We start from the raw sequence: 114,923 nt of genomic DNA, 5'->3' as shown, positions 1-114,923 counted from the left end.
GGCGACGGGTACGTCGCGGACGGCTGGGTGCACAACGTGTTCGCGGTACGCAACGGCGTCCTGCTGACGCCGCCCCAGAGCAGCGGGGCGCTCGGTGGGATCACCCGCGACACCGTCATGACGCTGGCGAAGGCCCACGGCGTCGAGGTCCGCGAGCAGAACCTCGTGCGCAGTGATCTCTACCTGGCCGACGAGTGCTTCCTCACCGGAACCGCGGCGGGGATCGTGCCGGTGGTCTCCATCGACGGGCGAACGGTCGGTGACGGGAAGCCGGGCGCGATGACGGCCGAGCTCACCGCGAATCTGGAACAGGCGATTCACGGCTCGGACCACGAACAGTGGCTGGAGGTCCTGTCATGACATGGGCGGTAGAGCAGAGCACCGCGGAGGAAGACCAGGCGCTGGAGTTCCGCAACCAGCTGGAGGACGCGCTCGCCGGCTTCGACGCCGAGGATTTCGAGCGCTGGGAGCGTGAGGGGCGGACACCGCGCGAGCTGCCGGCCGCTCTGGGGCGGGCCGGCGTGTTCCGGCACCGCTGGAAGGACGGCGCCGAAGAGGGGCTCCCTCGGCTGGTGACGATGTCGCAGACGCTCTACCGCCTCAGCAGCGGGGCGGCCGTGGTGGCCATGGGGCAGAGTGAGATGTTCATCGGCGCGCTGCGCTGGCTCGCCGAGACCCCCTACCAGCTCTCGCTGCTCGAGGAGGCCCTGGACGGCCGGACCATCGGCTGCTTCGGCGCCACCGAGCCGCATGGCGGTTCCAACCTGCGGGGCCTGCGCACCACCGCGTACGCCGATCCTGACGGCTGGCGGCTGCGCGGGTGCAAGCGCTACATCTCCAACGTGAGCCAGGCGGACTACATCCTGGTGCTGGCCCGGCCGGAGAACCCGGCCCACGTCAGCGATCTCAGCCTGTTCCTCGTGCCGCTCGACCACCCCGGTGTGAGCTTCGACGGCGTCTTCGACACCGTGGGTCTGCGGAGCTGCGACGCGGGCCAGGTCACCTTCGACGTCAAGCTTCCCCCGGACGCGCTCCTCGGCAAGTCGGGCATCGGCCTGCTCTACGCCACGCACCTTCTCCAGTTCGAGCGGCTGGCCATCTGCGCCCAGTTGGCGGAGGCCGCGGAGCACGCTCTGCACCTCGCCGTCGCCTACGCGCGCCGCCGTACGACCGGGGACGCCCGCATCATGGACAAGCAGGCGATCCGGCACCGACTCGCCACGTGCCGGGCCGAACTGTGGAACGTGCAGGGTCGGCTCCGGGAGCTGGTGTCGATGGCCGAGCGCGACAGAAGGATGCCCGCTCACGAGATCTCGGCCCTCAAACTCACCACAGGCGACATCGCCTGTCGTATCGTCGACGCAGCTCTGCAGATCTTCGGCGCGCGGGGTTACACCCAGAACTTCCCCGTGGAGCGACTGTGGCGCGACGTCCGTCTGTCCCGCCTCGGAGGAGGTACGGACGAGGTACTGGCCGATCTGGTGGCCTCCGGCCTGGACCGGCGTGATCCCACGACCGACAGCCTGCTCTCCGACCTTGAACACCTCGACGTGCCCCGATTCATCACGGATCACACCACCTGAGCGAAGCCTGCGGATGGGGACCACCGTCCGGCGAAGCGGCTCAGCTGATCCGATCCGACCCCGGGCGACCCCCGGGCCCAGACCGATCAGTCCGCCGAACCCAATGATCTTGGAGAACAACGTGAACCACGCCCGCCCGACCCGCCGCTCAGGACTCCTCCCCGTCCTCCTTCTGTCCCTCGCCGCCACCCTGGTCGTGGGCGGAGTGGCGTCGCAGGCGCACGGCGGAACGGCCGCCGCCCCGACCGTCGTCACCGCCGACGGGCCCAACACCGACACCGGTCCCGTCGTGGGGGACGAGACCCACTGGTAGAAGAACCACCCCCCAGCGTGCCGGACCCTCTCCTTCCCCCCGGAGGGGGTCCGGCACTTTCGTCGTCAGGGGGCGATCCGCTCCGCCAGCCAGGTCAGCGACCCGAGCATCCGGCCGCGGATCGAGTCGTGATCGGCGCCGGCCACCACTTCGAACGCGGCCGCGTCCGGGCGCAGGCCGGCGTCGAGAACGGCCTGTCTCAATGCGGTCGCACCGATGTCGAGGTAGTAGGCGTCCCGCTCCCCGGCGTCGATCCACAGCCCCAGCAGGTCCGGCCACACGTGGGAATACCGCGGAGCCATCCGCACCGGGTCCCAGGCGAGCCAGCGCTCCCACACGTCCGGACGGAGTGGACCGGTCACCGGATCGAACGGCAGCGTCGGAGCGCCGTTCTCGTCCGGCGAGAACGCGGCGGCAAGGCCCAGTGCCACCAGGACCGGCAGCTCGTCCGGGTCGGTGACAAGCCCCGACCCGAAGTCCTTCAGCCACGCCTCGGCCTGCCCGCCGTACCGGCGCAGTGTCCGCAGCACCCTGCGGAACTCCGGCAGGTACACGTGCTCGTACAGCGCGTCGCCGGCGTGCGATGCCGCGGCGCCGAACAGGTCAGGGCGCAGCATCACGGAGACCAGGGCGCCGAAGCCTCCGGAGGACTTGCCCATCACGGCCCGGTGCTCGCGGGCGGCCAGGGTGCGGAAGTTGCGGTCGATGTGGGACACCACGTCCTCGCACAGGAAGGAGTGGTAACGGCCGCTGGCCGGCGAGTCCACGTACTGCGAGCACCCGTAGCTGTTCCAGCCGTCGACGAACACCACCAGGCAGGAACGCTCCTCCGCGCCGGCTGTCCACCGGTCGATCTGCTCGGGGAAGGTGAGCCCGAACGGCATCGCGTTCCCCCACATCGGCACCGTCCCGGCGAAGCCGCTGAGTACGTAGACCACCGGATACCGACGCCGTCGGTCCCGGTCGTAGTGCTCGGGCAGGTAGACCCATACGGTGCGCTCGCTCGGATCGCCCAGCGGATTGTCCCGCAGGTGAAGGCTGTCGACGCGTTCCACCTGTACGCGGCCGGCCAAGGACGGCAGGAGCATGGGCCTGCCGTCCGTCTCCCGCCCCGTCATCGTGTCAGCTCCCTGGGGCGCGACCGCCGTGCCGAGCAGGGCGGCCCGGCCGGGTCGTCGGAGTGGACGTCCGAGTCCACGTCCTCTCCGGTCCGGCCGCATAACACCGCCGCCTCGCGCAACCGGAGTGCGGCCAGCTCGTGCTCCCCGCGCGCCGTGTGCACCTCGCCGAGGGCGGTCAGCACCTGGCCGCGCAACGCCTTGGTGCCCGCCGACTCGGCCATGACCAGTCCCGTCTCCAGCAACACGGCGGCCTCCTCCAACCGCGCTTGACGCAGCGCGGAAACGCCCAGTCCGTACAGCACGTGGGTTTCGCCGACGAAGTCCCCCCTGGCCCGGACGATCTCCATCGCACGGGAGAACAGACGGTCCGCCTGCTCGAACTCGCCGTTCTGCAGGAACACCTCACCGCGCCGGAAGAGCCCCTGCGCGGCCACCCGTTGGGCCTTGATGTCCAGAGATATCTTCAGGGCGTGGTCCAACTTGACCTCGGCTGCGTGCTGTTGCCCGTCGGCTCGGTCGATCTGGGCCATGTTGATGAGAATGTGGGCCTCTGCCGCCAGATCACCGGCGGCGCGACAGCCGGCCAGCGCCTCTTGGTACGTCCCTCGCGCTGTCTCCATGTCCCCGGCGAGGCGTTGGAGGTACGCCACGTTGCGCAGCACCAGGGCTCGGCCGTGCTCCTCCCCCAGCTCCCCGAAGATCTCGAGTGCCTGTCGCAGCAGGACATCGGCCCCCGCCAGGTCGTGGCGGAAGATGTGCAGCGCTCCCAGCGAGGAGAGCAGAGCCGCCTCACCTCGCCTGTTGCCTGCCCTGCGTACGGCGTTGAGGGCCTCGGTGTGCGTGATGTGCCACTCGTCGTAGTAGCCGAGGGTCTCGAAGAGGGTGACCATGACCACCGCGAGATCCCAGCTCACCTCGTCGGCGCCACCGCGGGCGGCCTCCCGGGAGGCCCACATGAGATTGGTTCGCTCCTTGTCCATCCACTGCAGTGGTGCCCGCAGCAGGGAGGCGGGGACGATACGCGGCTCCCTCAGTCCGCCCTGGCCGTGCAGCAACGTGTAGTTGCCGCCGTACTCGGCACAGTGCGCCTTCCGGGCGAGCGCGAGATAGGTCTCGATGAGGTCCCGCTTACTCCTCGCGATCTCCTCCTCGGACTCCTCGATCTGCGAGACCTCACGGGCGAAGACCCGGACCAGGTCGTGGAACCTGAACTGGGACTCGTCCGTGCCGTCGGCGTCGACGGCCTCGATCAGATGGGCGTCCCGCAGCTCCCTGAGCGGTACGCAGGCGTCGATGCCACTGCGGCGCAGGACCGCGTCGGCCACCCAGCAGCCGAAGGTCGGGATCTCCAGAGCGGCCAGGCGCCGCATCAGCCGCTGCGCCTCGGGGGTGAGGCATCGGTACACCATCGCCAGGGAGGTGCGCACCGCGAGCCCTCCGTGGATCAGCTCTCCCAGCCTGCTGGGTTCGTTGCCCAGTCGGCGCACCATCTCCTCAAGGCGCCAGTCCGGTCGGATCGCCAGCCGGGACCCCACGATCCGCAAGGCCAGCGGAAGCCGGTCGCAAAGCTGCGCGATCACATGGGCGGCCTGCCACTCCGTCGCGACCCGCGAGGCCCCTGCGATACGCCCGAGGAGCTCGACCGCCTCCTCGCTGTCCAGGGACCTGACCTCTTCCATGACCATTCCGGGGGCTGCCGGCAGACGCGACCGGCAGTTGAGAATGACCGCGCTGCCCGGCCCCGTGGCCAACAGCCCCAGGGGTTCGACATCGGGCGGGAGATCGTCGATCACGACGAGCATCCGACGGTGCTCGAGAAGCGACCGGAACAACCGCGCCCTGCCGTCAAGCTCCTCGGGGATGTCCCCGGCGTCGACGCCGAGTGCCCGGAGGAAGCTCCAGAGAAGCCGCGCGGGCTCCATCGGCTGGAGGGACATCCCCTGCATGTCCGCGTACAGCTGTCCGTCCGGAAAATGCTCGCGGACGGCGTGCGCCACGCGCAGTGCCAGCGCACTCTTGCCGGAACCGCCCCGGCCGTGCAGGACCACCATCGGCGGCGAACCGTTCTCGTCCCCTTCGGGCGACACCAGCCGCTGCGCAAGGCGCTGGATCTGCCGCGTGCGTCCCACGAAGTCGGGCAGCCCGTTCGGCAGGAGTTGCGGAACCGTCTCCTTGACAGACGCCGCCCGGACGTTCAGCAGCACGCCTCCGGCCTGACCCGACGGCCCCCAACTCGTCGTGTCTCCCGCGAGGATCTCGGCTTCGAGCCTGCGTAACCGGCTGCCGGGCTCCACTCCCAGTTGTTCGATGAGGCGCTGCCGCGTCTGCCGGTACACGGCCAGCGCCTCCGCCTGACGCTGCGACAGGTACAGGGCCTGCATGAGCAGCCCTTGAAACCCTTCCCGCAGCGGGTGGGACTCGGCCGACTCCATCAGCTCGCTGACGATCTCGGCGTGCCGCCCCCGTCGGATCTCGAATCGCAGACAAGCCTCCATGGCGGCAAGCCGGGCCTCCTCCAGGGAGCCCGCCCAGGACTCCAGGATGCCGCTGTCCTGCATGCCGGCCAGAGCGGGACCGCACCACAACGCCAGTGCCGCGCGTAGATCTGTCACAGCCCGATCGTGGAATCCCTTGGCCGCCGAGGCGTGTGCCGAGGCGACGAGGTCCTGGAAGGCCATACTGTCCAGCTGATCCGGCTTGACGCGCAGAAGGTAGTCGGCACCCTGAGTGACGATCGGTCCCTGGCCGTCCGTTGTGGATAAGGCGCGACGCAGGCGGGAGATGCTCGTCTGGATCTGGCTGCGCGCCGTCGAGGGCGAGTCCTGCCAGGCCGTGTCGATCAGGCGGGACAGGGGAACGACATGGTTCGCCTCCATGAGCAACGTCGCCAGCACCCGCTGTTGCCTCGGGCCTCCGACGGCAAGAGGGACGTCGCCCCTGAGGAGCCGCACAGGTCCCAGAACCTGATACCGCAGTAAGGAGTTCCCGTCCGGATGTTCCACGCCGGCCAACGGAGTGCGGGCATGCTTGACCATTCTGTTCCCCCGATCGGACAGCAGCCCGACCGTCAGCCGGCACCGATCGCAGTCCGCACGCGCTTCTCGGCCGACCTGGTGGACGCTGCCACAGAATTTGAGCAATTCCTGTAACAGGAACAAACTTTCGCACAGAACCTTGTGATCCTACGGAGGCGTGACCAGCAGTGTCAAACATTTTCAGCCACCCACCGTGGGTTCCAAGCTTATCTGCGCGAACCGCCCAACGCGCGTCAACAGAACATGCTCAGCCGCGACATCACAGCCCGCTCGAACAGCCCCTCGACCCCGCACCCCCGGCACCGTCGTCCCACCACCTCCACCCGCTCCGCCGAGGCAGGAGTCGCCCGAGACCGCGGCAGACTTCATGGATGCCGTCGCATCGTTCCCCATCGGACACAGGGGTGCCGAGCCCACGGACAGCTCCCCCGAGGCCGGCGTCGCCGCGCGAGCGGCACGCTCATCCTGGACAGCGAAGTCCCTACCAAGGCCGCACAGCGCGCCCCCGAGAACCCAACACCCGCGACGGCTCGCCAAGCTGACGATCACTCAGAGACGGCCAGGCATCCACAGCCCCCGAACCCCACCGAGCGTGACGGAGCGTAAGCACCGAGAGACAAGCGAGCGCCGGCGCGGGCAGTCAACACCTCGGCGACCGGTCCCCGCCCCTACACGACGCCTGCCTTCACACCAAGGACCGCTCCTGCCCCCGGCCACCGGCCACGCACACCCGACAGGAATCGCGCGACCGGCGGAGCGTCAAGACGGAGCGGCTTACTTCGCCGGCTCCAGGATCGCCACGCACTCCACGTGGTGGGTCATCGGGAAGAGGTCGAAGGCGCGGAGGGTGCGGACCTTGTAGCCGCGGGCGCTGAAGTAGGCGAGGTCGCGGGCGAGGGCGGCGGGGTCGCAGGCGACGTAGGCGATGCGGCGGGCGCCGAGGTTGGCGAGGTGGTGGACGGTCTGCTGGCCGGCGCCGGCGCGCGGGGGGTCGAGGACGATGAGGTCGACCTCGGTGATGCCGGTGCGCGGGAGGACCGATTCGACCTTGCCCTGTTCGATGCGGACGCGGGGGAAGTCGGCGAGGTTGTGGCGGGCGTCCTCGACGGCGCGCTTGCCGGATTCGATGCCGAGGACGGCGCCCTGCTCGCCGACGCGGTCGGCGAGGGCGCCCGCGAAGAGGCCGACGCCGCAGTAGAGGTCGAGGGCGGTGTCGCCCTTGCGCGGGAGGAGGCCCTGCATGACGGCCTTCATGAGGGTGTCGGCGGCCTTCGGGTGGACCTGCCAGAAGCCGCCGTTGCCGACGCGGTGGGTGCGCTCGTCGGCGCGCTCGCGGACGAAGGCGCGGCCGTGGACGCGGTGGACGCCGCCGTCCTTCTCGTCGACGCGCATCACGGAGACGGGCTTGTCGAGCTCGACGAGGGGGAGGCGGGCGCCGGGGCGGGGGGTGAGGATGACCTGGCGGTCGTGCGAGCCGGAGGCGGCGATGGCCTCGACGGAGGCCATGCCCTCCCAGGTGCGCTTCTCGATGCCGAGTTCCGAGACGCCCTGGGCGGCGATCATGCAGTGGTCGATGATCTCGACCTCGTGGGAGCGGTGCTTGCGCAGGCCCGCGTGGCCCTCGGCGTCGATCGCGTACTGGACGCGGGTGCGCCACTGCGGGACCTCGCCGGAGGGGAGCTTGTCGCCCTCGGCCGGCATGACGGTGCCGTCCCAGCCGGCCTGCTCGGGGGTGAGGCCGGCGAGGCGCAGGAGCTGCTCGGCGATGACCTCGCCCTTGAGGCGGCGCTGGGCGCCGGGCTTGGCGTGCTGCCAGTCGCAGCCGCCGCACTTGCCGGGGCCCGCGAAGGGGCAGGGGGCCTCGACGCGGTCCTTGGAGGCGTCGAGGATGGTGACCGCGTCGGCGCGCAGGAAGCGGGAGGTCTCCTCGCCCTCGGTGACGCGGGCGACGACCTTCTCGCCGGGCAGTGCGTGGCGGACGAAGAGGACGCGGCCCTCCTCGGTGCGGGCGATGCAGTGGCCTCCGTGGGCCACCGGACCGACCTCCACCTCGTACTCCTCCCCGACCAACGACGAAACAGGGGTGTTCTGCATGGCGGGGAGTCTCCAAGGGGAAGTAACAGTGGGCTGCCGTTTGCACGGCAGCCCACCAGTCTAGTTGTTCTTCGAGGCCGGTTCCTTCTGGCGCTTCTCCACCGGTCCGCGGCGGACCGATCCGGGCGCGTTCCACTCCTGGCGCTTGCGGGCCCGCTTCTTCGCGGCCTCGGAGGACTGGAGCTGGTAGGGGACCGAGGTCACCATGACGCCGGGGGTGAAGAGCAGCCGGCCCTTGAGGCGCAGGGCGCTCTGGTTGTGGAGCAGGTGCTCGTACCAGTGGCCGACGACGTACTCGGGGATGTAGACGGAGACGGCGTCGCGCGGGCTCTCGCGGCGGAGGCTCTTGACGTACTCGATGACCGGCCGGGTGATCTCGCGGTACGGCGAGTCGAGGATCTTGAGCGGGACGTTGATGCTGCGTCGCTCCCACTCCTCCTTGAGCGCCTTCGTCTCGACCGGGTCGACGTTGACGGTCAGCGCCTCCAGCTCGCTGGCGTGCATGAGCTTGGCGTAGGCCAGGGCGCGCAGGGTGGGCTTGTGGAGCTTGGAGACGAGGACGATGGAGCGGACCCGGGAGGGGCGCACGTACTCGTCGGGCCGTTCCTCGGCGGCGGCGATCTCGGCGGCGACGGAGTCGTAGTGCCGTCGGATCGCGGTCATCGTGCCGTAGAAGATCACCATGCCGAGCAGGGCGACCCAGGCGCCGTGGGTGAACTTGGTGGCGAGGACGACGACGAGGACGAGGCCGGTGAAGAAGGCGCCGAAGGCGTTGATCGCGCGGGAGCGGATCATGTGGCGGCGCTTGGCGGGCTCGCGTTCCGTCTTCAGGTGCCGGTTCCAGTGCCGGACCATGCCGATCTGGCTGAGGGTGAAGGAGACGAAGACGCCGACGATGTACAGCTGGATCAGCCGGGTCGAGTCGGCTCCGTAGACCCAGACGAGGAGGGCGGCGGCGCCGGCGAGGAGCACGATGCCGTTGGAGAAGGCGAGGCGGTCGCCGCGGGTGTGCAGCTGGCGCGGCAGGTAGCGGTCCTGGGCGAGGATCGAGCCGAGGAGCGGGAAGCCGTTGTACGCGGTGTTGGCGGCCAGGAAGAGGACGAGCGCGGTGGCGGCGGCGAGGACGATGAACAAGAACGTTCCGTCGCCGAAGACGGCGGCCGCGACCTGGGAGATGACGGGGTCCTGGACGTAGCCCTCGCCGAGCGGCACGCCGTTGTGCAGCAGGTCCTCGGCGGGCTTCTCGGCCATGCGCACGTCGGTGGCCATGGCGAGGAAGATGATGCCGCAGAACATGGTGACGGCCAGGCCGCCCATGAGGGCGAGCGTGGTGGCGGCGTTCTTCGACTTCGGCTTGCGGAAGGCCGGGACGCCGTTGGAGATGGCCTCGACGCCGGTGAGCGCGGCACAGCCGGAGGAGAACGCGCGCAGCAGCAGGAAGACGAGCGCGAAGCCGGCCAGCCCCTCGTGCTCGGCCTTGATCTCGAAGTCGGCGGTGGGCGCCTTCATGGTGTCGTCGAGGACGATGCCCCGGTACGCGCCCCAGAGGATCATGATGAAGACGCCGGCGACGAAGACGTACGTCGGGATCGCGAAGAGGGAGCCCGACTCCTTCACTCCGCGCAGGTTCATCACGGTGAGCAGCACGATCACGGCGACCGCGCAGGCCACCTTGTGCTCGACGACGAAGGGGACCGCCGAGCCGAGGTTCTCGATGCCCGAGGAGATCGACACCGCGACGGTGAGGACGTAGTCGACGAGCAGGGCGCTCGCCACGGTGAGTCCGGCCTTCGGCCCGAGGTTGGTGTTGGCGACCTCGTAGTCGCCGCCGCCGCTCGGGTACGCGTGGACGTTCTGCCGGTAGGACGCGACCACCGTGAACATCAGGACGACGACCGCGAGTGCGATCCACGGGCTGAAGTGGTAGGCCGACAGGCCGGCGACGGAGAGGACGAGCAGCACCTCGCCGGGTGCGTACGCCACCGAGGAGAGGGGGTCGGAGGCGAAGACGGGGAGGGCGATCCGCTTCGAGAGAAGGGTCTCTCCGAGCTTGTCGCTGCGCAGGGCCCGCCCGATCAGGATCCGTTTGGGCACGTCGGTCAGTTTGGACACGGAGAGGATCGTAAGCGTTCGAAAAGAGCCACGTGTACCGGCACCCCCGATCGGCACCGAATCTCCCTGAGTACCACCTCGGATGAGGTCCCGGCCAGCGTTGCCGCATAAGCTCGGACCGGGCAACCCGGCAGGGGTTTGCCGGCCGCGGCCCGGGCGCATCGGGCGAGGAAAGTTGTGAGCAGGGTGTTTTCGCAGGTCAGTAAGGCGATCAGGAGTGCGGGGTAAGGGGACGTGCACATCGTCATCATGGGCTGCGGGCGAGTGGGCGCCGCCCTCGCGCAGACCCTCGAACAGCAGGGGCACACCGTCGCGGTCGTGGACCAGGACCCGACGGCCTTCCGCCGCCTGGGGTCGGGTTTCGGCGGTCGGCGCGTCACGGGCGTGGGCTTCGACCAGGACACGCTGCGTGAGGCGGGGATCGAGGAGGCCGGTGCCTTCGCCGCGGTGAGCAGCGGCGACAACTCGAACATCATCGCGGCGCGGGTCGCGCGCGAGATGTTCGGCATCGAGAACGTGGCGGCGCGGATCTACGACCCGCGCCGTGCCGAGGTCTACCAGCGCCTGGGGATCCCGACGGTCGCGACGGTCCGCTGGACCGCCGACCAGATGCTGCGGCGGCTGCTGCCCTCCGGCGCGGAGCCGCTGTGGCGCGACCCGAGCGGCGGGGTGCAGCTCGCCGAGGTGCACACCTCCCCCGCGTGGATCGGTCACAAGGTGAGCCGGCTCCAGGAGGAGACCGGCGTCCGTGTCGCCTTCCTCACCCGGCTGGGCGAAGCGATTCTGCCGACCTCGCAGACGGTGCTCCAGGAAGGTGACCTGGTGCACGTGATGATGCGTACGGACGAGATCGCGAAGGTCGAGGCGGCCTTCGCCGAGGGTCCCGAGGAGGGCGGTCACTGATGCGTGTCGCTATTGCGGGCGCGGGTGCGGTGGGCCGTTCCATCGCGGGCGAGCTGCTGGAGAACGGTCACGAGGTCCTGCTCGTCGACAAGGCGCCGACCGCCATCTCGGTGGAGCGGGTGCCGCAGGCGGAGTGGCTGCTGGCCGACGCCTGCGAGATCACCTCGCTCGACGAGGCGGCGCTCCAGCGCTGCAACGTGGTGATCGCGGCGACCGGCGACGACAAGGTGAACCTGGTCGTCTCGCTGCTCGCCAAGACCGAGTACGGCGTGCCGCGCGTGGTCGCCCGGGTGAACAACCCGAAGAACGAGTGGCTGTTCAACGAGTCCTGGGGCGTGGACGTGGCCGTTTCGACGCCGCGTCTGATGTCGGCCCTGGTGGAGGAGGCGGTGAGCGTCGGCGACCTGGTCCGGCTGCTCCGCTTCAGCCACGGCGACGCGAACCTGGTCGAGCTGACGCTCCCGCCGGAGTCGGCGGTCGCCGGCACCTCCGTGGGGGACGTGGCCTGGCCGCAGGACACCTCGCTGGTGACGATCATCCGCGGTTCGCGGGTGCTGACGCCGAGCCCCGAGGAGACCCTGGAGGCCGGCGACGAGCTGCTGTTCGTGGCCGCGCAGGCCCGCGAGGAGCAGCTGGAGGACCTGCTTCAGGTCCGCCGCGAGCCCACCGAGTCCTGACGGCTCCGGCCGTACGCGTACGGCCACGGGGAAGGGCCCGGACCTGGGAACAGGTCCGGGCCCTTCCCCGTACGCGTGCTTCCGCGGGTCCCGTGGTGCTCAGGACTCCGGGTGGGTCTGCGCGGCGGCGGCCGCCTTGCGCTCCTTCTCGGCGCGCTCCTCGGCCTCCATCTCGGCGAAGACGTCGATCGGCGCCGGGGCCTTCGCGAGGAACACCCAGGTGAGGTAGACGGCGAGCAGGAACGGCGGGATCTTCAGGGCGACCAGGACCCAGCCGAACTTGGTCGTGTCGGCCCACCAGTACATGGGGAAGAGGATCGCGCACTTGCCGAGCAGGATGAGGCCCCAGGCCCAGCTGGCCTTCGTGTACGCCTTCTTCCGGCCCGGGTTGCGGGTGCGCCAGGAGAGGTTCTCCTTGAAGACCGGGCCGAGGATCAGGCCGATCAGGGGTACTCCGGCGAGCGCGGTGACGATGTACGCGAGGGCGAGGCCCAGGGTGTACAGCATGCCGGGCAGGTAGAAGTCCTTGGCGTTGCCCGTCATCATCGCGAAGACGACGCCGAAGGCGACCCCGAAGACGCCGCTGAAGGCGTGCTTGACGGTGTCGCGGCGGATCAGCCGGACGGCGACCAGGACCAGCGAGACCGCGAGCGCGGCGATCGCCGAGACGTGCAGGTCCTTGTTGATCGTGAAGATCGTGACGAACAGCAGGCCGGGCACGACCGTCTCGATCATGCCGCGAAGACCGCCGAAGGCTTCGAAGAGCGCGGCCTCGGTCACCGCCTTGTCGGCCTGGGCGTCCTGGTCCGGGGTCGACCGGTCCGCGGTCGGCTTGTCGAGGGACGTCACCGGCTACTCCTGTCCGAGCGGTCGGAGCTCGTATTTGGGGTTGAAGAGGACCCGCCGGCCGTGGCTCATGGAGATCCGGCCGGAGGCGATCAGCTTGCGGCCCGGCTCGATGCCCACGATGGAGCGCCGGCCGAGCCACACGACGTCGAGCGGTGCCGTGCCGTCGAACAGTTCGGCCTCCAGCGCGGGTACACCGGCCCGGGGACGCAGCGTGACCGTGCGCAAGGTACCAGTCACCTTGACTATCTGTCGGTCGGAGCAGTCGCAGATACGTGTGCACCCCGACGCTTCGGCGTCCTCCTGGAGCTCCTCCGACTCCAGGTCCTCCGGGGAGGAGGAGAGCCGGTCGAGCATCCGGCGGAACCGACCGGCCGGCTTCTCTGTACGCGGTGCAGCACTCATACAGAAAGCGTACCGGCCGCCGCTGTCACCGGAACCGGCGCCGGCCGGGCGCTCCGTTCACCGTTCGAAGCGGTACCCCATGCCCGGTTCGGTGACGAAATGGCGCGGGTGCGAGGGGTCGGCCTCCAGCTTGCGGCGCAGCTGCGCCATGTACACGCGGAGATAGTTGGTCTCGGTGCCGTACGAGGGTCCCCAGACCTCCTGGAGCAGCTGCTTCTGGCTGACCAGGCGGCCGCTGTTGCGGACGAGGACTTCGAGGAGGTGCCACTCGGTGGGGGTGAGCCGGACGTCCCGCCCGTCGCGGTGGACCTTCTTCGCCGCCAGGTCGACGGTGAAGCCCTCCGCCTCGACCACGACGACCCCGTCCTCGGCGCCGCCGACCGGCTCGGCCCGGCGGACGGCCGCGCGCAGCCGGGCGAGGAGTTCGTCCATGCCGAAGGGCTTGGTGACGTAGTCGTCGGCGCCCGCGTCGAGCGCCTCGACCTTCTCGTCGGAGGTCTGCCGGGCCGAGAGGACCAGGATCGGCACCCGCGTCCAGCCGCGCAGGCCCTTGATGACCTCGACGCCGTCCATGTCGGGCAGGCCGAGGTCGAGGACGACGACGTCGGGGTGGCGTTCGGCGGCGAGCCGGAGGGCGGTGGCACCGTCGGGTGCGGCGTCGACCTCGTACTTCCGCGCCTTGAGGTTGATCACCAGGGCGCGGACGATCTGCGGCTCGTCGTCGACCACGAGGACCCGGGTCATGGAGGGGGCCTACCTTCTGCTGGAAGCTGCTGTACGGGACGGGGTGCGGGGGTGGGGTACGGGGCGGCCGGGGCTCGCGGGGGGCCGGGTCAGGTCAGGTCAGGTCAGGTCGCAGCGTGGGACGGGAGGTCGGCGGGGGACGCGGGGGTTCCGCCCGGGGCGGCCCGGAGGGTGAGGACCATGGTCAGCCCGCCGCCGGGGGTGTCCTCGGCACCGAGGGTCCCGCCCATCGACTCGACGAAGCCGCGGGCCACCGCGAGGCCGAGACCGACGCCGGAGCCGCGCGGGGCGTCGCCGAAACGCTGGAAGGGCTCGAAGATGCCGTCCTTGGCCTCGTCGGGCACACCGGGACCGCGGTCCACGACCCGGAGCTCGACCCGGTCCCCCAGCGTGCTGGCGGCGACGGCGACGGGCATGCCCTCGGGGCTGTACTTCACGGCGTTCTCCACGATGTTGGCGACGGCCCGCTCCAGGAGGCCCTTGTCGACCTGCACCATCGGCAGCGACTCGGGGATGTCCAGTTCGGCGCTGCCGTCCGGGACTCCCCCGAGGGCCATGGGGACGACCTCGTCGAGGTCGACGGTCCGGATCAGCGGGGTGACGGTGCCGGTCTGGAGCCGGGACATGTCGAGGAGGTTGCCGACGAGGTGGTCCAGGCGGTCCGCGCCGGCCTCGATGCCCTCCAGGAGCTCGGCCCGGTCCTCCTCCGACCATTCGACGTCGTCGGAGCGGAGCGAGGAGACGGATGCCTTGATGCTCGCGAGGGGGGTCCGCAGGTCGTGGCTGACGGCGGCCAGCAGGGACGTACGGATCTTGTTGGCCTCGGCCTGCTTCCTGGCCTTCTCGGCCTCGCCCACCAGACGCTGGCGGTCGAGGACGACGGCGGCCTGGGCGGCGAAGGCGCCCAGCACCCGCCGGTCCTCCGCGGGCAGCACACGGCCGGTGAGGGCGAGGGCAAGGTGGTCGCCGACCGGCATGTCGACGTCGGCGTCGTCCGGCCGGGCCGCCGGGTGGGGGCCCACGCTGGCCGCCCGCGTCCACGGCTCGATGTCGTCCGCCCGCTCCAGGAGGGCCACCGACTCCATGGAGAAGGTCTCGCGGACCCGTTCGAGGAGTGCTTCCAGGCTGGTCTCGCCGCGCAGCACGCTGCCCGCGAGGTAGGAGAGCACCTCGGACTCGGCACGCAGCCGGGCGGCCTGGTGGGTGCGGCGCGCGGCCAGGTCGACCACCGAGGCGACCGACATCGCGACGCCGAGGAAGACGGCGATGGCGACGATGTTCTTGGGGTCGGCGATGGTCAGCCGGTGGATGGGCGGGGTGAAGAACCAGTTGAGGAGGAGGGAGCCGGCGACGGCCGAGGCGAGCGCCGGCACGAACCCGCCGAGGAGGGCCGCGGAGACCGTCAGGGCGAGGAAGAGCAGCATGTCGTTGGCGAGCCCGAGGTCGGCGTCGACATGGGTGAGGAGCAGGGCGAGGGCGGCGGGGCCCGCGACGCCGACGACCCAGCCCCCGAGGATGCGGGACCGGCCGAGCCGGCCCCCGCGCGCGACCGGCAGGCCCCTCCCCTTGGCGACCTCGCCGTGGGTGACGATGTGGACGTCGAGGTCCGGCCCGGAGTCCCGGGCCACGGTCTGGCCGACGCCGGGTCCGAGCATGTACTGCCAGGTGCGGCGGCGGCTGGAGCCGAGGACGATCTGGGTGGCGTTGACCCCGCGGGAGAACTCCAGGAGGGCGGAGGGGATGTCGTCGCCGATGACGTGGTGAAAGGTTCCGCCGAGGTCCTCCACCAGGGTGCGCTGGACGGCCAGCTCCTTCGGCGAGGCCGCGGTGAGTCCGTCGCTGCGGGCTATGTAGACGGCGAGGACCTCGCCTCCGGCGCCCTTCTCCGCGAGCCGGGTCGCCCGCCGTATCAGGGTGCGCCCCTCGGGTCCGCCGGTCAGGCCGACGACGATCCGCTCGCGGGCCTGCCAGGTGGAGCGGATGTTGTGCTCGCCCCGGTACTGCTGGAGGTACTCGTCGACCCGGTCGGCGGTCCACAGCAGGGCCAGCTCGCGCAGGGCGGTGAGGTTGCCGGGGCGGAAGTAGTTGGAGAGGGCCGCGTCGACCTTGTCCGAGGTGTAGACGTTGCCGTGGGCCATCCGGCGGCGCAGCGCCTCCGGGCTCATGTCGACCAGTTCGATCTGGTCCGCCCGGCGCACGGTCTCGTCGGGGACGGTCTCCCGCTGCCGCACCCCGGTGATCGACTCGACGACGTCCCCCAGCGACTCCAGGTGCTGGATGTTGACCGTCGACACGACGTCGATGCCGGCCGCGAGGAGCTCGGCGACGTCCTGCCACCGCTTGGGGTTCCGGGAGCCCGGCACGTTCGTGTGGGCGAGCTCGTCGACGAGGGCGACGGCCGGACGGCGGGCCAGGACCGCGTCGACGTCCATCTCGGTGAAGGCGGTCCCCCGGTAGTCCAGGGCGCGGCGCGGTACCTGCTCCAGGCCGTGCAGCATGACCTCCGTACGCGGCCGGCCGTGGTGCTCCACGAAGGCCACCACGCAGTCCGTGCCGCGCTCCACCCGCCGGTGCCCCTCGGAGAGCATCGCGTAGGTCTTGCCGACGCCCGGCGCAGCGCCGAGGTAGATCCGAAGCTTGCCGCGTCCCATGGGTCGACCATACGTCCAGCCAATCGGACATTCCGTCCGCGGGGAGATGCCCCGGTGCGGTATTGACGTGATTCTGATGTCGATTCCGCCGGACCGCGATGTCGAGAACGCCGGACCGGCTCCGACCTCACCGTGACAGTGGCCCGGGCACCGCCCGGGACGTGACGCACACCCGAGGAGCCCCCGTGAAGTACATGCTGCTGATGCAGTTCGACGCGCACAGCCTCGACGTCCCCTCGATCGGGGAATGGCGGCCGGAGGAGATCCGCGCGCACATCGCGTTCATGCGGACGACGAACGAGAAGCTGGCGGCGGCGGGCGAGCTGGTCGACGCGCAGGGGCTCGCGATGCCGGAGACGGCGCGGATCGTCCGGGCGGCGGCGGACGGCTCCGCGCTGGTGACCGACGGGCCCTTCGCCGAGACGAAGGAGTTCCTCGCCGGCTGGTGGATCGTCGAGGTCCCCTCGCAGGAGCGGGCCGTGGCGATCGCGGCCCAGGTGTCGGCGGCACCCGGCCCCGGCGGGGCCCCGGTCAACATGCCCATCGAGGTACGCGAGGTCATGTCCCTGCCCCCGGAGACGCTGGGCGCCGAGAGCTGAACCGGGGCCGAGGCCCCCTGGGGGGGCCGGGGCGGTACGGTCCGGCCCGGCCCCCCTCAGCGCTCGGTCAAAGCTCGATCAGTGCTCGGTCAATGCTTGATCAGTGCTCGATCGATGCTTGATCAGTGCTCGATCGATGCTTGATCAGTGCTCGATGATCTCGCCGTCGCTCAGCTCCAGGACCCGGTCCGCCAGGCCCAGGAGCTGGGGGTCGTGCGTGGCGACCAGGGCCGTGCAGCCCTCGCTGCGCACGACGGCGCGGAGGAGCTGCATGACGGCGAGTCCGGTCTCGGCGTCCAGCTGGCCGGTCGGCTCGTCGGCGATCAGCAGCGCGGGCTTGTTGGCGAGGGCGCGGGCGATGGCGACGCGCTGCTGCTGGCCGCCGGAGAGCTCGCCCGGCCGCTGCTCCGCGTGGTCGGCGAGCCCGACCAGGCCGAGCAGCAGGGCCACCCGCTCCTCGCGCTCCTTGGGGTCCGTCTTGCGCAGCCGCATGGGTACGCCCACGTTCTCGGCGGCGGAGAGGATCGGGAGCAGTCCGAAGGACTGGAAGATGAAGCCGATCCGGTCGCGGCGCAGCTCCAGGAGGCCGCTCTCGCCGAGCGTGGAGAGGTCGGTGCCGTCGATGACGATCCGGCCCCCGTCGGCGCTGTCGAGGCCGCCCACGAGGTTGAGCAAGGTCGTCTTGCCGGAGCCCGATCGGCCCTTGAGCGCGACGAGCTCGCCGCGCGGGATGTCGAAGGAGACCCCGCGCAGGGCGTGGACGGCCGCCTCGCCCGTGCCGTACGACCGGCGCAGATCCTCGACTCTGACCATCGGCAGGCCGGCCGGGTCCTCGGCCAGGGCCGTCGCGGACCCCGTGCTGCTCTCACTCACCCTGTGTTCCCCCTCCTCGAACATGTGCGCCCGCCAGTATGGTCCGCGGCCGCCCCCCACGGCCAGAGCCGGAGCCCCGGACCTGTGGAAAACCCCGATGACGGCGAACCGGCCGGGACGCCGGAGCGACCGGTCGGCGGGCCGACGGATCGCCGGGCCGGCCGGCGAGAACCCCGGGAAAAAACGCCGGAACGGCCGGTGGGCCGCCTTCCGTACAAGACGTACGGAAAGCGGCCCACCGGCCGTGTCTCGGTCACGCCGGCTCGACTGGGCGAGCCGGCGACCGCGGGTCAGCGGATCTCGGAGATCTCCGGGCCGCGCTGGAGCTGGCCCATGCCGCCGGAGAAGCGGGAGTTCTCCTGCTCCTCCTGCTGGACGCCGTCCGGCACCATCTGCGCGTCGTTCGGCAGCTTGAGCACGATCGGGTCGCGCGGGGCCATCGGGCCGTCGCCGCGGACGACGACGGTGTCCCGGACGATCTGCTCCAGGAGTCCGGCCGCCTCGGGCTGGACCGCGCCCTGCCCGGAGATCACTCCGCGCAGGAACCAGCGGGGCCCGTCGACGCCCACGAAGCGGACCAGCTGTACGCCGCGGTTGCCGTCCGGCAGCTGTACGGGGACCTGGGCCCGCAGCTCCCAGCCCAGCGGGCCCTCGACCTCGTCGATGGCACCGCCCTGCTGGATGATGCCGGTGGCGATCTCGTCGCGGACCTCGCCCCAGATGCCCTCGTTCTTGGGGGCGGCGAATGCCTGCAGCTGTACGGCGCTGTCGCGCAGCACGACGGTGGCGGCGACGATCGCGTCACCGGCCACCTCCACCCGCAGCTCCATGCCCTCGACTCCGGGCACGAAGACGCCGCCGAGGTCCACACGGCCCTCGTCGGGCTGGCCCACCTCGGAGATGTCCCAGGGCCCGTCGGGCCGGGGCGCCGGCGGAAGGTTCACCCGGCGCGGGGCGTCGCCCGCGTCCTCGCCGTCCACCGCGTCGACGACCTGCTCGGCCTCGCCCGCCGCGTCCTCGGCGGCACCGCTCTTCTTGCGACGTCCGAACACGTCACTGTCCTTCCCGGTCGGATACGACCGAAGCGTATCGATTCCCACCCGTTGTGCCGTCCACGGCGGCATGACCGCCGGTGGACCCGAAGCCCCCCTCGGCCCGCGCCGAGCCGGGAAGCTCCGCCACCTCGTGGAAGCGCACCTTCTCGACCTGTTGGACGACAAGTTGGGCGATCCTGTCGAATCGTTCGAACCGCACGGTCTCGCGCGGGTCGAGATTGACCACGATCACCTTGATCTCTCCACGGTACCCGGCATCCACCGTCCCCGGGGCATTCACCAGCGCCACTCCACAGCGGGCGGCCAGACCGGAGCGCGGGTGCACGAAGGCCGCGTACCCGTCCGGCAGGGCGATGGAGACCCCGGTGGGCAGCACGGCCCGCTCCCCGGGAGCGAGCTCGGCGGCCTCGGTGGTCACCAGGTCCGCCCCGGCGTCGCCGGGATGCCCGTAGGCCGGGATCGGCACCTCCGGGTCCACGCGGCGGATCAGTACGTCGACAGGGTTGCGCATCAGGGGTTCACCTCGAAGGCGCGGGCGCGCCGGACCTGGTCGGGGTCGGACATGGCGGCCTGGATCTCCTCCGGGCGGCCGTTGTCGATGAAGTGGTCGACCTTCACCTCGACGAAGAGGGCGTCGGCGCGGACGGCGACGGGGCCCTCGGGCCCGCCGATCCGCCCGACGGCGGTCGAGAAGATCTTGCGGCCGTGCACGGCGGTGACCGCGGCCTCCAGGTGGAGCACGGTGCCGACGGGGACGGGCCGGACGAAGTCGGTCTCCAGGCGTCCGGTCACGGCGATGACCCGCAGCAGCCAGTTCAGGGAGCCGAGGGTCTCGTCGAGCGCGGTGGCGAGGACGCCGCCGTGCGCGAGGCCGGGGGCGCCCTGGTGGTCGGGGGTCACCGTGAACTCGGCGGTGACGGTCACGTCCTCGCCCGCCCGCGCCTCCAGGTGCAGGCCGTGGGGCTGCCCGCCGCCGCACCCGAAGCAGTACTCGTAGTGCGCACCGAGCAGCTCGCCGGGGGCCGGCGCGTCGGGGTGGCGTACCGGCGGTATGGCGTCGGCCGGCGGGGTGAGGGCGGCAGATGTTGCAGTCACAGGCGCAGACCTTACCCGCGCGGATGGGCCCTGGTCGCGCCGTGCCAAGCTTGGACGCATGCAGCCTTCCGCACCGTCTCCGGCCCCCTCCCCCGCGCCCTCCGCCGCCCCGCGTTTCGACGAGCGGCTGACGGCGCCCCGTTCCTGGTGGGTCATCGTGGTCCTGGTCGGTCTCTCCGGCGGCCTGATCATGTTCCCGCTGGGTACGGTCCCGCTGCTGGGCGGCCTGATCGTGGCGTCGGTCCTCGCCGGGATGGCGGTCTCCTCGTACGGCTCGGCCCGGATCCGGGTGGTGGCCGGTTCGCTGGTGGCGGGCGACGCGCGGATCCCGGTCACGGCGCTGGGGGCGGCGGAGGTGCTCGACGCGGAGGGGGCGCTCGCCTGGCGTACCCACAAGGCCGACCCGCGCGCGTTCATGCTGATGCGCAGCTATGTGCCCGGGGCGGTGCGGATCGTGGTGACGGACCCGGCCGACCCGACGCCGTACGTGTACCTGTCGACCCGGGAGCCGGCGGCCCTGGTGGCGGCGCTGGACGCCGAACGGGCCGGCGCCGAGGGCTGAGGACCGCCGCCCGGGGGAGCTGAGGACCGGCGCCCGGAGGACCACCCTCCGGGCGGTCGCCCGGCGGCGTCCCCGAAGGCCCCTCGGAGGCCCTCGTCGGCCGCTCGGATCCCGTTCGCACGGGCCCGGGCACTGTGGGGCCGGAAGCTCGGTTCCGGGCCTAGAAGCCCAGTTCCTTGGGGTTCTCGGGCCGTTCCAGCGGAGGCAGCTCCCGGAGGGCGTCCCAGGGGATCTGGCGGGTGCGCAGGTCCTTGCGGATGTGTCCGGCGAGCTTCTTGGTGTCGCGGCGGTTCATGACCGCGCCGACGGCCGCGCCCACCATGAAGGGCATCAGGTTCGGCAGGTTGCGCACCATGCGTTTCATGATCTGCTGGCGCAGTTCGCGTTTGAGCTGTCCGCCGAGGGCCGCGTTGACCGTGGTGGGCTTGGTGGGGTCGATGCCCCGCTCCTCGGCCCAGGAGGTCAGGTAGGCCGCCGAGCGCTGGGTGAGCCGGCCGGGGGGCCGCAGCCCGTAGACCTCGTGCAGCTCGGCGATGAGTTTGAGTTCCACGGCGGCGACGCCGGTGATCTCGGCCGCCAGTTCGGCCGGCATGGCCGGGGGGACCGGCAGCATGGCGGCGGCGCCGACGCCCGCGCCGACGGTCGAGCTCGCGTTCGCGGCGCCCGTGACGAGCTTGTCCGCGAGCTCCTCGGGGCCGAGCCCGGGGAACTGTCTGCGGAGGATCGCCAGGTCGCGGACGGGAATCCGCGGGGCGAGGTCGATCAGGCGGTCCGCCAGATAGCCGATGCCGGCCTTGGCTCCGTCGCCGCCGCGCCGGACGCCCTGGGTGACGCCGCGCCGGACGGCGTCGATCCGCTCGGAGTCGATCTTCATTTTGTCGAGCCGGGCCCGCGCGGGGTCGGCCAGCCGCCTGACGACGCCGCGGCGCCCGTCCTGCCGCGCCGCCTCGCGCCCGGCGCCCGGTCCTGCCTCCCGCTCCGCCGGCAGCGGTGCCGGGGCCGGCTCGGTGGTCACTTCGAGCGAGGCCGGAAGGCCCCGCCCGTCGTCACGTGCGCCGGGAGGGGGCAGGGGGGCGGCGTGCTCGGCTTCAGGGGCCCACTGGGCGCCCTCCGCCGGGCCTGAGCCGCCCTTGTGCGTCCGCGGGCTCCCGGGGAGCCGCAGACGCCGCTTCCGCGACGGTGTGTCGCCTGCCACGGCCGGGCGACCTCAGTCGCAGTCGCGGCAGATCGGCTGGCCGTTCTTCTCCCTGGCCAGCTGGCTGCGGTGGTGCACGAGGAAGCAGCTCATGCAGGTGAATTCGTCGGCCTGCTTGGGCAGGACCCGGACGGCCAGCTCCTCGTTCGAGAGGTCGGCGCCGGGCAGCTCCAGGCCCTCGGCGGCCTCGAACTCGTCGACGTCGACGGTCGAGGTCGACTTGTCGTTCCGGCGGGCCTTCAGTTCCTCAAGGCTGTCCGAGTCGACGTCGTCGTCGGTCTTGCGTGGGGTGTCGTAATCCGTTGCCATGTCGCTCTCCCCCTCTGGGTGGTTGCGGTGTCTCCAGCGCACGTAACGCGTGAGAGGTCGGACTTGTGCCCGACCTGAGGCGGAGATTTTGCCTCACATCAAGGTCTGTTACTCAATCGACACCCGTCGCGCGGTCTCGTGAGTGATCGGCTTCGGGTGGCGAACCGGACCGTACACGGTCCTCCGGGCGCCCCACACGGGCGCCACCCCGTGTACTTCCCGTCATTCCGGGCCCCGGAAACCCGGACTTTTCCTGGTTTTCCGAGGGATTTCTCGGTCACGGAGAGTGGAGCTCCGGACACCCTCTCCTGTGATCGATCACACATGAGCGTCTCAGAATCAGGGCCACGGAATTCCGCGCAAAGCGAACGGAACCGGTCGGCTTGTGCAGTGTGTCAGATCGGCAGAGTGACGCGCATCACGAGACCGCCTCCCTCGCGGGGCTCCGCGATGATACGGCCGCCGTGGGCGCGAGCCACGGACCGGGCGATCGACAGGCCGAGGCCGACTCCCTTGTCGCTGCCGGTCCGCTCCTGGCGGAGTCTGCGGAACGGCTCGAAAAGGTTGTCGATCTCGTACGCGGGAACGACCGGCCCCGTGTTCGAGATCACCAGCACCGCCAGGCCGTGCTCGGTCTCGGTGGAGACCTCGACCCAGCCGTCCTCCGGCACGTTGTACCGCACGGCGTTCTGGAGCAGGTTCAGCGCGATCCGCTCCAGCAGGACGCCGTTGCCCTGGACGACCGCGGGACCCAGTTCGCGCCGGATCTCCACACCCTTGGCCACGGCCTCGGCGTGCGTCTGGTCGATCGCCCGGGAGGCGACCTCGGCGAGGTCGACGGCCTTGCGCTCGATGATCTGGTTGTCGCTCCGGGCGAGCAGCAGCAGGCCCTCGACGAGCTGCTCGCTGCGCTCGTTGGTGGCGAGCAGGGTCTTGCCCAGCTGCTGGAGCGCCACCGGGGCCTCGGGGTCGGAGACGTGGATCTCCAGCAGGGTGCGGTTGATCGCGAGCGGGGTCCGCAGCTCGTGCGAGGCGTTCGCGACGAACCGCTGCTGCGCGGTGAACGCCCGCTCCAGGCGCTCCAGCATCTCGTCGAAGGTGTCGGCGAGCTCCTTGAGCTCGTCGTCGGGGCCGTCCAGCTCGATCCGCCGGGCCAGGTCGGAACCGGCCACCTGGCGGGCGGTGCGGGTGATCCGGCCGAGCGGGGAGAGCACGCGGCCCGCCATGGCATAGCCGAAGGCGAAGGCGATGATGCTCAGGCCGAGCAGGGCGAAGAGCGAGCGGCGCAGGAGGTCGTCCAGGGCCAGGTCGCTCTGGTGCCGCAGACAGACCGAGACGGCGTCGTTGAACTGCTCGCCGGTCCCCGTGTTGGGCAACCGGCACCAGGAGGTGGTCGGCTGCACCTCGCCCTTGACGATCTTGAAGGGCAGCTGGGCCGCGCTGTCGCTCAGCGTCTGCGCCGTGAAGAGGTAGATGATCGAGAGCAGCAGGATGCCCGCGATGAGGAACATCCCGCCGTAGAGCAGGGTGAGCCGTATCCGGATCGTCGGGCGCAGCAGCGGCCGGACCGGGTCCCTGGGGTCCCAGGTCGGTTTCGGGGGCGCCTGGAGGTGGGGCGCCGGAGTCGTGGCCATCGGTCAGATCCGGTACCCGGAACCGGGCACGGTGACGATGACGGGCGGCTCGCCGAGCTTGCGGCGCAGGGTCATGACGGTGACGCGCACGACGTTGGTGAACGGGTCGGTGTTCTCGTCCCACGCCTTCTCCAGGAGCTGCTCGGCCGAGACGACCGCGCCCTCGCTGCGCATGAGGACCTCCAGGACGGCGAACTCCTTCGGCGCGAGCTGGACCTCCTTGCCCTCGCGGAAGACCTCGCGGCGGTTCGGGTCGAGCTTGATGCCGGCGCGCTCCAGGACGGGCGGGAGGGGCACGGTGGTCCGCCGGCCGAGGGCGCGCACGCGCGCGGTGAGCTCGGTGAAGGCGAAGGGCTTGGGGAGGTAGTCGTCCGCGCCGAGCTCCAGGCCCTCCACGCGGTCGCTGACGTCGCCGGAGGCGGTGAGCATCAGGACGCGGGTGGGCATGCCCAGCTCGACGATCTTGCGGCAGACGTCGTCGCCGTGGACCAGCGGGAGGTCGCGGTCGAGGACCACGACGTCGTAGTCGTTGACCCCGACCCGCTCCAGGGCGGCGGCGCCGTCGTACACGACGTCGACGGCCATGGCCTCCCGGCGCAGTCCGGTGGCCACCGCATCGGCGAGCAGCTGCTCGTCCTCGACGACGAGTACGCGCACGTCGTTCTTCCTTCCCGTCGAGCCGCTGTCCGGGGTGGGACCGGCTGGAATCCGAGCACTGACTGTGCGCGTCCATCCTGCCCCGTACGCGCGTAAACCGGCTGTAAGACGGCGGTGCGGGGCCGGGGGCGGAGGGTTCCCGAACGGGGGGCGTGCGGTGGGGCGCTCGACCGGGCGCGAAGAATTCACCTGATTCACGGGCCAGTTGAGGTTTCTGTGAGGAAGGGGGTGGGGAGGACGACTGCACACCCCGTGATCACGCCCTGTATGTGGCGCGCCACCGACCGCTCCCCGTTCCCCGGGACGCAGTGTGTGATCCACCACCCTCGGCACACCCCCGTGCCACCGGACCCACGACGAGGGGGCGCACGATGGACGCTTTCACCGCAGGACTGCTGCACCGCATCAGGACCACGCAGACGGACCTCACGCGAGCTCGCGAGACGGGCGACGACTACCTGGTGGATGTCGAGCAGGCCGAACTGGACGACCTGCACCGCCTGGCCGCCGAGCACGGCGTGGAGGTCGCCACGCCCGGCGCCGTCTGACCGTCTCGACCCGACCGACCTTCCGGGACGTACGAGGGCCCCGGCGCCGCTCCCGGTGCCGGGGCCCTCGTGCGTCCGTCTCGCGGCCCGCTAGTCGTGCCAGGCCCCCAGCTCCTCCAGGAGGTCCTGGAGCGGCCGGAAGAGGCCCGGAGAGGCCGCCAGGGTCAGTTCGCCCGACGCGGGCTCCCCGGGGCGGCCGCCGGTCAGCGCGCCCGCCTCGCGGGCGATGAGCGCCCCGGCGGCGAGGTCCCACGGGTTCAGGCCGCGCTCGTAGTACGCGTCGAGGCGGCCGGCCGCGACGTCGCAGAGGTCGATGGCGGCCGACCCGCCGCGTCGGATGTCGCGGACCAGCGGGATCACGCGCCGGGCGACGTCCGCCTGGTGGGCGCGGCGGGCCTGGACGTACCCGAAGCCGGTGCCCAGGAGGGTCTGGTCGAGCGGGGGCGAGGGGCGGACGGCGAGGCGCCGGTCCCCCACGTGGGCGCCGCCGCCGAGGACCGCGCGGTAGGTCTCGCCGCGCATCGGGGCCTCGACCACGCCGACCACGGCCTCGCCGTCGCGTTCGGCGGCGATCGAGACGGCCCAGGTGGGCAGTCCGTACAGGTAGTTCACGGTGCCGTCGAGCGGGTCGATGACCCAGCGGATGCCGCTGGTGCCGGGGCTGGAGGCCCCCTCCTCGCCGAGGACGCCGTCCTGCGGGCGGTGCTCGGCGAGGAAGCCGGTGATCAGCTTCTCGGCGGCGATGTCCATCTCGGTGACGACGTCGATGGCGCTGGACTTGGTCCTGGCCACGGCGAGGTCGTCCGGGCGGCCGTCGCGCAGCAGCGCTCCGGCCCGCCGCGCGGCTTCCAGGGCGAGGTCGAGCAGTTCGGTGAGCAGAGGGTCGGTCACGCTGACTCCTTACGCGTACGGGCTGTCGGCGCCGGCGGCCGCGGGCCGATCGGCCCTGGCCGGGCAGCAGCCGATCGGGCACAGGTCGTGGGAGGCTCCGAGCGCGCCCAGGGCGCACCGCTCGGCCCTGCTGCCCCGCTCGTGCGCCGCCCGCTCCAGGACGAGCTCGCGGACGGCCGCGGCGAAGCGGGGGTCGGCGCCGACGGTGGCGGAGCGCCTGACGGGCAGCCCGAGTTCGGCCGCCTTGGCCGTGGCCTCGGTGTCGAGGTCGTAGAGGACCTCCATGTGGTCGGAGACGAAGCCGATCGGGACCATGACGGCCGCGGGGGCTCCGGCGCCGTGCAGCTCCTCCAGGTGGTCGCAGATGTCGGGCTCCAGCCACGGGATGTGGGGCGCGCCGCTGCGGGACTGGTAGACGAGCTTCCAGGGGTGGTCGACGCCGGTCCGCTCACGGACCGCGTCGGCGATCACGCGTGCCACGTCGAGGTGCTGGCGGACGTAGGCCCCGCCGTCGCCGTGCTCGGAGACCGGTCCTGAGCTGTCGGCGGCGGAGTCGGGGATGGAGTGGGTGGTGAAGGCGAGGTGGGCGCCGTCCCGCACGGACGGGTCGAGTGCGGCGAGGGAGGCGAGGACGCCCTCGATCATGGGCTCGACGAAGCCGGGGTGGTTGAAGTAGTGCCGGAGCTTGTCGACGCGGGGCAGCGGGAGGCCCTCCGCCTCCAGTGTGGCGAGTGCGTCGGCGAGGTTCTCGCGGTACTGGCGGCAGCCGGAGTAGGAGGCGTACGCGCTGGTGGTGAGGACGGCGATGTGGCGCCGCCCGTCGGTGATCATCTCGCGGAGGGTGTCGGTGAGGTACGGCGCCCAGTTCCGGTTTCCCCAGTGGACCGGGAGGTCGAGGCCGGCCTCCGCGAAGTCCGTCCGCAGCGCGTCGAGAAGCGCGCGGTTCTGGTCGTTGATCGGGGAGACGCCGCCGAAGAGGAAGTAGTGCTGCCCCACTTCCTTGAGCCGTTCCTTCGGGATGCCGCGGCCGCGCGTCACGTTCTCCAGGAACGGGACCACGTCGTCCGGGCCCTCGGGGCCGCCGAAGGAGAGCAGCAGCAGGGCGTCGTACGGGGCGGGATCGTGCTGATCGGACATGGCACCGATCCTCCCACCCGGCCCCGACGGCGAACGGTGCGGCCCGTCCGGCGGCGTTCGTCCGAAAAAGGGGGATGACCCATCGACTTCAACACCGTAGGCTTTAGCTATTAATTACACGTGTTGAGTCGTCGCGCGGAGCATGCTCCGGAGCGGAGATCCGGAGAGCCCCTTGTCCAGCCCCTACCGCGCGATCTTCAAGGCGCCCGGCACCACCGCGTTCTCGGTCGCCGGACTCCTCGGCCGGATGCCCCTGTCCATGATGGGCATCGGCATCGTGACCATGATCTCGCAGGTCACCGGCCGGTACGGGCTGGCCGGCGCGCTCTCGGCGACGCTCGCGATGTCCGCCGCCGTCCTCGGCCCGCAGGTCTCGCGCCTGGTCGACCGGCACGGGCAGCGCCGGGTGCTGCGCCCGGTGACCCTGGTGTCGCTCGCCGCGGCCTCCGGGCTCCTCGTCTGCGTGCAGCAGAAGGCCCCGGACTGGACGTTCTTCGTCTTCACGGCCGTGATCGGCATCGTGCCGAGCGTCGGCGCCATGACCAGGGCCCGCTGGGCGGAGATCTACCGGGGGGACGCGCGGCGCCTGCACACGGCGTACTCCTGGGAGTCGATCGTCGACGAGGTGTGCTTCATCTTCGGCCCGATCATCTCGATCGGGCTGTCGACGACCTGGTTCCCCGAGGCCGGCCCGCTGTTCGCCGGGGCCTTCCTGACCGTCGGCGTCTTCTGGCTCACCGCGCAGCGCGCCACCGAGCCCGCGCCGCACCCCCGGGAGAGTGGCGAGAAGAGCGCGTCCGCGCTCCGCTCCCCCGGTCTCCAGGTGCTGGCCCTCGCGTTCGTCGCCACCGGTGCCGTCTTCGGCTCGGTGGACGTGGTGACCGTGGCCTTCGCGGAGGAGCAGGGGCACAAGGCGGCCGCCAGTCTCGTGCTGGCCGTCTACGCGCTGGGCTCCTGTCTGGCCGGCGCCGTCTTCGGACTGCTGCACCTGAAGGGCGAGCCGTCCCGCCGCTGGCTGCTGGGCGTCTGCGCGATGGCCGTGAGTATGATCCCCCTCCTACTGGCCGGGAACTTGCCGTTGCTGGCCGTGGCGCTCTTTGTCGCGGGCCTGTCCATCGCACCGACGATGGTGACCACCATGGCCCTCGTCGAAGCGCACGTACCGCGCACCAAGCTGACCGAGGGCATGACCTGGACGGGTACCGGGCTCGCGATCGGCGTGGCGCTCGGCTCGTCGGCCGCCGGCTGGGTGGTCGACGCGTCGGGGGCCGAGGCGGGGTACGTGGTGCCCGTCGTCTCGGGCGCCGTCGCGGTCGCGGTGGGTCTTCTCGGACACCGCCGGCTGCGCAGGCCGGCACCGAACCGGGAGGGGCAGCGTGAGCGGGACGACAACAGCGGGGTCGGGGAGCGCCAGGACGGCGAGCAGCCCGTGGCGTAACTGGGCGGGGAACGTCACCTCCCGTCCGGTACGGGAGGTGAGCCCGGCCTCGGCCGAGGAACTGGCCGAGGCGGTGCGCCGGGCGGCCGCGGACGGGCTGCGGGTGAAGACGGTCGGCACCGGCCACTCCTTCACCTCGATCGCGGCCACCGACGGCGTCCTGATCCGGCCGGGGCTGCTGACCGGCATCCGGCGGATCGACCGCGAGGCGATGACCGTGACGGTGGAGTCGGGCACTCCGCTCAAGCGGCTCAACGTGGCGCTGGCCCGCGAGGGCCTGTCGCTCACGAACATGGGCGACATCATGGAGCAGACCGTCGCCGGCGCCACCTCCACGGGTACCCACGGCACGGGCCGCGAGTCGGCCTCCATCGCCGCGCAGATCCGCGAGCTGGAACTGGTGACGGCCTCGGGCGAGCTGCTGACCTGCTCGGAGAAGGAGAACCCGGAGGTCTTCGCGGCCGCCCGGATCGGTCTCGGCGCGCTCGGCGTGGTCACGGCGATCACCTTCGCGGTGGAGCCGGTCTTCCTGCTCACCGCGCGCGAGGAGCCGATGACCTTCGACCGGGTGACCGCGGAGTTCGACGCGCTGCACGCCGAGAACGAGCACTTCGAGTTCTACTGGTTCCCCCACACGGACAACTGCAACACCAAGCGCAACAACCGCAGCGCGGGCCCCACCGCCCCTCCCGGGCGGATCAGCGGCTGGATCGAGGACGAGCTCCTCTCCAACGGACTCTTCCAGGTCGCCTGTTCGCTGGGCCGGGCGGTCCCGCCGGTCATCCCCTCGATCGCGAAGGTCTCCAGCCGCGCCCTGTCGGCCCGCACGTACACCGACATCCCGTACAAGGTCTTCACCTCGCCGCGCCGGGTGCGCTTCCTGGAGATGGAGTACGCGCTGCCGCGCGAGGCGTTGGTCGCCGCGCTGCGCGAGGTGAAGGCGATGGTCGAGCGCTCGCCGCTGAAGGTGAGCTTCCCGGTGGAGGTGCGGACGGCACCGGCCGACGACATCGCGCTCTCCACGGCCTCGGGCCGGGAGACCGCGTACATCGCCGTCCACCTGTACAAGGGCACGCCCCACCAGGCGTACTTCACCGCGGTGGAGCGGATCATGACGGCGCACGGGGGCCGTCCCCACTGGGGGAAGATCCACACCCGTGACGCCGCCTACTTCGCCGAGGTGTATCCGCGCTTCGCCGAGTTCACGGCGCTGCGCGACCGGCTCGACCCGGACCGGCTGTTCGCCAACGACTACCTGCGGCGGGTCCTGGGCGACTGACCGTCACCCGGTTCCCGTGTCGCCTCCGGCCGGCGCCGGGGCCTCCGACGGGCCGGCGCCGGTGCCGGGCTCCTGGGTCGGGGCGGTCGGCGTCGGTGCCGTCGTGGGGGCCGTCGGCGTCGGGGCGGGCGTCTCGGCGCCGGTGGAGCCGGAGGGGGTCGGCTCCGCCGAGGGGGTGCCCGTTCCGGGTTCCCCCTCACCGGAACCCTGGTCGCCCGGGGTCGCGTCGGCGCCGGTCGCGGGGGTGGCGCCGTCCGTCGGGCGCGTGCCGCCGCCGGCGGAACCGGACGGCGTGGGGGCGGGCTCCTCGCCCCGGTCCGGCGCGGGCTGCCCCGCGCTCCCGCCGCGGACGGCGGAGCCGAAGGTGGTCGTCCCCTGCCGGCCGCTGAAGTCCTCGCCGGAGACCAGCTCGTAGGCGGTGATGCCGCCCATGGTGACGCCGAAGACCAGGGCCGCGGCGATCGCCGGGCGCTTCCAGCCCCGGACGCGTGTGCCGTGCGTGGTCGCGCCGCCGAACTCCTCGCCGTACGGGGAGGGGACGGTCCGGACCGTGCCGAGCATCAGCGTGCGGTCGTCCCGCGGCCCGGCCGCGACCGGCACCTGACGGGCCTTCGGCTTGGCGGCCGTGGTCGCGTCGCGCACCTGCTCGCCGGTGCGCCTGAAGAGGTGCTGGAAGAGCGGGCCGCCGCAGGTGGCGATGACACTGATCACACCGGCGCCGAGGATCGTGCCGTACACGCCGAGGGTGGACGCGAGTTTGGCCGCGATGACCGCGGCCAGGGCGCTGCCCGAGACCTGAGCCACGCTCAGGTCGATCCTTCCCCTGCCGCCCTCCCGCTCCTCCTTCGGTTCATCCGTGTCGGTATCCGGCCTGTGACGCATTCCAACCCCTGACGGCTGACTCCGTTCTCCTTGCCATCAGAAGGACCACATAGGCGAAGCGAATAGTTCCGTTTCGGGTCATTCTGTGAACAGTGACACGTACGGAGGAAGATCGCGGAGACTCAACTCCCGTACCGCCCGAGAAGTTGGGCGGCGCGCCGGTCCACCCAGGTGGCCCGAATGGAGTACATTGACGAACCCTGGGTCCGGACGCCTTCGGGTGCCCGGGAACAAGGCGAGAGCCCCGAAAGCGGCACTCGAACCGGTGACGCCACGCCAGCGCGCGGAAACCGGCTGCACAGAGTGACCGCCAGTCACTCGGGGTAGCCGTCAGGTCACCGTGTCATAACGGCGTTCCAGGGTCCATGCCCGACACGCCGGGCAACTCGGCAAGGTAGTGGCAGGCTGCACCCGGGCAGGCCACACTCGACTAGCGGAAGCAGCGACGCACGTGACGTCGGCAGGCACCACCCGGGAGGTCCCCATGCCCGAACTGCGTGTCGTGGCCGTCTCCAACGACGGCACACGACTGGTGCTGAAGGCTGCTGACAGCACGGAGTACACGCTTCCGATCGACGAGCGGCTCCGTGCCGCCGTGCGCAACGACCGCGCGCGCCTCGGCCAGATCGAGATCGAGGTGGAGAGCCACCTCCGCCCCCGCGACATCCAGGCACGGATACGAGCCGGTGCCTCCGCGGAGGAGGTCGCCCAGCTCGCCGGCATCCCCGTCGACCGCGTACGCCGCTTCGAGGGCCCCGTACTCGCCGAACGCGCCTTCATGGCCGAGCGGGCCCGCAAGACCCCGGTCCGCAGGCCCGGCGAGAACAGCGGCCCGCAGCTCGGCGAGGCGGTGCAGGAGCGGCTGCTGCTGCGCGGCGCCGACAAGGACACCGTGCAGTGGGACTCCTGGCGGCGCGACGACGGCACCTGGGAGGTGCTGCTCGTCTACCGGGTCGCCGGTGAGGTCCACACGGCCAGCTGGACGTACGACCCGCCCAGGCGGCTCGTCCAGGCCGTCGACGACGAGGCACGGGCCCTGATCGGCGAGACGGACGACACGATCGCCGCCGCGCCGGAGCCGAGCTTCCCCTTCGTGCCGCGCATCGCCCGGCTGCCCAGGGACAGGCCGCTCGACCGGGCCCTGGACCGCCAGATCGACCGCTCGGACCGCCAGCTGGAGCGGGCCTCCGCGTCCGTCGAACCGGAGGAGGAGCGGGACTCGCTCACCAGCCTCCTGGAGGCCGTGCCCAGCTTCCGCGGCGACATGGTCGTGCCCGAGCCCCCGGGCGCGGAGCCCTCGGAGGAGTCGGAGGCGGAGGAACCGCCGGCCCCGGCCGCCTCGGCGGGCGCCGGTTCCGCGTACGCCGACGTCCTGATGCCGCGCGCCGTCTCGGGCCACCGCGACCGGCTCACCGGCACCACGGACCGGCAGGCCGAGGCGGACGGCGTCCGGCCGGGCCGCCGCGCGGCGGTCCCCAGCTGGGACGAGATCGTCTTCGGCACCCGGCGGAAGAAGCAGGACTGACGCCCGTGCCCGTACGGGAGGGGGCCCGCGCCGCACGACGGCACGAGCCCGCTCCCCGCGGACTACCGGGGGTCGGGACCCGTGGCCACCGGACGGGCGGGGTCGGAGGACCACTCCGACCAGGAGCCCGCGTAGAGGGCCGCGGGGATGCCCGCGATCTCCAGGGCCAGGACCTCGTGAGCGCCCGAGACACCGGAGCCGCAGTAGACCGCGACGGGCGTCCCCTCGCCGGCGCCGAGTGCGGTGAAACGCTCCCGCAGCGCGTCGGCGCCCAGGAAACGGCCCTCCGCGTCGACGTTCTCGGTCGTCGGGGCCGAGACGGCCCCCGGGATGTGCCCGCCGACCCGGTCGATCGGCTCGACGTCCCCCCGGTAGCGTTCGGCCGCCCGGGCGTCCAGGAGCAGCCCGGCACCGGCCAGCGCCGCCGCCCCGTCGGCGTCGAGCAGCCCGAGCCCGCCCGGCTCCGGCCGGAAGTCGCCCGGCTCCGGAGCGTGCGCCTTCTCCGTGAGCTCCCCCGTCCAGGCCGCGAGGCCCCCGTCCAGGACCCGCACGTCCGGGTGACCCGCCCAGCGGAGCAGCCACCAGGCACGGGCCGCGCCCCAGCCGAGCCCGCCGTCGTACACGACGACGGGTCGTCCCGCCGAGACACCGGCCCGGCGCATCGCGGCGCCGAAGGCCGCGACGTCGGGCAGCGGGTGACGCCCACCGCTCCCGGGCGGGCCCGCGAGCTCCTCGTCCAGGTCGACGTAGACCGCGCCCGGCAGGTGGCCGGCCTCGTACGCGGGGCGTCCGGGCGGGCCGCCCAGCGTCCAGCGGACGTCCAGGAGGACCGGCGGCCGCGCCCCGGCCGACTCGCTCAGCAGTTCGCTTGCGGAGATGATGGGGTTCATGGGTGCCATCCTCGCGCAGCCGCACGGCCGCCGGGGACGAACCCGGCGTCCTCCCCGCCGGATCGCGCCACCCGTCGGCGCGGCCCGGGGCGCGCCACGCCCCCGTCGGTGTCACGATCGGACCGGGGGCACGGCCACGACGATGGTCCGAGGAGAGAGTGACGATGACCGAGGCGACTCGGCGCGCATCCGGCACACCCTGCTGGGTGAGCCTGATGGTGCACGGGCTTGACGCCACGCAGGAGTTCTACAACGCGCTGTTCGACTGGGAGTTCGTGCCCGGTCCACACCAGCTCGGCCCGTACGTGCGCGCGCTGCTCGGCGGCAAGGAGGTGGCGGGCATCGGCCAGCTGCCCCCCGACCGTCACCTGCGGATCGCCTGGACCCCCTACCTGGCCACCGACGACGCCGACGAGACCGCCGAGAGCATCCGCTGCTGCGGCGGCACCGTCGCGGTGGGCCCGCTGGACGCGGGCGAGGCCGGACGCCTGGTGGTCTGCTCGGACCCGGTCGGCGCCGTCTTCGGCGTCTGGCAGGCGGAGGCCCACCACGGCACGGCGGCGGCCGGGCCGCCGGGCACCCCGGTCTGGAACGAGCTGCTGACGTACGAGACCTCCTCGGTCGGCAAGTTCTACCGGGCCGTCTTCGGTCTGGAGGTCGACCCGATCGTCTCCGCCGACCACGACTACGCGACGCTCCTCGTGGACGGTCTCCCGGTGGCGTCCCTGCACGGGGTCGGCAACGCGCTGCCCCGGGACCGGGGCCCGCACTGGATGACGTACTTCGAGGTCGCCGACACGGACGCGGCGGCGCGGTTCGTCGTGGAGCTCGGCGGCCGCGTGCTGCGCCCGCCGCGCGAGGGCACGGCGGGGCGGCTCGCCGTGGTGGCGGACCCGGAGGGCGCGGTCTTCACCCTGGTCAGGTCGGCCCAGGACTGACCCCTGGGCGCCTCCGTGAGTCGCACCCCGGGGTGCGGCTCGGTCGCACGCCCGGGGTGCGGCTCAGCCGCGCAGGGTCCTGGCGAGGCCGCGGCGCAGCCGGGCGGTGCCATAGCGGGACGGGGCCGGCGCCCCGCCGGGCAGACCGAGCTGGGTCAGCCGCTCGGCCGTGAAGTGGTGCGCGGTGCCGGGGTCGGCATGGTGGGCGGCCAGGAAACGGGTGGCCTCCGCCCGGAGCCCCGGGTGGATCTTGTGCCGCATGCAGTAGCCGACGGCCCGGACGAGGGGCGTGAGCGACTCCGGGGCCGTGCCGGGGACGGCGGGCTCCTCCCCGCGCTCCAGGTCGGCCACGAGGTGGTGGACGACGGTGAGCGGGATCCGGTTGCTGTTCTCGAAGGGCGTGAGGCGTTCGAGGACCTCGGCCGTGCCCACGCGCGCGATGGGGATGCCGTAGTACACGGCGGCGGTGAGCATCGCCGTGGAGAAGCAGCCGACGACGAGCGAGGGCCGGCAGCGCTCGTAGAAGGTCTCGGCGAGCAGCGGACCGTCGAGGACGGTCAGCCGGACGCCGGACCGCTCCGCCTCCTCGTGGAGGGCCTGGGAGTAACGGGCGGGTGCGGTCGGGTGCGGCTTGAAGACGACCGAGCGGTGCCCGGCGGCCGCGGCCCCGCGCAGCATCCGTACGTGCAGCTCCTCCTCCTCCTCGGCGGTGAGCAGGGCGAGGGCGGCGAGGTACTGGCCGAGCAGGAGGGCGGTGGCTCCGGCGGCGGCCGTCCGGGCGATGCCCGGGTCGTCGGCCGCCTCCTCGGCGATCTCCGCGAGGACCGCGCGGAAGGCGCTGTCGGGGACGATCTCGGGCTCCACTCCGTACTCGCTCAGGAGGAGGGGCCGGAGCCCCGGCACCAGGTCGAGGTGGAGGACCCGCCGGACGCGGCAGGCGATCGACTGCGCGAGGTCGGAGCGGGTGGGGCCGTAGCTCATGAGGCCGTCGGCGTAGACGTGCACGTCGCTCTCGGGGAACGCGCCGGCGAGTGCCTTGGCGGGGTTGACCTGGATGGACTCGACGATCAGCTCCACCGGGGCGGCGCCGAGGCCCCAGGCGGTGCGCAGCACGCGCTGCCAGAGCGGGGCCTCCTCGGGGCGGGGGGCCCAGCCGGCCGGGTGGTACGGGTGGATGGTCTCGTTCCAGTCGAGGGCGGCGTCGAAGCGGGCGGCGATCCGGCCGTACCCGGTCATGCTCTCCAGGCGCAGCGCGGTCTCGGGGATCTCGGCGTTGTGCGAGAGCAGCAGGATCCTGCGGGCGTCCTCGCGGGGGCCGAACCGTCCGGCGTCCAGGGCGGCGGCGAGCGTGGCGGCGCCGTACAGGGTGGAGACCTGGAAGAGCTGGACCGGGCGGCCGTCGGTGCTCACGTCCGGCGCCGTCGCGGAGGCGGGGGCGGATGCCGTGTCGGGGGCCATGGTTCAGGCGGTCCTTCCGGTGTCGCGCAGGCTCCGCAGGAGGGTGCTGCGCGGGGTGTCCATGGTGGCCAGGGTCTCGTCGAGGACCCGCTGCGGCATCCGGTGCAGAGCGTCGCGGACGTCGGCGCGCAGCCGTCGGGTGACGGCGGGCTCGTACGTGTCGGCCTTGCCCATGTGGAAGGCGATCATCGCGCAGTAGGTGCGGACCGCCTTCGGCAGGAACCGGTCCGCCTCCGCGTCCCGGGAGACGTCGTCGAGCAGCAGGTCGTACGAGGGGATGAAGTCCAGCTGGCGGTTGTCGGTGATCTGGGTGAGGGAGGTGGTGACACCCCGCCGGTAGAAGACTCCGTGCAGGGAGAGCGCCGCGAACGTACGGGCCTTGAGGTGCAGCCGCCAGATCCAGAGGCGGTCCTCCGCCGTTCTGAGGGACGTCTCGAAACGCGAGGCGCCGTTCTCGAAGAGGCGTCCGGCGTAGATGCCGAAGGGGACGAACGGGTAGTCCACCATCGTCACCATGCTGGCCGGCGAGATGCCGTCCCTGGGATCCATCACCGCGTCACGGCGCTTGGCCGGCGCATAGCGGATCTGCCGTTTCCGGCCTTCCGAGAGGACGTGGTCGGTGCGGGCGAAGTCGCAGTCCAGACGGGAGATCCCGGCGACGGCGGCGCTCAGGTGGCCGGGGGCGTACCAGTCGTCCCCGTCGAGGAAGGTGAGGTAGTCGCCGCGCGCCGCGTCGATCCCGGTGTTGCGGGCCTGGGCGACGCCGAGGTTCGTCTCGTGCCGGATGACGGTGGCGTTCGGGAGGCGGTCGCGCCAGCGGTCGAGGATGTCCGGGGTGTCGTCCGTCGAACAGTCGTCGATCAGCAGGAACTCGAATTCCGGATCAGCGTTGCGGGCGAGACTGCGCAGGGTGTCGGGCGCGTACGCCCCGACATTGTGGAACGGTACGACAACGGACAGTTTCGGCACTCGGAATCCCCATGCTGATGCGAACAGGTGAACGCCGCTCGGGTGCACGTCGCTCGGGTGAGCGCCGCACGTCGAACGTCGCTACGGCGGGCAGGTTAGTCGTCGGCTTTTCCGGGCGAACGATCCGCGCGTGCACTCCGGGTGAACTCTTGCCGTCTCCCGAGGACACCCGTCACGGCCAGGGCGAGGAGCGCCGCCGCGCCGACGGCGCCGCCGAGCCGGAGCCCCGGGGGCCGGAAGGAGCAGCGGACCGTCGTCGCCCGCCCGTCGAGGGGGACGGCGACGAGACCCTCGTACGCGCGCGCGGGGCGGAGGTCCGCCTCCCCGGCGGCGCAGCGCCAGCCGGAGACGCGGGGTGCGGCGAGCACGGCGACACCCGTACTGCCCGGCGGCAGTTCGGCCGTGACGGTGTGTCCGGTGGCACGCACGCGCGTGGCACCGGTGGTGGTGAGCTGTCGTACGGCGGCGTCGAGGCGGGTGCGGACCAGGCAGCCGACGGGTTGCCGGGGCAGCCGGACGCGGGCCTCGGGGTCCAGGTCGATCCGGACCTCGCCGGTGGCCGGCACGGTGCCGAGCGGTCGCATGGGGGCGCGTACGGACGGCGGCTTGCCCTCGAACTCCACCGGCGCGCCGCCCGCGAGGGTCGCCGCGCCCCGGTACTCGGGCGCCCAGAACCAGACCTGGGAGCCCGCCGGGCAGCGGGTGGTGAGGGTTCGTCCGGCACGGCGCGGGGCGGACGGCAGCTCGTACACGTCGGTGCCGAGCAGCCGTTCCTGCCGGGCGAAGGCGGAGTCCCCGGGGTGCGTGGCCGGCCGGGTCGACGGCCGGACGGTGACCAGGGGAGGCACGGGGGTGGTGGTGGCGGTGACGGTCGCCCGGGGCGGCACGTCCTGCCGTACCGGCTCCGCGGGCCGCGAGCGGATCCGGGTGCCGATGGAGAACAGGGCGTCCGTCACGGGGTTGTCGAGGCTGACCGGATGCCGGCCCTTGGCGTAGTGGCCGAAGCCCAGGGCGTCGAGGGTGCGGGAGGTGACGTCGGCGGTGAGGCTGCTGTAGTAGTCGGCGCCCTGCCCGCCGACGAGCAGGACGTCGTTGCCGCCGGGAACCTCCCCGGGGTCCGTACGGTGCAGGGGCCAGGCGTCCGCCCGTGCCACTTCGCGGGCCACGTCCTCGTGCCAGGGACCGATCCGGGGCGACCAGGAGACCTCGCTCCGCTGCTGCTCCTCGATCCGCTTCCCGGTGACGGCCGCCTCGCCGGCCTGGGCGGCGACCAGCAGCACCACGGCCAGCACCGGCAGCACGCGCGCCTGGCTCCGGCGGTCGCCCGCCCGTGCGAGCAGGACGGCGGCCAGCGCCAGGACGGCGGCGGTACCGAAGGCGGGGAAGGTCCACCGGTCGATGTCGACGCTCCCCCGCGCCGCCCGTGCCAGGAGGCCCAGCAGCGCGCCGCCCGCGAGGAGCGCGGCCGGCCGGGGCACGCCACGGGCGGCCGAGAACCAGGCCCCGATGAGCAGCAGCCCGCACAGGACGAAGGTCTGACGGTACGGAATGCCGTTGGGCGAGGCGCCCGCGTGCCAGAGCAGATGGGTGGGCTCCCACTGGAGGGAGAGCGTCACCAGGAGGATCGCGGCCGTCCACCCGGCCCGTACGCGCGCGGGGACGGCCCCGTTGAAGGGCAGGGTCAGGGCGAGGGCGAGCGCGGGCGTGCCGATGAAGAGGGCGGGGCTGGCCACGCTCGCGGTCGCCGGCAGGAATCGGGCGAGGACGTCCGTCCAGGCGGCGGGCGCGAAGGTGGTCTCCGGGGTCGGGTCGGCGACCTTGGTGGCGACGAACACGACCACGACGAGCGGGGCGGCGAGGCCGATCCCGATGAGCACGCTCCGGGCGGCGCGCAGCATCCCGGCGACGCGCTGCCGGGCGGTGGCGGTCTCCTCGGCGGTGAGAATCCGGACGACGAGGACGACGGCCGCGCCCAGGGTCGCCATGTACGCGGTGTAGAAGTTCGCGATCCAGGCGAGGCCGACGACGAGCGGGCCGAGGACGGGCCGGCGGCCGGTGCGGGCCCACTCGCCGACCAGGCAGAGCAGCGGGAAGGCGACGAGCCCGTCGAGCCACATCGGGACGGTGGCGCCGTAGTTGAAGGTCCAGCCGGAGAGGGCGTAGGCGGTGCCGAGCACCGCGGCGACCGGCCAGGGGCCGGGGCGCAGCCGCAGGAGCAGCAGCGCCATCGCGGCTCCGGCCGCGGTGATCTTGGCGGCGGTGACGACGTAGAGGGCGAGTTCGATCCGGTCGGCCGGGAAGGCGACGACGAGCAGATCGAAGGGGCTGCTCAGATAGGTGCCGATGTCGCCGAGGAAGTTCGCCCCGAAGCCGGAGTTCCAGTTGAGGAAGGCGTCCCCGTGGGTCTCGCCGAGGAGGAGGGCGCGCCAGTAGGCGTGGTACGGCAGGTACTGCTGGCCCAGGTCGACGATGTTCCTGGTCACCGGCCCGAAGGGGTAGCTGCGGGACAACCGGCCCGCGAGGCAGAGCAGGACTGCGGTGAGCAGGGCGGCGGCGAGGGGCGCGGCGACGGCCGGGTTCCGCGGTCCCCGTCGCGGGCCGCCGGGCCGCCCGCCCGTCCCGTCCCCGACCTTGTCCTCGTCGAGCACGGTCTCGGCGGCGGGTGGCACACGTCCTCCAGGGGGCGCACGGAGCGGGCAGGCGCCCGGAGGTGAAGTCGTCGCGGGCCGACCGCCATTACCGCCGAGGCGGGCGACCCGCAACCGATCACCAGACGGGCTTCCGGCACACCCCGGGTGAACTCCCGGTGCCACGCGCGCCCCACGCGGACTCCCCCGTGGCGGGCCCCCGCGCGGACTTCCCCGTGCCGGGCCCCGCACGGACTTCCCCTTGCCGGGCCCCCACGCGGACTCTTCCCGTTCCGTGCGCCCCGGCGGACTCGTCGGCGCCGCGCACCCCCGTACCGCTCGCGCCGCTGGGGGGGGTCAGCCGGCCGGCGTCAGGGCGACGAGGTCGTCGACCGTGCGGGCCACGGTGCCGAAGAGGTCGGAGACCGTCGTCAGGGCGGCGGCCTGGAGGGCGTCCGACGACAGGACGGTGCCGTCCGGGGCCTCCAGCGGGCGGGTGGCGGTGGCTTCGGCGACCACGGTGGGGCGGAAGCCGCGGTGGAAGGCGCCCTGCGCGGTGAAGAGGACGCACATGTGCGTCATGAACCCGGCGACGACGAGGTCGCCGCCGACGCCGAGGCCCTGGAGGGTCTCCTGGAGGTCCGTGGCGTGGAAGGCGTCGGGGAACTGCTTGACGACCACCTTCTCGCCCTCGATCGGGGCGACCTCCTCGCTGATCGCGCCGATCTCGGCCCGGATGTCGTACGGGGTGCCCTCGCCTCCGTCGTTGACGACGTGCACGACGGGTGCGCCGGCGGCACGGGCGGCCGCGAGCAGCCGGGCGCCGGCGGCGAGCGCCTCCTCGGCCCCGTCGAGCCGCATGACGCCGGAGCGGTAGGTGTTCTGGAAGTCGATCATGAGCAGGGCGGACCCGGCCAGGCGCGGGAGTTCCTGAGGCAGGCCGATCACATCGCGCAGGGTGGTGGACGCGGTCATGGCGGGGTTCCCTTTCGACGGATGAGGAGGAGGGGTGTTTCTTACGCTAACACAACTCGTAATCATTGATAACAACGCTCCGTGCCGCAGCCCCGCACCACCGCGAACGCCCAGGTCCGCACTGTTAGCGCTGTTATCGTGGGCGCCATGTCGACGGCACGAGAGCGCATCCTGGAAGCCACCGGGGAACTGCTCGCCACCAAGGACGCCCTGGCCATCTCGACCCGGGCCATCTGCGACCTGGCGAAGGTCGGCATGCCCGAGATCTACCGCCAGTTCGGCGACAAGCAGGGACTGCTCACGGCCGCGGCCGACATCGGCTTCGAGCGCTTCCTCGCCGACAAGCGGCGCAACCCGCTCACCGACGACCCGGTGGCGGACCTCCGCACCGCCTGGGACAGCCACGTCGGGTTCGCCCTGCGCAACCCCCACCTCTACCGGCTGATGTTCACACCGACGGGCGACGCCAAGCCCCAGGCGATCCACGAGGCCCGGGCGATCCTCCTGAAGGCCGTCGAACGCTGCCGTGACGCCGGACGCCTGCGCACGGCCCCCGAACTCGCCGGCCAGACGATCCTCTCCGCCAACGTGGGCGTGTGCATGATGGCGCTCTCCTTCCCCGAACTGTTCGGGGATCCCGCCATCTCGTGGTCGGTACGCGACGCCGTGATCGGCAAGGTCACCGGCGACGAGCGGGAGGACACCCGGATCGGCACCGCGACCGTCCTCGCCCAGGCACTCGTCGGCACCCTCACGGGCAGCGCGCCCGTCGACGGCGCGGCCCTCGACCGCCTGACCGACGCACTGCGCCCGCCGGCCGGGCCGACCTCGGAGCCGTAGGCACCGCGGCGCGGACGACAGGCGCCAGGTGTCCAGCGCCAGGCGCCCCGGCGTCAGGCGTGGTTGACCGGGAGGACGTCCGGGGAAAGAGCACCGGCGTGGGCCGAGGCCGAGGTCATGCGGCGGCGGTGGTGACGGCGGCAGAGGACCTCGTAACCGATCTCCTCCGACGGCCGGTGCACGTCCCCGACGACGACCTGCTCGCCCTCGACGACCATCTCGCCGCCGACCGTGCGGGCGTTGTGCGTGGCCCGCGCGCCGCACCAGCACAGGGCCTCGACCTGGAGCTGCTCAAGCCGGTCGGCCAGCTCGATCAGCCGCTGCGAGCCGGGGAAGAGCTTGGTCCGGAAGTCCGTCGTGATGCCGAAGGCGAAGACGTCCATGCCGAGGTCGTCGACGATACGGGCGAGCTGGTCGATCTGGTCCGGGGCGAGGAACTGCGCCTCGTCCACGATCACGTAGTCCGCCTTGCCGCCCTGGGACAGCTGGCCGACCAGATAGGCGTAGAGGTCCATGCCCTCGCCTGCCTCGACCGCCTCCGTCACCAGGCCGAGCCGGGACGAGAGCTTGCCCTCGCCCGCCCGGTCGTCACGGGTGAAGATCACGCCCTGGAGCCCGCGGGCCGACCGGTTGTGCCCGATCTGGAGGGCCAGGGTGCTCTTCCCGCAATCCATGGTTCCGGAGAAGAAGACCAGCTCGGGCATGACGGGTCGGGACCTTTCAGGTCGTGGGAGGGGGTGGGGAGGGACGTGGGGGTCAGGAACGCACTTCGAGCAGCGGGACGAGCTGCTCGGCGGGGGTCATCGACCCGTGCATCCCGGCCATCGCGGACTCGTGGGGCTCGTTCACGGAGGCGGTGATCGCCACGTCGTCGTGGGCCGCGGCGACGACGTCGCCGATCCGCCCGTACACGCGCTCGTCGATCTCGTCCCCGAACCAGCCGAGGGAGATGGCCTCGTCGCGGCTCGCGACCCAGAACTGCTCGCCGACGACCTCGCGCCAGCAGGTGAGGACGTCCGCCTCGGCCCCGGGCACCGCGTAGACATGGCGGGCGCGGCCCTCGCCGCCGAGAAGGGCGACGCCGGCACGCAGCTCCCAGTCCTCGTCGAAGTCGATGCGGTGCTCGTCGTCGAAGGGGATGTCGACCATGCCGTGGTCGGCCGTGACGTACAGCGCGGTGCGGGGCGGCAGCTGCTCGGCGAGCCGCTGCACCAGCCGGTCGACGAACATCAGCTGGCCGCGCCAGGCGTCGGAGTCGATGCCGAAGCGGTGCCCGGCACCGTCGAGTTCGCTGTAGTACGTGTAGACCAGCGAGCGGTCACCGGCGGCGAGCTGCTCGGCGGCGAAGTCCATGCGCTCCTCGCCGGAGAGCCGCCCGTGGAACGTTCCGCCGCTGAGCGCGACCTTGGTGAGCGGGGTCTGCTCGAAGATCGGGGAGGACACCTGGGCGGTGTGGATCCCGGCGTCGTGCGCGAGCTGGAAGACCGTCGGGTACGGCTGCCAGACGCGCGGCGCGGTCCACGGCTTCCAGCGCAGCTGGTTCATCAGCGCGCCGGTCGCGGGGTCGCGCACCGTGTAACCGGGCAGCCCGTGCGTACCGGGGTAGCGGCCCGTGCCGACGGAGGCCAGCGAGGTCGCCGTGGTGGCGGGGAAACCGGCGGTGATCGGCCGGCCCGTACCGCCCCGCGAGGAGCCGAGGAGCGAGGTCAGGCAGGGGGCCTCGTCCGGGTGGTCCTTGATCTGCTCCCAGCCGAGGCCGTCGATCAGCAGGACGCAGTTCCGGTCGGCCGGGGCCAGCTCCGCGATCCGCGGCTCGAAGCCGGGCACGCCCTGACCGGCGACCAGCGTCGGCAGCAGGTCGCCCAGCGAGCCGAAGGTGTACTCGGGCACCGGCGCGCTCTCGGGCGCGAGCGGGACCGGGTCGTCGGGCCAGCCATGGGGCATCGCGGTGGGCTGCGCCATCAGCGGGTGGGCGCGGCGGTCGCCGCGATGGCTTCGGAGAGCGCCTGGGCGAAGGCGAGCGTCTGCCGGACGGTGTCCGGGCCGTCGCCGGCCTCGCTGACCCGCAGGGAGAGGTCGTCGGCCGTGGCGTTGCCCGTGTAGCCGTGGTCGGCGTCGCAGTTGGAGTCGCCGCAGGCGGCGGGCTCCAGGTCGATGCGCGAGACGGCGCCCCAGCCGATGGTGAGGACGACCTCGCGGGGCAGCGTGCCCGGCGTGTACGACTCCGGGTTGGCGACCACGCGGCTGACGACGACCGACGAGATCCGGTCCAGCTTCACGGACTCGGTGGACGTCGTGGCGTACGGCGTCGGCGAGCTGGTGTCGGCGGCCTGCTCGTCGGTGTGGCTCACGACGAAGCGGTGCGGCGTCAGGACGAGGACGGTGACGTGGCGCCGGACCTCGTTCGCGTCGAAGGTGGTCTCCTGGTGGACCACGTACGACGCGACGGCCTCACCGCCGACGGCGGCCTCCACCGCCTCGGCCACGAGGGCCGGGTAGTAGCCGCTGCGCTCGATCGCCGCGCGCAGCCCCTGGGTCGTCGTCCCGCTCTTTGCCATGGACTCCATCCTACGGGGCCGTGGGCCCCCTCCGGCCCCGTCAGTAGCTGGGCAGGCTGCGGGGACCGAGGTCGGTTCGGGGCGGGGGCGGGGCCAGTCGGACGGTGGCGCCGAGGACGGAGAGCCCGCGGGGGGCCACCACCACCGGCTCCAGGGAGACGGCGACCACCTCGGGGTGGTCGTCGACCAGCCGCGAGACCCGCAGCAGCAGCTCCTCCAGAGCCGGGGTGTCGACGGGTGCGGAGCCGCGCCAGCCGAAGAGCAGGGGCGCGGTGCGCAGGGACCGGACGAGTTCGGCCACGTCCCGGTCGGTGGCCGGTACCAGCCGGTGTGCCGTGTCGCCGAGCAGCTCGGAGGGCGCACCCGAGAGGCCGAAGGAGAGGACGGCGCCGACGGCCGGGTCGATGGCGGAGCGGACGACGGTGTCGACGCCCCGGGGCACCATCGCCTGGACGACCGGCTGGAGCTCCTCCGGCTTGCCGAGGACCTCGGTCAGTTCGGCGTACGCGGTGCGGAGCTGCTCCTCCGAGGCCAGGTCGAGGCGGACGCCGCCGAGGTCCGGGCGGTGGCGCAGATGCGGTGCGGTCGTCTTCAGCGCGACGGGGTAGCCGAGGCGGGCGGCGGCCGCGACGGCGGTGTCGGGGGTGGGCGCCGGCAGGGTCGGCAGGACGGCGATCCCGTACCGCGCGAGCAGTTCCCCGGCCTCGTCCGTGCCGAGGGTCACACCGCGGGTGTCCGCGTCGTCGCCGTCCTTCTCGCCGAGCACGCGCGCGATGAGCGCGGCGGCCCCCGCCTCGTCGATGTCCTCGTACTCCGGCACCCGTCCCGGTTCGGCCGCCTGCCGCCGCCACTGCCCGTACCGCACGGCCTCGGCCAGCGCCCGCACGGCCCGCTCGGCGGCGGGGTAGGCGGGGATGGTGGCGGGCGCGGGAGCCTCGCCGCCGGCGGCGAGGGCTTCGGCGGCCTCGGGTGCGGGATCCGCGTGAGGGGCGTCGGTGCGGGGTGGCGAGGCGGTCGGCGGTTCCGCGGACGCCGTCGGAGTCGGGGACGCCGTGAGGGTCGGGGGCGCCGTGGCCGCCGGGGGCGTCGTGGGGGGCGGGCCGTCGGTGCCCTGCGGTGCCGTGGCCGGGTCCGGCCGGCGGCCGGCGGCGGGCCGCGGTGCGGCCGTGGTGCCGGCGCGGCCCGTCGGGACCGGCCGGGTGCTCGTCGCGACGGCCAGGGCCTCGGCGAGGCCGCCCATCTCGACGTGGACGACGACGACGGGCTTGGTGGGCGCGGGCGCGGAGGCGACGGCCTCGCGGAGGGCTGCGGCGAGGACCTCTCCGTCGCCGAACTCGGTGGCGCCGTTCTCGCCGACCCAGGGGATCGCGGTGACGACCACCGCGTCGGACGTCTCGTCCGCCAGCGCCGCCGCCAGGGCGTCCCGGAAGTCCGCCGGTTCCGCCGCCGTCGTCAGGTCGAGCGGCCGGAGCGGACGCAGCCCCTCCGTCAGACAGGCGTCGTACGTGAGGAGGCCGAGCGACTCGGAGTTGCCGAGGATCGCGACGCGGGGTCCGGCGGGCAGCGGCTGGGCGGCGAGGAGGAGTCCGGCGTCGACGAGTTCGGTGACGGTGTCGACGCGGATCACGCCGGCCTGCCGGAGCAGCGCGGAGACCGTGGCGTGCGGGATGCGGGTGACCGGCACCCGGTGGCCGGGCGGGGCGCTGCCGCTGTGCCGGGCGCCCTTGACGACGACGACCGGCTTGACGGCGGCGGTCCGGCGGGCGAGCCGGGTGAACTTGCGGGGGTTGCCGATCGACTCCAGGTAGAGGAGGACGACGTCGGTGCCGGGGTCGTCGTACCAGTGCTGGAGGAAGTCGTTGCCGGAGACGTCGGCGCGGTTGCCGGCCGAGATGAAGGAGGAGAGGCCCGCGCCCCGCCGGTGGAGCCCGGCGAGGAGGGCGATGCCGATGGCGCCGGACTGGGTGAAGAGCCCGATGCGGCCGGCGGCCGGCATCTGCGGGGCGAGGGAGGCGTTGAGCCGGACGTCGGCGGTGGTGTTGATGATGCCGAAGGCGTTCGGGCCGATGATCCGCATTCCGTACGAGCGGGCCTGCCGGACGAGCCGGCGCTGCCGTTCCCGGCCCTCGGCCCCGCTCTCCGCGTATCCGGCGGAGAGCACGACGATGCCCCGGACGCCGTGCTCGCCGCAGTCGGCGACGGCTTCCGGGACGCGTTCGGCGGGGACGGCGACGATCGCCAGGTCCACCGGTTCCCCGATGGCGCCGACGGACGGGTGGGCGGGGACGCCGTCGAACTCCGCCGCCTCGCCGCCGAGCGCGGCGTTCACCGCGTACACGCGTCCGGTGAAGCCGGCCCCGATCAGGTTGCGGAGCACGGTCCGGCCGACGCCGCCGGGTGCGCGTCCGGCGCCGACCACGGCGACGGAGCGCGGGGTGAGGAGCCGCTGCACGGAGCGCGCCTCGGCGCGCTGCTCCCGCGCGCGCTGGACGGCGAGGGAGCGGTCGGTGGGTTCGAGGTCGAGGTGGAGCCGTACGGAGCCGTCCTCGAAGCTGCGCTTCTGGGTGTAGCCGGCGTCCGTGAACACCTTGATCATCTTGTTGTTGGCGGGGAGCACCTCCGCGGCGAAGCGCCGGATGTCCCGCTCGCGCGCCACGGCCGCGATGTGTTCGAGGAGGGCGGAGGCGACGCCCCGGCCCTGGTGGGCGTCCTGGACGAGGAAGGCGACCTCGGCCTCGTCGGCCGGCGAGGAGGCGGGCAGCCCCCGGGCGTCGATGCGGTCGTAGCGGACGGTGGCGATGAACTCGCCGCCCACGGTCGCCGCGAGTCCCACCCGGTCCACGAAGTCGTGGTGGGTGAAGCGGTGGACGTCCTTGGCCGAGAGGCGCGGGTAGGGGGCGAAGAAGCGGTAGTACTTCGACTCGTCCGAAACCTGCTCGTAGAAGCTTACGAGCCGGTCGGCGTCGTCCGCGGTGATGGGCCTGATGCGCGCGGTGCCGCCGTCGCGGAGGACCACGTCCGCTTCCCAGTGGTCGGGGTAGGCGTGCTCCGGTGGTGCCGGCGGGGCCGGTCGATCCGCCGCTTCCGACTGCTCCGACGCGCTCTGCATGGGGTCAGCCTACGGCCGCGACACGACCGTGGCATCGCTCGCGCGGCGGGTGCGCGCCGTGCAAGGTAGGGAGGGCCGAAGGGCGGTCCGATCCGGGCCGAAGGTCGGCGCGAGCACCACGCAGCACATGAGAGACTGGTCTAGACAACCCGCTTGAGACTTGAAGGGCAACACCATGGCTGAGCGCCGCGTCAACGTCGGCTGGGCCGAGGGCCTGCACGCCCGCCCCGCGTCCATCTTCGTCCGTGCCGCCACGGCTTCCGGCGTTCCGGTGACGATCGCCAAGACCGACGGCTCCCCGGTGAACGCCGCGTCCATGCTCGCGGTGCTCGGTCTGGGCGCGCAGGGCGGCGAGGAGATCGTCCTGGCCTCCGACGCCGACGGTGCCGAGGTCGCCCTGGACCGTCTCGCGAAGCTGGTCGCCGAGGGCCTGGACGAGCTCCCCGAGACCGTCTGATCCACGCCCGTACGGATTCCGATCGGATTCCGCACACCGAAAAGCCGTGACTGCCCAAATCGAGGCGGTCACGGCTTTCGCATTTCCGCGAAAGCCTGTTTCCGGGCAGCACGAACAGCGTCCGCCGAATTCCTCTTCTTTGTATACGGCGGCCGCGTTAATTCCGGACGCTCGCCGTGTTGACGACATGTTGCGAAACCCTCACACGGCCGCGCTCCGATGTTTTGAGCCGGTGCAGCGGCAGCGTGCGCTCCGCGTGCAGCGCGGTCAGCCCCCTGGCCCGCTCGGCGTCACCGCGCGCCACCGCGTCCACGATCGCGCCGTGCTCGGCCCAGACCTCCACCGGCTGGGCGGGCTGGTCCACCGTGTACATCCACGCGATCTTGTGGCGCAGCTGGGTGAGCAGCGCCGTCAGGGCCGGGCTGCCGGAAGCCTGCGCGAGCGTCTCGTGGAACCAGCCGCCCAGCGAGCGCAGATCCTCGCCCTGGCCCCGCCGGGCGCGCTCCTGCCCCAGCCTGACTAGGCCGCGCAGCACCTTGAGGTGGGCGTCGGTGCGCCGTTGCGCGGCCCGGGCGGCCCCCAGCGGTTCCAGCAGCGACCGCATGTCGAGGAGGTCGGCCGCCTCCTGCTCCGTGGGCTCGGCGACATGCGCGCCCGCGTGCCGGCGGGTGACGACGAAGCCCTCGGACTCCAGGGTGCGCAGGGCCTCACGGACCGGGACGCGGGAGACCCCGTACCGGCGGGCGAGCTGTTCCTCGGTCAGCCGGCTGCCCCGCTCGTAGACACCGGAGACGATGTCGTCCCGGATCGCCGTGCATACCGAGTGCGCGGGAATGCGCATGTCCGACCTCCGCCTTGGTCCGCGCGAGACAATTCGAGCGGCGCCTGTTCTGCGCCTGATCTTCGACTCTATTGCAGCGCGCCGGAATTTCCGATGCCCCAGGGAAATCCATGATGTTACTCGGCCGCCGGCGGGTCAGCGAAAAGCCCCGGCTCAGTACGAGCCGGGGCTTTTGCGACGCGAGGTGCGGCGGGCTGCGGTCAGACCGCGACGCCGCGGGCGCGGAGGTACGCGACCGGGTTGATGTCGGAGCCGTACTCCGCGGTGGTGCGCGCCTCGAAGTGGAGGTGCGGGCCGGTGGAGTTGCCGGACGAGCCGGAGACGCCGATCTGCTCGCCGGGCTCGACGGTCTGGCCGACGTGGACCCCGATGGAGGAGAGGTGCCCGTACTGGGTGAACGTGCCGTCGTTCATCCGGATGACGATGTTGCTGCCGTACGCGCCGCCCCAGCCAGCCTCGACGACGGTGCCGGAGCCGACGGAGACGACCTGGGTGCCGTAGGCGGCGTGGAAGTCGACGCCCGAGTGGCTGCCGGAGGACCAGAGCGACCCGCCGGTCTTGTACCCGGTGGAGACGTACGAGCCGGCGACGGGGAGCTGGAAGGAGTTCAGGCGGCGGCGCTCGGCCTCGCGGGCGGCGCGCTCCCGCTCCAGTCGGATCTCCTTGGCGCGGGCCTCGGCCTTGCGCTTCGCCTCGGCCTGGGCCTTCGCCTTGGCGACGGCCTCGAACGCCTCCCGCTCCTGGGCGGCGGCCTGCGCGTTGAGCCGGTCCGCGAGGGAGTCCTCGGTGATCACCTGGGTGAGGCCGGTGTCCTCGGCGGAGCGGTTGTCCGTGTCGGCGGCGAGCGCCGGGGAAGCGAGGGTTCCGATGACGCCGGTGGTGGCGAGGGTCGCGACGCCGGCGATGCCCACGCCGCGGCGCGCCATCCGGCTCGGAGCACGATGCTTCCCGGTGGCACGGGTGAACGCCATGTAGAGGCTGGTCCTTTCCTTCCTTCTCGCCTACCGGGTTAGCTGACGGGTTCGGAGCAGGAAGGTCTCCTACGGGCCCCTCCGTACGAGACGAAGGCGTCCGATTCACCCCAGGGACTTCATATGGGTCCCCGGCTCCCCAGGCTCGCGCCTGACGGGGACTCGGCGATGACTGTCCGATGCCGCGGCTGCGGCACGTGCAACTGACGAACAGCCGCACCGACGCTATGCGGATCGTCTTTCAATCACCAACCAGACACGCTTTTTGTAAGACATGCCACAGGGCATACGCCAACCTTTACCCTCAATACGGACAAAGGGGAGGATCCCGGCGAACACACCGCCGGGGTCCTCCCGTTGCCACGTCGGGGCCGGAATCAGCCGGTCACGACGGTCACTTCACCGATGCCGAGCGCCCGCACCGGCTCCGCGATCTGCGCCGCGTCACCCACGAGCACCGTGACGAGCCGGTCCACGGGGAAGGCGCTGACCACGGCAGCGGTCGCCTCCACCGTGCCGGTCTCGGCGAGACGCGCGTACAACTGCGCCTGGAAGTCGTCCGGAAGGTGCTGCTCGACCTGGTCGGCGAGCGTCCCGGCGACGGAGGCGGCCGTCTCGTACTTGAGCGGCGCGACCCCCACCAGGTTCTGCACGGCGGTCTCGCGCTCGGCGTCCGTGAGCCCCTCGGCGGCGAGGGTGCGCAGCACCTGCCACAGGTCCTCGAGCGCCGGACCGGTGTTGGGGGTGTCGATGGAGCCGCTGATGGCGAGCATCGCGGCGCCGTTCCCCCCGGCGTCCGAGCGGAGGACCTGGCCGAAGGCCCGCACACCGTACGTGTAGCCCTTCTCCTCGCGCAGGACCCGGTCGAGCCGCGAGGTGAGGGTGCCGCCGAGGCAGTACGTGCCGAGGACCTGGGCCGGCCAGACGACGTCGTGCCGGTCGGGACCGACCCGGCCGATGAGCAGCTGGGTCTGGACGGCGCCGGGACGGTCCACGATGACGACCCGTCCGGTGTCGTCGGCGGTGATCGACGGCATGGGGAGCGGCTCGGCCGGCTCACCGGTCCAGGCGCCCAGCGTGTCCGCGAGGACCTTGTCGAGGTCGACCCCGGTCAGGTCGCCGACGACCACGGCGGTGGCGGTGCCGGGCCGGACGTACGCCTCGTAGAAGGCGCGGACGGCGGCCGCGTCGATCGCGGCGACGGTCTCCTCGGTTCCCTGGCGCGGCCGGGACATCCGGGACTCGGCCGGGAAGAGCTCCTTGGAGAGCTGCTTGGCGGCGCGGCGGCTCGGGTTGGCCGTCTCGTGCGGGATCTCGTCGAGACGGTTGCGCACCAGGCGCTCGATCTCGGTGTCCAGGAACGCCGGCGCGATCAGCGCCTCGGAGAGCAGCCCGAGCGCCTTGGGCAGCCGGGAGACGGGAACCTCCAGGGAGACCCGTACGCCCGGGTGGTCGGCGTGCGCGTCGAGCGTGGCGCCGCACCGCTCCAGCTCGGCCGCGAACTCCTCGGCGCTGCGCCGGTCCGTGCCCTCCGAGAGCGCGCGGGCCATGATGGTGGCGACGCCGTCGAGCCCGGCGGGCTCGGCGTCCAGCGGGGCCGGCAGGAAGATCTCCACGGCCACGACCTGCTGGCCGGGGCGGTGACTGGTCAGCAGCGTCAGTCCGTTGTCCAGCTTCCCCCGGTCCGGGGCGGGGAACGCCCAGGGCCTGGCGACCCCCGGCTCCGGCTGCGGGTGGAAGTCCATGCTCGTCAAAGACGCGGCAGCGTCGGTCACTGGTCCGCCCCCTCTTCCTCGTCGCTGTCGCTCTCGTCGGCGGTCACCGGCTCGTAGACCAGCACCGCGCGGTTGTCGGGACGCAGCCGGGCCGCGGCGACCGCCTGCACCTCCTCGGCCGTGACGGCCAGGACCCGGTCCACGGCCGTCAGGGCCAGCTGCGGGTCGCCGAACAGCACGGCGAACCGGCACAGTTCGTCGGCACGGCCCGCGACGGTGCCGAGCCGGTCCAGCCACTCGCGCTCCAACTGGGCCTGCGCGCGCTCCATCTCCTCGGACGTGGGGCCCTCCGCGGCGAACCGGGCGAGCTCCTCGTCGACGGCCGCCTCGATCTGCGGGACCTCGACGCCACCGGAGGTCTTCACGTCCAGCCAGCCGAGCGAGGGCGCGCCGGCCAGCCGCAGCAGGCCGAAGCCGGCCGCCACGGCCGTGCGGTCGCGGCGGACCAGCCGGTTGTGCAGGCGGGAGGACTCGCCACCGCCCAGGACCGTCAGGGCCAGGTCGGCGGCGTCGCACTTGCGCGTGCCGTCGTGCGGCAGCCGGTAGGCGGCCATCAGCGCCCGGGCCGGTACCTCCTCCTCGACGACCTCGCGCAGCTGCTCGCCGATGACCTCCGGAAGGGAGCCGTCGCGCGGGGGCCGCTTGCCGTCGTGCTGGGGGATGGAGCCGAAGTACTTCTCGATCCAGGCGAGGGTCTGCACCGGGTCGATGTCACCCACGACGGACAGCACCGCGTTGTTCGGCGCGTAGTACGTGCGGAAGAAGTTCCGCGCGTCCTCCAGCGTCGCCGCGTCCAGGTCGGCCATGGAGCCGATCGGCGTGTGGTGGTACGGGTGGCCCGCCGGGTAGGCCAGCGCGGTGAGCTTCTCGAAGGCCGTGCCGTACGGCACGTTGTCGTACCGCTGGCGGCGCTCGTTCTTGACGACGTCCCGCTGGTTCTCCATGGACTCGTCGTCCAGGGCGGCGAGCAGCGAGCCCATGCGGTCGGCCTCCAGCCAGAGCGCGAGCTCCAGCTGGTGCGTGGGCATGGTCTCGAAGTAGTTGGTCCGCTCGAAGCTCGTCGTGCCGTTGAGCGAGCCGCCCGCACCCTGCACCAGCTCGAAGTGACCGTTCCCGTGGACCTGCTTCGAGCCCTGGAACATCAGGTGCTCGAAGAGATGGGCGAGGCCCGTGCGGCCCTCGACCTCGTGGCGCGAGCCGACGTCGTACCAGAGGCAGACCGCCGCGACCGGGGTCAGGTGGTCCTCCGACAGCACCACACGCAGGCCGTTCGCCAACCGGTGCTCGGTCGCTGTCAGGCCGCCGGAGCCGGCCTCGGCCGTGGCCGTGTGACCCATGGGCATGTACGTCCCTTCGATCGCGATGTGAAAAAGTCCTGCCACTGTATGCAAGCGCGCCGACACCTGGCGAAGTTCCCGCCCGGTCCTGATGTCCCTCTTCCGGGTCGCGGTCGGCGTTGTCGGTGGCACGGTCCACAATGGTCCGCGTCAGATCAACCTTGTTGGTGAAGGAGCCGCAGCCGCGATGGCCCGCCGCAGCACGAAGACACCGCCGCCGGACGACGCGTTCGAGGAGCGAATCCTCGACATCGACGTCGTCGACGAGATGCAGGGCTCCTTCCTCGAGTACGCGTACTCGGTCATCTACTCGCGCGCGCTTCCCGACGCCCGCGACGGCATGAAGCCCGTACAGCGCCGCATCGTCTACCAGATGGGCGAGATGGGGCTCCGCCCCGACCGAGGGTTCGTCAAGTGCGCCCGCGTCGTCGGCGAGGTGATGGGCAAGCTGCACCCGCACGGCGACGCGTCGATCTACGACGCCATGGTCCGCATGGCACAGCCGTTCTCCATGCGACTGCCCCTCGTCGACGGCCACGGCAACTTCGGTTCCCTCGGCAACGACGACCCGCCGGCCGCCATGCGGTACACCGAGTCGCGGATGGCCCCGGCCGCGCTGCTCATGACCGAGTCCATCGACGAGGACACGGTCGATTTCACGCCGAACTACGACGGTCAGGAGCAGGAGCCGGTCGCGCTCCCCGCCGCCTACCCGAACCTCCTGGTCAACGGCGCGTCCGGCATCGCGGTCGGCATGGCGACCAACATGCCGCCGCACAACCTCGGCGAGGTGATCGCGGCCGCCCGGCACCTGATCCGCCACCCGAGCGCCGACCTCGAGACCCTCATGCGGTTCGTGCCCGGCCCCGACCTGCCCACCGGCGGCCGGATCGTCGGCCTCTCCGGCATCAAGGACGCGTACCAGTCGGGCCGCGGCTCCTTCAAGATCCGCGCCACGGCGACCGTGGAGACGGTGACGGCCCGCCGCAAGGGCATCATCGTGACCGAGCTGCCCTTCACGGTCGGCCCGGAGAAGGTCATCTCCAAGATCAAGGACCTGGTCGGCTCCAAGAAGCTCCAGGGCATCGCGGACGTCAAGGACCTCACCGACCGCAGCCACGGCCTGCGTCTCGTCATCGAGATCAAGAACGGCTTCGTGCCCGAGGCCGTCCTGGAGCAGCTCTACAAGCTGACGCCGATGGAGGAGTCCTTCGGCATCAACAACGTGGCACTGGTCGACGGGCAGCCGCTCACCCTCGGCCTCAAGGAGCTCCTGGAGGTCTACCTCGACCACCGCTTCGAGGTCGTCCGGCGCCGCTCCGAGTTCCGCCGCACCAAGAAGAGCGACCGCCTCCACCTGGTGCTCGGCCTGCTCGTCGCGCTGCTCGACATCGACGAGGTCATCCGCCTCATCCGGGAGAGCGACAACTCCGCGCAGGCCAAGGAGCGCCTGATGGAGCGCTTCTCGCTGAGCGAGATCCAGACGCAGTACATCCTGGACACCCCGCTGCGCCGCCTCACCAAGTTCGACCGGCTGGAGCTGGAGACCGAGCGCGACCGGCTCACCGGCGAGATCGACGAGCTGACCGGCATCCTCGACTCCGACGCGGAGCTGCGCAAGCTCGTCTCGGCGGAGCTGGCCGCGGTCGCCAAGAAGTTCGCCACCGACCGGCGGACGGTGCTGCTCGAGTCCGCCGGCGCGCCCGTCGCGGCCGTGTCCCTGGAGGTCGCGGACGACCCCTGCCGGGTGCTGCTCTCCTCGACCGGCCTGCTGGCCCGCACGGCGACGGCCGAGCTGCCCCCGGTCGACCCGGACGCCGCACGGGTCAAGCACGACGTGATCCTGTCCGCCGTGGCGGCCACCCAGCGCGGTGACGTCGGGGCGGTGACGTCGGCCGGCCGACTCCTGCGGATCGCGGTGATCGACCTGCCGCAGCTCCCGGACACCGCGAGCGCCCCGAACCTGGCGGGCGGCGCCCCGCTGTCGGAGTTCCTGTCCCTGGAGGCCGACGAGACGGTGGTCTGCCTGACCACGCTCGACGAGTCCTCGCCGGGCCTGGCCCTCGGCACGCTCCAGGGCGTGGTGAAGCGCGTCGTGCCGGACTACCCGGCGAACAAGGACGAGCTGGAGGTCATCACCCTCAAGGACGGTGACCGGATCGTCGGCGCGACCGAACTCCGGACGGGCGAGGAGGACCTCGTCTTCATCGCCTCCGACGCCCAGCTGCTGCGCTACCAGGCGTCGCAGGTACGGCCCCAGGGCCGTCCGGCGGGAGGCATGGCGGGCATCAAGCTGACGGCGGGCGCCGAGGTGCTCTCGTTCACCGCGGTCGATCCTGCGGCGGACGCCGTCGTGTTCACCGTCGCGGGCTCCACGGGCACCCTCGACTCCTCGGCGGGTACGTCGGCGAAGCTGACCCCCTTCGACCAGTACCCGCGCAAGGGCCGCGCCACCGGCGGCGTCCGCTGCCAGCGGTTCCTCAAGGGCGAGGACGTCCTGATCCTCGCCTGGGCGGGCACCACCCCCGCGCGTGCCGCGCAGAAGTCCGGCGCCCCGGTGAGTCTGCCCACCCCGGACCCGCGCCGCGACGGCTCGGGCACCCCGCTCCCCCAGCCGGTCGACGTGGTGGCCGGCCCGGCGAACTAGGGACTGTCCGGACAGGGCCTAGCCCTGTCCGGACACCCCCTGGGGCTCGTCCGGCTGGTCCTCCGTCCGCTGCACGTACCGCAGGACGCCCCACATGCCGTGTTCGTCGGGGGCGTCCTGCGGGCCGTTCAGCTCGCAGGCGGCGAGTTCCTTGCGCAGGCCGGCCGCGTCGATGCCGGAGCCGATCAGGACGAGCTGGGTGAGCCGCTCCTCGCCCTCGGGCCACGGCTCGGGGTAGAAGCGCAGGAAGCGGCCGACGGCGTGGACGGCGTAGCGGTTGGCCGGGTCGGCGGCCCCGAAGTCGACGAAGCCCTTGATCCGGTAGAGACCCTCGGGCCTGCCGTCCAGGAAGGCCATGAGCCGACGCGGGTGGAGCGGGACGGAGGCCGCCAGCGAGACGGTCTCGTACTCCGCGTGCGGGTGGGCCTGCGGGTCGTCCTCGCCGTACAGGATGTCCTCGATGGACATCTGCCCCTCGATCTCCCCGTCGGGCACGACACGGTCGAACAGCAGCTCCGGGTCGATCCGCCCGTGCCGGGCGTCGACCACCACGGCCTTGCCCGCCAGCCCGCGCACCGTCCCGTGGACGGCCCGCAGCTCGTCCTCGGAGACCCGGTCGGCCTTGTTCACGACCACGAGGTCCGCGATCGGCAGATGCCGGTCGGTCTCGGGGTGCCGCTGCCGGGTGGCGGAGAACTCGGCCGCGTCCACGACCTGGACGAGCCCCCCGTACACGATCCGCTCGTTCTCGCTGGCGAGCACCATGCGGACCAGTTCCTGGGGCTCGGCAAGGCCGCTCGCCTCGATGACGATCACGTCGAGCCGGGACGAGGGCCGGGCCAGCACCTCCAGGTACTCGTCGAGCTCACTGGCGTCCACGGCACAGCACAGACACCCGTTGCCCAGCGAGACCGTGGAGCCGACCTGCCCGGCGACGGTCATCGCGTCGATCCCGATGTCCCCGAAGTCGTTGACCATCACTCCGATACGGGTGCCCCGGGCGCTGCGCAGCACATGGTTCAGGAGCGTGGTCTTCCCCGCCCCGAGAAACCCGGCCAGAACGACGACGGGGATCTGCTGCGTGCTCAAGGGACGTGCCTCCGGTTCCTTCGTACCCCACGGCCGTGGGAAACCCCCAGAATAGGCAGCCCCCACCACCCACCCCCTCGAACCGGCCCCGCCCCTCCGTGCGGGCCATCCCCCCGCAGGCCGGGCCCGAGCCCGCCGCACCCCCCGTGTGGGCAGCCCCGCAGTGCGGGACACCCCCCCCGGGTGGGCAATCGTCCCGCAGGGCGGGACGGGTGGGCACACGGGACCCCGCCCCCGGCGGCACCTCCACGGCCGGGCCCACCGCAGGCCGGGCGCACCGCACGCCGGGCGCACGATAGGCAGGGCGCACCGCAAGCCGGGCGCACCACAGGCCGGGCGCACCAGGCCGTGCACCCCCATCGGCGGGACGCAGTCCGCCCCGGCCTCCGACACGCCATTTCCGGTCCCGGACCGTGTCGCCGTACCTTTTCCGGCATGAGCCCCGCACAGACCAGCCCCCCGCGCCCCCCGGCGCGCCGTCGGCGGTTCGGCTGGCCGCAGCGGGTGTTCTCGCAGGTCCTGCTGATGCAGCTGGTCATCGCGACCGGTGTGACCATCCTCGCCACGGGCCTCTTCCTCGCCCCGCTCAGCGCGCAGCTCGACGACCAGGCCATGCGGCAGGCGCTGGCCATCGCCGACACGACCGCCTCGCCCCGGCTGGCCCGTGACCTCACCGGAAGCCCGCCGTCCGCCCGGGGCCCGGTGCAGACGGAGGCCGAGCGGATCCGGACCGCGACGGGCGCCGAGTACGTCGTGGTCATGGACACCCGCGGGGTGCGCTGGTCGCACACGGACCCCGCCCAGATCGGCAGACTCGTCTCCACGGACCCGAGCAGCGTCCTGGCCGGGCACGAGGTCATGGAGATCGACAACGGCACCCTGGGCCGCTCGGCACGCGGCAAGGTGCCACTGCGGGACGCGGACGGGCGGATCGTCGGCGCGGTGTCGGTCGGCATCGAGTACGACAGCGTCCGGGACCGACTCCTCGCCGCGATCCCCGGCCTCCTCGCCTACGCCGGCGGCGCGCTCGCCGCCGGAGCCCTGGCCGCGTACCTGATCTCCCGGCGCCTCCAGCGGCAGACCCACGACCTGGCCTTCTCCGATATCTCCGCACTGCTCACCGAACGCGAGGCGATGCTGCACGGCATCCGCGAGGGCGTCGTGGCCCTGGACCGCAACGGCTCCGTGCGGCTCATGAACGACGAGGCGCAGCGGCTGCTCGGCGTCGGCCCCGAGGCCGCGGGCCGGCCGCTCGACGAGGTCCTCGGCGCGGGCCGCACGGCGGACGTCCTCGCGGGCCGGGTCACCGGCGACGACCTGGTCACCGTCCGGGGGCACCGGGTCCTGATCGCCAACCGGATGCCCACGGACGACGGCGGCGCCGTCGCGACCCTGCGCGACCGCACCGAGCTGGAACACCTCGGCCGCGAGCTGGACTCGACCCGGGGGCTGATCGACGCCCTCCGCGCGCAGGACCACGAGCACGCCAACCGGCTGCACACCCTCCTGGGGCTCCTGGAGCTGGAGATGCACGAGGAGGCGGTCGAGTTCGTCACCGAGGTGGTCGGGGTGCACCGGGCCACCGCGGAACAGGTCACGGAGAAGATCCACGACCCGCTCCTCGCCGCGCTCCTGGTCGGCAAGGCCACCGTCGCCGCCGAGCGCGGGGTCTCCCTGCGTCTCGCCCCCGACTCGCTGCTGCCGGACCGGCTCGTCGACCCGCGCGAGCTGGTCACCGTCGTCGGCAACCTCGTCGACAACGCCCTGGACGCCGTCGCCGGCACCACCGGCGCCCGGGTCGGCGTCACCTTCCGCGCCGAGGGCCGTACGGTCGTGCTGAGCGTCACGGACAGCGGCCCGGGGGTCCCCGTGGACCGCCGCGAGCTGATCTTCACCGAGGGCTGGACGACGAAGGCGCTTCCCTCGCACGGAAAGCGCGGACTGGGCCTCGCCCTCGTACGCCGGCTCGCCGAACGCCGGGGCGGCACCGCCCGGGTGACCGACGGTCCCGACGGGGGCGCCGCGTTCACGGTCGTCCTCCCGGACGCCCTGACCGATCCGGAGCCCGCCACGACCGTCCCCACCCCCTCCAGCCCCGACACCAGCGCCGGCCCTTCCGGCTTCTCCAGCCCCTCCGGCCTCTTCGGGCCGGAGACAGCGGAGGAGGCACGATGATCGACGTGCTCGTGGTGGACGACGACGTCCTGGTCGCGCGGATCAACGCCGCCTACGTCGCCAAGGTGCCGGGCTTCCGGGTCGTCGCCACCGCCCACTCGACCGCCGAGGCACTCGCCGCCTTGGACGGCCACGCGGTGGACCTGGTCCTCCTGGACCACTACCTGCCCGACGAGAACGGCCTCGCCGCCGTACGGGAACTCCGTGCGCGCGGCCACCAGTGCGACGTGATCATGGTGACGGCGGCCCGGGACGTGGCGACCGTGCAGGCGGCGATGCGCCACGGCGCCCTCCAGTACCTGGTCAAGCCGTTCAACTTCGCCGGGCTGCGGGCCAAGCTGGAGGCGTACGCGACGCTCCGCCGCACCCTGGAGAGCGGTGGCGAGGCCGAGCAGGCCGAGGTGGACCGGATCTTCGGCGTCCTCTCGGCCGGTTCCGTCGCCCCCGACCTGCCCAAGGGGCATTCCCCCACCACGGCCGAGCTGGTCCGGCAGGTGCTGCTCGCCGCCGCCGGCCCGCTCTCCGCGCAGGAGATCGCCGAGCGGGCCGGCATCAGCCGCCAGACGGCACAGCGCTACCTCAAGCTCCTCGAACGCACCGGCCGGGTCCGCCTCTCGCTCCGGTACGGCGAGACCGGCCGCCCCGAGCACCGGTACGCCTGGACCTCCTCACCCCCACCACCTGAGGCAGGCCCCGAGGCGTGAGACTCGGCCCCGGGCATGAGGCATGACCCGGGACCAGAGGCACGAACCGGGACGTGAGGAACGACCCGAGCCGGGTCAGACGGCTCCCGCGCCGGTCAGCGCCCGGACCTCGGTCTCGGCGTGGCGGGCCTCGTCGGGCGGCTCCGGCGAGGTGAGCGTGCCGATCCAGCCCGCGAGGAAGCCGAGCGGGATGGAGACCACGCCCGGGTTCTGCAGCGGGAACAGCTGGAAGTCGACGCCGGGGAAGAGCGCTTCCGGACCGCCGGAGACGACGGGCGAGACCAGGACGAGCAGCACCGCGGGGATCAGGCCGCCGTACACGGCCCAGACCGCGCCCCTGGTGGTGAACCTCCGCCAGAACAGCGAGTAGAGCAGCACCGGCAGGTTGGCGGAGGCCGCGACCGCGAAGGCCAGACCGACGAGGAACGCCACGTTGAGGTCGCGGGCCAGCAGCCCGAGGCCGATGGCGGCCGCGCCGATCACCGCTGCGGCGACCCGGGCCACGGTCACCTCGCTGTACTGCTTCGCGTGCCGGCGGCGCAGCGAGCTGTACAGGTCGTGGGCGACGGAGGCCGAGGAGGCGAGGGTGATCCCCGCGACGACGGCGAGGATGGTCGCGAAGGCGACGGCGGCGACGATCGCGAAGAGCACCGTCCCGCCGGTGGACCCCGCTCCCCCGCCGAGATCGAGGGCGAGCAGGGGCACGGCGGTGTTCCCGGACGCGTTCGAGGCGCGGACCTCGTCCGGACCGATCAGGGCAGCCGCGCCGAAGCCCAGCACGATGGTCATCAGGTAGAAGCTGCCGATGAGCCCGATGGCCCAGACGACGGAGCGGCGAGCGGCCCGCGCCGTCGGCACGGTGTAGAAGCGCGACAGGATGTGCGGCAGTCCCGCGGTGCCCAGCACCAGCGCGAGGCCGAGGCTGATGAAGTCGAGCCGGGACGTCCAGTCCCCGCCGTAGCGGAGGCCGGGGGCGAGGAAGTCCATGCCGTGGCCGCTGCGCCGGGCCGCGGTGGAGAGCAGGCTGTTGACGTCGCCGTGGAAGCGGACCAGGACGAGGACGGTCAGCGCGACCGTGCCCGCCATGAGCAGCACCGCCTTGACGATCTGGATCCAGGTGGTGGCCCGCATGCCGCCGAGCGACACGTAGACCACCATCAGCGCGCCGACGCCGATCACCGTCCACGAACGGGCCGCCTCGCCGGTCCCGCCGAGCAGCAGCGCGACCAGGCTTCCGGCCCCCACCATCTGTGCCACGAGGTACAGCACGGAGACCGCCACCGAGGACGTACCGGCGGCGATCCGCACGGGCCGCTCGGCCATCCGCGCGGCGACGACGTCGGCCAGCGTGAACCGGCCGCAGTTGCGGACGAGTTCGGCGACCAGCAGGAGCACGACCAGCCAGGCGACGAGGAACCCGACGGAGTACAGCATGCCGTCGTAGCCGTACAGCGCGATCAGCCCGGAGATACCGAGGAACGAGGCCGCGGACATGTAGTCGCCGGCGATCGCGAAGCCGTTCTCCAGGGGCGAGAACAGCCGTCCCCCGGCATAGAACTCCTCGGCCGAACCATGCCGGTTGCGGCTCACCCAGGTCGTGATCCCCAGCGTGACCGCGACGAAGGCGCTGAACAGCAGGAGCGCCAGGGTCTGGTGTTCTCCGGTCACCGCTGCACCGCCCCTCGGGTCATCTCCTGCGTGTCCCAGCGCAACTCCAGCGCCGCCCGGTCCCTGCGCAGCCGTGCGTGCCGTGCGTACGCCCAGGTCAGCAGGAAGGTGGTGAGGAACTGCCCGAGCCCCGCGACCATCGCCACGTTCACCGCCCCGGCGACCGGCCGGGCCATGAACCCGGGCGCGGCCGTCGCCGCCACGACATAGGCGAGGTACCAGAGGAAGAAGGCGAGGGTGGCCGGGAAGACGAACCGGCGGTAGCGGCTGCGTACTTCCTGGAAGGCGGGGCTCCGCTGGACTTCCAGATAGATCTCCGCCGCACTGTGGACCCGCTGCCGCGGCACCGCGTCGGGGCGGCCGTCACCGGGAACCCCGGCTCCCGCCCGCTCACCCCACTCGGCGCCCGTCGCGTCGTACCAGGGGTCTCCCACCGGCATCGCCGACGCGTCGCGCCCCTCCTGCTCGTCCACCTGCTCCACCGGTCAACTCTCCTTGTCAGCGAACCGTTTCGGCCGCGTGCCCAAGGATGGACAGAGCGGGAAGATCCCGGACTCTTCTCCTCCTTCACTTCACCCCATCAGGTGACTCTTTTCCCTGGTGCCCTGACCAGACCGTGCTGATATGCGTATCGCACGGCCTGGGCCCGATCGCGCACCCCGGTCTTCGCGAAGAGGTTGTTGATATGGGTCTTCACCGTCGCCGTGGAGATCCGCAGCCGGTCGGCGATCTCCCGGTTGGACAGTCCGTCCGCGACCAGCACGAGCACCTCCGTCTCCCGCTCCGTCAGCCCATCAGCCTCCGGCGCCGCAGGGCCACCCGACCCACCCGGACCATCCGAAGCCGCGGAGCCATCCACGCCGCCAGGAGCGGACCGGTCCTCCGGACGGCCCCCGGAGTCGCCGACCGCCGCCCCCGCTCGCCCGGCCTCCTCCGGCCGGTCCATCAACTGCTCCAGCAGGCGCCGCTGTACGGAGGGCGACAGCCCGGCCCGCCCGTCGACGACGTCCCGCACCGCCCGTGCGATGTCCTCCCCGCCGGCGTCCTTGGTCAGGTACCCGCGTGCTCCGGCCCGCAGCGCCGGAAAGAGCGAGTCGTCGTCGGCGTAGGTGGTGAGCACCACGACCTCCGTCCCGGGGAACCGGTCACGGATCCGGCGGGTGGCCTCGACGCCGTCGCAGCGGGGCATACGCAGGTCCATCAGCACCACGTCGGGCTCGTGGGCACCGGTCAGCGCGACCGCCTCCTCGCCGTCCCGGGCCGATCCGACGACCTCGATTCCGGGGAGCAGCCCCAGCAGCATCACGATCCCCTCGCGCACGATGGCCTGATCGTCGGCGACGACCACCCGCACCACCCGGGGCTCCATGGCTCCTCGCGTGCTCTCCGGGCCGCTCACGCCGGCACCCTCAGCCGCACGGTGAACCCGGGCCCTTCGGGCCCCGCGTCCAGGCTGCCGCCGAGCAACTCGGCTCGCTCCCTCATCCCCAGGAGCCCGTACCCGGAGCCGGACGAGCCGAGTCCCTCCCCCGGCCCGGTGCCGCCGGCCCTGCCGGGCGGCCCGGAGTCGCATATCTCCAGGGAGATCTCGTGCGTCCCATAGGCGAACCGGATGCGGGTCCGGGCCCCGGGAGCGTGCTTGCGGACGTTGGTCAGAGCCTCCTGCGCGACCCGTCGCACCGCCTGGGACGCCTCGGCGGGCAGGTCCCGGCGTTCGCCGGTGACGGCGACCTCGGCCCGGTCCTCCCGCGCCAGTTCCCGCAGATAGTCCTCGACGGGCGCCATGTCCCCGCGCAGCGCGGAGAGGGCGTGGCGGGTCTCGGCGAGCCCTTCCCTGGCCATGGAGCGGGCCGAGGTCACGAGCTTGAGGATCTCCGCCCGCTCGGCCCCCGCCTCGATCTTGAGCCGGGCCACCTCCAGGTGCACCATCTGGGCGGAGAGGCTGTGGGCGAGCACGTCGTGTATCTCCCGGGCGATCCTGGCCCGCTCGGCGAGCGCCGCCGACGCGGCCTCGGCCTCCCGGGCGAGCCGCTCCTGGGCGAGCAGCTGGAACCCCGCACCGCGGGCCTCGGCGTCCAGCCGGAGCGAGTACCCCGCGAGGAGCACGGCGACCGTGGTGGCGGCGGCTCCGACGATCCCCGTCTCATCGGCCTCGACGAAGCCGGGAACGAGCACCGCCACCGTGGCCAGGCCGGCGGGGAGCGGCAGCCGCTGCATCGCCATGACGGAGACGACGATCCACAGCACGGTCGCGGCCGTCGGGGCGCCGGCGGCATAGGCTCCGAGGCCGCTCAGCGCCATCACCCCGAGGAGCCCCAGCGAGGCGGCCGCCCGGTGGTCGAGGGTCGTGTGGTGGAAGCCCAGGGCTGCCGCCACGCACAGTCCGAACCCGAGCGGGGGCACGACCGCGAACCCGCCGTCGAAGGCCCCCGAGGTGTAGCTCCCGGTCAGCACCCAGACGCTCAGGACCGCGATCATGGTGTAGTCGAGGACCATGCGTCCCCGGGGCACACCTACCCGGGTGAGTGCTTCCCGTGAGGGCCAGGTGCGCCAGCTTCCCGCGCTACCCGTACCGCTCTCCGTACGACCTCGGTCGTGCTCTTCTTTCATGAACGCCCCCCTCCGTCATCACGATGCTACGGAGAGTCGGCGGCCGTGTGATCGGCCCGTGGGTGGAGCCGGCCGGCTCCACCCACGGGTGGAGTGGCTCAGGCGTCGATGCGGGAACGGTCGAGCGTCGCCGCCGAGCCGGTGATGAACTCCTTGCGGGGCGCCACGTCGTTGCCCATGAGGAGGTCGAAGACCTGCTCCGCCGCGTCCAGGTCGCCGATGTTGATCCGGCGCAGGGTGCGGTGGCGCGGGTCCATCGTGGTCTCCGCGAGCTGGTCGGCGTCCATCTCGCCCAGACCCTTGTAGCGCTGGATGGAGTCCTTGTAGCGGACCCCCTTGCGCTGGAACTCCAGCAGGGTCTGCCGCAGCTCGTTGTCCGAGTACGTGTAGACGTACTTGTCCTGGCCCTTCTTGGGCTGGACGAGCTCGATCCGGTGCAGCGGCGGCACGGCGGCGAAGACCCTTCCGGCCTCCACCATGGGGCGCATGTAGCGCTGGAAGAGAGTGAGCAGCAGGCAGCGGATGTGGGCGCCGTCGACGTCGGCGTCGACGAGGAGGACGATCTTCCCGTACCGGGCGGCGTCGATGTCGAAGGTGCGGCCGGAACCCGCTCCTATGACCTGGATGATCGCTCCGCACTCGGCGTTCTTGAGCATGTCCGAGACGGACGACTTCTGGACGTTGAGGATCTTGCCGCGGATCGGCAGCAGGGCCTGGAACTCGCTGTTGCGGGCGAGCTTGGCCGTACCGAGGGCCGAGTCGCCCTCGACGATGAAGAGCTCGCTGCGCTCCACGTCGTCGCTGCGGCAGTCAGCCAGCTTGGCCGGCAGCGAGGAGGTCTCCAGCGCGGTCTTCCTGCGCTGGGCCTCCTTGTGCTGGCGGGCCGCGATCCGGGTGCGGGCCGCGGCGACGGCCTTGTCCAGGACGGCGCGCGCCTGCGCCTTGGCGTCCCGCCGGGTGGAGGTGAGGAATGCCTTGAGCTCCTTGGCGACCACGTTCGCCACGATGCGGCGGGCGGCGGAGGTACCGAGGACCTCCTTCGTCTGGCCCTCGAACTGCGGCTCGGCGAGGCGGACCGTGACGACGGCCGTGAGCCCCTCCAGGGCGTCGTCCTTGACGATGTCGTCCTCGGCGACGCGCAGCATCTTGGCCGAGCGCAGCACCTCGTTCACCGTCTTGGTGATGGCCGTCTCGAAGCCCGAGACATGGGTGCCGCCCTTGGGGGTGGCGATGATGTTGACGAAGGACTTGACCGTGCTGTCGTAGCCGGTGCCCCAGCGCAGGGCGACGTCGACGGCGAGCTCGCGGGTGACCTCCATCGGGGTCATGTGACCGCGCTCGTCGAGGACCGGGACCGTCTCCTTGAAGGTGCCCTGGCCGGTCAGCCGCTGGATGTCGCAGACGGCCTTGTCCTGCGCGAGGTACTCGCAGAACTCGCTGATGCCGCCGTCGAAGCGGAACGTCTCCTCGCTCTTGCCGATCCCCGCCAGGTCCCGCTCGTCGCGGACGACGATGGTGAGGCCGGGCACCAGGAACGCGGTCTGCCGGGCGCGCTGGTGGAGCGTCTCCAGGGAGAGCTTGGCGTCCTTGAGGAAGATCTGCCGGTCCGCCCAGTAGCGGACGCGCGTGCCGGTGCGGGTCTTGGGGACGCGCTTGCCCTTGAGCAGGCCGTTGGCCGGATCGAAGGGGCTGTCGGGGCCCTGCTCGGTGAAGATGCCCGGGACGCCGCGGCGGAAGCTGATCGAGTGCGTGGCGCTGTTGCGGTCGACCTCGACGTCGAGGCGGGCCGACAGGGCGTTGACCACGGAGGCGCCGACGCCGTGCAGGCCGCCGGACGCGGCGTACGATCCGCCGCCGAACTTTCCGCCGGCGTGCAGCTTGGTCATGACGACCTCGATGCCGGAGAGCCCGGTCTTCGGCTCGACGTCGACCGGGATGCCGCGGCCGTTGTCGCGGACCTCGACGGACCCGTCGTCGTGGAGGATGACCTCGATGTGGTCGCAGTAGCCCCCGAGGGCCTCGTCGACCGAGTTGTCGATGATCTCCCAGATGCAGTGCATCAGGCCGCGGCTGTCGGTGGACCCGATGTACATACCGGGGCGCTTGCGGACCGCTTCGAGCCCTTCGAGTACGAGCAGGTGCCGCGCGGTGTAGTTGGAACCGTCACGGTCTGCGGTCAGCAGCGCACTGGACGGCACGGACGTTTCGGCGGTCACGCGGTTCGCTCCTCGCTGAATTTGAAATGTGGCCCAGTGGGGTAAGGCCCGGCGTCGGTCACCGGTTCAGAGGGTACCGATGCCTGGTAGAGCCGTTGTCACGCCACCCACCCCGATTCTTCATGCTAGTCCAGGGTCGTATGGATGTTCGATCCCTCGATGGGGTGAAGCAAACATCACGTTCCCTTCCAGGCATGAACCATTTAGGCTCCGGGCACGTCCTCATGAACAACCGGCAACCACGCCGGGAGGACGAACCGACACAAGCAACGCGAAATCCGTAGAGCAACGCAATACGGCTCATTCGCCGCCAACCGGCAGCAGACAGCCACCTTGGGAAGAAGTTTCAAGGAAAAGCCACGAGCGGGAACGTTTTCGGCCTGGTTGGATGTTGACCCTGGTACGACAGCTCGTCGAGCTAGAGAAGAGGCGACGTGACTACTGTTCTGACCCCCGCGAGCCCCCTGACGGCCGCTGACCGTTGCGACCGCTGCGGCGCCCAGGCGTACCTGCGCGTCGTTCTGACCAGCGGAGGTGACTTGCTCTTCTGCGCCCATCACGGACGTAAGTTCGAGCCGGAACTCAAGAAGATCGCCGTTGAGATACAGGATGAGACGGACCGGCTCACGGACGTGCCGGCCCGGACGATGGGCGAAGACCACGCCTGACGCCATCCACGACGAGCTCAGGGCCGGTCGCTGACCCCGACCGGACGACGGGCGGCCACCCCCCACGCGAGGGGGTGGCCGCCCGTTCTCGTACCCCGCGCCCGTGCGCGCACCCGGCGGGGGCCAGGGCCACGACAGCGGCCCCGGCCCGCCGATCGGGCACCGGGCCCGGTCAGAAGGTCGCCGGCAGCACCGCCGAGACCCGTGTGTAGACACCCGGATTCTCCGCCTGCCCGCAGCCGCTGCCCCAGGACACGAGCCCCACGAGCAGCCCCTTGGCCACGAGCGGGCCTCCACTGTCACCCTGGCACGCGTCCCTTCCGCCCTGAGGGTCGCCCGCGCACAGCATCGTCTCGCGCCGGTACCGGACGCCGAAGCCGCCCGGGTAGGCCCGCTCGCACGACGCGTCGGGAAGCACCTGGACCCGCGCCGTCCGCAGCGTCGAGGCATAGCTCCCGTTGCCGGTCGTGTCGCCCCACCCGTAGACGTCCGCCTCCGTTCCCGGCGTGTACGCGGTGTCCTCCGCGCGGGCGACACCGATCACGTACGACTGCGGCAGCGGGCTCACCAGCGTCAGCACCGCGAGGTCTCCCGAGTTGCTCGTCGGGTCGTAGTCGGGGTTGACCCAGGTGTCCGAGATCCGGACCTCCTGCCCGGCCTGGCCCAGCAGCGCGGCACGGCCGGCGATGACGGAGAAGTCGCGCACCTCCCACGGCTCACCGCCGAGCACCTCCCGGCCCAGGCAGTGGGCCGCCGTGAGCACCTTGGTCGGCGCCACGACCACGCCCCCGCAGAACTGTCCCGCACGCGTACCCCCGAACCGGTCACGGCTGGACAGCGCCACCACCCACGGCGCTTCCGTGATCTGGGCCGGGCGGCCACCCACCACGACGCTGTCGGCTGCCACGGGAGGGGCGGTGACGACCTGCCCCGCCGCCGCGGTGATCAAGCCCAGGGCACCCGTCAATGCTCGGGCGAAGGAACCACGCATGGAGCCTCCTGACTCTCCGGTGATGTCGGTTCACCCAGCGTCCAGCACAGCTCCCCGCCCTGCACGCGCACAAGCCGGAAGGGCCCGGCTCCCCCTTTCGGGGAACCGGGCCCTTCCGCGTACCGCTCTGTGCCTCGTACGGATCAGTCGAGGTAGTCGCGCAGCACCTGCGAGCGCGACGGGTGGCGGAGCTTCGACATCGTCTTCGACTCGATCTGACGGATCCGCTCTCGCGTCACGCCGTAGACCTTGCCGATCTCGTCCAGCGTCTTCGGCTGGCCGTCGGTGAGACCGAAGCGCATCGAGACGACGCCCGCCTCACGCTCGGAGAGCGTGTCGAGCACGGAGTGCAGCTGCTCCTGGAGGAGCGTGAAGCTCACCGCGTCGGCCGGGACGACCGCCTCGGAGTCCTCGATCAGGTCGCCGAACTCGCTGTCGCCGTCCTCACCCAGCGGGGTGTGGAGGGAGATCGGCTCACGGCCGTACTTCTGGACCTCGATGACCTTCTCAGGGGTCATGTCGAGTTCCTTGGCCAGCTCCTCCGGGGTGGGCTCACGGCCCAGGTCCTGGAGCATCTGGCGCTGGACGCGCGCGAGCTTGTTGATGACCTCGACCATGTGCACCGGGATACGGATGGTGCGGGCCTGGTCGGCCATGGCGCGGGTGATCGCCTGACGGATCCACCAGGTGGCGTACGTGGAGAACTTGTAGCCCTTGGTGTAGTCGAACTTCTCGACGGCGCGGATCAGACCCAGGTTGCCCTCCTGGATCAGGTCCAGGAAGAGCATGCCGCGGCCGGTGTAGCGCTTGGCCAGCGAGACCACCAGACGGAGGTTGGCCTCCAGGAGGTGGTTCTTGGCGCGGCGGCCGTCCTCGGCGATGATCTCCAGCTCGCGCTTGAGCTTCGGAGCGAGCTTGTCCGAGTTCGCGAGCTTGTCCTCGGCGAACAGGCCGGCCTCGATGCGCTTGGCGAGCTCGACCTCCTGCTCGGCGTTGAGCAGCGGGACCTTGCCGATCTGCTTGAGGTAGTCCTTGACCGGGTCGGCGGTGGCACCGGCGACGGCGACCTGCTGCGCCGGAGCGTCGTCCTCGTCCTCGTCGGACAGGACGAAGCCCTTGCTCTCGCCCTCGGTCTCCTCTTCCTCACCCTTGCCGGGCGCGGCGTCCTCGAGCAGCTCCTCGCCCTCGGCGAGCTCGTCGGAGTCCTTCTTGGACGTGCTCTTCTTGGCCGCCGTCTTCTTGGCGACAGTCTTCTTGGCCACCGTCTTCTTGGCGACGGTCTTCTTCGCCGCCGCCTTCGGGGCGGATCCGGCCTCGTCGGCCGAGTCGGCGCCCTCGGCCGAGGTGGCCGAGACGGTGGTCTTCGTCACGGTCGTCCTGGCAGTGACGGTCTTGGTGGCGGTGCGCTTGGCCGGGCTCTTCGCAGCGACGCTCTTGCGGGCGCGCTTCGGCGACTCCGCTGCACTGACCATCAGCGTCACACCCTCTTCCTCGAGGATCTGATTGAGGCTGCGCAGAACATTCTTCCACTGGGTTGGCGGAATCTGGTCAGCCTCGAAGGCCCGACGCACGTCATCGCCGGCGATCTGCCCATCAGCCTTTCCCCGCTCGATGAGCGCCATCACAGACTCGGACTCGGCGATCTCCGGCGGGAGCGTACGGGATGTGCTGGCCGACACGAACAACCTCTCGGAACGATGGAAACGGCTTCCGGCCCCGCTCTGGATCGAGCTGGAGCCGACGACCGTCGACGGGGAATGTGCCGACGGCGCGGGCTGGGCCGGGGAACTGCACAGCGCCTCCATCGGCTGCTGTATTCCTTCCTCGACTGTCACCTCTTAGGTCATCGCACGGCTCGGAGGAGTGTTACGCCCAATCTTCGTGGCCCGAGTCACACCTCATTTGCGACGAAGCGCCCAGAGTGGTCGATCAGTGCACATTCGTGCCGCCGGAACCCGGGCGCCGCCCGGGGGACCCTTGCGGGTTCCCCGGGTGGCGCTCGGACCCGGCGGCACGCGATGCGCACGCCTCCGCACTCCCGACCACGGCCCGCGGATCAGTGTTCGCGGGGGGCGGGCACGACGCGCTCCACCTCGGGGTGGACGGTCAGCAGCTGCCGCATGGCCGCCTCGGCGTCGTTGGCGTCCCCCGCCGCCAGCGCGTCGACGATACGGGCATGGTGCGCGAGGCATGCGTCGCTCGGCCGGTCACAGCTGATGACGGGGCCGCCGGACACCTGGAGCGCGGCGGAGACGATGCCGGAGAGGTGCTCCAGCATGCGGTTCCCGGCGAGCTGGATGAGCAGGGAGTGAAACTCGGTGTCGGCGCGGGAGAAGGTGATGCCGTCCCCCTGCGCGAACGCGTGGCCCATGATCTCGACCATGTCGGCAAGGCGCTGCTGCACGTCCTCACGGCCGTGTCCGGCGGCGAGGCGGGCCGCCAGGGGCTCGATCGTCCAGCGCAGCTCGTTCAGCTCGCGGCGCTGGTCGTCGCGCTGCGGGCCGAAGGCGCGCCACTCGATGATGTCGGGGTCGAGGAGGTTCCAGTCGCTGACGGGCCGGACGCGGGTGCCGACGTTCGGGCGGGCGCTGACGAGACCCTTGGCCTCCAGCACGCGCAGCGACTCGCGCACCACGGTGCGCGACACCTCGAAGCGCTGTCCGATCTCCTCGGGGACGAGCGGACGGTCGGCCCCGAGGTCGCCGGAGACGATCATCTGGCCGAGCTGCTGGACGAGCTGCCCGTGCAGCCCGCGCCCCCGGTTGCCGGCGGTCCGGCGGCCCACCCGGCCCAGGTCGGTGTCCACCCCCTCCCAGGAGGGGGGACCCACGCGGCCGGCGGCGGGCGCCTCCGCGTACGGGTAGCGGTCGAGATCACCCGGGGCGCCGAGAGCGGAGTCGACGGGGCGGGCGGCGGTCATCATGGTGTGCGCAAGGGTACTCACGCATCCTTTGTCGGCGTTGCCCCCGTGACCCTTGAGGTCTTTGGTGAAAAGCACACGAAAGGGTGATCGGCGCCCACTACACAATTGACGATTATTCGGACATATTGGGCATATTTCAAGGAACTTGGCGGCGAACCGGAGTCTTTCGATCCGCAAGTGATCACCAACGAGCCCTGCGCCGAAGGCCCGTGAACACGTAGGCGCAGAGCAACCCTGTCAACGTCAGGGAGAGCGCCACCCCCGCGGGCTGCCCGATCACTCGCAGACTCCCGGCCAGCCAGTGCTCCAGCGCCGGGGACCAGCGCGGGCCGACGAACTCGCGCAGGCGGGCGGGGAGTCCGGCGGCGGACCGCATGGACGGCCCGGTGAGCACCGTCTGCAGCAGCGGGACGAAGGCGACCGGCACGGCGAGGACCGCGGCCACCCCGGCCGCCGCCGCCCGGAACACCCCGGCACCGAGCAGTCCGGCCCAGGCGCAGCCGACGAGCAGCCCCAGCCAACTCGCGCAGAGCGTAGGCCAGTTCCTGGGTACGGGAATCAACTCGCCGCCGTAGAAAAACCGCAGGACCCCCAGGTCGGCCAGCGCGACGAGCACCCCGAGGACGAGGGCGACGGCGGCCGCCACGACGAGCTTCGCCAGCAGCAGGCCGGGCCTGCGGGGCACCGCGCCGCGCCCCGAGGTGAGCGCGGGGTAGCGGTACTCCTCACCGAAGGAGAAGGCGCCGAGCAGCCCCGCGCCGAGCGCCGCCGGCGGCAGCGGCGAGATCGCCGGCCATGCGGCCAGGACCGCGGGCAGCGCGGCGCGCCCGCCGCGGCCCAGGAGCAGGGCGAGGGTCACCGACACGAGCAGGACGGCCGCGACCACGAGCGGGGTACTCGGCACCCCCAGGAGCCGGTGCACCTCGTACCGGAGCGGACGCAGGGGCGAGCGGGCCGGCCGCCGGGCGGCGGCCCGCTGCCCGGCGCCCGCGTCTCGCCCCGCGGCGGCGGTCGCGGGACCGGTGTCGTGCGCCACAGCGGACACGGACCCGTCTTCCGGGGACTCTGCGGCCCGGCTCCCGGAGGCGGCGCCCGCCGCGACGCCGGAGCGTTCGGCTGCGCGCGGCAGGGACCCCGCCCCGTCGCGTTCGCCGGTACGCGGCGAGGCTCCGGCCCGTCCGCGTGCGTGCGGCGCGGGACCGGCGTCGCCGGTCTCGGCGGAGAGACGGTGGATCGGTACGCCGTGCCGGAACGCCGTGTCGCCGACGGCGGCGCAGTCGCTGCCGTAGACGGACAGACGGTTGCCGCCCTCGGCGACCACCTCGACGGGGCGACGGGCCGCCCTGGCCTCCTGGGCCACGACCGCCGCCAGTCGCGCGGCCTGCGGAGTACGGACGGCGACCCGGGGACGCAGCCGGGTGCGGGCGAACTCGGCCGCCTCCTGGTCGGCGACGAGGCGACCGCGGTCGAGTGTGACGACGCGGTCGGCGTTGCGGGCCGCGTTCTTGGGATCGTCCGTGGTGTAGAGCACGGTTCCGCCGTCGGCCGCGTGGGCGCTCAGGAACTCGTACAGCCAGGCGCTCTCGGGGGCGGAGAGGCGGGCACCCGGCTCGTCGAGCAGCAGGGTGTGGGGGGAGCCCAACAGGGCCGAGGCGAGGCCGAGTCGGCGGTCCGCGCCCGCTGGAAGGGTGCCGATGCGCCGACGCTCCAGTCCGTCGAGGCCCACGGTCCGCACCAGTTCCTCCGCCCGCGAGGCGGGTACCCCCGTGGCGGCGCAGAGCATCCGGAGCTGGCCCCGGAGCGTGCGGGAGGGGTGTCCGGGGATGTCGCCGAGGAGCACGCCGACCTCGCGGGGAGGGTGGGCGATGCGGTGGAGTGGCCGGCCGCGGAAGTAGGTGATCCCACGGCCCGGCTCGAGTTCGAGCATGAGCCGGAGGGCGGTGGTCTTGCCGGAGCCCGGGGGGCCGAGGAGAGCGGTCACGGCACCCGGCCGGGCCTCGAAGGTCAGATCGTCCACGGCGGGCGGGCGATCGCGGCGGGGCGTACTGGTCAGTCCGATTGCCTGGAGCATCGCTTCTCTCGCGGTAGGTGACACCGCTCCGCGGCAGGGCGGCGCTATCGCAGCAAGATAACGCTACATTTCGGACTTTCGGCGCAGGATTGATGCTCCGAGGTGCCGGATGTCCGCGCCCGTCAGACCTCGGGCCGCAGCATCGGCGGGTTGAGAAGAGTCGCCCCACCTGCCCTGAAGAGCTGGGCGGGGCGCCCGCCCTGACGGGTCGTGGTGCCACCGGCCGGGACGAGGAAGCCGGGCGTGCCGGTCACCTTGCGGTGGAAGTTGCGCGGGTCCAGGGCCACGCCCCAGACGGCCTCGTACACACGGCGCAGCTCTCCGACGGTGAACTCCGGCGGACAGAAAGCCGTGGCCAGGGAGGAGTACTCGATCTTGGAACGGGCGCGCTCCACCCCGTCGGAGAGGATTCTGGCGTGGTCGAAGGCGAGTGTCCCCGAGTCCTCGCCCTCACCGCCGGCCGCCGCCGCGTCCTCGCCGAGCAGCTCCTCGACGGGGGCCCAGCGGGCGCTGTTCGCGTCGCCGCCGGCCCGGGGCGCCGGAAGGTCGGGGGCCAGGGCGAGGTGGGCGACGCTGACCACGCGCATGCGCGGGTCGCGGTCGGGCGCCCCGTAGGTCGCCAGCTGCTCCAGGTGCGCCCCGTTGCTCGGTACGGGCGGCGGGGCGGCCGGGTCGTGCGCGCACAGGCCCGTCTCCTCGACGAGCTCGCGCGCGGCCGCGGCACCGAGGTCCTCATCCGCCCGGACGAAACCGCCGGGAAGCGCCCAGCGGCCCTTGTACGGCGTTTCGCCTCGCCGTACGACCAGCGTGCAGAGCGCGTGGCGCCGCACGGTGAGCACGACCAGATCGACGGTGACGGCGAAAGGCGGGAAGGCCGACGGGTCGTAGGGAGGCATGCCGCGATCATAGTCGTCTTCCTGACGATAAACACGCCCCGCGGAAGCATCCGCGACGACTTCCTGCCCCTGCCGTGAAGCTTCCCTCGTGTCTGCGCCCGGCATCCCGTCACACCCCCAGTTGAAGGCCCTCTGCGGCCTCCTCGACCATACCGAGACCGAGCCTGCCGACCCGCACGGCGAAGGGCTCGCCCGCGACCACGAGCCCCGAGAGCCGGATCGCACCGAGCGGGGCCGAGGGCAGCGGGTGCACCGACACCGACCCGCCCGGCACGTCCGGGCGGATTCCGGCCAGGGCCAGGAGCGAGTGGACCGCTCCGGCGGCCGCGGCGGCCGCCGGTCTGCACGCCGCCGGGTGGGGCACCGGGCGCCCGCCCGCCGTCCGCTGCTCCCCCGCGTACATCTCGGGGAGCCGATGGGCGAACGTCTCCGCCGCGTCGAGCAGCCCGCGCAGCAGGGAAGCGGCCTCCCGCTCCTGCCCGGCGGCGGCGAGTCCGGCCACGGCGACCGCCGTCTCGTGCACCCGGACCGCACCGGACCGATGGCCGAAGGGGTTGTACCCCGGCTCCTTGACGCCGAGGCCGCGCAGACCCCAGCCGGAGTCGAGGGCCGGGGTGCCGAGCAGTCTCGCCACCTGTTCGGTCTGCGTCTTGTCGAGCAGGCCCGGTGCGTACCGGCCGCCGCCCAGGAGGCCGGTGTCGAGCAGGTGAGCGGCCCAGCCGCCCAGCTCGGCCCGGGTCCGGCCGTCCGGTGTGCGGGCGACCGCGGGGCGGCCCCCGGCCCGGTCCTCGAGCCAGAACTCCCGCCGGAACCGCTCGCGCAGGGTCCGGGCCCCGTCGCGCAGCGCGTCGCCGCCAGGTCTCCCGCAGCCGTCGAGCAGGTCGGCGCCGAGCAGGGCCGCCCGGTGCGCGTGCGCCTGGGTCTCGGCCCTCCATGGCCCGGCGGGACCCGGGTCCGGGACGAAGCAGCTCCCGGCGATGGCCCGGCGCAGCCAGTCGAGACAGCGCTCCGCCACGGGGAGCAGCTCGTCCAGGTCCGCCGGCGGCAGTCCCCAGCGGCGTGCCTCCGCGAGTACGACCGGGAAGGCGAGGGTGGCCTCGACGCCCGTGCAGCGGGGAGGGAGGTGCGGGCCGGCGTCCCTGAGGGGTCCGGGGATGCGGCCGGACTCGGGTCCGCCGCCGGAGAGCTGGGTGCGGCCGAGGGCGCGGAGGGTGGTGGCGGCGAGCCGGGTTCCGAGCGGCAGCGCCATGCGGGCCGCCCAGAGCGCCTCGGCGGTGACCGGTCCGCATCGCCAGGGGACACCGGCGGCGAGGTGGACATCCGCGGGGTGCGCCGGGTCGCGTTGGAGCAGGGTCCGGAGGTCTTCGACGGACCAGCGCAGCAGTTCTCCGGGGCGCGCGTCGTCGCCTTCGGCGCGGGCGTCGGAGAGCAGGTGTCCGCCGGGCCGCCCGGTGCCGCCGCCGTGCGGGGCGGCCGGACGGGCGGCCGACTCCCCGCGGACCCGCAGATGGATCGTGAAGACGGCACCGGGCGCCAGCTCGGCCTCCCAGCGCAGGACGCCCGCCGCCGCCAGGGAGTCCGTGGGCGGCGGGTCGGCCGTGACGGCGGCGGATCGCCCATCGCTCCCCGTCCAGCGGAGCCCGGTGCCGTGGACGCTGGCGGGGAGCTCGGGTGACGGCCTGCCCGACGCCACCGCGCCCAGGTCCGCGAGGTCCGTGCCCAGAGCGATTTCGACGGGGATTCTGAGGGTACGGGTGGCGGCGCTGCGCAAGGTGATCCGCTCGGTTCCGTCGGCACTCCGCGTGCGTTCGACGGCGAGACCGGGATCGGGCCCCGGCTCCCCCGGCACCCGCAGGGCTCCGAGGAAGACCGCCTTGTCCACGCCCACCATGCGGCCCTGGAGAGCGACGGGTTCGCGGCCCGCCACGCGCAGGACGCAGCGGGAGAGGAGCCGGCGGCCGGCGGCGTACACGCCCTCGGGCCCCTCGCCGGTGAGCTGGCCGTGTTCGGCGCAGACGGCGAGGGCGGGCAGGGCGACGCAGAGGAGCGCGCCGTGGACCGAGGGAAGCTCCGCGGGGCGGGCCGAGCGCGGGAGGGCGAGGCCGGCCCCCAGCGTGTACCCGGACAGGTGTCCGGACGAGTAGGAGCCGGACGGGGGATGGCCCGGCGCGTAGCTGCCGGTCGGGGCTGCTGACGGGCGGGCGGTCGGGGGGCCGCTGGGACGGCCGGGGGCCGGGACGGGGCTGGAGGCCATGGCGGATATGAAGTGCTCTCTGTGCGAACCGGGCGGCCGGCGGGGGGTCGGCGGCACGGTTCGTACGACTCCGCCAGAGAACTGAACGCGCTCGCGGGCGGCCGGGTCACGGTCGTCATCGCCCGCTCCTGGTGCCGCGCTGCCCGTCGGGCCGCGGGACGCCGCTCCCGGGCCTCGCCGTGGCGGGTCCGCTGGGCCGGACTCCGGCCGAGGGCCCGCGCCCCCTGCCGCCGGTCTGCCGTCCGGGCTTCCTGAGGGTCTGCCGAGCGCCCTGTGGACGCCCGGCGCGGGTCCGGACGCGCCGCGAGGGCGACGGTTCGGCCTGCTCGGAGCCGGTACGGGCGTCCCGTTCGGTCCTGAGGCAGGAGCGCAGGGACTCGGGGTCGAGCCCTTCGTTGCACGCCTGGTGGAGCAGCCGGGCGAAGACGTAGTCGGGGTCGGCGTCGAGCGCGAGCCCGAGGGCGACGCGTGCGGTCGGTTCGTCGCCCGTGGACCAGGCGGTCCACCCGGCGAGGCTGAGGGGCGCGGCGGCGTGTTCCTGGTAGGGAGCGACACAGCGCCGGGCCAGTACGCGCCAGAGCCGCAGGGCGGCGGTGCCTTCCCGGCCTTCCATCCATTCGGCGGCGCGGTCCCGGGTGACGCGGTCCTGGAGGCCGAGGATCAGCGCGGCCGCCTCGTCGGTCCCGATCAGGCCGTCGTCGGCGGCGTCGCCCGCCGCCGTGGCGCCGGCCGGCCTCGCCTGCCGTGTCCGGCCCGTCGGGGCGGCGGGACCCGTCGGGTTCTTCGGGTCGGTGAACCGGCGGAGGGCCTCGCGGGCGAGCCGCAGCGTCGTCTCCCGCACCTCCTCGCGCCCCTTGCCTTCGGCGCCCTCGAGGATGCGCGGGACGATCGCGGCGGCGGCCGCGTCGAGGGCGGCGCGCTGCTGCTCCTCCCCGGGCCTGCCGGACGGCTTCAGCCGGGCCTCCATGTCCTTCAGGGAGCCGCGCACCTGGACGCCGGCGTACGCGGCCGTCGCGGCCATCACCGATGTGCCGCTGAGGGCGAGTGGGGTGCCGTCCGGCGGGCAGCACCGGGCGTCGGGGCAGCAGTAGGAGAAGTAGAGGCCGTCGGAGATGCAGAGGGCCTCGTAGACGGGGATGTCGAGGGCGCCGCAGGCGGTCCGGAGCCGCTGCGCGAAGGGGCGGAGTCGTTCCATGACCCTGCGGCCGGTCTCCCCCGGTGCCGGGTCCTGGCAGAGGAAGACCACGATGCCGTCCGGTCGGGTGCCGCGGCGGGTGCCTCCCTCGACGAGGCACTCGGCGAGGTGGTCGGCGGTGGACGCCCATTCACGGGGTGAGCTCGGGATGCCGAGCCTGACCCGGCCGCCGAAGCGGCCGTGCTCGCCGTGGAGAGCGACCAGGACGACGGAGTCGGTGGGGTGGAAGCCCAGCATGAACGGAAGGGCGTCGGCCAGTTCCGCCGGGCCTCGCAGGGTGATCTGCTGGGTACGGGAGAGTCCGCTGGTTTCGTGGTGATTCGCGTTCATGGTCAGGACGGTCTCGTGATCTCCCGAAATCCGAAACCCCTGTGGATAACTCCCGAAACGGGGTATCCGTCGCTCTGTCGAGTTGTCCACAGGTTCGTCGCCTCATTCGCGCGATGTCCGAGGCATCGGGTTGCATGGAGGCATGACCCACGCTGACTCCCTGGAAGACCGCGCCGCCCTCAGGACCGCCGCCGACACCGTGCTCGCCCGTCTCGTCTCGGACCCGACAGGCAAGGCGAGACTGCGCGAGGACCAGTGGCGGGCCATCGAGGCCCTGGTCGCGGACCGGCGCCGGGCCCTGGTGGTGCAGCGGACCGGCTGGGGCAAGTCCGCCGTGTACTTCGTGGCGACGTCGCTGCTGCGTGCTCGCGGCAGCGGCCCGACCGTGATCGTCTCTCCGCTGCTGGCGCTGATGCGCAACCAGGTGGAGGCCGCCGCCCGGGCGGGCATCCGGGCCCGGACGATCAACTCGTCGAACACGGAGGAGTGGGACACCGTCCAGGAGGAGGTGGCCGCCGGCGACGTGGACGTGCTCCTGGTGAGCCCCGAGCGGCTCAACAATCCCGACTTCCGTGACCAGGTGCTCCCCCGGCTCGCGGCGGCCACCGGTCTGCTCGTGGTCGACGAGGCGCACTGCATCTCGGACTGGGGGCACGACTTCCGGCCCGACTACCGCCGGCTGCGCACGATGCTGGCCGATCTGCCGTCCGGTGTTCCGGTGCTCGCGACGACGGCGACGGCGAACGCCCGGGTGACGGCGGACGTGGCCGAGCAGCTCGGGACGGGGGCGGGCACGGACGCCCTGGTGCTGCGCGGCCCGCTCGACCGGGAGAGCCTGAGTCTGGGCGTCGTCAGGCTGCCCGACGCGGCCCACCGGCTGGCCTGGCTCGCCGACCATCTCGGCGAGCTCCCCGGGTCGGGGATCATCTACACGCTGACGGTCGCCGCCGCCGACGAGGTGACGGCGTATCTGCGTCAGTGCGGCCACACGGTCTCGTCGTACACCGGCCGGACGGAGAACGCCGACCGGCAGCAGGCCGAGGACGATCTGCAGGCCAACCGGGTCAAGGCGCTGGTGGCGACCTCGGCCCTGGGCATGGGGTTCGACAAGCCGGACCTGGGCTTCGTGGTGCACCTCGGGTCGCCGTCCTCGCCGATCGCCTACTACCAGCAGGTCGGCCGTGCCGGCCGCGGCGTGGAGCACGCGGAGGTGTTGTTGCTGCCCGGGCAGGAGGACGAGGCGATCTGGCGCTATTTCGCCTCGGTGGCGTTCCCGCCGGAGGAGCAGGTGCGGCGCACGATCGACGTGCTCGCGCAGGCGGGCCGACCGCTCTCGCTGCCCGCCCTGGAGCCACTGGTCGAGCTCCGCAGGACCCGGCTGGAGACGATGCTCAAGGTCCTCGACGTGGACGGCGCCGTGCGGCGGGTGAAGGGCGGCTGGGAGAGCACGGGCCGCCCCTGGGCGTACGACACGGAGCGGTACGCGTGGGTGGCGCGGCAGCGGGAAACCGAGCAGCAGGCGATGCGCGACTACGCGGCGTCGACGGGGTGCCGGATGGAGTTCCTGCGGCGCCAGCTGGACGACGAGGAGGCCGCTCCGTGCGGTCGCTGTGACAACTGCGCGGGCGGTCGCTTCGACCCCAAGGTCTCCGACGCGGCGCTGGACGCGGCCAAGGGCGAGCTGGGGCGGCCCGGCGTGGAGGTCGAGCCCCGGAAGATGTGGCCGACGGGGCTGGCCGCCGTGGGGGTCGATCTGAAGGGCCGTATCCCGGCGGGTGAGCAGGCGTTCGGCGGGCGGGCCCTGGGGCGGCTCTCGGACATCGGCTGGGGCAACCGGCTGCGTCCGCTGCTGGCCGACGGCGCACAGGACGGGCCTGTCCCCGACGACGTCGTGCAGGCCGTGGTGCACGTGCTCGCCGACTGGGCGAAGGGGCCGGGCGGTTGGGCCTCCGGGGCGCCGGACGCGCCGGCCCGGCCCGCCGGGGTGGTCACCGTCGCCTCCCACCGCAAGCCGAAACTGGTGGGCTCCCTCGGCGAGCGCATCGCCGAGATCGGCAGGATGCCCCTCCTCGGGGTCGTGGAGTACGCCCCCGAGGCCGCGGAGTCGCGGCTGTCCCGGACCAACAGCGCCCAGCGGGTGGTCGGTCTGCAGCGGACGCTGACGGTTTCGGCCGAGTTGGCGGGCCGGCTGGCCGGCGCCGGGGGGCCGGTCCTGCTCGTGGACGATCTGTCCGACAGCGGCTGGACCTTGGCGGTGGCGGCGCGGCTGCTCCGGCGGGCTGGAGCGGAAGGGGTGTTTCCGCTGGTGCTCGCCGTCCAGGGGTGAAACAGGAGGGGAAACGGGGAGTGAACAATGGGCAACTGGGCAGGGATATGAGTGTCATACCGGCGCATTCCCGTCAGCGGCCTCAATTGCTCGTTGCCGCTCGCGCACGGGCCAGCAAGAATTGGGATACCGCCCCACTCGGCCCGTCAGCGGTCCGGAAGGACTGTGCCGTGGTGCGCCCTCACCCGACTTTGCCCGCCTGGCGGGCGCGTATCCGAAGGGAGGACCGTGACCCTCGGATTCGCTCCGCCCACAGCCACCTCGCTCAGATCGCCGTCCGAATCCGCCAGCCGTCTGGCTCGGATGCTCGAACCCGCCGAGTGGACCGCGGCCGGAATTCCCTTGCTGCGCAATCCGCGTGAGGTCGTCAGCGGCCTGCACTCCCGTCACGCGCCCACGCCCGCGACGGCGGTGCTGGCCGTCCTGGACCACGAGGAGCGCCTCGCCGCCAGTGCCTCCTTCGTCCGCCGCCCCGCCCCCGCGGACGGCTGGGAGTTCCGCAACGCGCTCCTCGCGCATCTGCGGCGGGTCATTCCGCACGACCTGCGCAGGCGCGCTCCGGTCCGGACGGCGGTCCTGCTGTACTGCCGCGAGGGGGACGAGCGCTGGACGGAGGAGGACGGAGCCTGGATGTGGGGGCTGCGGGACGCCTGCACGCTCCACGGGCTCCGTTGCGGCGCGTACATCACGCTGACCCGGGGTGGTTGGCAGGTGCTCGGCGAGGGCCGGGGAGGCCGTCGCCCGAGCTCCGACTCGTCACCCCTGCCGATCGGCGAGGTACCGGCCGAACTCGGCCGGCTCACACCGAGAACCGCGAGCGGTGCGACCGAACCTCTGCGCCGGGCCGCCGCGCGCTGATCACGCGTACGGCACGACGGCCTTCGCCGGGCCGGGTCCACTCGGGGCCGGCCCGGCGAAGGACAGGTCGGTCAGACGCCGGCGCCCGCTCCGAGGAGCGAGGAGGCGCGCTGCTCGTCACCGCAGACGACGAGCAGGACGCCCGCGCGGTTCATCGCCGACGGCAGTGCCCGGGCGGCCGTCTCCTCGTCGCCGCCGTTGAGGGCGACGATCACCACGGGGCGGGCGGTGGCCCGCTCCACGGCGGAGGCGTCCGCGAAGAACACGTCGCCGCCGGTTTCCTGCTGGGCCCAGTAGGCGTCCTCACCGAAGGACAGCTCGTGCGCCGCCCACGGGTGCTGGTCGCCAGTGGTGAGCACCAGGACGTCGCCGGGTGCCCGGCCGCTCTCCAGCAGCAGGTCCAGGGCCTCCTCGGCCGCGTCGAGCGCGCCGTCGAGGGGGGCCGGGATCAGCTGGAGCTGCGGCGTGGATCGCTGGTCGGAACGATTCTCCGGCCGGTTGGCCGGAGACGGGCCGGGGCGCGGCGCCGGAGCCGCGGGCCCGGCCGGGGCCGGACCGGGGCGTCCGGGACGCGGAGTGGCCGCTGTGCGCGGACCGGGTACGGGACGAGGGGTCGACGCGGGGCGGCCGGCGGCCGCGGTGGCGCGGGGACCCTGGGCGCTCTCGTGAATCTGAGGCTCCTCGGAAGGCAAGGGTGGATGGAGGTCGAATGCCGCTGCGCGGAGCACCGGCGGGTGGGCACGCATGTGCACCCCGGGCGCGTGAGGGGCCACCCTTGGGCGGGTCCCCGCGACCGGAAGATCAGAAGTCGAAGCCGAGTTGGCCCCCGCTCTCCAGCGCGGCCGCCTCGGCGGAGAGGCGGACCTTCTTGAGGTGGCGCCACTGGGGCAGGGCGTCCAGGTACGACCAGGAGAGACGGTGGTACGGGGTGGGCCCCAGCTCTTCGAGCGCCGCTTTGTGGACCGGGGAAGGGTAGCCCGCGTTGGCGCCGAAGCCGTAGGCCGCGTAGGCCCCGGCCTCGAGCTCCGCCATGAGGGCGTCACGGCGGACCTTCGCGATGACGGAGGCGGCCGCGACGGCGATGCAGGACTGGTCGCCCTTGATCACCGTACGGACCTGCCAGGGGCTGCCGAGGTAGTCGTGCTTGCCGTCGAGGATCACCGCGTCCGGGCGGACGGGAAGCCCTTCGAGTGCCCGGACGGCCGCGAGGCGCAGGGCCGCGGTCATCCCGAGTTCGTCGATCTCCTGCGGAGAGGCGTCGCCCAGCGCGTACGCCGTGACCCACCGCTCGAGTTCGGCGGCGAGCGCGGTCCGGCGTTTGGGGGTGAGCAGTTTGGAGTCGGTGAGGCCCTCGGGGGCGCGGCGCAGACCGGTGACGGCCGCGCACACCGTGACGGGGCCGGCCCACGCCCCGCGCCCGACTTCGTCGACTCCGGCGACGACCTTGGCGCCGCTGGTGGCGCGGAGCGATCGCTCGACAGTGTGGGTGGGAGGTTCGTACGGCATGGCGCCAGCCAGGTTACGCCGCCCGGTGCCGGGTGCGATACCCGGATTCCCCCAGGACCCCGGAGAGGTCTTCCCGCCGGGGTCCCGGGCCTGCCGTCGGCGGGCCCGGGAGGCCGCTTCAGCCGCGTTCGGCACGCACCAGCGGCAGCATGATCCGGTCGATGACGGCGGCGATCTCCGCGTCCGACCATTCGCTTCCGTACACCTTGGATCGGTACATCATCATCGCCGGGATCACGTCGAGGACCAGCCCGTCCACGGCGTCGGCGCGCACCTCACCGCGGGTGATTCCGCGCCGTAGCACGTCCGTGAAGAGGCGGGTGGACGGCTCGACCACCCCCGTGACGATCAGTTCATGGAACCGCTCCGCGGAGTCCGCGTCGCATTCGTGAAGTACCGCGCGCAGTGCAAATCCAGGCTTGGAGTACATGACGTCCCGGACCCGGAGGCAGAGCTCGTACAGGTCCTCGCGCACGCTTCCGCGGTCCGGCGCCTCGTCGAGTGTCGGGAGTCCGGCCTGGAGGGCGTCCACGACGAGGTCCTCCTTCGACGGCCAGCGGCGGTACACCGCGGCCTTGCCGGTCTGCGCGCCGACCGCGACGCCTTCCATCGTCAGGCCGTTCCAGCCGACGGTGCCAAGCTGGTCGAGCGTCGCCTCCAGAATGGCCCGTTCGAGTACGGGACCGCGGCGTCGCGGCGCTGCCCCTCCCGGCCGGGCGGCGGCCGCGGAGCGCGAAGTAACCATCAGGATCTCTCCGTTGTGGCGATGCGGATTGTCGGCAGCACTCAGTGAACGGTTGCGTTCACTGAGGGGGACTCACTACCGTGGTGGACAGTGAACGGGTGCGTTCACTAATTCTTCCGTGGGGGATCCATAGTGACAACTTCTCCGCTGGACACCCAGACCAAGGACGGCCCCGCCCGCGGCGCGGGCCGGCCGGGCATCGCCCTGGCCGTCATCGCCGCCTGCCAGCTGATGGTCGTCCTCGACGCGACCATCGTGAACATCGCCCTGCCGCACATCCAGGACGCGCTCTCCTTCTCGACGACCGACCTGTCGTGGGTGCTCAGCGCCTATACGCTCACCTTCGGCGGCCTGCTGCTGCTCGGCGGACGCGCGGGGGACATCCTGGGCCGCCGCCGGGTCTTCCTGGCCGGCATCCTGCTCTTCACCTTCGCCTCGCTGCTCGGCGGCTTCGCCCAGGAGCCCTGGCAGTTGCTCGCCGCGCGGGCCCTGCAGGGCGTGGGCGGCGCGATCGCCTCGCCCACCTCACTCGCCCTGATCACCACGACGTTCGCCGAAGGTCCGGAGCGCAACCGGGCGTTCGGCGTGTTCGCCGCCGTCTCCGCCGGCGGCGGCGCCATCGGTCTCCTCGCCGGCGGCATGCTCACCGAGTGGCTCGACTGGCGCTGGGTCCTCTTCGTCAACGTGCCGATCGGCCTGCTGATCGCCTTCCTCACCCCGCGCTACATCGCCGAGTCCGAGCGCCATCCGGGCCGTTTCGACATCGTGGGCGCCGCGACCTCGACGCTGGGCATGGCGGCGCTGGTGTACGGGTTCATCCGGGCCTCCGAGGAGGGTTGGAAGGACGCGCTGACCATCGGCTCCTTCGTCACGGCGGTGGTCCTCCTGGTGGCCTTCGTGCGCGTGGAGTCGCGGGCCAGGGAACCGATCACTCCGCTCCGGATGTTCGCGGACCGCAACCGCTCGGGCACGTACATCATCATGCTCAGCCTGGCGGCCGCCATGTTCGGCATGTTCTTCTTCATCGTGCTGTGGGTCCAGGACGTCCTCGGCTACACCCCGATCCAGTCCGGGCTCGCCTTCCTTCCCGTGACGGTCGCCATCGCCCTCGGCGCGGGACTCGCGCAGCGCTTCCTCCCGGCCCTCGGCCCCAAGCCGTTCATGGTGGCCGGCTCGGCGATCACCGCGGCCGGCCTCTTCTGGCAGATGTTCATCACGCCGGACAGCACCTACGCCGACGGCGTCCTCGGCCCGATGCTGCTGTTCGGCTTCGGCATGGGCCTCAACTTCGTGACGCTGACGCTCACGGCCGTCTCGGGAGTGGCCCAGCACGAGGCGGGCGCCGCCTCGGGCCTGCTCAACGCCACCCAGCAGGTCGGCGGATCGCTCGGCCTGTCCATCCTGGTCACGGTGTTCGGCACGGCGAGCCGCGAAGAGGGGGCGCGTCAGGTACCCGCCTTCCTCGCCGCCGCGACGCCCGAGCAGAAGGCCGAGTTCGCGAAGACCGGGCAGCTGCCCGCCCCATGGGGTCACGAGGTGCTGACCTCGGGTATCGCCTCGGCCTTCATGGCGGCCGCGGTGATGGCGCTGCTCGCGCTGGTCACGGCGGTGCTGATGATCAGGGTCCGCAAGAGCGACCTGGAGGCGCTCAGCGGCCGCGCGGAGGCCGCCGGGCCGGTGGCCTGAGCCGCCTCCGCCCACCGGTCCGCCCGCCTGTCGACACCCGGCCCACGCGTCGACGACGAGGTCCCCCGAACCCCGGACGGGGGTCGAGGGACCTCGTGCGTGGATCCGCTCCCGGCGGACCCGTGCGGCCGCGACGTACGTCGCGGAACGTCAGGCGGAGGCCCCGTCCGGAACCCACTCGGGAAGCGCCTCGGTGTGCCCCAGCCAATCGGCCGGCGGCGCACCGGCCGCTGTGCCGGCCACGACGCCTCCGGCGATGGCGCAGGTCGTGTCGACGTCGCCGCCGACCTGCGCGGTCGTCCAGAACACCCGCTCGAAGTCGCCGAGGCCACGGGCCGCCGACCAGAGGGCGAAGGGCACCGTGTCGTGCGCGCTCGTCCTGCGGCCGCTGCCGAGCACGGCGGCGACCGTGCCCGCGTCGCCGTAGTCGAGCATGTCGCGGGCCCTGCGCAGACCCGCTCCCACCGCGCTGCGCGGGACCAGCGCGATGACGCCGTCGAGCAGGGCTTCGGGGGTGGGCGGTCCGGCGGGGTCGGCGGCGAGCGCGGCCGCGGCGGCGACGGCCATCGCGCCGACCACGGCCTCCCGGTGCTGGTGCGTCGTGTAAGCGGAGATCTCGGCCTGGTGCGTCGCCTGCTCCGGGTCGTCCGCGTACCAGGCCCCGAGCGGGGCGATCCGCATCGCGGCGCCGTTGCCCCAGGAGCCCTGGCCCTTGAAGAGACCGGCGGCCAGCTCGCGCCAGTCGCCGCCCTCCCTGATGAGCCGAAGCATCCGGTTGACGGCGGGGCCGTAACCCCGGTCGAAGTCGTGGTGCCGGGCGAAGGAGAGGGCCAGGGCGTCCTGGTCGATCCTGTCGTGGTGCACGAGCACGGCCAGGACGGAGCAGGCCATCTCGGTGTCGTCGGTCCACTGCCAAGGGCCGGCGGGCAGCTCACGCCGCTTCAGCAGGGGGTAGTGGGCGGGTACGAAGAACTGGGAGCCCAGGGCGTCTCCCACGGACAGCCCGCGCAGGCTGGCCAGGGCGCGTTCGAAGCGCCGGTCGAGTGAGGAGTCAGCGGTCATCGCTCTGCCACTCTATCCGGTGCGACCGTACGGTTCCGGGGTACGCCAGCGCTCGAACGGCCTGTCCAGACGGTATCTGCCGTCCTCGCCGAGCAGAAGGGTGCGGGTTTCGGCGTTGCCGGGGTTCGACAGCGACTCGAAGTCGGCGACCGTCCAGTGGAACCAGCGCATGCAGAACAGGCGCATGGTCAGTCCGTGGGTGACGAGCAGGACGTTCGGCGGATGGTCGGGCGCCTCGAAGCTGCGGTACAGGCTCTCCAGGAACGCCCCGACCCGGTCGTAGACGTCCGCCCCCGACTCGCCCTGGGCGAAGCGGTAGAAGAAGTGCCCGTACGCGTCCCGGTACGCCTTCTGCAGCCGTACGTCCTCCCGCTCCTGCCAGTTGCCCCAGTCCTGCTCCCGCAGCCGGGGCTCCTCCCTGACCCGGACCTGCCCGGGAGGCAGCCGGAACGCCCGGAGGGTCTCGTGGGTGCGGCGGTACGGCGAGACGTAGACGCTGACCGGTTCGTCGCCGAAGAGCTCCCGGAGCCGCTCCCCCGTCTCCTCCGCCTGCCGCAGGCCGGTCTCGGTGAGCCGCAGCGCATGGTCCGGCTCCCGTTCGTACACCGTGTCGTCGGCATTACCCTCGGACTCTCCGTGCCGTACGAGAACGATGCGCCGCGGTCGTGCCATACCCCGACCCTAGATCGCGGGCCCAGGACAGGCTCGGCCGGGCCCTCGCCCGGACTCCATACGGTGTACGGGAGCGGCCGGCGCCCGGCGCGGCGCGCACCCCGGGGGCAGGACCCACGCCGGTTCGGGACGCGCCCGGTTCAGACTGTCCACGCCGGTTCGGGACGCGCCCGGTTCAGACCGTCCACGCCGGTTCGAGCCGCACCACGTCACCGGAGAGGGCCGCCACGTCGGCCGCGGTCCGCGCCCGCAGACCGAGCCGCTCGATGCGCTCCACCCGGTACTTGCCGTGCTCGGCGGCGGAGTGCCACATCGAGAGCACCAGGAACTCGCTGCCGGGTGCCTCCCCGAAGAGGCCGCGCAGCATGCCGGGGGATCCGGCCATCGCCGGGTTCCACACCTTCTCCTGCATGAGCGCGAAGTGCTCGGCGCGGTCCTCGTGGACACGGCAGTGCGCCACCCGGGCCACGTCGGCGTCGGAGAACCGCGGCTCGAACCCCGTCTTCACGTCGAAGCGGTGGTCGAACAGCTTGACCTGGATGTCCTTGAACGTGCCCACCTGCGAGGCCGCCAGACGATCGTGCGACCGCGCCATGAAGGAGTCGTAGAAGGCCCGGCTCTCCCAGAACGCGAAGATGTGGGCGACGTCCGGTCGAGCCCGGCTCCACCCGCCACCCTGCCCCCGGAACCCCGGCTCACCGAGCAGCCCCGCCCATTTCCGCTGTCCCCGCTCGAACCCTCGACGGTCCACCACGGTGCAGCGAATCCACTTGACCAGCACCGCGCCATCGTACGGCGCGGGAGAGCGCCCCGGCAGACCCTCTCAGGACCCGGCCGGGTGCAGGCGCTCCAGGCCCGCGCGCTCCCCTGCGTCCAGCTCGATCCCGAAATCGGCCTCCAGGACGGCGATCAAGTCGCTGACCGACACCGTCCGTTCCTCGGCGACGCCGTCCGTCCGCACGGTCGACAGCGTCTCGCGCACCAGGGCTCTGCGCACGTCGGCGCCGGGCTGCTGGGCCACGACCTGGCCGAGGAAGCGCGACAGCGGGTGGCTGGAGCTGTAGTGGTTCATGACGGTGAAGTCCCCGGGGTAGAGGCTCTGCGGAGCGAACGCGTACAGATCGGCCCACCCCTCCGGCCGCAGGGAGCGCAGCACGTGGATGCCCTCGTCCTCGAAGCCGATCCCGAACGTCCAGCCGCCCTGCTCGACGCGCGCCCCGTCCCGCAGGGGCACCGGCTCCAGCGGCCCCTGCCAGCCGAACCCCACGTCGGCGAGCCACGGTTCGCCCTCCACGGTGACGACCAGCAGCGCGTGCGTGATCGGCGTGAGCGCCCCGCCCCGTGAGCGGTTGCGCGCCCCGCGACCGGCGACCGGGAACCCGATCCGTTCGAGGACCGCCGCGAACAGGGAGTTCTGCTCATAGCAGTAGCCTCCCCGGCGCCGCCCGACGAGCTTGCCCTGGAGGCTCTTCAGGTCCAGCGGCACCTGCCGGCCGAGGGCGACGTCGAGGTTCTCGAACGGAACGGTCAGGACGTGCGCCCGATGAAGGGCCGTCAAGGTCCTCAGGTCAGGCCGGAGTTCCCCGTCCCGCCCCGGGTCGTATCCGATTCGAGCCAGATATGCGTCGAGATCCAGCTCCTCACCACTCCACAAACCGCTCTCCCCCTCAAGCTCCGGTCCCTCTGTCGTAGCCCCATGACACCATGGGCAATCAGCCCACGACCACGGGCTTTTCAGCGACTGGACGGTACGCGGCGAGGCGTGCGCGGGGGCGCACAGGAAGAGGGGAAGCACCATGGGCGGACTCAACAAGGGAGTGGGCCGTATCGAGGTGACGCTCAGGTGGGACCCCGCGCCCGCCGGTGCGCCGGCCCACGACCTGGACCTCGTCGCGGGTGTCTTCTCGGCGGCCGACCCGCACGGGGCACCGGTGTACCTGGTGCACTTCGGCAGCCGCTCCCCCGACGGCACGATCACGCTCCACCGCGACAGCCGCACGGGGCAGGGCTTCGGTTACGACGAGGCCATGACCCTGGAGCTGGACCGGCTGGCCGCGGAGTACGCGCGCGTGGTGGTGGGCGTGGCGATACAGCAGAACGGCGGGCGGGTGGCCTTCGGCGGCATAGCCAACGCGGGCATACGGGTCCGTGAGGGGTACGACGACCTCCTGAACCACGATTTCGCGGACGTGCCCGAGGCGCTCTCGGCGACGGTCGTGGAGTTCACCCGTGCCGGGGCCGGCTGGTCGTACCGCTCGATCAGTCAGGGTTTCGACGCGGACCCGCAGACCTTCGCCACGCTCCTCGGCGCCGCCCGGTCCTGACATCCCGGCGGCTCACCCCGCCGGGCCGAGCCGCGAGGGGCGCCGGCCCACGGCCGACGCCCCTCGGGGCCGTCTTCTCCTCACCCGGACGTACCGTCTACGCCCTCCGTGCGTCGTCGCGGTAGGCCCGCAGACCGAGCTCCGGTGCCACGGAGTCCGCGAGGCACGTCAGCCGGTGGTCCCCCGCGGCCAGCCCCTCGCGCGCCGCGCCGCACCAGTCCTCGCGGTCGGTGAGGGCCAGGTACGACCTGCGGGCCGCGTCCCAGCGCGCCCTGGTCGCGGGGGCGTCGGACCGGACGGGCGACTCCTTCATGAGGTAGGCGGCGACGGTCGCCGCCACGAAGTACCGCTCCGCGCTAGGTCCCAGTGCGCCGACGTGACGGGCATGGGCCTCCAGGATCGCGAGGGCGTGCGGGTAGTAGCGGAGGGACTCCCCCATGCCCTCGCAGTACGTCATCACATGGAGGATCCGCCCCGCCTGGTCCACGAGGGCGGCGTCGTGCCCGGATTCCGCGATGATCTCGTGCAGCCCGGTCACCTCCGCGACCCGGTCGGCGAAGTAGCTGTTGAGGAAGTCCCCGTCGAGGGCCTTCCGCATCAGCCACGGCCGGACGACGGGATGATCGTCCACATGTCGGCAGAGCGTCTCCACGACATGGACACGCCCCCAGCCGGTCACCCGCTCCCCCAGCCAGATCAGCCCCTCGAAGCCGCCGGGCAGCCGCACCAGCGCCTGGGCCGCGAGAGTCCCGAACCAGTGGGAGAGCAGGCCGACGGTCTGGATCCTGGGGATGTCGGCCATGGTGCCGGACTCGGCGAGCAGGGCCAGACCGACGGCCACGGACCCGATGTCGGTCCCGTGCCGGACCAGCCACCGGCCCGTCCGGCGGGCCCTGTCCGCCGGCGCCCTGCGGGCGGCGCCCGCGATGTGCTCGTCGGGTCGACACTCGGGAGGCAGGCGGCGGAGCCTGGCCGCCAGCTGGCCGGGCGAGACGTCCGGGGCGCGGAAGTAGTGGTCGAGGAGCCTGGCGACATCGGTGCCGCGCAGGGCGCGGTCGGGCTCGGGTTCCCCGCGCGGTCGGCCCCTGCGTTCCACTCCGGGGAAGGGCTCCCCACCGCGGTGAAGGGGGGTGTCCGGGGTCAGCCGATGCAGCCGGAGCGCGTGCTGGAACAGCGTGGTCGTGGGGTCGGGACGTCCCGACCCGGGCGTCCCGCTCATCGGCGGAAGGACGACTCGATTCTGTTGATCATGCCCGGGATCCTGCCACCGCCCCGCCCACCAGGGCAAGGGCGGTGACACCGGACGTCCGGCCGGAGGTCAGGCGCGGCAGCGCAGCATCTCCAGCGGAGGGTTGGCGAGGAGGTCCGCCCAGAACTCCGCCCCGAACGCGCGCAGGCCGGCGTCGGACACCCCCAGCGGGACCCACGTCAGTTCGCCGAACCCGGCCGCCCGCAGGCACGTCTCGTAGACCTCGCGGCGCGGGAAGGTACTGACGATCGTGACCGGCGGGTCGAGCAGTGCCGTGGTCCGCACGCGCGGTCCCGCCTCGGCCTTCTCGCCGGTCAGCTCGGTGACGAAGCCGTACTTGGCCAGCGAGGGCCCGTCGAAGTCGTAGTCGGGTGACTGGTTGAACAGGAAGAGCTCGGCGCCGGGCGCCAGGTTCCGGTGCACGTTGCGGCACATCCGTTCCATGCCGGCCACGTCGTCCGCGTAGTTGAGCAGCTGCACCGCCACGGCGACGTCGAAGCGCCTTCCGAGCGGGCGCAGTTCGGCCGCGTCGCCCACCTCGTAGCGCACGCCCAGCGGATCGCGCTCCTCCAGCTCCCGGGCCACGGCCACCATCTCACCGGAGATGTCGATCCCCAGGACCTCGGCGGCACCGCGCCGCCTGAACTCCCGGCTGTAGAAACCGGTGCCGGACGCCAGGTCGAGGACCGACTTGCCGCGTACGTCGCCCACCATGTCCAGGAAGCTCGGCACCTCCCCGTACCGCACCACCGGAAGGGCCTTGAAGCCCTCGAACGCCTCACCGATCTCGTCATACTGCTGCACACCCATGGTGCCGCCCTCCCCTGTACGCCGTCGGGTTCCGGCCTCGGCTTCCGCCCTGGGACACGCCTCGGCCTCCGCGGTCAGTCTTGCCGCCCCCTGACGGACCGTCGTACTGGCGGAAGCCACGAAGATCCGTACACGGCCCCGGCCTTGTGTACGGGCGTCGGGACGCGGGGCGGAACCGGAAGGCGGCCCGCCGGGCACGACGAAGGGGACCGGCACGAGGCCGGTCCCCTTCGTGGACCACTGGTCAGCCGTCCCGGCGGGCTACGTCGGAGGCGGGGTCCGACGCGCTGCCGCCCGGTGTCAGCTGCAGCCGCTGGTCGAGCCGCAGCCCTCGCAGATGTAGCAGGAGCCGGCGCGCTGCATCTTCGTACCGCAGGAGAAGCAGAGCGGGGCGTCGGCGCTGATGCCGAGCTGCATCTCGACGAGCTCCGCCGAGGTGTGGGCCTGCTGGGGCGCCGGGATCTCGGTCTTCGGGGCCGGGACCGCGACGGCCTTCAGCTCCTGGGCGCGGGGCGCGGACTGGGCCAGCGCCTCGACGTCGACCTCGTCCTCCTCGGCCTGCTCGTACGAGCCGGTGTCCAGGTGCCGCTGGCGCTCCTCGGCCGAGTGGATGCCGAGGGCGGAGCGGGTCTCGAAGGGCAGGAAGTCCAGCGCCAGGCGACGGAAGATGTAGTCGACGATCGACTGCGCCATCCGCACGTCCGGGTCGTCCGTCATGCCGGCCGGCTCGAAGCGCATGTTGGTGAACTTCGAGACGTACGTCTCCAGCGGGACGCCGTACTGCAGACCGACGGAGACGGCGATGGAGAAGGCGTCCATCATGCCGGCGAGGGTCGAGCCCTGCTTGGACATCTTGAGGAAGACCTCGCCGAGACCGTCGTCCGGGTAGGAGTTGGCGGTCATGTAGCCCTCGGCGCCACCGACGGTGAAGGAGGTGGTGATCCCCGGGCGGCCCTTGGGCAGGCGCTTGCGGACGGGACGGTACTCGACGACCTTCTCGACGGCCTCGCGGATCGTCGCCTCGGACTTCGCGGTGACCTCGACCTTCTCCTCCTCCTTCTTCTTGGCGGAGAGCGGCTGGCCGACCTTGCAGTTGTCGCGGTAGATCGCGAGCGCCTTGACGCCCATCTTCCACGCCTCGAAGTACACCTCCTCGACGTCCTCGACCGTGGCCGTCTCCGGCAGGTTCACGGTCTTGGAGAGGGCGCCGGAGATCCACGGCTGGATGGCGGCCATCATGCGGACGTGGCCCATCGCGGAGATGGAGCGCTCGCCCATGGCGCAGTCGAAGACCTCGTAGTGCTCGGTCTTCAGGCCGGGGGCGTCGATCACATTGCCGTGCTCGGCGATGTGGGCGACGATCGCCTCGATCTGCTCCTCCTGGTAGCCCAGGCGGCGCAGGGCCTGCGGAACGGTGCCGTTGACGATCTGCATCGAGCCGCCGCCGACCAGCTTCTTGAACTTGACCAGGGCGAGGTCGGGCTCGAGGCCGGTGGTGTCGCAGGACATCGCGAGACCGATGGTGCCGGTCGGGGCGATGACCGATGCCTGCGCGTTGCGGAAGCCGTTCTTGGCGCCGAGGCGGACGACGTCCTGCCATGCCTCCGTGGCGGCGGCCCAGATCGGCGAGTCGAGGTCGTCGTAGCGGACGGCCTTGGTGTTCTCGTCGGCGTGCTGGCCCATGACGCGCTGGTGCGGCTCGGCGTTGCGGGCGTAGCCGTCGTAGGCGCCGACGACCGCGGCGAGCTCGGCGGAGCGCTTGTACGAGGTGCCGGTCATCAGGGAGGTGATGGCACCGGCGAGGGCGCGGCCGCCGTCGGAGTCGTACGCGTGGCCGGTCGCCATCAGCAGGGCGCCGAGGTTGGCGTAGCCGATGCCGAGCTGGCGGTAGGCGCGGGTGTTCTCGCCGATCTTCTGGGTGGGGAAGTCGGCGAAGCAGATGGAGATGTCCATCGCGGTGATGACGAGCTCGACGACCTTGGCGAAGCGCTCGACGTCGAAGGACTGGTTGCCCTTGCCGTCGTCCTTGAGGAACTTCATCAGGTTCAGCGAGGCGAGGTTGCAGGACGTGTTGTCCAGGTGCATGTACTCGCTGCACGGGTTCGAGCCGTTGATGCGGCCGGACTCGGGGCAGGTGTGCCAGTGGTTGATCGTGTCGTCGTACTGGATGCCCGGGTCGGCGCAGGCCCACGCGGCCTCGGCCATCTTGCGGAAGAGCGACTTGGCGTCGACCTCCTCGATGACCTCGCCGGTCATGCGGGAGGTGAGGCCGAACTTCCCGCCGGACTCGACGGCCTTCATGAACGTGTCGTTCACGCGGACGGAGTTGTTGGCGTTCTGGTACTGGACGGACGTGATGTCGTCGCCGCCCAGGTCCATGTCGAAGCCCGCGTCGCGCAGCGCGCGGATCTTCTCCTCCTCCTTGACCTTGGTCTCGATGAAGTCCTCGATGTCGGGGTGGTCGACGTCGAGGATGACCATCTTGGCCGCGCGACGGGTCGCACCGCCCGACTTGATCGTTCCCGCGGAGGCGTCGGCGCCGCGCATGAAGGAGACCGGGCCGGAGGCGTTGCCGCCGGAGGAGAGCAGCTCCTTGGAGGAGCGGATGCGGGAGAGGTTCAGGCCGGCGCCGGAGCCGCCCTTGAAGATCATGCCCTCTTCCTTGTACCAGTCGAGGATCGACTCCATGGAGTCGTCGACGGACAGGATGAAGCAGGCGGAGACCTGCTGGGGCTGGGGCGTGCCGACGTTGAACCAGACCGGCGAGTTGAAGCTGAAGATCTGGTGCAGGAGGGCGTAGGCCAGCTCGTGCTCGAAGATCTCGGTGTCGGCGGGCGAGGCGAAGTAGCCGTACTCCTCGCCGGCCTTCGTGTACGTCTTCACGATCCGGTCGATGAGCTGCCTGAGACCGGTCTCGCGCTGCGGGGTACCGACGGCCCCGCGGAAGTACTTGCTGGTGACGATGTTGACCGCGTTCACCGACCAGAAGTCGGGGAACTCGACGCCACGCTGCTCGAAGTTGATCGAGCCGTCGCGCCAGTTGGTCATGACGACGTCACGGCGCTCCCAGGCCACCTCGTCGTACGGATGCACGCCGGGGGTGGTGTGGATGCGCTCGATACGCAGGCCCTTGCTCGCCGACTTGGCTCCCTTGGTGCGGGAACCACGTGCCGGGCCGCTCGCCGTCTCTGTCATGCCGCCTCCCATATACGGGCAAAACACACTTTGGCACCCAGAAAGTCCCAGGGCACCGTCTTCTGTACGTCGTTCTGTACTGCTGCCACGAGGACCTCGCGGGTCGCTCGGGGCACGTCTGCCGGGCCGCACGGCGGCCGGTCGCCGGGCCTCGGTCGGCCCGGACCGCCGATCTAGTCGGCGGCGGTGGCGGGAACGGGGACCTCGGGGGTCACACCGGTCCCGCTGGTCTCAGCGGGAGGCCGCACGCGGAGATCCGCGATGGCGGCCTCGAAGTCTTCGAGGCTGTTGAACGCCTTGTAAACGGACGCGAAGCGCAGGTACGCGACGAGGTCGAGCTCCTGCAAGGGGCCGAGGATGGCCAGACCCACGTCGTGGGTGGTCAGCTCGGCGCTCCCGGTGGCGCGCACCGCCTCCTCGACCCACTGGCCGAGCTTGGCGAGGGCGTCCTCGGTGACCGGTCGCCCCTGGCACGCCTTGCGGACGCCGGAGATGACCTTGGTACGACTGAAGGGCTCGGTGACGCCGGAGCGCTTCACCACCATGAGCGAGCACGTCTCCACCGTCGTGAAACGACGGGAGCAGTCGGGGCACTGGCGACGGCGTCGGATCGACGTCCCGTCGTCGGTGGTGCGACTGTCGACGACACGGCTGTCGGGGTGCCTGCAGAAGGGGCAATGCATGGTTCCGACCCTCCCTCACAGCACGACTGATGAGCCTCACCGGCCCGTCAAGACCCTGCGAAGCGACCACCAGCATAGGCGATGTGAGCACCCTCGGCAGACCGAGGACCACAACCCCTGGGTGGCCGGTGCCATCCAACCACTAGATCTTGGGTTGTGGGCGATTCCATGCCCTGCGCGTGTCGCAACCCGCCCACTGCCGGGATTCCGGCCCCGCGGATGCGACACTGGGAGGCACGGCGGAGGTCACGGGCCGGCGGCGGAACGACGGCCGCGATCGCTCCACGACCGCGGCCTGAGAGTGCTCATACACCCCCACACATAGAGGCGTAAGGCAATCTGCGATTTTTCACTCGAACGTGTGTTTGGCGCAACCTTTCGAAAGCTACTACCGTTGTGCCAGCCAGGGAGACCATTCGAGAGGGGCCGACGACGTGACCACCACCGCAGACAGTGCCACCATCACCGCCCAGGACCGCTCCCAGGGCCGACTCGAGCCGGTGCACGCCATGAACGACGCAAGCATGAACAGCGAGGAGCCCGGGCGACCCGCCCGCGCTCTTCCCGGGCGACCTCCAGGCATCAGGGCCGACAGTTCCGGGCTGACCGACCGGCAGCGCAGGGTCATCGAGGTCATCCGTGACTCCGTCCAGCGGCGGGGCTACCCGCCGTCGATGCGGGAGATCGGTCAGGCGGTGGGCCTCTCCAGCACCTCCTCGGTCGCCCATCAGCTCATGGCACTGGAGCGCAAGGGCTTCCTCCGCCGCGACCCGCACCGCCCCCGGGCGTACGAGGTGCGCGGGTCGGACCAGCCGAGCACCCAGCCGACGGACACCACCGGCAAGCCCGCCGCCTCGTACGTCCCGCTGGTCGGCCGGATCGCGGCCGGTGGCCCGATCCTGGCCGAGGAGTCCGTCGAGGACGTCTTCCCGCTGCCCCGGCAGCTGGTCGGCGACGGCGAGCTGTTCGTCCTGAAGGTCGTCGGCGACTCGATGATCGAAGCCGCCATCTGTGACGGCGACTGGGTCACCGTCCGCCGCCAGCCCGTCGCGGAGAACGGCGACATCGTCGCCGCCATGCTGGACGGCGAGGCCACCGTCAAGCGCTTCAAGCGCGAGGACGGCCACGTCTGGCTGCTCCCGCACAACGCGGCGTACCAGCCCATCCCCGGCGACGAGGCCACCATCCTCGGCAAGGTCGTGGCGGTGCTCCGGCGGGTGTGACACTCCCCGCCGGCTCTCTGGACCGGGCCCCGGGACCTACTGCGCCGGTCCCGGGGCCCTGCTGTGTCCGCGGCCCCGGGCCCCTGGCTCTCCAGGGCCCGGGGCCGTGGCATTCCGAGGCCCCGGGGCCGGCTGCCTCCGGGGCCCGGAGGCGTGGCTCAGTCGGTCGCCGCCTTCGAGGCCGCGTCGATCGCCGCCAGGGACTTCCGCACCTGGTTGCGGTCCGTGGTGTACCAGAAGTCGGGCAACGAAGCCTTGAGATAGCTGCCGTACCTGGCCGTGGCCAGCCGGGGATCGAGGACCGCCACCACACCCCGGTCACCCGTGGCCCGCACCAGCCGGCCGGCGCCCTGCGCCATCAGCAGGGCGGCATGGGTCGCCGCGACGGCCATGAAGCCGTTCCCGCCGGCTTCCTCGACGGCCTTCTGCCGCGCGCTCATCAGAGGGTCGTCCGGCCGCGGGAACGGGATCTTGTCCATGACGACCAGCTGACAGCTGGGCCCGGGGACATCCACGCCCTGCCAGAGCGACAGCGTGCCGAAGAGACAGGTCTTCGGATCGGCGGCGAAGTTCTTGATCAGCTCGCCCAGGGTGTCCTCACCCTGGAGCAGGATCGGCAGCTCCGGGATCCGGGACCGCAGCTCCTCCGCGGCCTGCTGCGCCGCGCGCATGGAGGAGAACAGACCGAGGGTCCGGCCGCCGGCCGCCTGGATCAGTTCGGTGAGCTCGTCCAGCATGTCGCCCCGCTCACCGTCCCGCGCGGGGCGGGAGAGGTGCTTGGCGACGTACAGGATGCCCTGCCGGGGGTAGTCGAACGGGGAGCCGACGTCGAGGCCCTTCCAGACGGGCAGGTCGTCCCCCTTGGTGCCCTCGGGAGCGAGGCCGAGCGAGGCGCCGACGCCGTTGAAGTCGCCGCCGAGCTTGAGCGTCGCCGAGGCCAGGACCACGGACCGCTCCGTGAACAGCTTCTCGCGGAGCAGGCCCGAGACGGTGAGCGGCGCGACCCGCAGCGACGCACCGAAACGGTCGTGCCGCTCGTACCAGACGACGTCGTACTCCGAACCCTGGGTGATCCGCTCCGCCACGCCGTGGACGGTCTCCACCGAGGCCATCGCCTGCTTGCGGACGGCGTCCTCGTCCTGCACGGACCGGTCCCGGGTGGAGCCCAGCGCCGTGATCACGGCACGGGCGGCGTCGCGCAACGCCATCAGCGCGTACGCCAGGTCCTCCGGGACCTCCTCCAGCCGGCCCGGCAGGGCCAGCTCCATGACCCGCTCGAAGCCCTCGGCCGCGGTCTGCAGCTGGTCGGCGACCTTCTCGTCGACCAGCTTCGCCGACCGGCGTACGGCCCGGTTGACCTGGCCCGGAGTGAGCTCCCCGGTGGCCACGCCGGTGACCCGGGAGACCAGCTCGTGGGCCTCGTCGACGATCAGCACCTCGTGCTGCGGGAGGACCGGGGCGCCCTCGATCGCGTCGATGGCGAGCAGCGCGTGGTTGGTGACGACGACGTCGGCGAGCTTGGCGCGCTCGCGGGCCGCCTCGGCGAAGCACTCCGGCCCGTAGGCGCACTTGCTCGCGCCGAGGCACTCCCGGGAGGAGACGGAGACCTGCGCCCACGCCTTGTCCGAGACGCCGGGCGTCAGGTCGTCCCGGTCCCCGGTCTCCGTCTCGTCCGACCAGTCCCGCAGCCGCAGCAGGTCCTGACCCAGCTTGCTGGTGGGCGCGGCGGCCTCGAAGGGGTCGAAGAGGCCGTCCTCCTCGTCCTGCGGGACCCCTTCGTGGAGCCGGTGCAGGCAGAGGTAGTTCGACCGGCCCTTGAGCATGGCGAACTGCGGACGGCGGCGCAGCTGCGGATGCAGCGCGTCGACCGTGCGGGGAAGATCGCGCTCGACGAGCTGGCGCTGGAGCGCCAGGGTGGCCGTGGCCACCACGACCCGCTCCCCCTGGGCCAGCGCGGGCACGAGATAGCCGAGCGACTTTCCGGTGCCGGTGCCGGCCTGGACGAGGAGGTGGGAGTTGTCGTCGATGGCCTCGGCCACGGCCGTGGCCATGGTCACCTGGCCGGGCCGCTCCGTGCCGCCGACGGCGGAGACGGCGGCGTGCAGGAGGTCGGGGAGGGATGGCTTCGTCATAGCCCCTCCAGCCTAAGGGGCACCGCTGACAGCCCGGCCACGCGCGCGCGTCACGCGAGCGGATTGGGGACGGTGCCGTGGACGGCGGCGTGGGGGCGCTCGGGCCGGTCGCGGTAGCCGTCCAGGTGCAGACGGTTGCGGTTGAGGCAGAGCCGCTCGATGCGCGGGGTGAGGAGATCGAAGAGCTCGAACCGTTCCTTCAGCTCGGGGAAACGCGCCTGGTGGCGGAGGATCTCCGCCCGGACGAGGGACCAGAAGTCGGCCTCGGGCACACCGAGTTGTTCCTCGCAGAGCGGCGCGAGATAGCGGAAGACGCCGACGAACAGCCCCGAATGGATGAACTGGACGAGGAAGCCGGGCTCCTCGGTGAGGAGGACGGCGCGGACGTCGTCCGGCATCGTCGCGTGCTCGGGCAGCGGCTGGGCGCTGATGTTCACGTCGTCGACGAAGTCCTTGATCGCCAGCCGTACGGGGACGTCGTCGCCGTCGTAGACCACGATGGCGTTCTCGCCGTGCGGGGAGAAGACGGTGCCGTAGCGGTAGAGGAAGTGCAGCAGCGGCGGCAGCAGTGCGGCGAAGAGGTGCCGCAGCCACACGGCGGGCTCGAGTCCGGAGCGCGCGACGAGTTCGGCGACGAACGCCCGCCCCTCCGGGTCCGTGTGGAGGAGGGAGGCGAGGGTACGGGCCCGCTCGCCCGGGGGCAGCCGCAGCGGCTCGCGCCAGATCGCTCCGAGCAGTTCCTTGTACTGGTACGGGACTTCGGGCAGCCGGTCGTACAGCGGGTGCTCGACGGTGACGGAGGCGACCTCGCCGAGGAGGATCACCCCGCACTCGTCCCGCAGGAACGGGTCGTCTTCGCGCAGGCCGTGGACCCAGGCGGTCACGGCGGGGGCGGCGAGGGTCCGTTCGGTGGGCAGTCCGCGCCAGACGAGGGTGTTGAGCACCGACAGCGGGAGCTTGACGGTGTGCCGGTCGGGGCGGCTGGCGTTGAGGAAGGTACGGACGGACTGCTGTGGCAGGCGGAGGTCGGCGTCGGCGGAGAGCGGGACGACCGTCCCGGCGGCGACGGCCGGGGCGTACAGCGGGAGCAGGATCTCGTCCCACTGCCAGGGGTGGACGGGCAGCAGGAGGTAGCCGTCGGGTTCGTGGCCCCGGGCGGTCAGTTCGGCGCGGAAGGCGGCGTGGACCTCCGGGTCGAGCTCTTGGGCGTAGAGGCGGTCGGGGGTGTCGAGTCCGGAGACGCCTCGGTAGGCGGCGAGGCGGTTGCTGACGGCGATCCACGGCAGCCGGGTGGCGCGCCGGGCCTCGGGGGCCCAGCGGGCGGCGTCGCTGGCGGAGAAGCCGATGCGGCCCTTGTTCAGGACGAGCCAGGGGTGACCGGTCTGATGGCCTTCGAGCTCCGCGTACGGGAGGTCGGCGAGCCGGGTCGCGGTGAGGGCCGTGTGGTCGAGGCGGGTGTCGGCGGCGAGGGTGGCGGAGAGCTCGCGGATGAGGTGCCCCAGGGTGGCGCCGTCGAGCTGGAGGAGGCGGCGGGCGCGGACCAGGAAGTCGAGGGGGTCGGTCATGGGCCGGCCCTCGTGGGTGATCGAGTCGGCGGCGATCCGCCAGCTGCCGTAGGCACCCCGGCGGGCACGGAAGGTGAGCGTGGTGCCGTCGTCGAGCCGCAGCGCGTGGCCTTCGGGGTTGCCGTCCGGGGCGCCGTCCTCGGCGGGGACGGGCTCCAGGACCTCCTCGTAGGCGAATTCCGCCAGGGCTTTGGCGAGCAGACGGGAGGAGGCGCGGGTCCAGGCGGCGGCGGTCAGCTCCGGGGGCGCGAGCAGCTCGGGGGGCGTGAGCAGTCCGGGAGCGGGGTCCGGCGCGGGCGAGGGGGACGCGGCGGGCGGGGTGGGCCGAGCGGAGTCGTGGGGTGCAGGGGACTTCGACACGAGGACTCCTCGAAGTGGGAACCGCTGTGGGCCGAGCGGTGTATGAAAGACAGAGGGGTGATCACAGAACGTGACGGAGCGCGCGGTCACGGATCATGAGCGCCGCTCGCTTGTCGGGGAGGTCGACTTCCGCCGCGTAGCGGAAGCCGCCGCCGAGGAAGGCGGAGACGGAGGGGGTGTTGCGGATGTCGGGTTCGGCGACGACTCGGGTGCAGCTGGGGCGGTGGTCGAGGACGAGATCGGCGACGGCGCGCAGGAGTGTGGTGCCGACGCCTCGGCCGCGGTCGGTGACGCCTCCGATCAGCAGATGGATACCGGTGTCGTGGGGGCGCGCCGGGTAGTGCCGGGCGAGCGGGTCGAGATCGGCGCGGTAGATCTCGAAGTAGCTCATGGGGGTGGCGTCGAGCAGGCCGAGGCAGGGGACGCTGCGGCCGTCGCCTTCGAGTTGGGCGCGGAGGTGCTCGGCGGTCACGGCCTCGTCTCCGGAGAGCTCCCAGAAGGCGGCGACGGCGGGGTCGTTCATCCAGCCTGTGAGGAGCGGCAGGTCCCGTTCCAGTCGGACGGGGACGAGCCGGAAGGAGCCGGCCGGGGTCGCGGTAGGGCCCCAGTCGGCGACGGAGTCGAGCAGGTCGCCGTCGAGGAGGGCGACGAGGTCGTCCAGCCTCAGGTCCAGGGTGTCGTCCCCGGGCGGGTCGGCCGGTGGGCGGGTGGGTGACACGGTGTCGCCCTCCTCTCGGCGGTGGGATCGGGGCGTGGGCGCTCAGGAGGTGGGTCGGGCAGATGGTCCCGGGTGGTGGTCTCGGGACGGTGGAGCCGGGTGGTGGTCTCAGGTGCGGAGGGGGTTGGTGACGGTGACGTAGACGGACTGGGTGTCGACCGGGCCGACGAGTTCGTCCAGGCCGTGCAGGCGGGTGAGGAGGTTGGCCTTGCTGCGCAGGGTGGCGGCTTCCAGGAGCCGGTGCGGGAGCGGCGAACCCAGGCCGGTGGCGGAGGCGAGGAAGCTGCGGAAGGCGGCGAGCAGGACCCGCTCGTCGGCGAGGCGCTGGGCGCCGAAGGCGCCGATCAGGCCGAGGACGTTGTTGATGCCCAGGTAGTAGGCGAAGCGTTCGTCGGTGACCTGGTCGGAGACGAAGGTGTCGCTGTCCGCGCCGATGCCGGGGAGGCGGCTCTCCAGCTCGCCGCGGTGGGACTCGCGGAAGTAGTAGCCCTGGTTGTCCCGGTAGCGGCCGCCGACCGGCCAGCCGTCCGGGTCCAGGAGGACCAGGGTGTTCTGCTGGTGGGCTTCCAGGGCGATGCCGGCGTGGCCGTCGAGCCAGAGGACGGGGCGGACGACGTGGTCGAGATAGCGCAGGAACCACTCGGCGGCGACGGCCGTGAGGGGGCGGCCGGTGCGGGCGGCGAGCCGGCCGACGACATCGGCGAGCCGGGAGCGCATGGTGGTGCTCCCGGGCCAGGGACGGGGGGCGGTGAGGGAGGCGATGCACACGGCGTCGTCGCCGGGACCGAAGGGGTTGTGGCGGATCATCACGTCGAGTCCGGGGACGGGGACGCCGTCCGGGGTGTCGACGGCGAGCCAGGCGGGGTCGCGCACGATGTCGAAGCCCGGGTGGGCGGCCTGCCACTCGTCGACGAGGCCGGTGCGGAGCAGCCGGTGGACCTCGACGCCGCGGTGGAGCTCCTTGCGGAGGTTCTCGCGGCGGGAGTTGGTGATGCGCAGGCCGAGGGAGAGCTTGAGCATGGCGCGGGCGCCGGGCCGGTGCACGGTGCGGACGGAGGAGGTGGGGTGCCAGGGACTGCCGTGGAGGCCGAGGTCGTGGAGGAGGCCCGCGTCGAGGAGGGCGCGGACGTCGGGGCGGTGCAGGAGTTCGCGGGCCTGCCAGGGGTGCACGGGCAGGGGCGCGGTGCCGGCGGGGAGCGCGATTCCTTCGGCGAGACCGGCGGCGAGTTGCTCCGCGGTGACGGGGCGGCCCTGTTCGGTCCAGGCGGAGTCGGAGGCCAGGAGGGAGGTGTCGACGGCCATCCAGTGGAGGGGGAAGGCGCCCTGCAGTTCGGGTGAGTAGAGCCGGGCCTCGGCCTCGGAGAGACCTTCGCGGCTCTTGGGGGTGGGGTGGAGCGGGTGGCCGAGCAGCAGGGACTGTTCGGCGGCGAGGAAGAGGTCGGCGTCCGGGTGCGGGTGGGGCCGGTGGCGGCGCTCGGCGAGGAAGTCGGCGGTGCGGCGGGCGGAGTCGGCGACCCGGCCGACGAGTTCGGTGCCCTCGGGGCGGCCGGTCTCCCGGCCGAGGAGGGCGGCGACGGTGACGGCGTCGGCGGTCGGCGCCGAGGCCGGGAGCCCTTCGAGGACGGGAGCTCCGAAGCGGTGCCAGCCGGTGGGCGACCAGTAGCGGACGGGGACGAGGAGGGCGGTGCCGCTGGCGTCGAGGGGAATGCGCAGGGTCGTGGACCCGGGGGCGGGGAGGTTCTTCTCGCGGACCCAGCAGCGGAGGAGGTTCTCGACGGCGGCCGTGTCGGCGGCGCGTGCCGGGTCGGGGTCGTCCAGGGGGTCCGCGGTCACGGCCGGGTGGGGCGTCGTGACGTCGTACGGGCCGGTGTGCTGGCGCGGGACCGTGGGCTCGTCGGCGGGGGCGCGCCCGGCGCCGGTGAGGGCGGGGGCCAGGGCGGAGAGTTCCTCGACGGCGAGGGGCGCCTCGGTCTCGGGAGCCGGGGAGGTGGGCGTGGGGTTCACGGGGGCTTCCTTGGGGTGTGGCCGGGGCGGTCCGGGTCAGTGGGACGGTCCGGGGGCGTTCCGGGGGGCCGTGGCCCGGCGGGCGGCGGGCGGATGGGGGGTGTGGGCCCGTTCGGCCGCGGCCAGGGCGTCGGCGAAGCGTTCGAGCACGGCGGTGGCCTGCTCGTCGCTGAGGGTGAGCGGGGGGAGGAGCCGGACCACCGCGGAGTGGCGGCCGCCGAGTTCGACGATGAGGCCGCGGGCGAGGCACTCCTGCTGGACGGCGCGGGCCAGGGCGGGGGCGGCGGGCGGGACGGCGTCGTCGGGGCCCGCGGCGTCGGGGTCGACGAGTTCGACGCCGATCATCAGGCCCCGGCCGCGGACGTCGCCGACGCAGGGGTGGGCGGCGGCGAGGCCCTGGAGCCGGTCGAGGATGCGGGCACCGAGGTCGCCGGCCCGCTCGGCGAGCTTGTTCTCGCGGACGTAGGCGAGGGTGGCCGTGCCGGCGGCCATGGCGAGCTGGTTGCCGCGGAAGGTGCCCGCGTGGGCGCCGGGTTCCCAGGCGTCGAGCTCGGACCTGTAGACGATGACGGCGAGGGGGAGGGAGCCGCCGATGGCCTTGGAGAGGACCATGACGTCGGGCACGACGCCGCTGTGCTCGATGGCCCAGAAGGCGCCGGTGCGGCCGACGCCGGTCTGGACCTCGTCGACGACGAGGGGGATGGAGCGTTCGGCCGTGATCCGGCGCATCCGGCGCATCCAGTCGTCGGGGGCGGGGATGACACCGCCCTCGCCCTGCACGGCCTCCACGATCATTCCGGCGGGGGTGGCGACACCGCTCTTGGGGTCGTCGAGGAGGTTCTCGGTCCAGCGGGCGCCCAGTTCGGCGCCGCGCTCGCCGCCGACGCCGAAGGGGCAGCGGTAGCGCTGCGGGTAGGGCAGCCGGGTCACGCGGACGTCGTCCGCTCCGCCGGAGGCGGACAGGGCGCCGGCCGTCATGCCGTGGTAGGCGCCGGTGAAGGCGAGGAGGCCGCGCCGGCCGGTGGCGGTGCGGACGAGTTTGAGGGCCGCCTCGACGGCGTCCGTGCCGGCCGGTCCGCAGAACTGGATGCGGGCGTCGTCGGCGAGTTCGCCCGGCAGGGTGGCGAACAGTTCGGACGTGAAGGCGTCCTTCACGGGGGTGGCGAGGTCGAGGACGTGGAGCGGCGCTCCCGAGTCGAGGACCTTCCTGATGGCCTCCAGGACCACGGGGTGGTTGTGGCCGAGGGCGAGCGTCCCGGCGCCGGAGAGGCAGTCCAGGTAGCGGCGGCCGTCGGCGCCCTCGATGGTCAGTCCCCTGGCCCGCACCGGGACGATCGGCAGCGAGCGGGCGTAGGTGCGCGCGGCGGACTCGCGCTGGGACTGGCGGCCCAGGATGCCTTCGTACCCGCCCCCTTGGTCCGTCGGGGCGTGCGTCCGGGCGGCCGGTGGGACGGCCGGAGCTGATTCGGTGACGGCCACGGCTCGGTGTCCTCCCGCGGTAACAGTTGCGTTGCACATCGGGACGCCGAGGAGCCGCCCTCAAGGGCCGTCCTGAACGCCGCCGTTGTGTCCCCCGTACGTACCAACGACGGGAACTGCCGGGGATCACGGGCCGGGGGCAAGTTCTTGGCGTGTCCCGGATCACGGCACGGCAACGACCGAACGGTGCCCGGAACCGCCGACGGGGCGCGTACCGTCCCCTCCGGCACCGGCATAGTGGGGGCCGTGGTCGGGCCCGGGAGGGCTCGGCCGCTCTTCACCACGCACACGTAGCACAAGTTGACGTAGTCCCAGGGGGATCACGAGATGCGATCTATTCGCCCGCTGCTGATGGCGGCTTCCGCCGTCGCGGCACTGACGCTCACCGCCACGGCCTGCGGGCCGAGCGAGGAGAACGCGGGAGACAAGCCCAGCGCGCCCGCGAGCCTGAACCCGGCCGACAAGATCAAGATTCCGGAGGACCTGAAGGAGCGTCTGAAGGAACACGGGATCGACCTCGACAAGTGGCGGAACGGCGACTGGAAGAACTGGGACCGCGACAAGTGGCTGCGTGAGGCCAAGGACTTCGTCAACCCGATCATCGAGGACCTCTGGGACCCGGACCGGATGCGGGAGGCCGAGCGCCCGGACAAGCCGGTCGAGGAGGAGGACATCTCGGGTGACAAGGGTGTCACCGACCCGACTCCGGTCCCGGTGCGGGCCAGGGCCGTGGACGCCAAGTACCACGCCAACGCCCCCGAGTCCGGCAAGGTCTTCTTCGACGGCCCCGAGGGCTCGATGGTCTGCTCGGCCACGGTCGTGAAGGACCCGGCGCACCCCGGCAAGTCCAACATGGTGTGGACGGCCGGCCACTGCGTGCACAAGGGCAAGCAGGGCGGCTGGTACCGCAACATCGCCTTCGTCCCCTCGTACAACGACTCCGCGCTGGCGACGTCGGACCTCGAGAAGGCGACGCGCGAGCAGATCGCCCCGTACGGCGTGTGGTGGGCGGACTGGGTCAAGACCTCCGACCAGTGGATCGCCCAGGGCGCGTCCACCGGCGGCGCGGGCGCTCCCTACGACTTCGCGGTCATCCAGGTGACCCCGGAGAAGGGCGCCTCGGGCAAGTCGCTTGAGGAGACGGTCGGTTCGGCGCTTCCGGTGGAGTTCAACGCGCCGGCGGTGCCGAAGATCAAGAACCTGACGGCGACCGGGTACCCGGCGGCGCCGCCGTTCGACGGCCAGAAGATGTTCCAGTGCCAGGACAAGCCGGGCCGGCTGTCGCTGAAGGCGGAGCAGCCGACGATGTACCGGATCGGCTGCTCCATGACCGGCGGTTCGTCCGGTGGCGGCTGGGTCGCCCAGGGCGGCGACGGCAAGCCGGCGCTGGTGTCGAACACCTCGATCGGCCCGTCGACGGCGGGCTGGCTCGCCGGTCCTCGCTTCGGACCCGAGGCCAAGGCCATCTTCGACGAGGTCAGCAAGAAGTACGCCGGTCGCTAGGCACGGCAGGGAGGCGGGGCCGCGAGGTCCCGCCTCCGTCGCGTCCGCGCCCGACGGGCATACTGTGCACCGCCCATGACACGTCCATGGCAATAGCCACAGGGCAACACCAACGGGGAATTCATTCATGCGCTCTGTACGACTCATACCGGCCGTGCTCGGCCTGGCGACGGCGCTCGCGCTGACCGCCACGGCCTGCGGACCCACCGAGACTCCGGCGTCCGACAAGCCGGCCACCGGGGCGAGCAGCTCCGCACCGGCCACCGGCGACGCCGGCGCCGACCTGACCAAGGACCTCGCCGACAAGCTGAAGAAGCACGGCGTCGACCTGGACAAGTGGAAGAACGGCGAGTGGAAGAACTGGGACCAGGAGACCTGGCTCCGTGAGGCCGAGGACTTCGTCAACCCGGTGATCGAGGGCCTCTGGGACCCCGCTCGCATGCAGTCGGCGAAGAGCCCGGACCAGACGATCACGGCGCAGGCCGGTACCGGCGGCACCGACCCGACGCCCCGGCCCGTCAAGGCGCAGCGCGAGAAGACGCCGTACCACCGCAACGCGGCCCCGGTCGGCAAGATCTTCTTCGATTCGCCGCAGGGTCACATGGTCTGCTCCGGCACGATCGTGAAGGACCCGCGCCGGCCCGGGAAGTCCAACCTGGTCTGGACGGCCGGTCACTGCGTCCACGCGGGCAAGCGCGGCGGCTGGTACCGCAACATCACCTTCGTCCCGGCCTTCAACGACCTGGGCAAGTCGCCGGCCGCGCTGAACAACGCGCAGCCCCACGAGGTGTACCCGTACGGCCAGTACTGGGCCGACTGGGCCGTGACCTCGGGCGAGTGGATCAACGCGGGCGGCACCAACCAGGCATGGCCGTACGACTACGCCGTGCTGCACGTGCAGCCCGAGCGGGGCGGCAAGTCCCTGGAGGAGACCGTCGGCGTCGCGCTGCCCGTCGACTTCTCGGCGCCGACGCCCGCGCAGTCCGGGACGGTGGGTGCCTGGGGTTACCCGGCGGCTCCGCCGTACAACGGCATGATCATGCACAAGTGCCTCGACCGGGCGACGCGGCTCACCACGGCTCCGGCCACGCCGACGATGTACCGGATCGGCTGCACGATGACGGGCGGTTCCTCGGGCGGCGGCTGGTTCCGCGTGCTGCCGAACGGGAAGACGGCGCTGGTGTCGAACACCTCGATCGGCCCGGCCGGCGGCAACGGCTGGCTCGCCGGTCCGCAGCTGGGCAGGGGCGCCAAGGCGGCCCACGAGATGGTCAGCAAGAAGTTCGCCCGCTGACCCACCCGCATCACCACGGCCAAGGGCGCTGCCCCTCCCCCGACGGGGAGGGGCAGCGCCCTTGGTACTTACTGCGGTGGGTCAGTGCGCGGCGGGCACGAACGGCGCCAGCAGCGCCCCGAGCTCCTCGTGCACCCGGGCCTTGAGCAGGGTGCCCTCCGGGGTGTGCTCCTCGGACTCGACCTCACCCTCGGCGTGCACCCGCGAGACCAGACCGCCCTGCGTGTACGGCACGAGGACTTCGAGCTCGACCTGCGGGCGCGGCAGTTCGGCGTCGATCAGGGCGAGCAGTTCCTCGATGCCCTGGCCCGAACGGGCCGAGACGACGAGGGAGTGCTTCTCCATCCGCAGCAGACGCTGGAGCACCAGCGGGTCGGCCGCGTCCGCCTTGTTGATGACGACGATCTCCGGCACGTTCACCGCGCCGACCTCCCGGAAGACCTCGCGCACGGCGGCCAGCTGCTCCTCCGGCGCCGGGTGCGAACCGTCCACCACGTGCAGGATGAGGTCGGACTCGCCGACCTCCTCCATGGTGGAGCGGAACGCCTCGACCAGGTGGTGCGGCAGGTGCCGGACGAAGCCGACGGTGTCCGCGAGGGTGTAGACCCGGCCGGTGGGCGTCTCGGCCCGGCGCACGGTCGGGTCGAGGGTGGCGAACAGCGCGTTCTCCACGAGGACGCCCGCGCCGGTGAGCCGGTTGAGCAGGGAGGACTTGCCGGCGTTGGTGTATCCGGCGATGGCGACCGACGGCACCTTGTTCCGGCGCCGCTCCTGCCGCTTGATGTCGCGGCCGGTCTTCATCTCCGCGATCTCCCGGCGCATCTTCGCCATCTTCTCGCGGATGCGGCGCCGGTCGGTCTCGATCTTGGTCTCACCGGGACCACGGGTGGCCATGCCGCCGCCGCCGCCGCCACCCATCTGCCGGGAGAGCGACTGACCCCAGCCGCGCAGGCGCGGCAGCATGTACTGCATCTGCGCGAGGGCGACCTGGGCCTTGCCCTCACGGGACTTGGCGTGCTGGGCGAAGATGTCGAGGATGAGGGCGGTCCGGTCGACCACCTTCACCTTGACGACGTCCTCGAGGGCGATGAGCTGGCCAGGGCTGAGTTCGCCGTCGCAGACGACGGTGTCCGCGCCGGTCTCGACCACGATGTCGCGCAGTTCGCGCGCCTTGCCCGAGCCGATGAAGGTGGCCGGGTCCGGCTTGTCGCGGCGCTGCATCACGCCGTCGAGCACGAGGGCGCCCGCCGTCTCGGCGAGGGCGGCGAGCTCCGCGAGGGAGTTCTCCGCGTCCTGCACCGTCCCCGAGGTCCACACACCGACCAGCACGACGCGCTCCAAGCGCAGCTGGCGGTACTCGACCTCGGTGACGTCCTCGAGCTCGGTGGAGAGGCCGGCGACACGGCGCAGGGCCGCGCGCTCGGAGCGGTCGAGCTGGTCGCCGTCCCGCGCTCCGTCGATCTCGTGGCTCCAGGCGACGTCCTCTTCCATCAGGGCATCGGCCCGAAGGCTCTCGGTACGGCTCGTCTCCGCGAAGCTCTGCTCGTCCTGGGAAGGGGAAGAAGAGGAGGTCATTGGATCCTTACGTCGAATGAAGCGATAGGTCTGTGTCCGTGGCAACGCGTGGGGGCGCCGGAAGATTCCCGGGGCCGGCCGCGCCGCCGACGTGACGATGGTGGCACGGCGCGGCCGGGCCCGTCATCCCGGTTTCGGGGCGGTCCTGGCGGCGTCGGCCGGGCGGCTGCGCCAGTCGGGGTGGCCGGGCATCGCCGGGGTCCTCGCCGCGTACAGCCAGCCACGGAAGAAGGCGGTGAGGTCGCGTCCGGCGATCTCGCCGGCCAGGGCGGTGAAGTCGGCGGTGGTGGCGGTGCCGTCGCGGTGGTCGGCGACCCAGCGGCGTTCCAGCCGCCGGAAGGCGTCGGTGCCGATCTCCTGGCGGAGCGCGTAGAGGACGAGGGCGCTGCCGTCGTAGACGACGGGCCGGAAGAGGCTGATCTTGTGCCCGGGCGAGGGGGGCTCGGGGGCCGCGGGCGGGCCGCCGTCCGCCCGCCACCCGTCGGAGGCCGCGTAGGCCGCCTTCATCCGCCGCTCCAGGGACTTGCCGGCGGTCTCCTCCGCGTACAGGGCCTCGTACCAGCTGGCGTGTCCCTCGTTTAGCCAGAGGTCGGACCAGGTCCGGGGCGAGACACTGTCGCCGAACCACTGGTGGGCCAGCTCGTGGACCATGACCGAGTCGACGTACCACTCCGGGTAGCCCGGTTCCGTGAAGATGCCGCGCTCGAAGAGCGAGAGGGTCTGCGTCTCCAGCTCGAAGCCCGTGTCGGCGTCGGCGACGAGCACCCCGTACGTCTCGAAGGGGTACGCGCCGACCTGCCGCTCCATCCACTCCAGGTGCCCCGGTGTCCGGCGGAGCCAGGGCTCCATCAGCTCCCGGTCCGCGGTGGGCACCACGTCCCGGACGGGCAGTCCGTGCGGCCCCTCGCGGTGCACGACGGTGGAGCGGCCGATGGAGATCTGGGCGAGCTCCGTGGCCATGGGGTGGCGGGTGCGGTACGTCCAGGTGGTGGTGGCGCCGTGGTCGGCGCGGCCGGTGGGGAGCCCGTTGGCGACGACGGTGAGGTCGCTGGGGGCGGTGACCCGGAAGGTGAAGAACGCCTTGTCCGCCGGGTGGTCGTTGGAGGGGAAGACCCGGTGGGCCGCGTCGGCCTGGTTGGCCATGGCGAGGCCGTCGCCGGTACGGACCCAGCCGCCGGTGTCGGCGGGACCGCTCGGGTCGCTGGTGTGGGTGACGGTGATCTCGATCCGCTCGCCGGCGTCGATCGACACGGCCGGGGTGACGACCAGGTCCTCGCCGCTGCCGGTGTACTCGGCGGTCAGGCCGTCGACGGTGACGGAGGACACCGTGCCGTGGGTGAAGTCGAGGTTGAGCCGCTCCAGGTCGTCGGTGGCGAGCGCGTCGATCGTGGTCACGGCGGCGAGCGGCCGGGTGTTCACCCCGGGGTAGGTGACGTCGAGGTGGTACGCGAGGACGTCGTAGCCGGGGTTGCCGAGGTGGGGGAAGAGCGGGTCGCCGATGCCGAGCGGAGCGGGGGCGGGCAGCGCGGCGGCGACGAGCCCGGCGGAGGCGGCGACCAGGACGGCGGAGCGGAGCCATCGCGCGCGGGGCAGGGGCGTTCGTACGAGCGGCATGGGCCAGGGCCTTTCCGGAGGACTGGCCCTACGGCTACCAGGGGATTCCCCGCTCCCCCGGGCGGCGCGCTCGTCCGCCACCCGAAGGAGGTCGTGTCGTCGCGTCGTGGCGCGTCACGCCCGCCGCGGCCCCGAAGCCCCCCGTCGGGCGCGGCTCACGTCGTACACCCCGGGCACGTCCCGCATGGCCCGCATGAGGGCGGGGAGCGCGGCCGCGTCGGGGAGGTGGAGCGTGTACGTGTGGCGGACCCGCTGTTCGCTGGGCGGCTCGACGTTCGCGGCGACGACGGCGGCCCCGGCGGTGGCGATGGCCTCGGTGAGGTCGGCGAGCAGCCCGGGCCGCCCGAAGGACTCGGCGACCAGGGTGACCCTGCCCTGCCCGGCGGCGCCCCAGCGGACGGCGACGGGGGCGCGGCCCAGTCGGCTCATGGCCTCGACGGCGGCGCAGCGCGCGCGGTGGACGGTGACCGAGCCGCCGCGGACCCGGAAGCCGGTGATCTCGTCGGGGGGTACCGGGGTGCAGCAGCCCGCCGGACGGACGGCCGCGGGCGGCTCGCCCTCCAGGTCGGCGTGGAGTTCGGCGCCGGAGCGGCGGTCGGCGGTGACGTTGATCCGGGGCCGGGGGGCGCCGGCGGCCGGGGGCGCGGCGGCCTCGGGGTGGGCCCGGAGCCAGCCGGTGATCGCGATCCGCGCGGCGGGGGTACGGGCGTGGTCGAGCCACTCGGGCGACGGACCGGACACGGCGTCCTGGGCGAGCAGCAGCTGGACGGTGTCCCCGTCGCCGAGGACGGTGCCGAGCGGGGCGAGGCGGCCGTTGACGCGGGCGCCGAGGCAGCCGTGGGCGGCCTCGCCGTGCTGGGCGTAGGCGGCGTCGACGCAGCTGGCCCCGGCGGGGAGGCCGAGCGTGCCGCCGTCGGCGCGGAAGACGGTGATCTCGTCGTCCTCGGCGAGGTCGGCGCGGAGCGAGGTCCAGAAGGTGTCCGGGTCGGGCGCGGCCTGCTGCCAGTCGAGGAGGCGGGAGAGCCAGCCGGGGCGGGTCGGGTCGACGCGCTCCCCGTCGTCGGTGCGGGCGGCCGGGTCCTGCTGCTCGGCCGTCTCCTGGCCGACGTGGGGGTTGCCGAGGGCGACGACCCCGGCCTCCGCGACCTTGTGCATCCGGTGGGTGCGGATCAGGACCTCGGCCACGGCGCCGTCGGGGGCGGCGATCGCGGTGTGCAGGGACTGGTAGAGGTTGAACTTGGGGGCCGCGATGAAGTCCTTGAACTCGGAGATCACCGGGGTGAAACAGGTGTGGAGCTCGCCGAGGACCCCGTAGCAGTCGGCGTCCTCGGCGACGAGGACGAGGAGCCGCCCGAAGTCGCAGCCGCGGAGCTCGCCGCGCTTGAGGCGGACGCGGTGCACCGAGACGAAGTGCCTCGGTCGGACCAGGACCTCGGCGCCGATGCCCGCCTCGCGGAGCACGGCGGTGACCTGTTCGGCGACGGCGTCGAGGGCGTCGCCCGCCCGCGGGTTGCCGGCGACGAGCGCGCGGGTGGTCTCGTACTCCTCGGGGTGGAGGATGGCGAAGACGAGGTCCTCCAGCTCGGTCTTGAGGGCCTGGACGCCGAGCCGTTCGGCGAGCGGGATGAGGACGTCCCGGGTGACCTTGGCGATCCTGGCCTGTTTCTCGGCCCGCATCACGCCGAGGGTGCGCATGTTGTGGAGGCGGTCGGCGAGCTTGATCGACATGACCCGGACGTCGCTGCCGGTGGCGACGAGCATCTTGCGGAAGGTCTCGGGTTCGGCGGCGGCGCCGTAGTCGATCTTCTCCACCTTGGTGACCCCGTCGACGAGGTAGGCGACCTCGTCGCCGAACTCCCGGCGCACTTGATCGAGCGTCACCTCGGTGTCCTCGACGGTGTCGTGCAGGAGGGAGGCGGTCAGGGTGGTGGTCTCCGCGCCGAGCTCGGCGAGGATGAGCGTCACCGCGAGCGGATGGGTGATGTACGGCTCGCCGCTCTTGCGGAACTGGCCGCGGTGGGAGGACTCGGCGAGGACGTACGCCCGGCGCAGCACCGTGAGGTCCGCGTCGGGATGGTGGGCCCGGTGCGCCTCCGCCACATGGCTGATGGCGTCGGGCAGCCGGTCACGGGGCGCCGGTCCCGCGGTGGCGCCGAGCAGTGCGGCCCGGCCGATCCGCCGCAGGTCGATCCGGGCCCTTCCCCGTCTGCGGACGCTCGCGTCGGTGACGGCGGCCTCGGCCGCGCTCACGGGGTTGGTGGCCTCTGCGCTCATGGGGCACCTCCGGCGACATCGACCGGCGATGGGCGGGCCAGGCGTACCCGGGGGGCCGGTGCTTGATGCTACCGACCCCACCACGTGGCGCAGTCGCGCTCTCGCTCAGCGTGAATCGGATCACCCATTCGAGCGATAAATCAGGCGTTGACAGTTTCGATTCCGCCGGGTGCCGTCCACCACTCGGGGTCGAGGGTGCCCTCGGCGACGATGACGGCCGGACCGGTCATGTCGATCGCGCCGTCGGGGTGCTCGGTGATGACCAGGGTCCCGCCGAGCACGTCGACGGTGTACGTGGCGGGGGTACCGGACGCGGCGGGGTCGGCGCCGTCCCGGCGGGCGGTGGCGACGGCGACGGCGCAGGCGCCGGTGCCGCAGGAGCGGGTCTCGGAGGCGCCTCGCTCGTGCACCCGCATGGCGACGTGGCGGGGGCCGCGGTCGACGACGAACTCGATGTTCACGCCGTCGGGGTAGACGGAGGCCGGCTCGTACGGCGGCTCGGTGAAGAGGGTGCCGGCGTGGTCGAGGTCCTCGACGAAGGCGACCGCGTGCGGGTTGCCCATGTTCACGTTCCGCGCGGGCCAGCTGCGGCCGTCGACGGTGACGGTGACACCCGCCTCGGGCAGGACCGCGCGGCCCATCGAGACCGTGACGGCGCCGTCCTTGTCGAGGTGGACGCGCTTGACGCCGCCGCGGGTGGCGACGGCCAGGTCGCCGGCGGTGACGTGGCCGGCGTGCTCCAGGTAGCGGGCGAAGACCCGCACGCCGTTCCCGCACATCTCGGCGACCGAGCCGTCGGCGTTGCGGTAGTCCATGAACCACTCGGCCTCGTCGGCCATGTGCCGCGCCTCGGGGTGGGCGGCGCTGCGCACCACGTGCAGCACTCCGTCGGCGCCGATGCCGGCCCGGCGGTCGCAGAGCCGTGCCACGGCGGCCGGGGGCAGGTCGACGGCGTTCTCCGCGTCGGGGACGATCACGAAGTCGTTCTCGGTGCCGTGGCCCTTCAGGAACCTCAGGGCGGGGAGCTGCGGAGTCTGCGTGCTGGTCACGAGATCAACTGTACGGGGCAGGGCACGCCGGACGCAGGCGGGGCGGCGGCGGCCGGCGCGGGCCGGGCCCGGGCGGTCGGGGTGGGTACGGGGGTCGGCACGGGCGGGCCGGGAGGGTCTGCCCGGGGCACGGCGGTCGGTGCGGCCGGGCCCCTGCGGGCCTCATGGGGAGGCCCGGGGAGGACCGGCCCGGGAATGCCCGAGGGGGCCGGGCCCGGGGAGGCCCGGAGGGGGTCAGCGCAGGCGGGCGACGCGCCAGACGGCGAGGGCGACGAGGGACGCGATGGTCGTCACGTACAGGGCGAGGACGCGCCAGTCCGGGCGCTCGCCCGAGCCGCGCTGCGGCAGCCCCGGCCAGGTGTAACCGACCTTGCGGGCGGCCATCATGCCCCAGCCGGCCGCGCAGGAACTGATGAGCAGTCCGAGCATGGCGACGACCGCGCCGCCGTCGCCCGAGCCGAAGGCGAGCGGGAAGGCGAACATCAGCGAGCCGAGGGCGGCCAGGGCGACGATCGGGGCGAGCTGCCAGATCCGCAGCCGTCGCTGGGGGCGGAGTTCGACCTCGACCTCGTCGGCGTCCACCTCGACCGAGGTGCCCACCGCGTCGTCGGGACCGTCGGGGGTCAGCCCCGGCGCCCCGAGCGGCGCGTCGTCCGTCGGGTGGCCCGGTGCGTCACCCGCGGTGTCCGCCGTCGGGTCGTCCAGGGCCGCGTCGTGCTGTTCTCTGTCGCGAGGGCCGGCCTCCATCGCCACGCGCCCTCCCCACTCGGACTCCACTTGGTCGATCGATGCTCGATGATGGCACGCTCCCGACCGCCGAAATGACGGGCAGGGCGTCCCGATGCCATCACGTGATCAGGCTGTAACCGCTCGTTCGACCAACGACAGCGCCTCCCGCGGGAGTTCCCCGCGGTGATCTGCGGCCCCGCTGAGCCAGTGGACCCGCGGGTCCCGGCGGAACCAGGAGTCCTGGCGGCGGGCGAAGCGCTTGGTCGCGCGGACGGTCTCGGCCCGCGCCTCGTCCTCGGTGCACTCCCCCGCCAGCGCGGCGAGTACCTGCTGGTAGCCGAGGGCGCGGGCGGCGGTGCGGCCCTCGCGCAGGCCGATCGCCTCCAGGGCGCGCACCTCGTCGACGAGGCCCGCCTCCCACATCCGGTCGACCCGCGTGGCGATGCGCTCGTCCAGTTCGGGACGGGCCACGTCGACGCCGATCTGGACGGTGTCGTAGACCGAGTCGGGGCCCGGGAGGTTGGCGGTGAAGGGCTTGCCGGTGATCTCGATCACCTCGAGGGCCCGGACGATGCGGCGCCCGTTGCTGGGCAGGATCGCGCGGGCGGCGTCCGGGTCGGCGGCGGCGAGCCTGGCGTGCAGGACGCCGGAGCCGCGCTCGTCGAGTTCGGCCTCCAGGCGGGCGCGGACGGCGGGGTCGGTGCCCGGGAACTCCAGGGCGTCGACGGCCCCCCGTACGTACAGTCCCGAGCCGCCGACGAGGACCGGGGTGCGGCCGTCGGCGAGCAGCCGGTCGATCTCGGCCCGGGCGAGCCGCTGGTACTCGGCGACGGAGGCGGCCTCGGTCACGTCCCAGATGTCGAGGAGGTGGTGCGGGACGCCGCCACGCTCCTCCGTGGTCAGTTTGGCGGTCCCGATGTCCATTCCCCGGTAGAGCTGCATCGAGTCGGCGTTGACGACCTCGCCGCCGAGCTGCTGGGCCAGGAATACACCCAGATCGGACTTTCCGGCCGCTGTCGGACCGACGACGGCGATGACCCGCGGGGCGGGAGCTGCGCTTCTCACCGCCCCAGTCTCGCAAACCTCCCGGCCCGTCCCCGAATGAGCTACGTGACGGGCCCCGTCCGGGGTTCGTTTCCTGTTGCGAGGTTCCGGCCGTCGTTCCCCGCGGAGCCCCTCCCATCCGAGTACGCTATGGAGTGAATATGGGACTTTTGGCAATGTTTCGCCGTAAGCAGCAGGATGCGGCCGAGGTCTCGCCGGACGAGGCCGGGGCCGATGCTCCGGCGGAGGGCGGGACGGACACCGGAACGGCGGCCGAGGCGTCCGAGGCCGCCGCGGCGCTGACGGCTCCGGTGGAGGACGCGGCCGACCCGGACGGCGCCGGGGAGGTCGAGACGGACGAGGAGCCGGCCGGGGCGGTCGCCTCCGAGGTCGTGGAGATCCCGAAGCAGCAGTCCGCCGAGGCCGCCGCGGACAACGAGGCGGGTGAAGGCGCCCGCCACTAGGCCCCCGGGGTCCTGGGGGCAGGACACGGACGACGGACCCTCCCGGGGTCCGCGGAGGGAAGGTGCCCCATGGGTCTCCTGGATTCGCTGAAGGCCAAGCTCAGCCCGGCCAAGGACAAGGTCGCGGACCTCGCGCAGCAGCACGGGGAGAAGATCGACCACGGTTTGGACAAGGCCGCGAAGCTGGTCGACGAGAAGACCAAGGGCAAGTACAGCGACAAGATCCAGTCCGGTACGGGCAAGGCGAAGGGCGCCATCGACCGGATCGGTCACAAGGACGACGGCACGCCCGGTGGCGGGAGCACGGGCGGTGGCCCGGACGGTGGCCCGACCCCGCCGCCGACCCCGCCGCCGGCGGCCTGACGGCCGACGTCACCCGGCCGGACCCGGCAGACGGACGGTCCCTCCGCACGGCGGACGGCCGCGGAGCAGCTC

94 protein-coding genes and 1 riboswitch (1 of these 95 running past the window's edge) are annotated in these 114,923 nt (G+C 72.3%); of the genes, 27 read left to right on the top strand and 67 right to left on the bottom strand.

Features of this window, described 5'->3' with window-relative positions; all coding sequences use genetic code 11:
- From ACFVZH_RS28055 to ACFVZH_RS28045, 3 genes are all read left to right on the top strand, one after another.
- Positions 1–360: the 3' portion of a branched-chain amino acid transaminase gene (locus ACFVZH_RS28055; protein WP_384901462.1), read on the top strand. Its footprint begins 537 nt before the window's first position; the window shows 360 of its 897 coding nt (coding positions 538–897); its start codon lies beyond the left edge, outside the window; its stop codon occupies positions 358–360.
- Positions 357–1,583 (top strand): acyl-CoA dehydrogenase family protein, encoded by a 1,227-nt coding sequence (locus ACFVZH_RS28050; protein ID WP_384901460.1) that lies wholly within the window; start codon positions 357–359, stop codon positions 1,581–1,583. Before ACFVZH_RS28055 ends, ACFVZH_RS28050 begins: the two co-directional genes overlap by 4 nt.
- Positions 1,584–1,704: 121 nt before the next feature.
- On the top strand, positions 1,705–1,896 hold the full coding sequence (locus ACFVZH_RS28045) for a hypothetical protein (RefSeq protein WP_384901459.1): 192 nt from the start codon (positions 1,705–1,707) through the stop codon (positions 1,894–1,896).
- Between the two features lie 65 nt (positions 1,897–1,961).
- Here the strand turns inward: ACFVZH_RS28045 and ACFVZH_RS28040 are convergent, their stop codons facing one another.
- The 4 genes from ACFVZH_RS28040 to ACFVZH_RS28025 form a co-directional block, all read right to left on the bottom strand.
- The gene (locus ACFVZH_RS28040) at positions 1,962–3,014 is read right to left on the bottom strand and encodes an alpha/beta hydrolase-fold protein (RefSeq protein WP_384901457.1); all 1,053 of its coding nucleotides are present in this window, start codon (positions 3,012–3,014) and stop codon (positions 1,962–1,964) included.
- Complete coding sequence (locus tag ACFVZH_RS28035) at positions 3,011–6,175, bottom strand: BTAD domain-containing putative transcriptional regulator (protein ID WP_384901455.1); 3,165 nt, start codon at positions 6,173–6,175, stop codon at positions 3,011–3,013. The genes ACFVZH_RS28040 and ACFVZH_RS28035 overlap by 4 nt, the downstream gene beginning before the upstream one ends.
- A 651-nt stretch (positions 6,176–6,826) precedes the next feature.
- Positions 6,827–8,146, bottom strand: coding sequence for a class I SAM-dependent RNA methyltransferase (locus tag ACFVZH_RS28030; RefSeq protein ID WP_384901453.1), 1,320 nt, complete (start codon positions 8,144–8,146; stop codon positions 6,827–6,829).
- A 60-nt stretch (positions 8,147–8,206) separates the two neighbouring features.
- Positions 8,207–10,258, bottom strand: a complete 2,052-nt coding sequence (locus tag ACFVZH_RS28025) for an APC family permease (RefSeq protein WP_384901451.1) — start codon at positions 10,256–10,258, stop codon at positions 8,207–8,209.
- Positions 10,259–10,492: 234 nt separating this feature from the next.
- On the opposite strand from ACFVZH_RS28025, the gene ACFVZH_RS28020 reads away from it, so the two are divergent.
- A complete protein-coding gene (locus ACFVZH_RS28020) occupies positions 10,493–11,161 on the top strand; it encodes a TrkA family potassium uptake protein (protein ID WP_041131658.1) in 669 nt (222 codons plus the stop codon).
- Entirely contained in the window at positions 11,161–11,838 is a 678-nt protein-coding gene (locus tag ACFVZH_RS28015) for a potassium channel family protein (protein ID WP_384901450.1), read from the top strand. Before ACFVZH_RS28020 ends, ACFVZH_RS28015 begins: the two co-directional genes overlap by 1 nt.
- A 99-nt stretch (positions 11,839–11,937) precedes the next feature.
- On the opposite strand, the gene ACFVZH_RS28010 is transcribed toward ACFVZH_RS28015, so the two are convergent.
- From ACFVZH_RS28010 to ACFVZH_RS27995, 4 genes are all read right to left on the bottom strand, one after another.
- A complete protein-coding gene (locus ACFVZH_RS28010) occupies positions 11,938–12,687 on the bottom strand; it encodes a DUF3159 domain-containing protein (protein WP_366305509.1) in 750 nt (249 codons plus the stop codon).
- Positions 12,688–12,690: 3 nt separating this feature from the next.
- Positions 12,691–13,089: an OB-fold nucleic acid binding domain-containing protein gene (locus tag ACFVZH_RS28005; RefSeq protein ID WP_073906407.1), complete on the bottom strand. Its 399-nt coding sequence runs from the start codon at positions 13,087–13,089 to the stop codon at positions 12,691–12,693.
- A gap of 57 nt (positions 13,090–13,146) precedes the next feature.
- On the bottom strand, positions 13,147–13,833 hold the full coding sequence (locus ACFVZH_RS28000) for a response regulator (protein ID WP_384901448.1): 687 nt from the start codon (positions 13,831–13,833) through the stop codon (positions 13,147–13,149).
- A 104-nt stretch (positions 13,834–13,937) separates the two neighbouring features.
- Complete coding sequence (locus ACFVZH_RS27995) at positions 13,938–16,484, bottom strand: DUF4118 domain-containing protein (protein WP_384901446.1); 2,547 nt, start codon at positions 16,482–16,484, stop codon at positions 13,938–13,940.
- 194 nt (positions 16,485–16,678) lie between these two features.
- Here ACFVZH_RS27995 and ACFVZH_RS27990 point away from each other — a divergent pair, with 194 nt between their 5' ends.
- Entirely contained in the window at positions 16,679–17,083 is a 405-nt protein-coding gene (locus ACFVZH_RS27990) for a YciI family protein (protein ID WP_384901504.1), read from the top strand.
- Positions 17,084–17,227: 144 nt separating this feature from the next.
- Here ACFVZH_RS27990 and ACFVZH_RS27985 read toward each other — a convergent pair whose 3' ends face one another.
- The 4 genes from ACFVZH_RS27985 to ACFVZH_RS27970 all read right to left on the bottom strand — a co-directional run bounded on the left by ACFVZH_RS27985 (position 17,228) and on the right by ACFVZH_RS27970 (position 20,106).
- Positions 17,228–17,956, bottom strand: a complete 729-nt coding sequence (locus ACFVZH_RS27985) for an ABC transporter ATP-binding protein (RefSeq protein ID WP_384901444.1) — start codon at positions 17,954–17,956, stop codon at positions 17,228–17,230.
- A 290-nt stretch (positions 17,957–18,246) separates the two neighbouring features.
- Positions 18,247–19,008, bottom strand: a complete 762-nt coding sequence (locus ACFVZH_RS27980; RefSeq protein WP_384901442.1) for a DUF3710 domain-containing protein — start codon at positions 19,006–19,008, stop codon at positions 18,247–18,249.
- Between the two features lies 1 nt (position 19,009).
- Positions 19,010–19,522: a dUTP diphosphatase gene (dut, locus tag ACFVZH_RS27975; RefSeq protein ID WP_366305517.1), complete on the bottom strand. Its 513-nt coding sequence runs from the start codon at positions 19,520–19,522 to the stop codon at positions 19,010–19,012.
- On the bottom strand, positions 19,522–20,106 hold the full coding sequence (locus ACFVZH_RS27970) for a PaaI family thioesterase (protein WP_384901440.1): 585 nt from the start codon (positions 20,104–20,106) through the stop codon (positions 19,522–19,524). The genes dut and ACFVZH_RS27970 overlap by 1 nt, the downstream gene beginning before the upstream one ends.
- A 58-nt stretch (positions 20,107–20,164) precedes the next feature.
- Here ACFVZH_RS27970 and ACFVZH_RS27965 point away from each other — a divergent pair, with 58 nt between their 5' ends.
- Positions 20,165–20,668, top strand: coding sequence for a DUF3093 domain-containing protein (locus tag ACFVZH_RS27965; RefSeq protein ID WP_384901439.1), 504 nt, complete (start codon positions 20,165–20,167; stop codon positions 20,666–20,668).
- A 160-nt stretch (positions 20,669–20,828) separates the two neighbouring features.
- Here the strand turns inward: ACFVZH_RS27965 and ACFVZH_RS27960 are convergent, their stop codons facing one another.
- The 4 genes from ACFVZH_RS27960 to ACFVZH_RS27945 form a co-directional block, all read right to left on the bottom strand.
- The gene (locus tag ACFVZH_RS27960; protein WP_384901438.1) at positions 20,829–21,863 is read right to left on the bottom strand and encodes a hypothetical protein; all 1,035 of its coding nucleotides are present in this window, start codon (positions 21,861–21,863) and stop codon (positions 20,829–20,831) included.
- Positions 21,864–21,875: 12 nt separating this feature from the next.
- Positions 21,876–22,172, bottom strand: a complete 297-nt coding sequence (locus tag ACFVZH_RS27955; RefSeq protein WP_003955561.1) for a DUF4193 domain-containing protein — start codon at positions 22,170–22,172, stop codon at positions 21,876–21,878.
- 395 nt (positions 22,173–22,567) lie between these two features.
- On the bottom strand, positions 22,568–23,806 hold the full coding sequence (locus ACFVZH_RS27950; protein ID WP_384901437.1) for a sensor histidine kinase: 1,239 nt from the start codon (positions 23,804–23,806) through the stop codon (positions 22,568–22,570).
- A 3-nt stretch (positions 23,807–23,809) separates the two neighbouring features.
- The gene (locus tag ACFVZH_RS27945) at positions 23,810–24,463 is read right to left on the bottom strand and encodes a response regulator transcription factor (protein WP_017237674.1); all 654 of its coding nucleotides are present in this window, start codon (positions 24,461–24,463) and stop codon (positions 23,810–23,812) included.
- Between the two features lie 371 nt (positions 24,464–24,834).
- Between ACFVZH_RS27945 and ACFVZH_RS27940 the strand changes: the two genes are divergently transcribed.
- The gene (locus ACFVZH_RS27940; protein ID WP_384901435.1) at positions 24,835–25,011 is read left to right on the top strand and encodes a hypothetical protein; all 177 of its coding nucleotides are present in this window, start codon (positions 24,835–24,837) and stop codon (positions 25,009–25,011) included.
- 90 nt (positions 25,012–25,101) lie between these two features.
- Here the strand turns inward: ACFVZH_RS27940 and ACFVZH_RS27935 are convergent, their stop codons facing one another.
- Both ACFVZH_RS27935 and ACFVZH_RS27930 read right to left on the bottom strand, forming a co-directional pair.
- Positions 25,102–25,902: an inositol monophosphatase family protein gene (locus ACFVZH_RS27935; RefSeq protein ID WP_384901433.1), complete on the bottom strand. Its 801-nt coding sequence runs from the start codon at positions 25,900–25,902 to the stop codon at positions 25,102–25,104.
- A gap of 9 nt (positions 25,903–25,911) precedes the next feature.
- Positions 25,912–27,039, bottom strand: a complete 1,128-nt coding sequence (locus tag ACFVZH_RS27930) for a ferrochelatase (RefSeq protein WP_384901431.1) — start codon at positions 27,037–27,039, stop codon at positions 25,912–25,914.
- Between the two features lie 172 nt (positions 27,040–27,211).
- Here ACFVZH_RS27930 and ACFVZH_RS27925 point away from each other — a divergent pair, with 172 nt between their 5' ends.
- Both ACFVZH_RS27925 and ACFVZH_RS27920 read left to right on the top strand, forming a co-directional pair.
- Positions 27,212–28,477 (top strand): MFS transporter, encoded by a 1,266-nt coding sequence (locus tag ACFVZH_RS27925; RefSeq protein ID WP_384901429.1) that lies wholly within the window; start codon positions 27,212–27,214, stop codon positions 28,475–28,477.
- Positions 28,416–29,756, top strand: a complete 1,341-nt coding sequence (locus ACFVZH_RS27920) for a D-arabinono-1,4-lactone oxidase (RefSeq protein WP_384901427.1) — start codon at positions 28,416–28,418, stop codon at positions 29,754–29,756. Before ACFVZH_RS27925 ends, ACFVZH_RS27920 begins: the two co-directional genes overlap by 62 nt.
- A gap of 3 nt (positions 29,757–29,759) precedes the next feature.
- Here ACFVZH_RS27920 and ACFVZH_RS27915 read toward each other — a convergent pair whose 3' ends face one another.
- A complete protein-coding gene (locus tag ACFVZH_RS27915) occupies positions 29,760–30,560 on the bottom strand; it encodes a hypothetical protein (RefSeq protein WP_384901425.1) in 801 nt (266 codons plus the stop codon).
- A 562-nt stretch (positions 30,561–31,122) separates the two neighbouring features.
- On the opposite strand from ACFVZH_RS27915, the gene sepH reads away from it, so the two are divergent.
- Positions 31,123–32,163: a septation protein SepH gene (gene sepH, locus ACFVZH_RS27910; protein ID WP_384901424.1), complete on the top strand. Its 1,041-nt coding sequence runs from the start codon at positions 31,123–31,125 to the stop codon at positions 32,161–32,163.
- 62 nt (positions 32,164–32,225) lie between these two features.
- Here sepH and ACFVZH_RS27905 read toward each other — a convergent pair whose 3' ends face one another.
- Positions 32,226–33,053, bottom strand: coding sequence for a sulfurtransferase (locus ACFVZH_RS27905; protein ID WP_384901422.1), 828 nt, complete (start codon positions 33,051–33,053; stop codon positions 32,226–32,228).
- Between the two features lie 164 nt (positions 33,054–33,217).
- On the opposite strand from ACFVZH_RS27905, the gene ACFVZH_RS27900 reads away from it, so the two are divergent.
- The gene (locus ACFVZH_RS27900) at positions 33,218–33,991 is read left to right on the top strand and encodes a VOC family protein (RefSeq protein WP_384901420.1); all 774 of its coding nucleotides are present in this window, start codon (positions 33,218–33,220) and stop codon (positions 33,989–33,991) included.
- A gap of 63 nt (positions 33,992–34,054) precedes the next feature.
- Here ACFVZH_RS27900 and ACFVZH_RS27895 read toward each other — a convergent pair whose 3' ends face one another.
- From ACFVZH_RS27895 to ACFVZH_RS27880, 4 genes are all read right to left on the bottom strand, one after another.
- Complete coding sequence (locus ACFVZH_RS27895; protein ID WP_384901418.1) at positions 34,055–35,449, bottom strand: polysialyltransferase family glycosyltransferase; 1,395 nt, start codon at positions 35,447–35,449, stop codon at positions 34,055–34,057.
- A gap of 3 nt (positions 35,450–35,452) precedes the next feature.
- Complete coding sequence (locus ACFVZH_RS27890; protein WP_384901417.1) at positions 35,453–36,418, bottom strand: glycosyltransferase family 2 protein; 966 nt, start codon at positions 36,416–36,418, stop codon at positions 35,453–35,455.
- A 95-nt stretch (positions 36,419–36,513) separates the two neighbouring features.
- Positions 36,514–39,087: a YfhO family protein gene (locus ACFVZH_RS27885; RefSeq protein WP_384901415.1), complete on the bottom strand. Its 2,574-nt coding sequence runs from the start codon at positions 39,085–39,087 to the stop codon at positions 36,514–36,516.
- A gap of 315 nt (positions 39,088–39,402) precedes the next feature.
- A complete protein-coding gene (locus ACFVZH_RS27880) occupies positions 39,403–40,020 on the bottom strand; it encodes an isochorismatase family protein (RefSeq protein WP_384901413.1) in 618 nt (205 codons plus the stop codon).
- A 147-nt stretch (positions 40,021–40,167) separates the two neighbouring features.
- Between ACFVZH_RS27880 and ACFVZH_RS27875 the strand changes: the two genes are divergently transcribed.
- The gene (locus ACFVZH_RS27875; protein WP_384901411.1) at positions 40,168–40,860 is read left to right on the top strand and encodes a TetR/AcrR family transcriptional regulator; all 693 of its coding nucleotides are present in this window, start codon (positions 40,168–40,170) and stop codon (positions 40,858–40,860) included.
- 53 nt (positions 40,861–40,913) lie between these two features.
- Here ACFVZH_RS27875 and ACFVZH_RS27870 read toward each other — a convergent pair whose 3' ends face one another.
- The 4 genes from ACFVZH_RS27870 to ACFVZH_RS27855 are packed head-to-tail and all read right to left on the bottom strand — an operon-like array spanning position 40,914 to position 46,527.
- On the bottom strand, positions 40,914–41,564 hold the full coding sequence (locus ACFVZH_RS27870; protein ID WP_384901409.1) for a thymidine kinase: 651 nt from the start codon (positions 41,562–41,564) through the stop codon (positions 40,914–40,916).
- Positions 41,565–41,616: 52 nt separating this feature from the next.
- On the bottom strand, positions 41,617–42,822 hold the full coding sequence (locus ACFVZH_RS27865) for an alkaline phosphatase family protein (RefSeq protein WP_384901407.1): 1,206 nt from the start codon (positions 42,820–42,822) through the stop codon (positions 41,617–41,619).
- Positions 42,822–43,418: a DUF5998 family protein gene (locus tag ACFVZH_RS27860; RefSeq protein WP_384901406.1), complete on the bottom strand. Its 597-nt coding sequence runs from the start codon at positions 43,416–43,418 to the stop codon at positions 42,822–42,824. Before ACFVZH_RS27860 ends, ACFVZH_RS27865 begins: the two co-directional genes overlap by 1 nt.
- A gap of 40 nt (positions 43,419–43,458) precedes the next feature.
- A complete protein-coding gene (locus ACFVZH_RS27855; protein WP_384901404.1) occupies positions 43,459–46,527 on the bottom strand; it encodes a GNAT family N-acetyltransferase in 3,069 nt (1,022 codons plus the stop codon).
- 175 nt (positions 46,528–46,702) lie between these two features.
- Between ACFVZH_RS27855 and ACFVZH_RS27850 the strand changes: the two genes are divergently transcribed.
- On the top strand, positions 46,703–46,984 hold the full coding sequence (locus tag ACFVZH_RS27850; RefSeq protein WP_384901402.1) for an HPr family phosphocarrier protein: 282 nt from the start codon (positions 46,703–46,705) through the stop codon (positions 46,982–46,984).
- A gap of 157 nt (positions 46,985–47,141) precedes the next feature.
- Here the strand turns inward: ACFVZH_RS27850 and ACFVZH_RS27845 are convergent, their stop codons facing one another.
- From ACFVZH_RS27845 to ACFVZH_RS27830, 4 genes are all read right to left on the bottom strand, one after another.
- A complete protein-coding gene (locus ACFVZH_RS27845; RefSeq protein WP_384901401.1) occupies positions 47,142–47,825 on the bottom strand; it encodes a GntR family transcriptional regulator in 684 nt (227 codons plus the stop codon).
- A gap of 200 nt (positions 47,826–48,025) precedes the next feature.
- The gene (locus ACFVZH_RS27840; protein ID WP_384901399.1) at positions 48,026–48,796 is read right to left on the bottom strand and encodes a M23 family metallopeptidase; all 771 of its coding nucleotides are present in this window, start codon (positions 48,794–48,796) and stop codon (positions 48,026–48,028) included.
- A 12-nt stretch (positions 48,797–48,808) separates the two neighbouring features.
- Positions 48,809–48,974: riboswitch (cyclic di-AMP (ydaO/yuaA leader) on the bottom strand.
- A 199-nt stretch (positions 48,975–49,173) separates the two neighbouring features.
- Positions 49,174–50,541: a M16 family metallopeptidase gene (locus tag ACFVZH_RS27835; protein WP_384901503.1), complete on the bottom strand. Its 1,368-nt coding sequence runs from the start codon at positions 50,539–50,541 to the stop codon at positions 49,174–49,176.
- A gap of 26 nt (positions 50,542–50,567) precedes the next feature.
- Positions 50,568–51,908 (bottom strand): M16 family metallopeptidase, encoded by a 1,341-nt coding sequence (locus tag ACFVZH_RS27830; protein ID WP_384901501.1) that lies wholly within the window; start codon positions 51,906–51,908, stop codon positions 50,568–50,570.
- A 187-nt stretch (positions 51,909–52,095) separates the two neighbouring features.
- Between ACFVZH_RS27830 and ACFVZH_RS27825 the strand changes: the two genes are divergently transcribed.
- Complete coding sequence (locus ACFVZH_RS27825) at positions 52,096–54,555, top strand: DNA topoisomerase (ATP-hydrolyzing) subunit A (RefSeq protein WP_384901397.1); 2,460 nt, start codon at positions 52,096–52,098, stop codon at positions 54,553–54,555.
- An 18-nt stretch (positions 54,556–54,573) separates the two neighbouring features.
- Here the strand turns inward: ACFVZH_RS27825 and ACFVZH_RS27820 are convergent, their stop codons facing one another.
- Complete coding sequence (locus tag ACFVZH_RS27820; protein WP_384901395.1) at positions 54,574–55,644, bottom strand: CobW family GTP-binding protein; 1,071 nt, start codon at positions 55,642–55,644, stop codon at positions 54,574–54,576.
- Between the two features lie 435 nt (positions 55,645–56,079).
- On the opposite strand from ACFVZH_RS27820, the gene ACFVZH_RS27815 reads away from it, so the two are divergent.
- Both ACFVZH_RS27815 and ACFVZH_RS27810 read left to right on the top strand, forming a co-directional pair.
- On the top strand, positions 56,080–57,819 hold the full coding sequence (locus ACFVZH_RS27815) for an ATP-binding protein (RefSeq protein ID WP_384901393.1): 1,740 nt from the start codon (positions 56,080–56,082) through the stop codon (positions 57,817–57,819).
- Positions 57,816–58,523 carry a response regulator gene (locus ACFVZH_RS27810; RefSeq protein ID WP_384901391.1) on the top strand — a complete coding sequence of 236 codons (708 nt, stop codon included), beginning with the start codon at positions 57,816–57,818 and terminating at the stop codon, positions 58,521–58,523. The genes ACFVZH_RS27815 and ACFVZH_RS27810 overlap by 4 nt, the downstream gene beginning before the upstream one ends.
- A 75-nt stretch (positions 58,524–58,598) precedes the next feature.
- On the opposite strand, the gene ACFVZH_RS27805 is transcribed toward ACFVZH_RS27810, so the two are convergent.
- The 5 genes from ACFVZH_RS27805 to ACFVZH_RS27785 all read right to left on the bottom strand — a co-directional run bounded on the left by ACFVZH_RS27805 (position 58,599) and on the right by ACFVZH_RS27785 (position 65,017).
- Positions 58,599–60,191, bottom strand: coding sequence for a cation acetate symporter (locus tag ACFVZH_RS27805; RefSeq protein ID WP_384901389.1), 1,593 nt, complete (start codon positions 60,189–60,191; stop codon positions 58,599–58,601).
- Positions 60,188–60,673, bottom strand: coding sequence for a DUF485 domain-containing protein (locus tag ACFVZH_RS27800; protein ID WP_384901387.1), 486 nt, complete (start codon positions 60,671–60,673; stop codon positions 60,188–60,190). Before ACFVZH_RS27800 ends, ACFVZH_RS27805 begins: the two co-directional genes overlap by 4 nt.
- Before the next feature lie 98 nt (positions 60,674–60,771).
- The gene (locus tag ACFVZH_RS27795; protein WP_384901386.1) at positions 60,772–61,560 is read right to left on the bottom strand and encodes a response regulator; all 789 of its coding nucleotides are present in this window, start codon (positions 61,558–61,560) and stop codon (positions 60,772–60,774) included.
- 26 nt (positions 61,561–61,586) lie between these two features.
- On the bottom strand, positions 61,587–62,801 hold the full coding sequence (locus tag ACFVZH_RS27790; protein WP_384901384.1) for a sensor histidine kinase: 1,215 nt from the start codon (positions 62,799–62,801) through the stop codon (positions 61,587–61,589).
- Between the two features lie 98 nt (positions 62,802–62,899).
- Positions 62,900–65,017 (bottom strand): type IIA DNA topoisomerase subunit B, encoded by a 2,118-nt coding sequence (locus ACFVZH_RS27785; RefSeq protein ID WP_384901382.1) that lies wholly within the window; start codon positions 65,015–65,017, stop codon positions 62,900–62,902.
- Between the two features lie 434 nt (positions 65,018–65,451).
- Between ACFVZH_RS27785 and ACFVZH_RS27780 the strand changes: the two genes are divergently transcribed.
- Complete coding sequence (locus ACFVZH_RS27780) at positions 65,452–65,685, top strand: hypothetical protein (RefSeq protein ID WP_030687247.1); 234 nt, start codon at positions 65,452–65,454, stop codon at positions 65,683–65,685.
- 172 nt (positions 65,686–65,857) lie between these two features.
- Here ACFVZH_RS27780 and ACFVZH_RS27775 read toward each other — a convergent pair whose 3' ends face one another.
- From ACFVZH_RS27775 to ACFVZH_RS27745, 7 genes are all read right to left on the bottom strand, one after another.
- Positions 65,858–66,676: a S1 family serine peptidase gene (locus ACFVZH_RS27775; protein ID WP_384901380.1), complete on the bottom strand. Its 819-nt coding sequence runs from the start codon at positions 66,674–66,676 to the stop codon at positions 65,858–65,860.
- A 143-nt stretch (positions 66,677–66,819) separates the two neighbouring features.
- Positions 66,820–68,355, bottom strand: a complete 1,536-nt coding sequence (locus tag ACFVZH_RS27770) for an RNA polymerase sigma factor (RefSeq protein ID WP_384901378.1) — start codon at positions 68,353–68,355, stop codon at positions 66,820–66,822.
- Positions 68,356–68,732: 377 nt separating this feature from the next.
- The gene (locus ACFVZH_RS27765; protein ID WP_384901376.1) at positions 68,733–69,620 is read right to left on the bottom strand and encodes a FadR/GntR family transcriptional regulator; all 888 of its coding nucleotides are present in this window, start codon (positions 69,618–69,620) and stop codon (positions 68,733–68,735) included.
- A 160-nt stretch (positions 69,621–69,780) separates the two neighbouring features.
- Entirely contained in the window at positions 69,781–71,670 is a 1,890-nt protein-coding gene (locus tag ACFVZH_RS27760; protein WP_384901375.1) for an ATP-binding cassette domain-containing protein, read from the bottom strand.
- Between the two features lie 122 nt (positions 71,671–71,792).
- Entirely contained in the window at positions 71,793–72,566 is a 774-nt protein-coding gene (locus ACFVZH_RS27755; protein WP_384901373.1) for an NUDIX domain-containing protein, read from the bottom strand.
- 109 nt (positions 72,567–72,675) lie between these two features.
- Complete coding sequence (locus ACFVZH_RS27750; RefSeq protein ID WP_384901371.1) at positions 72,676–74,820, bottom strand: glycogen debranching N-terminal domain-containing protein; 2,145 nt, start codon at positions 74,818–74,820, stop codon at positions 72,676–72,678.
- A gap of 115 nt (positions 74,821–74,935) precedes the next feature.
- A complete protein-coding gene (locus ACFVZH_RS27745) occupies positions 74,936–76,345 on the bottom strand; it encodes a DUF4192 domain-containing protein (protein ID WP_384901369.1) in 1,410 nt (469 codons plus the stop codon).
- Positions 76,346–76,487: 142 nt separating this feature from the next.
- Here ACFVZH_RS27745 and ACFVZH_RS27740 point away from each other — a divergent pair, with 142 nt between their 5' ends.
- The gene (locus tag ACFVZH_RS27740) at positions 76,488–78,671 is read left to right on the top strand and encodes a RecQ family ATP-dependent DNA helicase (RefSeq protein ID WP_384901367.1); all 2,184 of its coding nucleotides are present in this window, start codon (positions 76,488–76,490) and stop codon (positions 78,669–78,671) included.
- Positions 78,672–78,899: 228 nt separating this feature from the next.
- On the top strand, positions 78,900–79,529 hold the full coding sequence (locus ACFVZH_RS27735) for a hypothetical protein (RefSeq protein WP_384901366.1): 630 nt from the start codon (positions 78,900–78,902) through the stop codon (positions 79,527–79,529).
- A gap of 71 nt (positions 79,530–79,600) precedes the next feature.
- Here ACFVZH_RS27735 and ACFVZH_RS27730 read toward each other — a convergent pair whose 3' ends face one another.
- From ACFVZH_RS27730 to ACFVZH_RS27720, 3 genes are all read right to left on the bottom strand, one after another.
- Positions 79,601–80,275 (bottom strand): hypothetical protein, encoded by a 675-nt coding sequence (locus tag ACFVZH_RS27730; protein WP_384901364.1) that lies wholly within the window; start codon positions 80,273–80,275, stop codon positions 79,601–79,603.
- A 55-nt stretch (positions 80,276–80,330) separates the two neighbouring features.
- A complete protein-coding gene (locus tag ACFVZH_RS27725) occupies positions 80,331–81,035 on the bottom strand; it encodes a ribonuclease HII (protein ID WP_384901362.1) in 705 nt (234 codons plus the stop codon).
- A gap of 118 nt (positions 81,036–81,153) precedes the next feature.
- Positions 81,154–81,780, bottom strand: a complete 627-nt coding sequence (locus ACFVZH_RS27720; RefSeq protein ID WP_384901360.1) for a TetR/AcrR family transcriptional regulator — start codon at positions 81,778–81,780, stop codon at positions 81,154–81,156.
- A gap of 132 nt (positions 81,781–81,912) precedes the next feature.
- Here ACFVZH_RS27720 and ACFVZH_RS27715 point away from each other — a divergent pair, with 132 nt between their 5' ends.
- Complete coding sequence (locus ACFVZH_RS27715; RefSeq protein ID WP_384901359.1) at positions 81,913–83,466, top strand: MFS transporter; 1,554 nt, start codon at positions 81,913–81,915, stop codon at positions 83,464–83,466.
- A gap of 150 nt (positions 83,467–83,616) precedes the next feature.
- On the opposite strand, the gene ACFVZH_RS27710 is transcribed toward ACFVZH_RS27715, so the two are convergent.
- The 4 genes from ACFVZH_RS27710 to ACFVZH_RS27695 form a co-directional block, all read right to left on the bottom strand.
- On the bottom strand, positions 83,617–84,528 hold the full coding sequence (locus ACFVZH_RS27710; RefSeq protein WP_384901357.1) for an ADP-ribosylglycohydrolase family protein: 912 nt from the start codon (positions 84,526–84,528) through the stop codon (positions 83,617–83,619).
- 12 nt (positions 84,529–84,540) lie between these two features.
- Positions 84,541–85,200, bottom strand: coding sequence for a histidine phosphatase family protein (locus tag ACFVZH_RS27705; RefSeq protein WP_384901355.1), 660 nt, complete (start codon positions 85,198–85,200; stop codon positions 84,541–84,543).
- Between the two features lie 175 nt (positions 85,201–85,375).
- Entirely contained in the window at positions 85,376–85,981 is a 606-nt protein-coding gene (locus ACFVZH_RS27700; protein ID WP_384901353.1) for a YdbC family protein, read from the bottom strand.
- A gap of 42 nt (positions 85,982–86,023) precedes the next feature.
- On the bottom strand, positions 86,024–86,758 hold the full coding sequence (locus ACFVZH_RS27695) for an arylamine N-acetyltransferase (RefSeq protein ID WP_384901352.1): 735 nt from the start codon (positions 86,756–86,758) through the stop codon (positions 86,024–86,026).
- 238 nt (positions 86,759–86,996) lie between these two features.
- On the opposite strand from ACFVZH_RS27695, the gene ACFVZH_RS27690 reads away from it, so the two are divergent.
- Positions 86,997–87,524 (top strand): TerD family protein, encoded by a 528-nt coding sequence (locus ACFVZH_RS27690; protein WP_384901350.1) that lies wholly within the window; start codon positions 86,997–86,999, stop codon positions 87,522–87,524.
- 97 nt (positions 87,525–87,621) lie between these two features.
- Here the strand turns inward: ACFVZH_RS27690 and ACFVZH_RS27685 are convergent, their stop codons facing one another.
- From ACFVZH_RS27685 to nrdR, 4 genes are all read right to left on the bottom strand, one after another.
- Positions 87,622–88,743, bottom strand: coding sequence for a hypothetical protein (locus tag ACFVZH_RS27685; RefSeq protein ID WP_384901348.1), 1,122 nt, complete (start codon positions 88,741–88,743; stop codon positions 87,622–87,624).
- A gap of 99 nt (positions 88,744–88,842) precedes the next feature.
- A complete protein-coding gene (locus ACFVZH_RS27680; protein ID WP_384901346.1) occupies positions 88,843–89,583 on the bottom strand; it encodes a class I SAM-dependent methyltransferase in 741 nt (246 codons plus the stop codon).
- 300 nt (positions 89,584–89,883) lie between these two features.
- Positions 89,884–92,778 carry a vitamin B12-dependent ribonucleotide reductase gene (locus ACFVZH_RS27675; RefSeq protein WP_384901345.1) on the bottom strand — a complete coding sequence of 965 codons (2,895 nt, stop codon included), beginning with the start codon at positions 92,776–92,778 and terminating at the stop codon, positions 89,884–89,886.
- Positions 92,779–92,951: 173 nt separating this feature from the next.
- Positions 92,952–93,461 carry a transcriptional regulator NrdR gene (nrdR, locus tag ACFVZH_RS27670; RefSeq protein ID WP_384901343.1) on the bottom strand — a complete coding sequence of 170 codons (510 nt, stop codon included), beginning with the start codon at positions 93,459–93,461 and terminating at the stop codon, positions 92,952–92,954.
- 434 nt (positions 93,462–93,895) lie between these two features.
- On the opposite strand from nrdR, the gene lexA reads away from it, so the two are divergent.
- A complete protein-coding gene (gene lexA / locus ACFVZH_RS27665; protein ID WP_384901341.1) occupies positions 93,896–94,684 on the top strand; it encodes a transcriptional repressor LexA in 789 nt (262 codons plus the stop codon).
- A 158-nt stretch (positions 94,685–94,842) separates the two neighbouring features.
- On the opposite strand, the gene ACFVZH_RS27660 is transcribed toward lexA, so the two are convergent.
- From ACFVZH_RS27660 to ACFVZH_RS27640, 5 genes are all read right to left on the bottom strand, one after another.
- The gene (locus tag ACFVZH_RS27660) at positions 94,843–96,816 is read right to left on the bottom strand and encodes an ATP-dependent DNA helicase (RefSeq protein WP_384901339.1); all 1,974 of its coding nucleotides are present in this window, start codon (positions 96,814–96,816) and stop codon (positions 94,843–94,845) included.
- A gap of 50 nt (positions 96,817–96,866) precedes the next feature.
- Positions 96,867–98,741, bottom strand: a complete 1,875-nt coding sequence (locus ACFVZH_RS27655) for an IucA/IucC family protein (protein ID WP_384901337.1) — start codon at positions 98,739–98,741, stop codon at positions 96,867–96,869.
- A gap of 61 nt (positions 98,742–98,802) precedes the next feature.
- Positions 98,803–99,459: a GNAT family N-acetyltransferase gene (locus ACFVZH_RS27650; RefSeq protein ID WP_384901335.1), complete on the bottom strand. Its 657-nt coding sequence runs from the start codon at positions 99,457–99,459 to the stop codon at positions 98,803–98,805.
- 108 nt (positions 99,460–99,567) lie between these two features.
- On the bottom strand, positions 99,568–101,394 hold the full coding sequence (locus ACFVZH_RS27645; RefSeq protein ID WP_384901499.1) for an IucA/IucC family protein: 1,827 nt from the start codon (positions 101,392–101,394) through the stop codon (positions 99,568–99,570).
- Between the two features lie 105 nt (positions 101,395–101,499).
- Positions 101,500–102,942, bottom strand: a complete 1,443-nt coding sequence (locus ACFVZH_RS27640) for a diaminobutyrate--2-oxoglutarate transaminase (RefSeq protein ID WP_384901333.1) — start codon at positions 102,940–102,942, stop codon at positions 101,500–101,502.
- A gap of 327 nt (positions 102,943–103,269) precedes the next feature.
- Between ACFVZH_RS27640 and ACFVZH_RS27635 the strand changes: the two genes are divergently transcribed.
- The gene (locus ACFVZH_RS27635; RefSeq protein ID WP_384901331.1) at positions 103,270–104,445 is read left to right on the top strand and encodes a trypsin-like serine peptidase; all 1,176 of its coding nucleotides are present in this window, start codon (positions 103,270–103,272) and stop codon (positions 104,443–104,445) included.
- A gap of 127 nt (positions 104,446–104,572) precedes the next feature.
- Positions 104,573–105,739: a trypsin-like serine peptidase gene (locus tag ACFVZH_RS27630; protein WP_384901330.1), complete on the top strand. Its 1,167-nt coding sequence runs from the start codon at positions 104,573–104,575 to the stop codon at positions 105,737–105,739.
- 81 nt (positions 105,740–105,820) lie between these two features.
- Here ACFVZH_RS27630 and hflX read toward each other — a convergent pair whose 3' ends face one another.
- The 6 genes from hflX to miaA all read right to left on the bottom strand — a co-directional run bounded on the left by hflX (position 105,821) and on the right by miaA (position 114,045).
- Positions 105,821–107,314, bottom strand: coding sequence for a GTPase HflX (gene hflX / locus ACFVZH_RS27625; protein ID WP_384901329.1), 1,494 nt, complete (start codon positions 107,312–107,314; stop codon positions 105,821–105,823).
- A 123-nt stretch (positions 107,315–107,437) separates the two neighbouring features.
- Positions 107,438–108,928 carry a M1 family metallopeptidase gene (locus tag ACFVZH_RS27620; protein WP_384901328.1) on the bottom strand — a complete coding sequence of 497 codons (1,491 nt, stop codon included), beginning with the start codon at positions 108,926–108,928 and terminating at the stop codon, positions 107,438–107,440.
- A gap of 114 nt (positions 108,929–109,042) precedes the next feature.
- Positions 109,043–111,202, bottom strand: a complete 2,160-nt coding sequence (locus ACFVZH_RS27615; RefSeq protein ID WP_384901326.1) for a RelA/SpoT family protein — start codon at positions 111,200–111,202, stop codon at positions 109,043–109,045.
- 140 nt (positions 111,203–111,342) lie between these two features.
- Positions 111,343–112,251, bottom strand: a complete 909-nt coding sequence (dapF, locus tag ACFVZH_RS27610; protein WP_384901324.1) for a diaminopimelate epimerase — start codon at positions 112,249–112,251, stop codon at positions 111,343–111,345.
- A 234-nt stretch (positions 112,252–112,485) separates the two neighbouring features.
- Positions 112,486–112,998: a hypothetical protein gene (locus ACFVZH_RS27605; protein WP_384901498.1), complete on the bottom strand. Its 513-nt coding sequence runs from the start codon at positions 112,996–112,998 to the stop codon at positions 112,486–112,488.
- A 108-nt stretch (positions 112,999–113,106) separates the two neighbouring features.
- The gene (miaA, locus tag ACFVZH_RS27600; protein ID WP_384901322.1) at positions 113,107–114,045 is read right to left on the bottom strand and encodes a tRNA (adenosine(37)-N6)-dimethylallyltransferase MiaA; all 939 of its coding nucleotides are present in this window, start codon (positions 114,043–114,045) and stop codon (positions 113,107–113,109) included.
- A gap of 140 nt (positions 114,046–114,185) precedes the next feature.
- Here miaA and ACFVZH_RS27595 point away from each other — a divergent pair, with 140 nt between their 5' ends.
- Positions 114,186–114,488 carry a hypothetical protein gene (locus ACFVZH_RS27595; protein ID WP_384901320.1) on the top strand — a complete coding sequence of 101 codons (303 nt, stop codon included), beginning with the start codon at positions 114,186–114,188 and terminating at the stop codon, positions 114,486–114,488.
- Between the two features lie 69 nt (positions 114,489–114,557).
- A complete protein-coding gene (locus ACFVZH_RS27590) occupies positions 114,558–114,851 on the top strand; it encodes an antitoxin (RefSeq protein WP_384901318.1) in 294 nt (97 codons plus the stop codon).
- Positions 114,852–114,923 lie beyond the last annotated feature (72 nt).

The organism is Streptomyces sp. NPDC059534, assembly GCF_042743475.1.
Taxonomy (GTDB): domain Bacteria; phylum Actinomycetota; class Actinomycetes; order Streptomycetales; family Streptomycetaceae; genus Streptomyces.
The sequence above is the reverse complement of the archived record's forward strand: the minus strand, read 5'-3'. Positions and strand labels throughout refer to the sequence as shown.

What these genes read in the sequence shown, in the direction of transcription:
- ACFVZH_RS27795 (WP_384901386.1), bottom strand. Translation starts at nt 61,560, where the DNA reads ATGGAGCCCCGGGTGGTGCGGGTGGTCGTCGCCGACGATCAGGCCATC.
- ACFVZH_RS27740 (WP_384901367.1), top strand. Translation starts at nt 76,488, where the DNA reads ATGACCCACGCTGACTCCCTGGAAGACCGCGCCGCCCTCAGGACCGCC.
- ACFVZH_RS27615 (WP_384901326.1), bottom strand. Translation starts at nt 111,202, where the DNA reads ATGAGCGCAGAGGCCACCAACCCCGTGAGCGCGGCCGAGGCCGCCGTC.
- ACFVZH_RS27825 (WP_384901397.1), top strand. Translation starts at nt 52,096, where the DNA reads ATGGCCCGCCGCAGCACGAAGACACCGCCGCCGGACGACGCGTTCGAG.
- ACFVZH_RS28050 (WP_384901460.1), top strand. Translation starts at nt 357, where the DNA reads ATGACATGGGCGGTAGAGCAGAGCACCGCGGAGGAAGACCAGGCGCTG.
- ACFVZH_RS27880 (WP_384901413.1), bottom strand. Translation starts at nt 40,020, where the DNA reads ATGACCGCGTCCACCACCCTGCGCGATGTGATCGGCCTGCCTCAGGAA.
- ACFVZH_RS27675 (WP_384901345.1), bottom strand. Translation starts at nt 92,778, where the DNA reads ATGACAGAGACGGCGAGCGGCCCGGCACGTGGTTCCCGCACCAAGGGA.
- ACFVZH_RS27815 (WP_384901393.1), top strand. Translation starts at nt 56,080, where the DNA reads ATGAGCCCCGCACAGACCAGCCCCCCGCGCCCCCCGGCGCGCCGTCGG.
- ACFVZH_RS27720 (WP_384901360.1), bottom strand. Translation starts at nt 81,780, where the DNA reads ATGGTTACTTCGCGCTCCGCGGCCGCCGCCCGGCCGGGAGGGGCAGCG.
- ACFVZH_RS27710 (WP_384901357.1), bottom strand. Translation starts at nt 84,528, where the DNA reads ATGACCGCTGACTCCTCACTCGACCGGCGCTTCGAACGCGCCCTGGCC.
- ACFVZH_RS27875 (WP_384901411.1), top strand. Translation starts at nt 40,168, where the DNA reads ATGTCGACGGCACGAGAGCGCATCCTGGAAGCCACCGGGGAACTGCTC.
- ACFVZH_RS27990 (WP_384901504.1), top strand. Translation starts at nt 16,679, where the DNA reads ATGCTGCTGATGCAGTTCGACGCGCACAGCCTCGACGTCCCCTCGATC.
- ACFVZH_RS27630 (WP_384901330.1), top strand. Translation starts at nt 104,573, where the DNA reads ATGCGCTCTGTACGACTCATACCGGCCGTGCTCGGCCTGGCGACGGCG.
- ACFVZH_RS27965 (WP_384901439.1), top strand. Translation starts at nt 20,165, where the DNA reads ATGCAGCCTTCCGCACCGTCTCCGGCCCCCTCCCCCGCGCCCTCCGCC.
- ACFVZH_RS27775 (WP_384901380.1), bottom strand. Translation starts at nt 66,676, where the DNA reads ATGCGTGGTTCCTTCGCCCGAGCATTGACGGGTGCCCTGGGCTTGATC.
- ACFVZH_RS27660 (WP_384901339.1), bottom strand. Translation starts at nt 96,816, where the DNA reads ATGACGAAGCCATCCCTCCCCGACCTCCTGCACGCCGCCGTCTCCGCC.
- ACFVZH_RS27605 (WP_384901498.1), bottom strand. Translation starts at nt 112,998, where the DNA reads ATGGAGGCCGGCCCTCGCGACAGAGAACAGCACGACGCGGCCCTGGAC.
- ACFVZH_RS27995 (WP_384901446.1), bottom strand. Translation starts at nt 16,484, where the DNA reads ATGGGACGCGGCAAGCTTCGGATCTACCTCGGCGCTGCGCCGGGCGTC.
- ACFVZH_RS27745 (WP_384901369.1), bottom strand. Translation starts at nt 76,345, where the DNA reads ATGAACGCGAATCACCACGAAACCAGCGGACTCTCCCGTACCCAGCAG.
- ACFVZH_RS27730 (WP_384901364.1), bottom strand. Translation starts at nt 80,275, where the DNA reads ATGCGTGCCCACCCGCCGGTGCTCCGCGCAGCGGCATTCGACCTCCAT.
- ACFVZH_RS27955 (WP_003955561.1), bottom strand. Translation starts at nt 22,172, where the DNA reads ATGGCAACGGATTACGACACCCCACGCAAGACCGACGACGACGTCGAC.
- ACFVZH_RS28030 (WP_384901453.1), bottom strand. Translation starts at nt 8,146, where the DNA reads ATGCAGAACACCCCTGTTTCGTCGTTGGTCGGGGAGGAGTACGAGGTG.
- ACFVZH_RS27895 (WP_384901418.1), bottom strand. Translation starts at nt 35,449, where the DNA reads ATGGCCCCCGACACGGCATCCGCCCCCGCCTCCGCGACGGCGCCGGAC.
- nrdR (WP_384901343.1), bottom strand. Translation starts at nt 93,461, where the DNA reads ATGCATTGCCCCTTCTGCAGGCACCCCGACAGCCGTGTCGTCGACAGT.
- ACFVZH_RS27790 (WP_384901384.1), bottom strand. Translation starts at nt 62,801, where the DNA reads ATGAAAGAAGAGCACGACCGAGGTCGTACGGAGAGCGGTACGGGTAGC.
- ACFVZH_RS27685 (WP_384901348.1), bottom strand. Translation starts at nt 88,743, where the DNA reads ATGAGCGGGACGCCCGGGTCGGGACGTCCCGACCCCACGACCACGCTG.
- ACFVZH_RS27725 (WP_384901362.1), bottom strand. Translation starts at nt 81,035, where the DNA reads ATGCCGTACGAACCTCCCACCCACACTGTCGAGCGATCGCTCCGCGCC.
- ACFVZH_RS27635 (WP_384901331.1), top strand. Translation starts at nt 103,270, where the DNA reads ATGCGATCTATTCGCCCGCTGCTGATGGCGGCTTCCGCCGTCGCGGCA.
- ACFVZH_RS28040 (WP_384901457.1), bottom strand. Translation starts at nt 3,014, where the DNA reads ATGACGGGGCGGGAGACGGACGGCAGGCCCATGCTCCTGCCGTCCTTG.
- ACFVZH_RS27940 (WP_384901435.1), top strand. Translation starts at nt 24,835, where the DNA reads ATGGACGCTTTCACCGCAGGACTGCTGCACCGCATCAGGACCACGCAG.
- ACFVZH_RS27840 (WP_384901399.1), bottom strand. Translation starts at nt 48,796, where the DNA reads ATGGCGTTCACCCGTGCCACCGGGAAGCATCGTGCTCCGAGCCGGATG.
- sepH (WP_384901424.1), top strand. Translation starts at nt 31,123, where the DNA reads ATGCCCGAACTGCGTGTCGTGGCCGTCTCCAACGACGGCACACGACTG.
- ACFVZH_RS27865 (WP_384901407.1), bottom strand. Translation starts at nt 42,822, where the DNA reads ATGGCGCAGCCCACCGCGATGCCCCATGGCTGGCCCGACGACCCGGTC.
- ACFVZH_RS27905 (WP_384901422.1), bottom strand. Translation starts at nt 33,053, where the DNA reads ATGAACCCCATCATCTCCGCAAGCGAACTGCTGAGCGAGTCGGCCGGG.
- hflX (WP_384901329.1), bottom strand. Translation starts at nt 107,314, where the DNA reads ATGACCTCCTCTTCTTCCCCTTCCCAGGACGAGCAGAGCTTCGCGGAG.
- ACFVZH_RS27850 (WP_384901402.1), top strand. Translation starts at nt 46,703, where the DNA reads ATGGCTGAGCGCCGCGTCAACGTCGGCTGGGCCGAGGGCCTGCACGCC.
- ACFVZH_RS27620 (WP_384901328.1), bottom strand. Translation starts at nt 108,928, where the DNA reads ATGCCGCTCGTACGAACGCCCCTGCCCCGCGCGCGATGGCTCCGCTCC.
- ACFVZH_RS27755 (WP_384901373.1), bottom strand. Translation starts at nt 72,566, where the DNA reads ATGCCTCCCTACGACCCGTCGGCCTTCCCGCCTTTCGCCGTCACCGTC.
- ACFVZH_RS27750 (WP_384901371.1), bottom strand. Translation starts at nt 74,820, where the DNA reads ATGGCCTCCAGCCCCGTCCCGGCCCCCGGCCGTCCCAGCGGCCCCCCG.
- ACFVZH_RS27705 (WP_384901355.1), bottom strand. Translation starts at nt 85,200, where the DNA reads ATGGCACGACCGCGGCGCATCGTTCTCGTACGGCACGGAGAGTCCGAG.
- ACFVZH_RS27870 (WP_384901409.1), bottom strand. Translation starts at nt 41,564, where the DNA reads ATGCCCGAGCTGGTCTTCTTCTCCGGAACCATGGATTGCGGGAAGAGC.
- ACFVZH_RS27845 (WP_384901401.1), bottom strand. Translation starts at nt 47,825, where the DNA reads ATGCGCATTCCCGCGCACTCGGTATGCACGGCGATCCGGGACGACATC.
- ACFVZH_RS27810 (WP_384901391.1), top strand. Translation starts at nt 57,816, where the DNA reads ATGATCGACGTGCTCGTGGTGGACGACGACGTCCTGGTCGCGCGGATC.
- ACFVZH_RS27860 (WP_384901406.1), bottom strand. Translation starts at nt 43,418, where the DNA reads ATGGCAAAGAGCGGGACGACGACCCAGGGGCTGCGCGCGGCGATCGAG.
- ACFVZH_RS27950 (WP_384901437.1), bottom strand. Translation starts at nt 23,806, where the DNA reads ATGGCCACGACTCCGGCGCCCCACCTCCAGGCGCCCCCGAAACCGACC.
- ACFVZH_RS28015 (WP_384901450.1), top strand. Translation starts at nt 11,161, where the DNA reads ATGCGTGTCGCTATTGCGGGCGCGGGTGCGGTGGGCCGTTCCATCGCG.
- ACFVZH_RS27595 (WP_384901320.1), top strand. Translation starts at nt 114,186, where the DNA reads ATGGGACTTTTGGCAATGTTTCGCCGTAAGCAGCAGGATGCGGCCGAG.
- ACFVZH_RS27760 (WP_384901375.1), bottom strand. Translation starts at nt 71,670, where the DNA reads ATGCTCCAGGCAATCGGACTGACCAGTACGCCCCGCCGCGATCGCCCG.
- ACFVZH_RS27680 (WP_384901346.1), bottom strand. Translation starts at nt 89,583, where the DNA reads ATGGGTGTGCAGCAGTATGACGAGATCGGTGAGGCGTTCGAGGGCTTC.
- ACFVZH_RS27900 (WP_384901420.1), top strand. Translation starts at nt 33,218, where the DNA reads ATGACCGAGGCGACTCGGCGCGCATCCGGCACACCCTGCTGGGTGAGC.
- ACFVZH_RS27855 (WP_384901404.1), bottom strand. Translation starts at nt 46,527, where the DNA reads ATGCAGAGCGCGTCGGAGCAGTCGGAAGCGGCGGATCGACCGGCCCCG.
- ACFVZH_RS27690 (WP_384901350.1), top strand. Translation starts at nt 86,997, where the DNA reads ATGGGCGGACTCAACAAGGGAGTGGGCCGTATCGAGGTGACGCTCAGG.
- ACFVZH_RS27835 (WP_384901503.1), bottom strand. Translation starts at nt 50,541, where the DNA reads ATGGACTTCCACCCGCAGCCGGAGCCGGGGGTCGCCAGGCCCTGGGCG.
- ACFVZH_RS27830 (WP_384901501.1), bottom strand. Translation starts at nt 51,908, where the DNA reads ATGGGTCACACGGCCACGGCCGAGGCCGGCTCCGGCGGCCTGACAGCG.
- ACFVZH_RS27930 (WP_384901431.1), bottom strand. Translation starts at nt 27,039, where the DNA reads ATGTCCGATCAGCACGATCCCGCCCCGTACGACGCCCTGCTGCTGCTC.
- ACFVZH_RS28000 (WP_384901448.1), bottom strand. Translation starts at nt 13,833, where the DNA reads ATGACCCGGGTCCTCGTGGTCGACGACGAGCCGCAGATCGTCCGCGCC.
- ACFVZH_RS27590 (WP_384901318.1), top strand. Translation starts at nt 114,558, where the DNA reads ATGGGTCTCCTGGATTCGCTGAAGGCCAAGCTCAGCCCGGCCAAGGAC.
- ACFVZH_RS28005 (WP_073906407.1), bottom strand. Translation starts at nt 13,089, where the DNA reads ATGAGTGCTGCACCGCGTACAGAGAAGCCGGCCGGTCGGTTCCGCCGG.
- dut (WP_366305517.1), bottom strand. Translation starts at nt 19,522, where the DNA reads ATGCGCAACCCTGTCGACGTACTGATCCGCCGCGTGGACCCGGAGGTG.